This window comes from Streptomyces sp. Tue6028 (assembly GCF_002300165.1).
In the GTDB taxonomy this organism is placed as follows: Bacteria; Actinomycetota; Actinomycetes; order Streptomycetales; family Streptomycetaceae; genus Streptomyces; species Streptomyces siamensis.
In genome coordinates this window covers 195447-289250 of record NZ_MLCE01000002.1, presented here as the reverse complement: position 1 = coordinate 289250, position 93804 = coordinate 195447, and the positions used below count along the sequence as shown (strand labels likewise).

Below are 93804 nucleotides of genomic sequence, written 5' to 3'. Positions count from 1 at the left end.
GGGGTCCCGGCGCTCTGGTACGCGGTGGGCGTCCTCATCGAGGTCCTGCTGGCCCGCGGCCGGGTCGCCGAGGCCGCGCGCACCGCGGACGACTACGCCTTCGGCGCGCCGTTCCCCGCCGCCGTCGTCTTCCCCGACGCCCAGACCGTGCACGGCGAACTGCTCCTCGCCCGCGGCCTCACCAAGGAGGCCTCCGCCGAGCTGGCCTCCGCCGGGCGCCGCCTCGACCCGCGCGGCATGCGCAACCCCGCCTGGTGCCCCTGGCAGCTCCACCTCGCCCGGGCCGAAAGCCACGACGCACCGGAACGCGCCGTCACCACGGCACTCGAAGCGGTGAACCGTGCCCGCCAGTACGGAGTGCCCTCCGGGATCGGCCAGGCGCTGCGCGCCGCCGCCGACGTCTCCACCGGTTCGCACCGCGTGAAACTCCTCGAAGAGGCCGTCTGCCACCTGGAACGCTCACCGGCCGCCTACGAACTGGCCTGCGCCCTGGTCGCGCTCGGCACCGAACTGCGGCGCGCCGGGCGCCCCAAGGAAGCCGCCGAACACCTCTACCGAGGCCTCGACGCCGCGGTCCAGTGCGGAGCCGACGGCCTCGTCGAGGAGGCCCGCGACGAACTCACCGCCGCCGGACTGCGCCCGCGCCGCCTGCACGGCACCGAGACGGACACGCTCACGGCCCGCGAGCGGGCCGCCGCCACGCTCACCGTACGGGGCCGGACCACGGCGCAGATCGCCGAGGAACTGTGCACCGAGGAGACCACCGTCGTACGCATGCTGTCGGCCGTCTACCGCAAGGTCGGCACGGACCCGACGGGGCTGCCCGTCGCTCTGGGAGAAGCGACGGAACGCTGACCCGTACGGCCGACCCGGCGATCCGGACCCCCGTCGGCGTGCCCCGGACGACGGCCGTCCCGCGACCGGCGGTGACACCCCTGCCCACACCCCGGGCCGGGCCCCTTCGCACCGGTCCGCGTCGGGCGCCCCCGAGGCCCGACACACGCCCGTGCACGTACCATTGCGGCATGTCCTTCCTCCGCCGCCGCAGCGCCACCCCCGCCGGGCCCGACTTCGACGTTCTGGCCATGGACCCGGGCGACTGGCCGGGCAACCTCGGCGCGGGCCTGCTGCCCGCCGCCGACGGCAGTTGCCAGGGCGTCTTCCTGCGCTACGACCTGTTCGGCGGCCGCGGTCCCGCGATGATCATCGGCAATCTGCCGGAGGGCTCCCCGGCCCGCGACGTCGCCGAGGACGAGGTCCCCTTCGAGGTGGCCCAGCTGCTCCTCGCCCTGGAGAACGACGAAGAGGTCACCGTCACCGGAACCGAGGACATGCCGGTGATGCAGGGCGACAACCTGATGATCGTGCGGCGCCTGAAGCTCTCCGAGACGCGCATCTCGTGCGTCCAGTTCGACCGCAGCGACAACGTCCTGGTGACCATCGCCGCCTGGGACCGCCCCATCACGGACGACCTGTACGCCCTCCTGAAGCCGCTGCCGGCGGAACTGTTCCAGCAGGGCTGACCGCCGGGCGCCCGGCGCCCGAACGGGTGACCGTGACCCCCGGCCCATGGACGGCCGGGCCCGCGTCAGGCGGACCCGGCCGCTCGTCTCACGAGTGCGACGGGAGCACGGTCACGTCCGCGGCCCGGACGAACGCCACCCGGTGCCCGAACTGGATCTCGTAGTACATGTCCGAGCCGATCACGACCTTGTGCGGAGCCGTGTCGAAGGTCGGCGAGTAGAAGTACTCGCCCGGCACCTTGTCGCCCACCGCGTACCGCTGGCCCTGGAGCATCTTGTACGGCAGCGGCGACACCGCCTGGACGGGCACGCCCGCCGGGTACGCCTCCTTCTCCGGGTAGGCACGCCCGTAGACCGGGATCTCCGCCTGGCCGGCCTTGGGCGTGACGACCAGCCCGGACGCGTTCACCGCCGTCGGCTGCTTCGCCGGGTTCTTGAACCAGGCCTTCTGCCCCAGGTACCAGATCGCCGTCCAGTCGCCGTCGCGTTCCGCGAGCGCGTACTGCTGGCCGGTGGACACGCGGGACGCGACGTCGTTCACGTCGATGGTCGAGTCGGCGCCGCTCGGGTACAGGCCGATGTCCTTGACCAGCGGCGCGTTCTCGTCCGGCTGCGTGTGCAGTCGCACCTCACTGGAGCCGTGCGCCGCGCAGGGCTCCCCCTTGGTCACGCAGCCCGTGTACTCCGGCCGGTTCTCGTCGAAGTCCGGCAGGACGGTCACCAGCCCGCCGCCCTGCTTCACGGCCCGGTGGAAGGAGTGCCCGAGCAGGGTGAAGTAGTGCTGCCAGTCCCAGTACGGGCCCGGGTCCGTGTGCATCCCCGGAATGGTGGAGGTCGTCGGGCCCGGCACGTTCTCGTGCCCGAGGATGTGCTGCCGGTCCAGCGGAACGGAGTACTTCTTCGCCAGGTACTTCACCAGCCGCGCCGAGGCACGGTACATCTCCTCCGTGTACCAGGCGTCCGGCGAGGCGAGGAAGCCCTCGTGCTCCAGGCCGATCGACTTGGCGTTGATGTACCAGTTGCCCGCGTGCCAGGCCACGTCCTTGGCCTTCACATGCTGGGCGATGTGACCGTCGGTCGAACGCAGGGTGTAGTTCCACGACACGTACGTGGGGTCCTGCACCAGGTTCAGCACACCGTCCCAGGTGCCTTCGGTGTCGTGGACGACGATGTACTTGATGCTCTGCGCCCCCGGCCGGTCGCCGAGGTCGTGGTTGCCGTAGTCGCCGTCCCCGAACTCCGCGTACGGAGCGGGGATCCATTCGCAGGACACCTCCGCGGGACACTCCGTGCCCTCGGCGGAGGCCGTCCGCAGTCCGGCCCGCCGCAGGGTCGCCGTGTCGGGGCTGAGCGCCGGCTGGGCGGCGAGCTCGACGCGCTGACCGGAGTCCGTGGTGCGCTCCGCGCCGTCGCGCATCACCTCGTAGACGTCCTGTGCGTACGTCGCAGCCGTCGAACTGTCGTCCGCGCCCGAGAAGCGCGCGACGGCACCGTACCAGTCGGCCGCGTCGGAGCTGAGCGGCTCGCCGAGGTCGCGCTGTGCCGCGGCGAGGAGCGCGGCACCGCCCTCCACGTTCGCCGCCGCGTCCGTCCGCAGCGCCTCGGCCGGCAGACCGGTCAGCTCGGCCGCCTTCGTCAACGTCTTCAGACGGTCGGGGAGTTCGGAACTCTCCGGCACCTTCGTGGTGGGGATGCGGGCCGGGCGCGAGCTGTCGCCGCGGGCGTCCTCCGTCCCGTCGCTGTGGTGCGGGGCCCGCGCGATCGCCGTCCGGGCGTCGGTCAGGTGCATCGGGCCGTAGCCGCCGGTGACGCTCGGGGCACCCTCGTGCCCGTCCCAGCGGGACTGGAGATAGGAGACGGCGAGCAGCACGCTCTGCGGCACGTGGTACTCCGCGGCCGCGGCCGCGAAGGCCCGCTGGAGTCGCGCCGAGGACTGCTCCTCGGCCTGGCTGGACGGGGCGGCACCGAGCAGCGGGAGCAGCAGCGCCGCGGAGGCGACGGCGCCCGCCGTCCTGCGCGTGCGTCTGCGCCCGTTGGGGGCCTGGGGAGCGGTGGCGGACCTGGGCAATGCAGCCTCCTGGGACGGTCGGGCGCGGTGGGGCGTGCGGGGCCGAACTGCGTCAGTGCTACCGGCTCTCCGACGATCCGTCAATCATGCCCAGTGGCAGGCGATTTCCCATGTCAGCGCACGTGGTGAAGGTTTTCGTGGCGGCGGTGACGCGGCCTGCGCGGCGTCAGTGGCGTGGACCAATGGACCGAACGGGTGAGGTCGCGACACGCCAGAGGTCCGCGGTGCGCCCCTGTCCTGGCGCGACCGCGGACCTCCGTCCCCGTCAGCGAGTGCCGACCGCCGCTCGTACGGCCCGGCGGGCCATCTGGCAGTCGTCGTGCAGCCGCCTCAGCAGCAACCGCTGTTCCTCGCCCGACGGCGCGGCACCCGGGTGAGCCGGACCGGGCGCCGCCGGGGCCGTGTCGTGCATCGAACGCTGCACGGCCGTCTCATAGGTGCGGATCTCTCGTGTCAGCACGAGCATCAGATTCACCAGGAAGGCGTCGCGCGCGGCGGGCCCCGCCGACTGGGCGAGTTGGCTGATCTGCCGCCGAGCCACCGGCGCGTCACCGAGGACCGCCCACAGGGTCGCCAGGTCGTACCCCGGCAGATACCAACCCGCGTGCTCCCAGTCCACCAGCACTGGACCGGCCGGTGAGAGCAGGATGTTCGACAGGAGGGCATCACCGTGGCAGAACTGACCCATGCCCTGACGGCCCGCCGAATGGGCGATGCCGTGCACCAGCTTCTGCAGATCGCCCATGTCCCGGTCCGTGAGCAGACCCAGCTCGTGGAATCGGGAGATCCGCTCCGCGTAGTCCAGCGGGGCGTCGAACGTGCCCGCCGGTGGCCGCCAGGCGTTCAGCCGGCAGATCGCGCCCAGTGCCGCCCGGATGTCCGCGCGGGGCGGGGCCTCGGCGGGGTGCCGCTGGAGCGCGGCGACGCGGCCCGGCATCCGCTCGATGACCAGGGTGCCGTTGTCCGGGTCCGCCGCGATCAGCCGCGGCACCCGGACCGGCGGCCGGTGCCGGACGAACGAGCGGTAGGCAGCTATTTCGTGCCGGATCCGGTCGGCCCACATCGGTGACTGGTCGAGTAAACACTTGGCGACGGCCGTGCTGCGCCCCGTCGTGCCCACGAGGAGCACGGAGCGTCCGCTGCGGCGCAGCACCTGTACCGGAGCGAACTCCGGACAGATCCGGTGCACCGACGCGATCGCCGTGCGCAGCTGCGCGCCCTGAGGGCCGGACAAGTCGATTCTCCCGCTGAGCGGCTGGGTGCCGAGCCCCGGGACGCGTCGCGTCCGGCCGGCACCGAGCACGGGCGCCTGGCGGGCGGGGTCGAGGTAGGGGCCGCTGCCCGCCGGGCGGGTGTGCAACGACCGGGGCGGAGCGGACACGGAGGACGATGCTGCGTACATGGGCGATACAGATCCCTTCGTGTGCCTGCGAGTTGCCGCGCTACCCGCCCCGGCCGCGCCGGAACACCCTGGGGAGTGTCCCTGCGGCAACCGGGTCGGGGTGGCGCGTTCCTACCTGACACCCGAGGTCCACTGGCACACCATCTGGCGCACCCTGGCGAACCCTGGCGAATAGTCGCTCAGCAACTGACAGGCGGTTACTGTCAAATCAGCCGAGAACCTGGGGGCTTGACGTGAACGGACAACCCAACACCCGCCTGTCGGACCTGTTCGGCCTGGCCGGCTGGTCCAAGGGCGAACTCGCGAGGATGGTCAACCGGCAGGCGGCGGCCATGGGCCACCCCCAACTGGCGACCGACACCTCGCGGGTGCGGCGTTGGATCGACATGGGAGAGATCCCGCGCGATCCGGTGCCGCGGGTGCTGGCGGCCCTGTTCACCGAGCGTCTCGGCCGTGTCGTGACCATCGAGGACCTCGGTCTGGTCCGGCACGGGCGTACGGGAAAGCGGCAGAGCGGCGGGAATGCGGAACATCCCGACGGAGTGCCGTGGGCGCCCGAACGGACCGCCGCGGTCCTCACCGAATTCACGGGAATGGACCTCATGCTCAACCGACGCGGCTTGGTGGGCGCGGGTGCCGCGCTCGCCGCGGGATCCGCACTCAGCACGGCCATGCACGACTGGCTCCACACCGATCCGGCCCTCGCGGCCGACGCTCCCCGATTCGAAGATCCCCTGCACGCCGACCCCGCTGGGTTCGACCGCTACGAGGCCGCCCCCATCGGGTCGCAGGAGATCGAGGAACTGGAGCGCTCGGTCGAGGTGTTCCGGGCCTGGGACGCGGCTCGCGGCGGCGGGCTGCAACGTAAGGCCGTGGTGGGCCAGCTGAACGAGGTGGGAGGCATGCTCTCCTACCGGCACCCCGACCATCTGCAGCGACGCCTCTGGGGCGTCGCCGCCAACCTCGCCGTCCTCGCGGGCTGGATGTCGCACGACGTCGGCCTGGAGCCCACGGCTCAGAAGTACTTCGTCATCGCCGCACACGCGGCCCGAGAAGGCGGTGACCGGCCCCGCGCCGGCGAGGCGCTCTCCCGAGCGGCTCGTCAGATGGTGCATCTGGGCCGGCCCGACGACGCACTCGACCTCATGAAGCTGGCGAAGTCGGGTTCCGGCGAGGAGGTGCTGCCCCGCACCCGGGCCATGCTCCACACCATCGAGGCCTGGGCGCAGGCCTCCATGGGCAAGGGGCAGGCGATGCGGCGCACCCTCGGCCAGGCGGAGGACCTGTTCGTCTCCGACCGGGGCGACGTCCCTCCGCCGAGCTGGATGCAACTGTTCGACGAGGCCGACATGCACGGCATGCAGGCCCTCGCCTACCGCACCCTCGCCGAGCACGAGCCGTCGGCGGCGGCCACGGCTCAGCGCCACGCGAAGGAGGCGCTGAAGCTGCGCGAGTCGGGCCGGGACCGGTCGAAGATCTTCGACCACATCTCCCTGGCGTCGGCCTGCTTCATCGCCGACGATCCCGAACAGGCCGACCGGTACGCGCGACTCGCCCTGACCTCGATGGGGGCCAACTCCTCCCACCGGACCTGGGACAGACTGCGCGAGATGTACCGGCTCACCGGGCAGTACTCCAGCTATCCGAAGATCCACGACCTGCGTGAGGAGATCAAACTGGCCCTGCCCAACGGTTCGTTGAAGCCGAGGGGCGGCGGAAACAGCGCGCGGGCGTAAGGAGCCCGTGCCGACGACACGGGTCGGTGGGCGGGTCGGGGTCCAGGCTTGACTCCGGTCCCTCGGCAAGGTCAAGGGCGATGTTGGTCCTTGGCGCCGTCGCAGGGCGCGGTGTGATCCCCGTTCGCGAAGCCGTCAGGAACCGACCCGGGCGATGAGCACGCACGCGTCGTCCGCGCGCTCGGATTCGCCGAATTCCTCGACCACCATCCGTACACACTCCTGGGCGGTACGGGCTCCGTCGAAGCGTGGGGCCAGGCCGAGCAGACCTTGTACGGCGGCCGTTCCTGTCTCGCTCCCGGCTTCGGCCCGGCGAGGGGACCCCCACTGCCGCGGCACCAGTCCGTCGGTGTGCAGGAGCAGCAGGTCGCCTTCTTCGAGAGTCTCTTCGGCCTGCCCGTAGACGGCTCCCGAGGTCGCCCCGAGCAGCACGCCGTCCGGTGCTGTCAGTGCGCGCCCCGTCCCCTCGCGGAACAGCAGGGGGGCGGGGTGGCCTGCCTGTGCCCAGCTGAGGGTGCGGGTCTCGGGCCGGTAGCGGCAGCAGACGGCGCTGCCGAGGGCGGGCTGGACGGTGGTGTCGAGCAACTGGTTGAGCCAGGACATGAGTTGCCCCGGTTGGGCGCCCGCCATGGCCATCCCGCGTAGTGCGCCGAGCAGCATCGCCATGCCCGACGTCACGGTGACCCCGTGGCCGGTGAGGTCGCCGACGCTCAACAGCATCTCCCCGTCGGGGAGTTCGAGTGCGTCGTACCAGTCGCCGCCGATCAGCGCGCCGGTCGAGGACGGCAGGTAGTGCGCGGCCAGATCCAGGGTTCCGGGGCCCCGGTGCGGGGACCGCAGGGAACCGCGCCAGGGTGGCAGCACGGATTCCTGCAGCTCGACCGCGATGCGCCGCTGGTGTTGCAGCGAGTCACGGCGTTCGCTCACCGTCCGCTGGCTGCGCCGCAGTTCACTGACGTCACGGAGCACGGCCCACATCGAGGTGGTGCTGCCGTCGGCGTCGAGCACGGGCTCGGCCATCATGTGGACGGCCCGCACCTCGCCGTCGGGGCGCACGATGCGGAACTCCCCGTCGATCGGTTTGGCGTCGATGAGGCAGTCCGTGACCAACGCGGTCAGTTTCGCCCGGTCCTCGTCGAGCACCAGGGAGGGGAGCTCGTCCAGGGTGAGCGGGGGAGCGGTGGGGTGGCGGCCCAGGATCTGGTAGAGCTCGCCCGACCAGCCGGCCTCGTCCGTCAGCAGATTCCATTCGGCGCTGCCGACCCTGCTCAGCAGTGAGCCGTGCCGGGATACGGGGGGCACGGCCTCAGCGGTGGCCGGCGCGGCCGCGGGAGGGGCGGGGAAGGGTGGTGGCCCGTCCCGCAGTTGCGCCAAGTGCCCATCGAGGTCGTTGAGTTGATGCATCGCCAGGTTGCACAGCGCACGCTGCCAGCGTCCCTGCGGATCCGTGCCGTCGGAGGGTGCCTCGCGGCGTACGGCATCCACCTCGCCCCGCAGCTGCCGCGTCTGCGAGATCAGCGCGTCGACCGAGCCGCGCCGGGGCGGCTGGGCGGCGGAGCGGTCCGCAGAGAGATGGGAGGGCATGACGTACTCCGATGCGGGGACGGTACGACCTGGTGTGACGGAAGGACCGTTACGACTGTTGCACAGCCTGCGACGCGCTGTAAGGGATTTGGCAACACCCGATACGGTGGTGCATCTGGCATATGCCGCAGTCCTCCCGGGCCGGTCGCCCGGGACGGATGCGGTACGCGTGCGACGGGTCAAGTCGTAGGTGGCGTACGTGACTTGACGGGTGGACGCGGGGTTGTGCCCGTCGTTCATTCTCCCGTTCGAGGAGCATATGTGCGAGTGCTCGTGAAGTCTTTCACCTCGGCGTCGTACAGGGGCGCGGGATCGATGCCCATCGAGGCGAAATTGCCCTCGATCTCCAGGCTGACCAAGCCGTGCAGACGGGCCCACAGGATGGTGGACCGCGCGGCGACCGCCTCCGGGACGTCCTCGATCCCGTGGCGTTCCATCCACTGCCGGAACTGTGCCGCCGGACCCTCCGGAGCCGGCGAGTCCGGCTGCGCCAGGTCGCTCACCGCGGCCAGTACGACGTTCATGGCGGGCTGGGACGCCTCGACCAGGCTGGTCGACTGGGCGTCGTACCCCTGGAGCGGCGCCCGGAAGAGGAGCCGATAGCGGTGCGGCTCGGCCAGCGCCCAGGTGCGGTAGGCCCGGGCGATCGCCGCCAGGCGGGCCACGGCGTCCGAGGGCTCCGCGCCGCTCGTGCCTGTGCCGGTCGTGCGGCCCGCGTCGGTCGCGCCGGTCGTATCGCCCGCGTCGGTCGAGCCGGTGTCGTGCGGGCCGCCGCCTGGGTCCTTCGCCTCGTGGCCGGCCGCCCGGGACAGGGCGGCCGCGAGATCTCCGTAGGCGTCGACGACGAGCTCGGTGAGCAGGCTGTCCCGGTTGGTGAAGTAGCGGTACAGCGCGGGTCCCGTCATGCCCAGCTGCTTGGCCACCGCGTTGAGCGACAGCGCCTCCGGACCGCCTTCGGCCAGCTGTCCGAGCGCCGCCGTCTTGACCTCCTGCCGTACCTGCGCGCGGAACCGATCGCGCGGGCCCGTTCCGGTCCGGCTTCCTGTGGCCACGTCATCGCCTCTTCGTCTGCTGGGGGTGCGGTGGTGACCGCTCTTGACTAACAGAATATAGAGGAGCAAGCTTTAGTTAGAACCTCTCACGCAAGCGAGAGTCGATAACGAAGGAGCTCTGTCCGTCATGAACCCGGAGGCCGTCATGGAGAGTCACCCCGTCGAGAACAGCGACCCCGCCGAGCGTGTCGACAGCGCCGGGGGAGCGGTGACCGAGGTCGTCCTCCCGGGCGTCGTGGAGCCCTCCGGCCTGGAGATCCGCGTCCGCCCCGCGCCGCGGCCCGCCGCGGACGAGGTCGTCCTCGCCCTGGAGGCCTCCGGGGTGTCCTTCGCCGAGCAGCAGATGCGCCGCGGCAAGTACTACGACCAGCCGCCGTTCCCCTTCGTGCCCGGGTACGACATGGTCGGCGTCGTCGTCCGGACCGGCGAAGGCGTGGACGCCTCCCTGATCGGCCGGCGCTTCGCCGCGCTGACCAAGGTGGGCGGCTGGGCCAGCCTCGTCGCGCTCCCCGTCGCCGGTCTAGTCGAGGTCCCGGGCGGACTGGACCCCGCCGAGGCCGAGACGGTGGTCGTCAACGGCATCACGGCCTGGCAGATGCTGCATCGCGTCGCCCGGGTCCGTGCCGGACAGACCGTTCTGGTGCACGGGGCGAACGGCGGAGTGGGCTCCACCCTCGTACAGCTGGCCAGGCACGCCGGCATCCGGGTCATCGGCACGGCATCGCCCCGGCACCACGAGGCGGTGCGCGCGCTCGGCGCGACACCGCTCGACTACCGCGCCGCCGATCTCCCCGGTCAGATCCGGGAGTTGGCACCGGGCGGCGTCGACGCCGTCTTCGACCACGTGGGCGGCGACGGCATCGTGGACTCCTTCGGTCTGCTGGCGAAGGGCGGCACGCTCGTCTCGTACGGCACCGCGGCCACCCGGGACGTCGCCGGCTCCTCCAAGCTGCCCGTGCTCAAGCTCATCGGCCGGCTGTTCCTGTGGAAGCTGCTGCCCAACGGCCGGCGCACGCACTTCTACAACATCTGGGCGGGCAAGCGCCGTTCGGCCGTCTTCCACGAGCGGCTGCGCACCGACCTCGGCCAGGTGCTCGCCCTGCTCGCCGACGGCGCGATCACCGCGCAGGTGGCGGCGCGCGTACCGCTCAGCCGCGCCGCGGAGGCCGTACGGCTCGCCGAGTCCGGCACCGTCACCGGAAAGGTGATCCTCGTCCCGGACCCGGCGGACGGCACGGCGCCCGGCCCCCGGTGACGACCGCCCGTCGGCCCGGCCCGCACGACGGACCGACGGCGCGCAGGGCCCTGTCCCCGCCGACTCGCGGGGATTCGGCGGCTGTTCACCCGCGCCTCACCGCGCGCTGTGGACCCTGACCGTCACTGCGTGCACGCTGGCGCGCGGTGTGCCGCAGGGGCACGCCGGCGACGAGGGCGGGCGAATGACACCGATCAGCCGAAGAGGCTTCGTGGGACTCGGCGCATCCGTGGCGACAGGGGCGGCGGTGGGCATGGGCGCGCGTCCGGCGGCCGCCGCGGGCACCGGGGCGACGGCGACCGGCACGATCGCGGACGTACGGCACGTCGTCGTCCTCATGCAGGAGAACCGCAGCTTCGACCACTACTTCGGGCGGCTCAAGGGCGTCCGCGGCTTCGACGACCGCAGCGGCATCACCCTGGCCGGGGGCCGCTCCGTCTTCGACCAGCCGAACGGCGGCGGCAGGCAGTACCCGTGGAAGCTCAGCTCCACGCCCGCCGCGGGCGGCCAGGACGGCGAGACCCTCGCCCAGTGCAACGGCGACCTCCCGCACTCCTGGACCTCGCAGCACTCCGCCTGGAACAAGGGCCGCCTGGACAACTGGGTCGCGGGCGTGGGCAATGTCCGCACGATGGGCTACCTCGACCGTTCCGACATCCCCTTCCACTACGCCCTGGCCGACAACTACACCGTCTGCGACGCCTACTTCTGCTCCGCGCTGAGCGCCACCGGTCCCAACCGCACCTATCTGTGGAGCGGCAAGGTCGACGCGTCCAGCTACGACGGCGGAGAGGAGTCCGGACTGACCTGGCAGAACTACGCCGAGGCGCTCCAGGCGGCCGGGGTGACCTGGAAGGTCTACCAGAACGCCCAGGACAACTACGGCGACAACGGCTGCGCCTATTTCAAGAAGTTCGCCGCCGCCAAGGCGGGCGACCCCCTGTACGACCGTGGCATGGCCTCCGTACCGAGGGTCACCGGCTCCACGCCGGACGACATCGCCGCCGCCATCAAGGCCGACGTCCTCGCGGGCACCCTGCCCCGGGTCTCGTGGGTGGTGGCCGACCAGGCCTCCTCCGAGCACCCCTACGCCCCGCCCGGTGACGGCGCGCACTTCGTCGACCTGGTGTACCGGGCGCTCGCCGCCGACCCGGGCGTCTTCGACTCGACCGTGCTGTTCCTCAACTACGACGAGAACGACGGCTTCTTCGACCATGTGCCGCCGCCGGCCCCGCCCGCGGGCACGGCCGGCGAGTTCAGGAACGGCGTGCCCTACGGGCTCGGCTTCCGTGTCCCGATGCTCGTCATCTCCCCCTGGACACGCGGCGGCTGGGTCTCCTCGGAGGTGTTCGACCACACCTCCGTGCTGCGTTTCCTGGAGACCTGGACCGGCGCCCTCGGCACACCCGCCGCCTGCCCCAACATCAGCGCCTGGCGCCGCAAGGTCACCGGCGACCTCACCGGCGTCTTCGACTTCACCCAGCCGGTGTACGGCGTCGCACCACTGCCCGCGACGAGCGTCATCGGGTACGACACCTGCGGGCCCCTGCCCAATCCCGTGCCCACCACCAACGCGCTACCCGCCCAGGAGCCCGGCACCCGGCCCGCCCGAGCACTGCCCTATCAGCCCAACGGCCACCTGGAACGCCTGGAGTTCGGCACGAGCGGGAAGGTCCTCGCCTGGTTCACCATGACCAACCAGGGCGGTCCCGCACGGCGGGCCGCGCACTTCTCCCTCCACCCCGGCGCCTACCGCGACACCGTGCCCTGGCAGTACACCGTCGACGCGGGCGGCACCGCCTCCGACTCCTTCGACATCGGAGCCGGATACGGCGACGGCAGGTACGACTTCTCGATGACCGGTCCCAACCGCTTCCTGCGCCGCTTCACGGGCGACGCGACGAAGGCGGGCAAGTCGGCCGAGGTCCGCTGCCGGTACGCAACCGAACCCGGTACCGGGAAGACGGCCGTCTACTTCACGATGAGCAACACCGCCGCCTTGGCGGTCACGTTCACCGTCACCTCGAACCACTACCGCGGCGACGGCCCCTGGACGTACACGGTCGCCGCGGGCGGTGCGACGGAGGACTTCTTCAACGCGGTCGCGTACCAGAACGGCTGGTACGACTTCACGATCACCGTGGACTCCGACGCGAGCTGGTCGCGACGGTTCACCGGGCACATCGAGACGGGCGCGGCGAGCGTCAGCGGCTGACGGCGCGCGGCGGCGGGCCAGGGCGCCCGCCGCCGTCGTTCACGCGTACAGGTCCGGGCGCGGGGCCAGTTCGACGGTCACCCGGCCGCCCTCCTCCAGGGCCCTGACGCCCGCCTCGGCGACGGCGGAGGCCGCGTACCCGTCCCAGGCGCTCGGGCCGGTGACCCGGCCCTGCCGGGTGGCGTCCACCCAGGCCTGCACCTCACGGTCGTAGGCGTCGGCGAACCGCACGAGATAGTCCTGCGCCACCTCCTCGTGCGCACCGCCCGCCGACGTCACCACCATCGTGTGTTCGTCACCGATCCGGGCGCTGCCCGACTCGCAGACCGCCTCGCACCGCACCTGGTAACCGAAGCCGCAGTTGACGAAGACCTCGACGTCGACCACGGCACCGTCCGCGGCCTCGAACAGCACGAACTGGGGGTCCAGCAGGCCTTCCGGGGCGTGCGAGGAGGGCCGGGGGCGGAGCACGGTCACGGCCGTGAGCTCCTGGCCCAGCAGCCAGCGAGCGGCGTCGATCTCGTGCGAGACGGAGCTGTTGACCAGCATCGCCGACGTGAAGTGGGGCGGCGACGACACGTTGCGGTGGGTACAGTGCAGCATCAAGGGCCTGCCCAGCCGGCCGCTGTCCAGCAGGGACTTCAGGCGCAGGTACTCCGCGTCGTACCGGCGCATGAAGCCGATCTGGGCGAGCCGGCGGCCGAGCCGCGCCTCCGCCTCCACCACCCGCAGCGCGCCGGCGGACTCCGGCACCATCGGCTTCTCGCAGAGCACCGGCAGCCCGCGCGCGAAGGCGGCGAGGAGCGCGTCCTCGTGCGCCGGGCCGGGAGAGGCGATCAACACCGCCTGGACGCCCGGCGCGTCGAGCGCGGCGACGGCCTCGGCGTGCACCGAGACGTTCTCGATGCCGGCCACGGCGTCCTTCGCCCGGTCCGTCTCGGGGTCCGCCACGGCGGCGACCCGGGCGCCGCTCACCAGCCGGTCGATCCGCCGTATGTGGTCGGCTCCCATGTGTCCGGCACCCAGGACTGCGACACCCAACAGGTCGTTCACGTGCTCCGTACCTCTCCGCCGACGTTCGGTTCTCTGTCCGATTGTCGGTCGGAGTGATCAGTAACGCAGCACCCCGGCGATGCCTTTCGCGTCCCTGAGGCTCCCGTCGGGCACGAAGCGGACCTCGGCGCCCGTCTCCAGGCACTGTTCGACGATCTCGTCGACGATGTCCTCACGGGAGTCCAGATCACCGCTTGCCGCCGGGACGAGGTGGTCGCCGTCGTCGCGGACCGTCACGCGGTAGTTCTCCTCGACGGCGAGCAGCCGGACGCGGCCCTCGGTCGCGTTCTGCCACACCTCGTCGACGCCGGCGGCGAACTCCTTGCGGCCGAGGGCCGTTTCGAGTTCGTGGGCGACCTCGTCGGCGCCCTTGCGTTCCTCGGCGTTGATCAGCGGGCGGATCGCCTGCCACACGGCTTCGGCGGAGCCGTGCGCGAGCCCGCCGTGCGGGATGTGCGTCGCGTCCTTGGTCACGGTGCCGAGCTCGTCCAGGAGGGAGAGCGCGGAGGTCTCACCGGTGACGTACAGCGGTCGCGGGTTCTCCCGCAGGACCGAGGCCAGGACGGTGTCCGCGTCGCGCAGGAAGCGGCGGGTGCCCTCGTCGCGGAAGGTGCTCGGGATGTCGCCGATCTGCTCCTGACGTTCCGCGTCGAAGTTCTCGCGGTCCCTGACCAGCGGGAAGCCGCCCGTGTGGTCCTCGACGACATGGCCTCCTCCGCCGTTCCACAGCGTGACCCGGTCGGCGGCGACGGACAGGACCCAGAACGGGCGCTCGGAGGCCTGTGCGGCGACGAGGTTGCGGGTCAGGAAGGTGTCCGAGAGCACGACGCGCTCGGGCACGGTGCGTGCCAGGGACCAGACCTGGTGTTCGCCGGGTGCCGCGAAGATCACCAGACCGTCCTCGGCATGCGCCAGGTCGACCTCGGACACGGCCCGGTCGAGCTGCTGGAGGACATCGGTGCGCCGCTCGCGGGTGACGGCGGGATCGGCCTCCAGCTGCTTCTTGGCTTCGGCCATCACATTGCGCAACCGGACCGGATCCTGGGCGTTGTCGGGCTCGCGGCGGTGTGTCGGCGTCAGCACCGACACCGCCGGGTAGGGCCGCGGCCTGCGCAGCTCGGAGAGGGTCGCGGGGCTGAGTGCGTGCTCCATAACAGCACCATAGGACCAATTCCCCTATCGGGCATTTGGTGCAATTCGTTGTTAGGGTCGCTGGGTCGCCAGATGACGAGGTCCGCATCGTGGTCGCGCACGACGATGCCCTTCCCGGCAGGACGCCCATGACGCAGGTGGACACGGACGCGCAGGCGCCGCCGGTCGCGAAGCTGACGCTGCTGACCCTCACCATGATGGTCGTCGGCTCGATGGTCGGAGCCGGAGTCTTCTCCCTGCCGAGCCGGTTCGCCGAGGAGACGGGCGTCGCCGGCGCCCTCATCGCCTGGGCCGTCGCCGGCACCGGCATGCTGATGCTCGCCTTCGTCTTCCAGCGCCTGGCGATCCGCAGACCCGACCTCGACGCGGGCGTCTACGCCTACGCGAAGGCGGGCTTCGGCGAGTACCTCGGCTTCTTCTCGGCCTTCGGCTACTGGGCCAGCGCGTGCGTCGGCAACGTGACGTACTGGGTGCTGATCATGTCGACCGTCGGGGCGATCGCGCCCGCGCTCGGCGAGGGCGACACCGTCCTCGCGGTGGTGATCTCCTCCGTCGGCCTGTGGGCGTTCTTCCTCCTCATCCGCCGCGGGGTGAAGGAGGCGGCGGCCATCAACCGGATCGTCACCGTGGCGAAGGTCGTGCCGATCCTCGTCTTCGTCGTCCTCGCGCTCTTCTACCTGAAACCGCACGTGTTCGCCGAGAACTTCGCCGGCGCCGACTACGCCGGTTCGCTCTTCAACCAAGTCAAGGGCACCATGCTGGCGACCGTGTTCGTGTTCCTCGGAGTCGAGGGCGCGAGCGTCTACTCACGGCACGCCGGACGCCGCGAGGACGTGGGCCGCGCGACCGTCCTCGGCTTCCTGAGCGTCTTCGCGATCTTCGCCTCGGTGACGATCGTGTCGTACGGGCTGATGCCGATGAGCGAGATCGCCGAGCTGCGCCAGCCGTCCATGGCCGGGGTCCTGGAGAGCGCGGTCGGAACCTGGGGCAAGGTCTTCGTCAGCGTCGGACTGATCGTCTCCGTGCTCGGCGCCTATCTCGCCTGGACGCTGATGGCGGCCGAGGTGCTGTTCGTCGCCGCCAAGGACGAGGACATGCCCCGCTTCCTCGCCCGCTCCACCGCCGCCGACGTGCCGGTGCCCGCCCTGGTGATGTCGACGATCCTCACTCAGATCATGCTGGTCGTCGTCCTGTTCTCGGACGACGCGTTCAACTTCGCGCTGGACCTGACCAGCGCCCTGACGCTGATTCCGTTCCTGCTGGCGGCCGCCTTCGCTGTGAAGATCGCGCGCGCCGGACGCGGCAGGGACCTGGCCGTCGGCCTCCTCGCGACCCTCTACACCGCCTTCCTGCTGTACGCGGCAGGACTGAAGTTCATCCTCGTCTCCTTCATCATCTACGCGCCCGCCACGGTCCTGTTCGTGATGGCACGGCGCGAGCAGGGCAGACGGCTCTTCTCGCCCCGCGAACTCGTCATCCTCGTCGTCTCGACCGCGGGCGCGGCCCTCGGCGTCGTCGCCCTAGCACTGGGCTGGATCAGCCTCTGACCCGGAGAAAGGCACACCGTGACCAGTCAGGACACCACCGGCCGTCCCGCGTACGGCGTCCACTCGGAGGTCGGCAGACTGCGCAAGGTGCTGGTGTGCGCGCCCGGCCTCGCGCACCGCAGGCTGACCCCCACCAACTCCGACGACCTGCTCTTCGACGACGTCATGTGGGTGGAGAACGCCCAGCGCGACCACGCCGACTTCGTCAACAAGCTGCGTGAGCGCGGCGTCGACGTGGTGGAGCTGCACGAACTGCTCGCCCGGACCATGGCGATCCCCGTCGCCCGGGACTGGCTCCTGGACCGGAAGATCACCGCGAACGAGGTGGGACTCGGACTCGTCGACGACACCCGGGCCTTCCTGGAGACCCTCGGACCCGCCGAGCTCGCCACGTACCTGATCGGCGGTCTGGCCACCGCAGACCTGCCGGACGAGTTCCGCTCCGGCTACGTCGCCCTGGCCCGCGAGTCGACGGGCGTCCGCGAGTACCTGATGCCGCCGCTGCCCAACACCCTGTACACCCGCGACACGACGTGCTGGCTGTACGAAGGGGTCACGCTCAACCCGCTGTACTGGCCCGCCCGGCACGACGAGACGCTCCTGATGAAGGCGATCTACACCTTCCACCCGGACTTCGCGGGCTCTCCCGTGTGGTGGGGCGACCCCGAACGGGACTGGGGCCAGGCGTCCTTCGAGGGCGGCGACATCATGCCGGTCGGCAAAGGCATCGTGCTCATGGGCATGAGCGAGCGCACCTCACGGCAGGCCATCACCCAGGTCGCGGCAGCCCTCTTCGAGAACGGGGCCGCCGAGCACGTCATCGTGGCGGGCATGCCGAAACTGCGGTCCGCCATGCACCTCGACACCGTCTTCACCTTCGCCGACCGGGACCTCGTCACGCTGTACCCGACCATCATGGACGCGGTCCACACCTTCTCCCTCCGCCCGAGCGACAAGGCCCCCGGGATCGAACTCACCGACGAGGGCTCGCGTCCCTTCACCGATGTCGTCGCGAAGGCCCTCGGCCTGTCCGAGCTGCGCGTCGTCGAGACCGGCGGGGACGTCTACGCCTCCGAGCGCCAGCAGTGGGACAGCGGCAACAACGCCGTCGCGCTGGAACCGGGCGTGGTGTTCACCTACGACCGCAACACCCAGACCAACACCCTCCTGCGCAAGGCCGGCGTCGAGGTCATCACCATCGTCGGCGCCGAGCTCGGGCGGGGGAGGGGCGGCGGCCACTGCATGACGTGCCCCATCGTCCGCGACCCGGTGGACTTCTGAGCCCGTCGGCCGCGGGCGTTCAGAACACGTCCGGGTCCGCCGCCCGCCAGTCCGCCCGCCATGACGCGGGCGGCTCGGCCCGCAGCACACCGGGCTCCAGCCACTCGTGGAGCTCCGCGTACGAACGCACCGTCGCCGCGTCGGTGCGCCGCAGCAGGAGACGGGGCACGAGGCCGGCCGGGTCCCGCACCCCCGCCGCCGCCATGATCCGGCACGCGCTGCGCACGGTCGCCCGCTGATACCGGTGGACACGCTCGGCCTTGTCGGCGATGTCCAGGGCGCGCGCCCGACGCGGGTCCTGCGTGGCGATACCCGTCGGGCAGGTGCCGGTGTGACAGCGACGGGCCTGGAGACAGCCGAGGGCGAGCATCATCGCGCGCGCGGCGTTGGTGTAGTCCGCTCCCTGCGCCAGCCGCCCGACGATGTCCGCGCCGGTGGCGACGCCACCGCTCGCACCGATCCGGACGCGGTCGCGCAGCCCGGCGCCGACCAGCGCGTTGTGGACCGTGAGCAGGCCCTCCGTCAGCGGCGTCCCCACGGCGCCGGGGAACTCCGCCGGAGCGGCGCCCGTACCGCCCTCCGCGCCGTCCACGACGATGAAGTCCGGGGTGACCCCCTCGGCGAGCATCGCCTTGCAGACGGCGAGGAACTGACGGCGCGAACCCACGCACAGCTTGAACCCCGTGGGTTTGCCGCCCGCCAGCTCCCGCATGCGGGCCAGGAAGCACACCATCTCCCGCGGAGTGGAGAACTCCCGGTGGTACGCCGGTGACACCACGGCCCGACCCTCCGGCACGCCGCGCGTCCGGGCCACCTCGGCACCGACCTTCACACCCGGCAGGATCGCGCCGGCCCCCGGATGAGCACCCTGCGAGAGCTTCAGCGACACGCACTTGACCTCGGGCAGCGCCGCCTTGTCCGCGAACTCCCGTGCCTCGAATCGCCCTTCGGCGGTGCGGCAGCCGAAATACCCGGTGCCGATCTCCCAGATCAGGTCCCCGCCGCCGCGCAGATGGTGGTCCGACAGGCCGCCCTCGCCGGTGTCCTGCGCGAAACCGCCCTTCGCGGCACCCCTGTTCAGCGCCAGGACGGCGTGCGAGGACAGTGCGCCGAAACTCATCGCGGACACGTTGAGCAGCGCCATGTCGTACGGCTTGGTGCAGTCGGGGCCGCCGACGCGGACCACGGGCGGCTCGTCGGGAACCTCGGCCGGACACATCGACGGTTCCAGGAACTCGTGCCCGCCGGCGTACACGTCCCGTCGGGTGCCGCACGGCTCGGGCGCCTCGGCACCCGCGGCACGCTCGCGCACGAGGGCCACCACTTCGGGGCCGTACGGTCGCCCGTCCTCGGCCCGTCCGGCGGCGTGCCGTCCCGCCACGACGCGCCGGAAGCGGCCGAGCAGGGGGTGGTTGCGCAGCACCGCACGGCGGCGCTGTGTCAGGTCATGCGCGGCGAGCGCGGTCAGGGCCAGCAGGACGCCCGCTGCGCACCACCACCACGCCGACACGGCGCATGCCAGGACCAGCGCCCCGGCCGCGCCGAGGGCGACGAACAGCGGCAAGAGCATCCGGCGCACACCACGAGTCAAACCCACCTCGCGGCGCGGGGCGAAAGCTGAGCTGCCGCTCGGGTTGTCCACGGCCCGGCGACCGCACCCGCCGGGTGGATGCCGGGAGCCGCTCAGCCGAGGCCGAGCGCCTTGTCCGCGGCCGCCGCGGACGGCTTCCACCACGTCGTCACCGGCTCCCACACCAGCACGGCGTCCCCCGCGCCCAGCTGCTCCGCGGTGAACGAACGCCCGAACAGGGACGGGTCGGCGGACACGGTGATGGAGTCCACCGTGCGGGCCTCGGGGTCGGCAGGATCGGCGATCGTCCGGACGGCCGCGAACGCCGTACGGCCCGGGCCGAGGCGGTACGGGCCGCTCTCGCCCGCGGGCGTCGGCAGGGCGGCGCCGTCCAGGTCCCCGAAGGTGACGGTGGGGATGCGGTCGACCGTGCAGGTACGGGGGGAACGGTTCGTGACGCCGATGTGCACGACGCGGGCGTCCGCGGACTGCTCGGCCCGCAGCTGGAGGACCTTCCCCGCACACTTCGCGATCCGGCCGGAGGCCTGCTGCGGGGTGGCCGAGCCGCTCTGGGGCACCGCGAGGAGCAGAGCGGTGGCGGCGGCCGAGAGGGTGAGGACGGTTCGGATGCGCATCGGCGGTTCCCCCTGGAGTCGTCACGAACGGTGCGCCGTGCCCGGTCCGGGCGGCGCCCTGCCCAGTGTGACCACCGCGTCGTACGAGAGGTTGTAGCCGGCTCGTCCGTGTCACCCGGCCGTGTCACCGCCGGACCGCGCCGTCATCGTGCCTTGTCGTCGTCGGCCCCGCAGGAGCTGCCGCTGCCCGGGAGGGAGCCGTACAGCAGGAAGTCGTCGACCTTCTGGTGCACGCACTTCGACGACGTGTAGCCGGTGTGCCCCTCGCCCTTGTTGTCGAGCACCACGGCCGACGGACCCAGCCGCGCGGCGGTCTCGACGGTCCACCGGTACGGGGTCGCGGGGTCACCGCGGGTGCCGACGAGCAGCATCTTCGGGGAGTGGACGTCGCGCACGTGCTCACGGATGAAGTCGGTGCCCTTGGGCCGGCCGTAGCACAGCACCACCTGGTTGAGCCGGAACGGGCCGAAGACGGGCGAGGCCTCCTCGAAGGTGGCGCGCAGCCGGCTCATGTCGTTCGTGAGCTGGGCGGCGGTGGGCCGGTCGGGGTCGTCCGCGCAGTTGATCGCCATCAGGGCGGCGAGCAGATTGTCGACGGGGACGTCCTCGTCGCCGACGAGGCCGCCGTCCGTCCGGCCCGCCGCGGGTACGCCGGGCATCGCGATGCCGCCCGACAGCTGGGACAGGGCGTGCGTGTCGCCGTCCTGGATCAGGGCGGCGAGGGCATGTTCGAGCGAGGGCCACAGGGACTCGCTGTAGAGCGCCTGGCTGATCGCGCCCACCAGGTCCTGGCCGGTGAACTGGTCCCCGAAGGCAGACGTGATCGGGTCCCGGTCGAGCGAGTCGACGAGCTGGACGACCTGCTTCCGAGCGCCGCGCGCGTCCTGGCCGAAGGGGCAGGCCAGGTCCTTGACGCACCAGGTGAGGAAATCGTCCAGCGCGGTCTGCTGCCCCTGCGCGCTCACCAGGGACTGCTCCGTGAGCGGTTCGGTGAGCGTGTCCACTCCGTCGAGCGTCATCCGGCCGGTCTTGTCGGGGAACTGGGCCGCGTACACCGCGCCCAGCCGGGTGCCGTAGGAGAAGCCGAGGTAGTTGAGTCTCTTGTCGCCGAGCGCCTGGCGTATGACGTCCATGTCCCGGGAGGCGTTGACCGTGCCGATGTGGCGGAGCACCGGGCCGGAGTGCTTGACGCACTGCTTGGCGTACTGCTCCACCGTCCTGAGCGCGGCCTTGGGATCGCCCGCTTCGACGGTGGGGTCCGTGGTGGCGGAGATGTCCTGGGCCCCCGCGCCGCAGCTGACGGGCGAGGACCGGCCGACACCCCGGGGATCGAAGGTCACCACGTCGTAGCCGTTGGTGAGCCCCATGAAATCCTTGCTGTCGGCGGCGAGCTGGGATATCCCGGCGCCCCCGGGGCCGCCGAAGTTCAGCACCACCGACCCGCGCGACGCACCGGTCGCCCGATAACGGGCGAGTGCCACGTCGAGGGTGCCGTCACCGGGCCGCGCGTAGTCCAGCGGCACGGTCACCTTGCCGCACTGCATGTCGTGGGGCATGCCGGAGCCCGTGCAGGCGGCCCATTTGACCTTCTGCTGGTAGAAGCGCGACAGGTCGGGCTGGTCCGCGGCCGCCGCCACCGTGGGGAGGCTCGCCGCGAGCAGCGCGAGCGTCGCGGTCGCGGCTCCGGCGACCGTGCCTCGTTGGTGCACGGACAGCATGCATGCCTCCAGGCTCGCCCCGCGGTGGACCGGCGACACCCCCTCGATCACGATAAGCGCGGCCCCGGGGGCACGCCTCCCGGCGAGCGGCCCGGGCCGATGTGCCTTACCCTTCGCGACTGCTCCTGTCGCAATCCGTCACCACCTGGTCGCGCCTGTTCGAAAACGGCGACCCTCGTTGGAGTGAAAGACCGATAAGCCATAACTCGGATGGTTCTTCTGCGTTTTACGCGATGCGGGTGAGTGCCCGCGACGATGTCTGGAAGGCAGGAAACCTATGAAACGGGCTACCCGAAACGGGTTGATCGCCGCGGCCGCCGCCTCGGGTGCGCTCGCCGTGACGATTCCGGCGCACGCCGACTCCGCGGCGGACGGCACCGCGGCCGGGTCGCCGGGACTGATCTCCGGCAACACCGTCCAGCTCCCGGTGCACGTTCCCGTGAACGCGTGCGGGAACACCGTGAACGTGGTCGGACTGCTCAACCCCGCGGCGGGCAACAGCTGCGCCACCAGGAGTGACGGGGGAGCGGCGAAGGAGACGGGGGCGAGCTCGACACACGGCGGCGCGGTCGCCGAGGGCGGCGCAAAGGATTCGCCGGGGCTGCTGTCGGGCAACGGTGTGCAGGTCCCGGTGGACCTGCCCGTGAACGTCAGCGGCAATTCCGTGAACGTCGTCGGGGTGGGCAACGCGGCCGTGGGCAACGAGTCGACGAACACCTCCGGCGGCCGTCCCGAGCAGCCGGCCACGCCGCCGCCGGCGGCCCCGCCCAAGGCGCACCCCCGCCCCGTGGTGCCCCAGCAGGTCCCGGGGCAGCCGGTGCCCGCCCTCGCCAGCACCGGCGCGGACCAGACGGTACCCACGATCGCCGCGGGCGCCGCGCTGCTGCTGGGCGGAGCCGTCTTGTACCGGCGCTTCCGGCCCGTCGCGGTGCGCTGATCCACGGCCACCGAGAGAAGGCCCCACCGGATCCGTGACCGGTGGGGCCCGAGCGGAGTCCGGCGGACCGGATGCCCCGCGTGCCCCTCAGGGCGTGGCGTTCAGCAGGTCGAGCGCGCTCTGCTGCCGGGCCGCGTCGACCCGGTCCAGCGGCCCGGTCCAGCGCAGACCGTACTGGTCGAGAGCATTGCGGTCCCCACGGAACGCGGCGTCCGCCTGCTTGCGCAGATAGGCGGTGTACGGATGGTCGGGCAGCGCCGCGTCCAGCCTGCCCAGGCCACGCACGTGGGCGCCCTTGAAGGAGGGGCCGTCCGCCCCGCAGTCCCCGCTCTCGCACGGGTCCCGCAGTATCCCGTCCGCGGTGTTGAGCTCAGGGGACGTGGTGGCGGCGTCCGCGATCTGCCGCGCCGTGCTCAGCGCCGCGCCGTCACCGGTCGCGCGGTTCAGCTCGGTGAGCGCCCCCAGCAGGACGCCCTGGTTGTAGGACCACACGGTGCCGCCGTTGTTGCGGCAGGTGGACAGGCTGATGCCGTCGTTCACCAGGTGCGCCGAGTTCACCATTCCCGTCGACCGGAACCACGTCCAGCCCGCCCGCGCACGCGAGAGGTAGGCGGTGTCACCGGGCAGGCGGTTGTTCGGGAGGTGGGGAAGAGAGCGCTCCCGGAAGCTAGTCTCGTGACGTGGCCGCGTCAATGGAGGCGGTGGCGGACGAGCCGTCGAGTGCGACTTCCTCGCGGAGGACGCTGTACCGGACCCCGTCGCGCCATCGTCCGTCGCGGAACACGACACTGCGGAGCACCCCCTCGCGGGTGAATCCCGCCTTCTCCAGGGCGCGTTGCTCGGCGATGTTCTCCGAATCGGTGTCGGCCTCGATGCGCTTCACGAGCGTGTGGGCGAAGAGGTAGCGGACGAGCTGTCGCTGGGCCTCGGTCCCCACGCCCTTGCCGCGCGCGTCCGGCAGCAGGGCGATGCCCATGTTCCAGTAGTACGTGGTCCGGCTGGAGGAGATCTTCCGCCAGGCGACGAATCCCAGCCGCTCGGACTCCCGCACCACCATGAGCTGGCCCGCGTCCTCGGTGATGAGGCCGGTGTCCGCCCACTGCCGCCGCCAGCGCCGGATGTCCCACCACCCGAACCACTGGAAGGGGGACGACACCTCGGGCTCCGTCAAGAACCGCTCCAGGACGGGCAGATCGTCCTCGGCCACCGGGCGCAGGGTCACGCGTTCGACACTCATGACGGCAACCCTAAGCCGCCCGTGGGGCAACACCCCCGAGAACAGACCAGGTTGACGCCGCCACCCGCGCCCCCGGGTGTCGTTCGCCGGACTGGCCGAATCTCTCCCGGCGCCGGACGGTTGCGGCTGCGATCGGTACGGAGATCGGGAAGGATGCTGCGCGTGCGGCGGACCACCGCACCGAAGCGACCCCGTACGGAATGGAGCGCCCACATGACCCCTCCGGAACCGGAGCATCTCGTCGTGGCCCAGGCCTCGATCGACGACTGGAAGGTGGTCGGCGAGTGGGCGGCGGACGAGGGGTGGAATCCCGGGCTGTCGGACAGCGCGAGCTTCTTCGCCCAGGACCCCGAGGGCTTCTTCATCGGACGCATCGGCGGCGAGCCCGTCTCGGCCGTCTCGGTCGTCAACTACGGCGCCGACTACGCCTTCCTGGGCTTCTATCTGGTACGGCCCGACCTGCGCGGCCGCGGCTACGGCCTCACCACCTGGAACACGGCCCTCGCGCACGCCGGCGGCCGTACCGTCGGCCTCGACGGCGTGGTGGCGCAGCAGGACAACTACCGCCAGTCCGGCTTCGAACTCGCCTACCGCACGGTCCGGTTCGGCGGGATCGTCCCCGAGGGCGGGGCGCCCACGGGAGTCAGGGCCGCCACGGACGCGGACCGTGCGGCCATCACGGCGTACGACAGTGCCTGCTACCCGGCCGACCGGCCGGTGTTCCTGGACTCGTGGCTGACCGGCCCGGGCCACCGCACCTTCGTCCGCACCGCCGCGGACGGGCACCTCACGGGGTACGCCGTGATCCGTCCGGCCCGTGACTCCCAGCGCGTCGGCCCGCTGTTCGCCGACACCGCCGACGACGCCCGGGCGCTGATCGCCGCGCTGGCCGACGATGCCGCCGGCCGTCCGATCGCGGTGGACATGCCCCGGACGAACACCACGGGTGTCGCCCTCGCGGAGGAACTCGGCCTGACGCCCTCCTTCGAGACGGCCCGCATGTACACGGGTCCCGTCAGGCCGTTCGCCGGAGAGCGCGTCTACGGAGTGACCACGCTCGAACTCGGCTAGTCCGCCGAGGGATCCGTCGGACCGGCCCCTCAGCCGGCGAGTTCGCGGGCGCGACGGGCCGCTTCGCCCACCGCGCCGCGGTGCACGGGACCGTGGCCCGGCAGCAGGACGTCGGCGGCGAGGGACTCGATGCGCGCGAGGGAGGTGCGAGCGCCGTCGCGATCGGTGTCGAACATCGCGGGGAGCAGCTGCGGGCCGCGCCCCCGTGCGGTGGGATGCGCGGTGACGAGGGCGTCACCGGAGATCACGATCCCGGCGTCCGGCAGATGGTAGACGCAGTGCCCGGGCGTGTGGCCCGGGGTGTGCACCGGAACCGGACGGCCGGGCAGATCCAGCGGTCCCTCCTGGGGGAACGCCTCGGGCCGCGTCATCCGTACGTCCGCCTTGCCGCCGGACCGCAGGGCGTGCACCGCCCACGGCAGCACCCCGGGGCGCCACCCCTGGCGCAACACCTGTCCCACGCTCACCTGGTGCAGGAACTCACGGCGTGCGTGCGGTACTTCCGCCTCGTGCATCAGGACCGGGACGCCGAAGGCGCGGTTCAGATGGTCGGCGGAGCCGAGATGGTCGTTGTGCGCGTGGGTGACGAGGACGGCACGGACGTCCTCGGGCGCGTGGCCGAGCGCTTCGAGGGAGGCGAGGAGTTCCCCGCGGTCGCCGGGATAGCCGGTGTCGATCAGGGTGGCGGCGTCGCCGTCGCTCAGAACCACCCAGTTCGTGTTGCTGCCGTGCACCAGGTGCACTCCCTCGGCAGCCTCGACGATCGCATCCTCGCGCATGACCATCCCGACGTGTGAGACCTGTGCGCGGCCCGAGCCGCAGTGCCGGGGAGACGCTATCGCGACTGCCCACGAGCGCCGACAGGGGTGTGCGGGACGTGTCCGGCGGGCAGCGCCGATGCCGACCGCATGCCCCGGGGCTCCGCCCCCGGACCCCCGTTCGGCCTGGACGGCCTCGTCCTCGATCGCCGGACGGGCTGGGGCACTGCCCCCAACCTCGACAGCGAGGGCCTCGGAGGTGGGGGACTCGGCCTGGACGGCCTCGTCCTCAATCGCCGGACGGGCTGGGGCACTGCCCCCTGCCCTCAGTGCGGGGCGGGGCGGGGCGAGGCGGGAGCTGTCGCCCGGCGGGTCGGAGACTGAACCCCAGCCCCACTCACACCCGCACCCGCCCTCTCACGGAAGGGGCCGTGCCGGTGAATCAAATGCCCGTAGCGGACGGCGCCACGCACCCAGCGAGGTCCTACCGGCACCGCCCCGCACAAGGGCTGCAACGGGCGGATCACCGGCACGGACCCGACCCGCCCACCGGACGGGCGGCGAAACGACCCGACAGCGCCCCCGCACCAGCCCCAGCACCGCGCAGTGGAGTGGAGCGGAGCGGCAACCGCCGTTCGGAGAATATTCCGGTGCGGGGCGAGTCGCCGCTTCCCTAGACTCCTCACACATTCGCGCACCGCCGCATCGGCGCCGCGCATCGTGACGAGTGAGGGGAGCCGGGCCGTGCGTGACCGCACCGCTGTCGTGGTTCCCCCGTCGCTGTACGAGGTGATCCTCGTGTCCTCGTGGGCCCGGTACCCGCTGCGCGGCCGGTACCGGAGGCCCGAGACGACCGTCTGATCTCCGCCCCTCGCCCTTCACGCCGACAGGTGTCACCGCCCGTCGACCCCGCGCGTACGCCGGCAGCCTTCCGCCTGCCCAGGTGCGCGCCCGCCGACGGCCCGGTCCGTCGGCGCCGAGGCGGCACTCGCTCGCCGCGTCACGGTGCGGTGCGGTGCGGTGCGCAGGAGATCTCCCACGGCCCGAACCAGGGGCCGCCGTCCGGGAATCGCGCCACCCGATCCGGATCACCCGAAAGGCCCTGCGCCGTGCGCACCGACCTGCACCGTCACCTGACCAGCCCGCTGTCCACCGTCCGCAATCTGGGCATCCTCGCCCACGTCGACGCGGGAAAGACCACCGTCACCGAGCGGATCCTCTACGCCACCGGCACCACCCACAAACGCGGAGAGGTGCACGACGGCACCACTGTCACCGACTTCGACTCCCAGGAGCGCGATCGTGGCATCACCATCTTCGCCGCGGCCGTGAGCTGTGCCTGGGACGGCCACCGGATCAACCTGATCGACACACCCGGCCACGTCGACTTCTCCGACGAGGTGGAGCGCTCGCTCCGGGTCCTCGACGGCGCGATAGCGGTGTTCGACGCCGTGGCCGGTGTCGAGCCGCAGAGCGAGTCGGTGTGGCGGCGGGCCGCCCGGCACGGCGTCCCGAGGATCGCTTTCGTGAACAAGCTGGACCGCGCCGGCGCCGATCTCGACGCGGCCGTCGAGTCGATCCGGCAGCGGCTCCATCCGGCGCCGCTCGTCGTGCAGTTGCCGATCGGGACGGAGGACACCTTCACCGGAGTGGTGGACCTGCTGCGCATGCGTTCCCTCGTGTGGGCCGACGGCAGCGACACCGCCGAGGAGGGCCCGGTGCCGGAGGCCCTGCTGGACGAGGCACGGCGGCGCAGAAGGCTCCTCGAAGAGGCGGTCGCGGAACTCCACCCCGCCGCGCTGGAGGAGTTCTGCGCCGACTCCACCGTGCGGGCCTCCACGCTGGCCTCGGCGCTGCGCGACCTGACCCGGACCGGCGAGGGCGTCGTGGTGCTCTGCGGCTCGGCCTACCGCAACCGCGGTATCGAACCGCTGTTGGATGCCGTCGTGGCGTATCTCCCCTCGCCGCTCGACCTGCCCGCCGTGCGCGGCACCGGCGCCGACGCGGGGCAGGAGCGGGCCGCCGACCCCGAGGAGCCGTTCGCCGCCCTGGTGTTCAAGGTCAACGCGACGGCGACGGGCCGGCTGACGTACGCGCGGGTGTACTCGGGAACGATCCGGAAGGGAGAGACAGTGGTGGACGTGGGCGCACGGCGCACCGAACGGGTCAGCCGCATATTGCGGGTCCGGGCCGACCGGTACGCGGAGCTGGACACGGCCGTCGCCGGCGACATCGTCGCGCTGATCGGGCCGAAGTCCGCCCACGCCGGGGCGACTCTGTGCGCCCCGACGGCTCCGTTGCTCCTCGAACCGCCCGCGGTCGCCGAGCCCGTGGTGGCGGTCGCGGTCGAGGCGCGCCGGGCCGTCGACACCGACCGTCTGGTGTCCGCGCTCGCGCGGCTCGCGGAGGAGGACCCCTCGCTCGTCGTCCGTACCGACCCCGAGACCGGTCAGACCACGCTGTCGGGCGTGGGGGAACTGCACCTGGAGGTGGCGGTGGAGAAGATCCGGCGGGCCCATGGCATCGAGGTCGCCGTCGGCCGCCCCAAGGTGGCCTACCGGGAGACCGTCGTGCGCGGGGTGTCCGGTCTGGTCTACCGGCACGTCAAACAGGACGGCGGCTCCGGCCAGTTCGCCCATGTCGTGCTCGACGTGGAACCGCTGGAGGCCGCGTCGGGCGACGGAGGCGGAAGCGCGACGGGCTTCGAGTTCCGTTCGACGGTCACGGGCGGCCGCGTGCCCCGCGAGTACGAGCGCGCGGTGGAGGCCGGCTGCCGGGACGCCCTGGCGGAGGGTCCGCTGGGCGGTCATCCCGTGACCGGGCTGCGGGTCATCCTGACCGACGGGGCGACCCACTCCAAGGACTCCTCGGAGATGGCGTTCCGCACGGCCGGCCGCCTCGGGCTGCGCGAGGCGCTCCGGGCCGCCACCATGGCGCTCCTGGAACCGGTGGCCGAGGTCACCGTCACCGTGCCCGACGACGCGGTGGGCGGGGTGCTCGGTGATCTCGCCGCACGGCGCGGACGGGTCTCGGGCTCGCTGACACGGGCGGACGCGACGGTGATCACCGCCACCGTGCCGCTGGCCGAACTCTTCGGCTACGCGACCCGGTTGCGCAGCCGCACCCAGGGCCGCGGCGTGTTCACCGCCCGGCCCACCGGCCACGCGCCCGCACCGGGCACGGCGTCCCGCGAGACGCCGGTCCGGTGACACGGGCGGAGCGGTCCTGCCCCGACACGGGGTCCAGGACCGCTCCGCCTCGGACGTCCGGACACGGGGCGTCGCGACGCGGGGCGCTGTGCCGCCCCGTGCCGCGTCAGCGGCGTCCCCGGGACCGGGTCCCGCGGGGCGGCCGGACGAACTGGAGCTCCAGCGCGGCCGGCGGCTGGGCGACGCCGGGACCTCCGGCCGTCGCCCAGCCGATCAGCTCCTCGGTGCAGTCGTCGTCCAGGGCGAATCCGATCCAGACGGCCCGGCCCCCGTCGCGCCGCCCCTCGGCCGACGGCCGCACCACGATCACGTTCGCCTGGTCGCAGGGGCCGAGGCAGTCCGTCGTCCGCACGGCGAACCGGCCCCGGGAGGCCTCGGCACCGGCCCGCAGCCGCGCCAGCTGGCGGGCGTGATCGCTCTGCGGATACTTGCGCGGATTGCCGCAGCAGCAGCCGCGGCAGACGACGAGCGTGCAGGGAAGCGCTCCGACGGCGCGCAGCACCGCCGAACGGGCATGCGGGAGCGGACCGTTGGCTGTCACGGGACGAGACCTTCCTCGAAGGATGTCGAGCGGCACCGCACAAGCCAGGTCCCCCCGTGCGGGGCGCCGGACCGATCCGCCCGGCGCCGATGATCACCGTACGAGATCCGTGGCCCGGCCGGCCCTCCGGCCCCGGCGGGCTCGGGATCGTTCCGGCGTCGCGCGCGCATGCCTCACGCGGTGCGTCGCGCGTGCATGCCTTACGTGCCGCGTCGCGCGTGCATGCCTTACGTGGCGCGCCGCGCGTGCATGCCTTACGTGGCGCGCCGCGTGCGGGCCTCACGTGGTGCGCCGCGCGCGGGCCTTACGTGGTGCGCCGAGGCACGGGTCCGTGTGGGCCGCGCGCCGACACGTCACGCGCGCGACGTCAGGATGCTCAGTGCGTTCGCGCAGACGACCGCCGTGATGGCGGACCACTCCCATGGACCGAGGGTCTGCCCCAGGACGACGGATCCCACGACGGCGGCGAGGACGGGGTTGACGCTCATGAACAGTCCGAAGGTCTGGGCGGGCACGCGGCGCAGGGTGACCAGGTCCGCCAGGTAGGGCACCGCCGAGGAGAGGACACCGGCGACGACGGCGTACCCGACGGCGCCCGGGGTCGGGGGGCCGTGGAGGACGACGACCGCACCGACCGGCAGGAAGGCGAGGGCCGACAGGCAGGCCGCGGCCGCCGAACCCTGCGCTCCCGGGAGACGACGGCCGACGGTGCGGTTGAGCAGGATGTACGACGCCCAGCAGACCGCGGCCAGCAGTCCCAGCGCCATGCCGGTGTAGTCCGTGGAGGGCTGAGGGCGCATCAGGGTGACGACTCCCGCCGCGGCGATCACCGCGCAGCACGCGTCCACCCGGCGACGTGAGGCGGCGAGGGCCACGGTGAGCGGGCCCAGGAACTCCAAGGTCACCGCGAGGCCCAGGCCGACCCGGTCGATCGCGCTGTACAGGGACAGGTTCATCGCCGCGAACACGAGGGCCAGCAGCAGCACGGGCCACCACTGCCGCCAGGTGAACGTGCGCAGCCGGGGCCGTGCGACGGCGGTCAGCGCGAGCGCGGCGACGTACTGCCGGACGGCGACGACGCCGAGTGGGCCGAGGACGGGGAAGGCGAGGGAGCCGACCGCGGCCCCGACCTGGTTGGACAGGCCGCTGACGAACATCGTGGCCAGGGCCGCCCGCCGGGCACGGGAGCCGGAACCTGTGCCCTTGCCGATACCGATACCGATACCGGTGCCGATGCCTGCGCCTGCGCCTGCGCCGGGAGCCGGGCCGGTGCCGACCCGGACCTGGGCCGATGCCGGACCTGCACCCCGAGCAGGGGCCGAAGCGGGATCTGATGCCGCCGCGGGGGCGGGCGCTGCGTCCATGGCCCGATCGTGCGCCGGGAGCACTCTTGCGCAAAATGCATCCGCCGAACCATCTATACGCTTGAGTCATGGATGTGGAGCTCCGGCAGTTGCGCTGCCTCGTCGCGATCGTGGACGAGGGCACCTTCACCGACGCCGCCCAGGTGCTGGGCGTCTCCCAGGCGGCCGTGTCCCGCACCCTGGCCTCGCTCGAACGCGCCCTCGGGACAAGGCTGTTGCGGCGGACCTCCCGCGAGGTCACCCCGACGGGGACCGGTCTGCGGGTCGTCGCGCACGCCCGCCGGGTCCTCGCCGACGTGGACGAACTGGTCCGCCAGGCCACGTCCGGCACCGCCCAGCTGCGCATCGGCTACGCCTGGGCGGCGCTCGGCCGCCACACGCTGCCCTTCCAGCGAGGCTGGGGAGAACGGCATCCGGAGACCGAACTGCACCTCGTGCGGGTCAACTCGGCCACGGCCGGACTCGCCGAGGGGGCCTGTGACCTGGCCGTCGTCCGCAGGCCTCCCGGCGACCGGCGGTTCGACTCCGCCATCGTGGGACTCGAACGGAGGCTGTGCGCCCTGGCCGCCGACGACCCGCTGGCCAGGCGCCGTTCGGTCCGGCTCGCCGACATCGGCGGGCGCACCCTGCTCGTCGACCGTCGCACCGGGACCACGACCACGGATCTGTGGCCGCCGGACGCCCGCCCGGTGACCGAGGAGACGTACGACGTCGACGACTGGCTCACCGTGATCGCCACGGGCCGGTGCGTCGGCGTGACGGCGGAGTCCACCGCCAACCAGTACCCGCGGCCCGGAGTCGTGTACCGGCCCGTGCGCGACGCGGAGCCGGTCGCCGTACGGATCGCCTGGTGGCGGGACGACCCTCACCCGGCCACCGCCGCGGTGATGGAACTGCTCACGTCGCTCTACCGCGCGGGCTGACCCCGGACACGGCAGGGGACGTCTCAGCCCATCTGGTCCTCGTCCGAGAGTTGTTCCACCGTCCTGCCCGTCTCGGTGAAGGTCCGCGTCACTTGGCCCGACGAGTACACCCACAGGATGCGCAGCGGACTCGCGCCGACGTTCCTGAACAGATGGGGGAGGGGCGAGGGCACGTACGTCGTGTCGAACCGCTCCAGCTTCGTCACCTCGCCGGCGACGACGACCTCCGCCTCGCCTTCGAGGATCGTGACGTGCTCGTCGCAGTTGTGCGAGTGCAAGGGCGCACCGGAACCGGCCGGACAGACGCTCATGCCGCTCGTGATGCGGTTCTCGCCACCGGCCGACCGAGTCGTGATCAGCGGTGTCGTCACGACGGAACCGCCGCGGGCGAGCGGGGGTACGGACCCGGCCTTGATGTCGCGATCGACCCGGCGGCCTTCGGTGACGCGGACGCCTTCGCCGCGGCCGTCGGCACCACTCTGGGCACGCTCGAGAGCCTGCCGTCGGCGGACGGTGCCGAGGGTGTCCTCTATCCCGGCGAGCGCAGCGCCTCGGTCGCCGTGCGCCGGGCCGAGGAGGGGGTGCCCGTGGCGGGGAAGGTGTGGCGCGAACTCGCCCGGAGCGCCGAGCGGTTCGGCGTCACGCCGCCCGTGACCGCCGCCACCTGAGCCGGACGGGCTCGTACCTGAGCCGCGTCGACCCGGGCCCGAGTCGACGCGCGTTTGAGCCGAGCCCGCGCCTGAGCCGAGCCGGCCCGCGCGGCAGCCGGGTCGGCCCCGCCCCCGCGCAGAGCCGGCGGAGCCGATCCGCACGAGCCGAACAGTGGGCGCGAGCCCGAAGCGTTCCACCCCGAGACGCCCGCCCGGTCCGCCGGAGCCGGGCGTCTTCGGCGTGCACGCCCCTTGTCGACGAGGCGCCCGGCCGCTGCGCCGACAAGACGGTCGGCAAGATGCGAAACAAAATTGTTGACAATCTTGTTGGTCTAGATTTACGTTCGACAGGCACTCACTCAGGGAGGGCGCAATGCAGAAGGAAGCCCGTCCAGGCACCGGCGAGCAGGCCAAGCAGCATGCACTGGTGCAGCTGCGGCAGGCGATTCTGCGCGGAGAGATGGCACCGGCCCAGCGGCTGGTGGAGAACGAGCTCGCCGAGCAGTTCGGTGTCACCCGGGCCAGCGTCCGGGCGGCGCTGATCGAGCTGGAGTCGGAGGGACTGGTCGAGCGGATCCGCAACCGCGGGTCCCGGGTCCGGGTCGTGACGGTCGAGGAAGCGGTGGCCATCACCGAGTGCCGCATGGCGCTCGAAGGGCTCTGCGCGGCCAAGGCCGCCGTCGAGGCCAGCGATGAACAGCTGGCCGAGCTGGCCGACTTGGGCGCGGCGATGACCAAGGCCGTCGCCGACGGCGAGCCGGTGACCTACTCCGAGCTCAATCATGAAGTGCACGCCCGCATCAGGGAGTTCTCCGGTCAGCAGGTGGCCGTGGGGCTCCTGGAGCGGCTCAACGCCCAACTGGTGCGACACCGCTTCCAGTTGGCTCTGCGGCCGGGGCGTGCCCAGCAGTCCCTGAGTGAACACCTGGCCATGATCGAGGCGATCTCGGCCAGGGACCCGCAGGCGGCCGAAGCGGCCGTCCGCGTCCACCTCGGCAGCGTGATCGACGCGCTGCGCGACTGACGCAGCGCGCGGCCGACGCGCGGTGCGGCGGACGGTCCGAGGTGGGCGCGCACCTGTCCACCAAGGAGATTTCTGCCATGACGCACGGCACAGCGCCTGCCTCGCCCGAGCCTCCGGCTCCGCCGGAGCAAGGGGGAACCCCGCCACGATCGACGCTGGTCGTCACCGCGCACGCCGGGGACTTCGTGTGGCGTGCCGGGGGAGCCATCGCCCTGGCCGCCTCCCGAGGGGAGAAGGTCACCGTCGCCTGCCTGACCTTCGGCGAGCGCGGCGAGTCCGCCAAGGCCTGGCGCGAGGGCAAGAAGCTGGAGGAGATCAAGGCGATACGCCGGGCGGAGGCCGAGCGGGCCGCCGCCACCCTCGGAGCCGAGGTCCGCTTCTTCGACGCCGGCGACTACCCGCTGACCCCCACCGCGGAGCTGACCGACCTGCTGGTGGCCGTCTACCGCGACACGCAGCCCGACGTCGTCCTCACGCACCCGGCCGAGGACCCGTACAACGGCGACCACCCGGCCGCCCACCGCATGGCCCTGGAGGCCCGCGTCCTCGCCCAGGCCATCGGCTACCCCGGCCCCGGCGAGATCATCGGCGCACCGCCGGTCTTCTTCTTCGAACCGCACCAGCCCGAGATGAGCGGCTTCCGGCCCGAAGTCCTCCTGGACATCACCGAGGTGTGGGACACCAAGCGCAAGGCCATGGAGTGTCTCGGCGCCCAGCAGCACCTGTGGGACTACTACACCGACCTCGCCGTCCGCCGCGGCGTCCAGCTCAAGCGCAACGCCGGGCCCAACCTGGGCCTCGCCCACAGGACGATGGCCGAGGCGTACATGCGTCCCTACCCGCAGATCGCGAAGGAGCTGGCATGAGCGGCGTGATCGTCACCGACCCGCCGAAGGCGGACCCCGAGGACGTCGAGGCGCTCGCCGCGTTCGGTGTCGCCACCGTGCACGAGGCGATGGGCCGCACCGGCCTGCTCGGCACCCACCTGCGCCCGATCCAGCAGGGCACGCGCGTCACCGGTACCGCTGTCACCGTCCTCTCGTGGCCCGGCGACAACCTCATGATCCACGCGGCCGTCGAGCAATGCGGCGAGGGCGACGTCCTGGTGGTCACCACCACCTCGCCCTCGACCGACGGCATGTTCGGTGAACTGTTCGCCACCGCGCTCCAGCGACGCGGCGTGCGCGGCCTCGTCATCAACGCCGGTGTCCGGGACACCGGCGAACTGCGCGAGATGGGCTTCCCGGCCTGGTCCGCGGCGGTCAGCCCGCAGGGCACGGTGAAGGCGACGGGCGGCTCGGTCAACGTGCCGGTGGCGATCGGCGGCCAGATCGTCCGGGCCGGCGACGTGATCCTCGCCGACGACGACGGCGTGGTGTGCGTACCCCGCGAGGACGCCCGCCGTACCGCCGAGGCGTCCGAGGCCCGCGAGAACAAGGAGGCCGCCGCCCGCGCCGCCTTCGCCGAGGGGCAGCTCGGCATGGACCGCTACGGCCTGCGCGAGACCCTCGTACGGCTGGGCGTGTCCTACGTGCCCTACGAGGACCACGTCCGGGGCGCGACGCCCGAGCGGGGCGGAGCCCGGCCATGACCGCACCCGAGGCGGTGCGCTGCATGCTCCTGCGCGGCGGCACCTCCAAGGGCGCCTACTTCCTGCCCGAGGACCTGCCCGCCGACACCGCCGCCCGCGACGACCTGCTGCTGCGGGTCATGGGCAGTCCCGACCCGCGGCAGATCGACGGCCTGGGCGGCGCGCACCCCCTCACCAGCAAGGTCGCCGTGGTCCGTGCCTCGGCGGACCCCGAGGCCGACGTCGACTACCTCTTCCTCCAGGTCGGCGTGGACCGGGCGGAGGTGACCGACCGTCAGAACTGCGGCAACATCCTCGCCGGGGTGGGACCGTTCGCCGTCGAACGAGGGCTGGTCGTGCCGGGGGAGGGCCGCACCCGCGTACGCATCCGCATGGTGAACAGCGGGGAACTGGCGGTCGCGACCTTTCCCACCGAGGACGGGCGTGTCGTCTACTCAGGGCCCGCCGAGATCTCCGGGGTGCCGGGTACGGCCGCTCCGGTGGTGATCGAGTTCCCCGGGGGCCGCGGTCCACTGCTGCCCACCGGCCATGCCCGTGACATCGTCGCCGGCACACCCGTGACCTGTGTGGACAACGGCATGCCGACCGTACTGATCGCGGCCTCGGCCGTCGGTGTCACCGGCCACGAGACACCCAAGGACCTGGAGGAGGACCTCGCGCTCGCCGACCGGCTCCGGGAGATCCGGCTGGCGGCGGGCAAGCTGATGGGCCTCGGCGACGTCGAGGCCGCCACCGTGCCGAAACTGACCCTGCTGGCCGCGCCCCGGCACGGCGGCGCGGTCATGACCCGCACGTTCATCCCGGTGCGCTGCCACACCTCCATCGGTGTCCTGGGCGCCGCGAGCGTTGCCGCGGGGCTGCGCGTGGAGGGCGGCGTCGGGCAGCACGTGGCGCGGCTGCCCGCGACGGGGGACCGGCTGCGCATCGAACACCCCACCGGGTTCCTCGACCTCGCATCCGGCATCGAGTACGGCCGCGACGGCGCCGTACCGGTGGCCCGCCGCACCGCCGTCGTCCGCACCGCACGCAAGATCTTCGACGGCACGGTCTTCCCCCGGCCGTCCGGAGCCGCACAACACCCTTAAGGAGGCCCGCATGGCGCCGCCCCTCGGAGACATCGCCCACCTCGGGCACGTCGAACTGCTCACCCCTGACCTGGACGCCAGCGTCCGCTTCTTCACCGACTACCTCGGCCTGACCGAGAACGGCCGCTCCGCAGACTCCGTCCACCTGCGGACCTGGGACGACTACGAGCACCACAGCCTGACCCTCACCGCACACACGACCCCCGGCATCCGCCGAACCGCCCTGCGGGCGTCCGGCGAGGAAGCCCTGCACCGGCGGGTCAAGGAGATCGAGAACAGCGGTCGTCCGGGCCGCTGGGTGGAGGACGAGCCGGGCATCGGTCCGCTGTACGTGACCACCGATCCGGACGGCCACGAACTCGCCCTGTACTGGGAGAGCGAGTGGTACCGCGCGCCGGACGAGCTGAAGCCGGCCCTGAAGAACCAGCCGCAGGCCAAACCGGGCCACGGGGTGGGCGTACGGCGCCTCGACCACGTCAACTACCTCGCCGCCGACGTCGCGTCCAACGGGGACTTCGTCCGCGACGTCCTCGGCGCCCGCCCCACCGAGCAGATCCGGCTCGACAGCGGGCGGATCGCCGCCCAGTGGCTGACGTTCAGCAACAAGTCGTACGACGTCGTCTACACCGAGGACTGGACCGGCTCGAACGGGCGCCTGCATCACATCGCGTTCGCCACCGACACCCGCGAGGACATCCTGCGCGCCGCCGACCTGGCGATCGACACCGGTGTGTTCATCGAGACGGGCCCGCACAAGCACGCCATCCAGCAGACCTTCTTCCTGTACGTCTACGAGCCGGGCGGCAACCGGATCGAGCTGTGCAACCCGCTGACCCGTCTGGTGCTGGCGCCCGACTGGCCGCTCATCACCTGGACCGAGGACGAGCGGAAGAAGGGACAGGCCTGGGGTCTGAGGACCATCGAGTCCTTCCACACCCACGGAACCCCGCCGGTCGACTGACCCGTTGAGCGGCGGGCGCCCGGCGCTCGCCGCGGGTTCCCCCGTGGGCGACGGGCCGTCGGACGACCCGTGCCGTACCCCGTTCCGTCCCCGTCCCATGCCTCGTTCCGGCCGGGTCCGTGAGTGGGCGGCGCGCCGCTTCGTGCTGCCCACTCACGTCGTGACCTGGCTCTTCAGCTGTGTCTCAGGCGCCCGTGACAGGGTCGCGCGGTGGCCGAATCGTTTGCTGGATTGTTGACAAAAGCGTTGACACTTTCTGGGCGCAGTCCCTAGCGTCTGGCGCACCATCGGGTCAGCCGCACGAGCCGCGTCGACCCGCCTCACCGATCCCCCTTCCAGGGCCCACATCTCCTGGACGAGAGGAAACAACGATGTCCTCCTCCCTCGCCCTGCCCGCTCGCGGCGGCAGCAGACTGGCCGTGCTGGTCGTCGGCCTCTGCTGGCTGGTCGTCCTCTTCGACGGCCTGGACATGTTCATCTACGGCTCCGTCCTCCCGCACATGCTGGAGACCAAGGCGCTCGGCATCGACCCCGGCAAGGCCGGCGACGTCGGCTCCTACGCCACCTTCGGCATGCTGATCGGTGCCCTGTCCTCCGGCACCGTCAGCGACTGGGCCGGCCGCAAGAAGACGATCATCGCGTCCACCGCCGTCTTCTCCCTGGCCTCCGCCGTCTGCGCCGCGGCCGGCAGCCTCGGCGTCTTCAGCCTCGGCCGGTTCCTCGCCGGGCTCGGCCTCGGCGGCCTGCTGCCGAGCGCGATCACGCTGGTGTCCGAGTACGCCCCGCGCGGCCGGGGCGCGCTGATCGTGGGCTCTTTGATGACCGCCCACCAGGCCGGCGGCATCGTCGCCGGATTCGTGGCCCTGTGGACCGGCGACTGGCGGGTCTCCTTCTGGATCTGTGTGATCCCGCTCTTCATCGGCGTGCCGCTGGCCGCCAAGTACCTGCCCGAGTCGATGGCCTTCCTCCAGGCCAAGGGCCGTGACGCGGAAGCCCTGGCACTCGCCGACCGGTACGGCGTCGAGCCCACCGCCCGGGACGGGGAACGACCGGCCGCGGCCGACCGCTTCGGGGCGGTCGCCGCCCTGTTCCGCGGCGGACTGTGGATCCAGACCCTGCTCTTCTGGCTGGCCTCCTTCGGCGGCCTCCTCCTGGTGTACGGCGTCTCCCAGTGGCTGCCCTCGCTGATGAAGGCCAACGGCTACAACCTCGGCTCCTCGATCGGCTTCGTCATCGTCATCAACCTCGGCGGCATCGTCGGCATGCTCGTCGGCGGCCGGCTCACCGACCGGTTCGGCGGACCGCGCATCGCCGCGATCTGGTTCGGCGCCACGGCCGTCGGCGTCTACACCCTCAGCGTCCGCATGCCACTGCCCCTCACCTACGCCGTGGTCTTCCTGACCGGCCTGTTCCTCTTCAGCGCCCAGGCCATGATCTACGCCACGGTGGCCGCCCGCTCCAGCGACGACAACCGCGCCACCGCGGTCGGCTGGACCTCCGGCATGGGCCGCTTCGGCGCCGTCTTCGGCCCCTGGCTCGGCGGCCAGTTGCTCGCGACCGGCTCGACCACCGCGGGCTTCACCGCCTTCGCCGCCGCGGGCCTGTTCTCCCTGGTGTTCGTCAGTCTGACCGGGCTGCGCCGCGTCCAGCCCCCGGCCACGAGCGGCACCCGGCAGGAACTGACCGCCACCGGCTGACCGGAGGGGCGGGGGAGCGCGCCCGGGCGGGGTCGCACGGCCCCGGCCGGGCGCGTGCGCGCCCTCGGGCCGGGGACGGCCGCCCACAAGGTGAAATCCCCGTTGCCCCGGGCGGCTCCCGGGTGCTGGAGTGAGCCCATGGATCACGCTGCGGTACTGGCCCTGTTCGACCGGGACATGCGAGAAGGGGCGCGGCCCGACGCGCCGGGCGCGCGGGTCGAACGCGCCGGCAAGGTGGTGCGCCAGACCGGCGCCGAGCACGGCTGGAACGGAGTGGTCTGGTCGGACCTGGACGAGACGACGGCCGACGCGGCGATCGCCGACCAGATCCGCCACTTCACCGGACTCCGGCGGGAGTTCGAGTGGAAGCTGTACGGGCACGACAAGCCGGAGGACCTCGGGTCCCGGCTGCGCGCCGCGGGCTTCACCGCGGAACCCGAGGAGACCCTGATGGTCGCCGAACTGGGCGACCTGGCGCTGGACGCCGAACCGCCGGAGGGCGTACGCCTGCTGCCCGTCACCGACCGGGCCGGCGTGGACCTCGTGGCCGAGGTCCACGAACAGGCCTTCGGCACGGACGGCACACGGCTGCGCCACCAACTGCTCGCCCAGCTCACCGGCGAGGCGGACACGGTCGTCGCCGTCGTGGCGCTCGCCGGCGACGTGCCGGTCAGCGCGGCCCGCATGGAGCTGCTGCCCGGGACCCGGTTCGCCGGACTGTGGGGCGGCGGCACCGTCGAGGCCTGGCGCGGCCGGGGCATCTACCGGGCGCTCGTCGCCCACCGCGCCCGGGTGGCGGCCGACCGCGGCTACCGCTACGTCCAGGTCGACGCCTCCGGCCAGAGCCGCCCCGTCCTCGCCCGGCTGGGCTTCCAGCCGCTGACCACCACCACGCCGTACGTGTACGCGCTCTGAGGTGCTCCGCGCACGGACGCTCCGTGCGCTCCGTGCGCGGAGGGCGACGCCCGAGGCCCGTGCGGGTGAGCCGCCCGAGCGATGTCACATTCCGGCAGCCGCTCTCCGTCGTACGGGCATGACGACGAACCAGAGCATCCTCCTGGCCGGCGCGAGCGGCGTCCTCGGCCGGCACATCACGAAGGCCCTGACCGACGCGGGCCACCACGTCACCGGTCTCGGCCGGGGCACCGGCAACGGCGTCCGCGCCGACCTGATGGACCGCGACGCGCTGCTGCGGGCCGTCGACGGCCGCCACTTCGACACGGTCGTCCACGCCGCGACCGCCCTGCGCAAGGCACCCCTGCGGCACCGGGACATGTACGCCACCGACGCGCTGCGCACGGAAGGCACCGCACATCTCGTCGAGGCCGCGCGCGTGACCGGCGCACGGCGGTTCGTCGCCGAGTCGATGATCTTCGGGTACGGATACGGCGACCACGGCGACCAGATCGTCACCGAGGACGTCCCCTTCGGACCGCCGGGCGCCACCGCGCAACTGGAACGGCACATCGCGGCGATGCGCACCAAGGAACGGCTCACGTTCGAGGCCGAGGGACTGGAGGGCATCGCGCTGCGCTTCGGTCTCTTCTACGGCCCCGGCGGCACCGACGGCATCGTCTCGATGCTGCGCAAGCGGCAGCTTCCCGTCACCGACGACCGGGGCCGCGTCCTGCCGTGGATCGACCTCGTGGACGCGGCGCGCGCGGTCGTCGCCGCCGTCGAGCGCGGGCGCCCCGGCGAGGCCTACAACATCGCCGACCGCACCCCGCTGGGCTTCGCCGCCCATGTCCGCGCCGTCGCCGCACGGTTCGGCCTGCCCGCGCCGATGACCGTGCCGCGGTGGGTGATGAGGCCGATGTCGTACGCGCACACGATGACGGGGGCGTCGATGCGGGTCTCCTCCGCGAAGGCGGAACGGGAACTGGGCTGGACTCCGGCCCATCCGTCCAGCCAGGACGGCCTCGCCGCGCTGGAGGACCTGGCCGCGTAGGGCGCCGGACCGGCGCCGGCCGTGCGGCGCCGCTCCGTCGGGAGCCGGGCGGGGCGCCGCGGATCGGGCACCCCGCCGCCCGGTGCGCCGCGAAGGGCGCGACCGGATCAGAGGTCGAGCTGGTACTCCACCGCACTGTGCGTGGGCAGATAGCCGAGTGCGTGGTTGATGCGGCGCATGGGCGCGTTGCTGTCGGCGGTGTCGGTGAGCAGTCCGCCGAGTTCGGGGTGGTCCCGACGGGCCAGACGGATCGACTCCGCCTTCATCCAGAGCCCGAGGCCGTGGCCGCGGTGCTCGGGGAGCACGCCCGTGCCGTAGTGCTGGGCATCGCCACGGCCGTCGCCGGGCACGACGAGTTCGGAGAAGCCGACGACCGAGCCGTCCGAGCGGTCCAGCACCGCCACCGTGTGCAGCGACTCGCCGCGCTTGGCGATCGCCTCGGCCGCCGACACGACCCGGTCCACGTCCCACACGACGGTTCCGTAGTCGGTGTCGTCCATCGGCATGTCGTCCATGGCCCGCCGCGAGTGTGCGAACGACAGCGCGAGGCCGGACGGCACGACGCCGTCCCAGTGGGTCAACGCGTAGCCGGAGTGCGGACGTTCGGCGATCTCGGTGATGCCCGCGACGTCCGCGTCCGCCAGCGGGAGCCGTGCGTACGTCAGCGCGAGCACCCGGCGGAATCCGCGCGCCGCCAGGAACAGGTCGCCGGGTGAGCCGGCCTCGGCCTGGGCGACGAGCGAGCGCCGCCCTTCCTCACGCGCCGCCGAGACGGCCGCGTCCAGCAGCCGGCTGCCCACTCCCTGCCGCCGCTCGGCGGCGTGCACGGCGATCTCCAGCTCGGCGAGGTGGGACTGTCCCTCCTTGGTGAACAGCCGGAGGAAGGCCGAGCCGACGGGAGCGCTGTCGGTGCCGGAGGCCAGCCATGCGAGGCGTCGGCTGGAGGGTGTGGTCTCGGGGTCGGTCAGCGGTGTGACGCGTGGCGGCAAGGTCTCTCCGTGATGTCGGCGTGCGGTGCGAAGCCCGCAGAAACTAGCCCTGCGGGTGCGCGCTCCGCAACGGAATTGAGCGCGCACCACGGCACACGGCTCCCGTACTCGCAATGGCCTCGCCGGTCAGCGGCGTGCCCTCGACCGGTCAAGCGCCGCGACGCCGAGCGCCGCGAGCCCGATCTGGATGAGCCATTCGATCCAGTCGATGCCCTTGGTGTCGGCGACGTCGAAGGCGGCGGCGAGCGCCGAGCCGATCAATGCCGCCACGATGCCGACGACGATCGTCAGCAGAATGCCGATGCGCTGGCGGCCCGGGACGACGAGCCGTCCCAGCACACCGATGATGATGCCGATGACTATGGCACTGATGATGCCTGAGATCTCCATCTCCGCCCCTCTATGTCGGTTCCCTGCGGTTATCTAGTGCCCCCTGGAAGCCGAGGCAGTCCCGCTCCGGTGCCGCCCGCCTCGGATCGGGTTCCGCCGGGTTCCTGTTCGACGGTCGACTAGTCATGTACCGTTCAAAAGTCTGTCGCGTGGTGGACGGCCACCCACCGTTCTACGCGCGCAGACTTGGCGCCCGCACCGCCTCTCCCCACCCCACTCGGAGGTTCGCCGGATGCTCGGACTCAGACGTTCCCGCCACAGAATCACCACGGCGTTGGCCGTGTTCGGACTCCTCGTCACGGGCGCCGCCGTCCAGACGGCCGGTGCCGCGCCGGCCCAGGCCGCCACCCCCCACCGCGTCCTGTTCGACAACGCCCACGCCGAGACGGCGGGCAACGCCGACTGGATCATCTCCACCAGCCAGCCCGACCCGCTGGGCCAGGACTCCTCCCCGTCCGCCGAGACCGACTGGACCGGCGCGCTGTCCTCATGGGGCGTGGCCCTGCAGAAGACGGGCGACTACAGCCTCAAGACACTGCCTTCGGGGGCGAGCCTCACCTACGGAGGCTCCGCCGCGACCGACCTGAAGAACTTCGACGAACTGGTGCTGCCCGAACCCAACACGCTGTTCACCACGGCGGAGAAGACCGCGATCATGACGTTCGTGAACAACGGCGGCGGTCTGTTCATGATCTCCGACCACACGGGCGCCGACCGCAACAACGACGGCTACGACGCGGTCGAGATCTTCAACGACCTGATGACCACGAACAGCGTCGACAGCACCGACCCGTTCGGCTTCTCCGTCGACTCGCTGAGCATCGGCTCCGACCATCCGAGCGCCGTCACCGACAGCACGAGCGCCGTCCTGCACGGCTCGTTCGGCACCGTCACCAAGAGCCTGATCGCCAGCGGTACCACCGCGACGCTCAAGCCCGCAGACAACCCCGCGGTCAAGGGCCTGCTCTACCGCACCGGTTACTCCGGCAACACCGGCGCGTTCTTCGCGACGAGCACCTTCGGCAGCGGCCGGGTCGCGTTCTGGGGAGACAGCTCACCCATCGACGACGGCACCGGTCAGTCCGGCAACACGCTCTACGACGGCTGGAACGACTCCGGCGCCACCAACGCCGCGCTGGCCCTGAACGCCACCGAGTGGCTCGCGGGCGCGAGCGGCAGCGGCGGGGGCGGCGGCACCTGCACGGCCGCCCAACTGCTCGCCAACCCCGGCTTCGAGTCCGGCAGCACGTCCTGGAGCGCGAGCAGCGGTGTGATCACCACCGACACCGGCGAGGCCGCCCGCACCGGCTCGTACAAGGCGTGGCTGAACGGCTACGGCTCGGCGCACACCGACACCCTCTCCCAGTCGGTCACCGTCCCGTCCGGCTGCTCGGCGACCCTGAGCTTCCACCTCCACGTGGACACGGCCGAGACGACCACCAGCACGGCGTACGACACCCTCAAGGCCCAGGTGCTGAACAGCAGCGGAACCGTGCTGTCGACCCTGGCCACGTACTCGAACCTGAACGCCGCCTCGGGGTACACCCAGCGCACCTTCGCCCTCGGCACCGCGTACGCCGGGCAGACGGTCACGATCAAGTTCACCGGCACCGAAGGCTCCATGCTCCAGACGTCGTTCGTCATCGACGACACGGCTCTGAACGTGAGCTGATCCGCAGCGGACTGAAGGGCGGGCCCGCGGCACCGGGCCCGCCCTTCTCCTGCTCCTTTTCCTGCTCCTCCGCCTCTCGCGGTCTTCCCGGTGCCTCCCGTCTAGGTCGCCGGGACCGTGGTCTCGGGTGTGTTCCAGCCCGAGACGCGGATCCGCGGAGCCGAGCCCCGCAGATCGGCCGTCCGATAGGTCACCTTGAGTGTCGTGGACTCGCCGGGCCACAGGCTGACCTGGTTGTCGGACCACTCGGCCGGCAGCACCGGCCTGCCCTCGGCGTCCACCAGGTGCGCATCGGTGAGCAGCGAGGGGGTCTTCCCCGTCCCTGTGTTGCGTAGGGTGACCCTGGTCGTCGCGATGCCGTCGGACCCGGTGTCGGTGGACGCCGACGCGGAGACCGGCACCCGCGCCATCGAGCCGAGGCCCTTGAGGTCCGCGTAGCTCGTGGTCGGCGTGTAGTACCAGTCGGTGCCGGCCCAGTCGAGGGTGTCCGGCTTCGTCGACAGCCAGTAGACGTTGCGGCTGACCTCCTTGCCCCGGGAGTCGGTCAGGACCAGCCGGGCGAGATACGTCGGGGACAGTCCGCTCACCGAGGACGGCACCGTGAGAGCCGTGCTGTGCGCCCCGTCGCCGGCCACGTCCACACCGGTCGCCGTCCGGTCGTACTTCTGTGTGCCGTCGGTGTTGAAGAGCGTGACCCGGGCCGTCAGCCCGGAGGCCGGCTCGTGCCGGTTGTTCACCACGACGACCGAACGGTCGTCGTACGAGTACTGCACGTGCAGCGGCTCATTGGCCTTCTTCGCGCCGAAGTAGGCGCCGCCCTGGTCCAGATAGCGGTCCATCAACTGCCAGTGCAGCGACGTCCACCCGCTGTTGAGCATCCAGTACACGACGCCGGTCGAGGGCTTCGAGGCGTCCGTGGCGTTGCGCCCGTACGCCTCGAACTGGGCCCGCACGTTCTCGTACTGGGCGAGCTGCGCCTTGCGCACGTAGTCGGTCAGGCCGGTGGGGGCGCCGTAGCGTCCGGCCAGGGCGTTGTCGTAGATCTTCAGGGTGGCGAAGGTAGACGACGGCGAACGGTGGTACTGCTTGGCGCCCGGGTCCTTCCAGAGCGTGTCCAGTTCGGCGGGCGACATCATGCGGCGCAGGGTGTCCAGGGTCGGGATGTCGGGGCCCGCGCCGGTCTCGGAGTTGAAGCCGGTGGCGCCGCCCTCGCGCTTGGCGTACCAGTAGTTCGGCGGGATCCATTCGTAGGGCCCGGTCATCTTCATGCCCGAACTGCCGGTGACGGGGGAGGACTTGTCGCTGGCTGCGGGGACCACGGGCGTCGGCCAGTCGGCCGCGTGGAGCGCGTCCAGGTAGTTCTTCTCGATCGTGGCGTCCGGCGCGGCGTCGCTGCCGATGAGGAAGGAGATCACGCTGGGATGGGAGCGCAGCCGTGCGGCCTCGGCGGCCATCGACGCCTTGGCGACGGGATAGTCGGCGGCCGTCCAGGGCTCCCCGGCCTCGCCGCTGTTGACGTTGCCCTCCCACTTGGTGCAGCACTCCCAGCCGGGCAGCGTGAGGACGCCGTACCTGTCGGCGAGGTCGAAGAACTCGTCCGGCTCGATGTGCCCTTCCAGCCGGACCGTGTTGAGCCCCAGATCGCGCACGTACTTCAACCGGTCCTCGACGTAGGTCCGGTCCCAGCGCAGGAACTCGTCCGGCGACCAGCCGCCGCCCTTGATCAGCAGTCTGCGGCCGTTGATGCTGTACTGCCGGGCCCCGTCGCGGTTCAGGGGGGCCTTGACCTCGCGGATGCCGAAGTCCTCGTGCGCGAGGTCGGAGCGCTCGCCCGCGACGGAGACACTCAGATCGAGGCCGTACAGGGGCTGTCCGCCCATGCCGGCCGGCCACCACACCTTCGGTGCCTTCAGGTGCAGGCCGGGGGAGTCGGCCGGGGTGAAGGTGACCGACCTCGTCTCGTGCGGGCCGAGCGGGACGGTCCGGGCGAAGACCGCGGGGCCGATGCTGCCGGAGACGGTGGCGGTCACGGCCTTGTCCGTCTCGTTGCGTGCCTGCGCCTTCACGGTCAGGTCCGCGGAGGCGAGCGAGGGCACGTCCAGCCTGGTGACCACGTGCGCGTCGCGCAGTGCGACCGGCCCGCCGCGGCGGACCAGGACGTCCCGGACGATGCCCATGTTCTGGTCGGGCGGCGGTTGCAGCCAGTCGAGCCAGCCCATGGTGAGCATCTTGGTCGGGTCGTTGGGCTGGATCCGGAAGGCGACGGTGTTGGTGCCGGCCCGCACGAGCGAGGTGATGTCGAGCTCGTGGTGCGTGTACGCGCCCTTCACGTCGGAGGTCTTGGCGACCTGGCGGCCGTTGACGTACACGTCGGCCGCGGAGATCACGCCGCTGAAGTCCAGATAGCTGCGCTCGGAGGTGTCGTCGACCGTGAAGTCCGAGCGGTACCACCAGGGCACGGCGAAGTCGGACTTCGGGATCTTCTGGAGATTCGTGGAGTGGAACGGATCGGCGTACTTCCCGTCGGCGAGCAGCGCCGCGAGCACTGTCGAGCGTGGCCCCGCGGCCGCCCAGCCGCTCGCCGGATAGCCTGGGCTCGACACCTTCGCCGGTGAGTCGGTGACCTGGGCGCTGGACCGGATCGTGTAACCGCCGAGCGCGGTGGCGCTGCCGGGGGTGGAGGCCACCTTCGTCACGGGGGACCGCTGCGCGGGGCGCACGGTCGTCGGCCCGTCGACCTCGGCCCACGCGCACGTGGACAGGGCACACAGGGCACACAGGGTGACAGTGGCCGTGGCGAGGCGCCGTCTTTCGGCACGGCGGTGGAACACGGTGGTCTCCTTGGGGGTGGGGGAGCATCCGCGCTGCGACACTGCGAGAGTCAGCTCAAGTTAGGAAACTTTACTAACTGCGCCCACAAGCTAGGCCGGTGAGTAATTCATGTCAATCACCGCGAGGTCCGGTGCCGTCCGGGCGGCGGAGCACGGGACGGCGGACGGACCACCGCCGCCGGTGCCGGTGAGCCCCCGTCAGCAGGGCGGCCACCTGCGGGGAACGCGCCACCCACGGCATGCGCATCGCCGTCGGGAAGCGGGTCCGATGGGAGGAAGACGCCTCCACTGGGACGTGAGTCGCCGTCAGGGGGCGCGTCCGGAGCCATGGAGGCGCCTGGCCCCGGAGGTGAGTCGCCCTCAGGAAGCCGCCCCCGTCCGGGGAAAGCCCCTTCCACGAGAGGCGAGGCCCCGTCAGGAGGCCCGCCGCCGGGCGGAGCATGCGGCGGGATTGCGCTCAGGAGGCGGAGCGGCGCTCGAACACCACGTCGCGTGCGGTGCCCAGTGCCGTCGCCACGGCCCCCAGCAGCACCGCGTCCTCGCCCAGCCGTCCGGGCACGATCCGCGGGCGCAGCGGTGTCAGCGTGCGCAGCGTCTCGCGTATGGGGCGCAGCAGCAGGTCGACGCTGTGTCCCACCCCGCCGCCCAGCACCACCAGATCGGGATCGAGCACCGCCGCCGCGGCCGCCACCGTGTGGGCGATCCGCTCGCCCTCCAGCCGGACCGCGTCGACCGCGGCGGGAGTGCCCGCGCGTGCCGCGTCGAAGACCGCCTTCGCGGTGAGCTGCCCGGTCATGCCGAAGTGCCTGGCGGCCTCGACCACGGCCACGCCGGACACCGCGTCCTCCAGCGTCTCCGGCTTCTGCCGGCCCGGCCACGGCAGGAAGCCGATCTCCCCGGCTCCGCCGTGCGCCCCGGTGAACAGCCGCCCCTCGTTCACGACGCCCATCCCGAGACCCGTCCCGATCATGATGTACGCGAACAGCCGGCTGCCCGCGCCGACCCCGTAGGTGTACTCGCCCAGGGCCGCGAGGTTGGCGTCGTTGTGCACCTCCAGCGGGATGCCCAGCTCCTCGCGCATCCGGTCGAACAGACCGGCGCGGCCCCACCCGGGCAGGTGCATCGCGTAGCGCACCCGCCGCTGCGTCTCGTCGTACACGCCGGGCGTGCCCATCACCGCGTGGGCCACCTCGTCCGCGCCGACGCCCGAGCCCGCGACGACCTGGTGGGCGGTGGCGACCACCAGGTCGGCCAGTGCGCCGGAGGCGCGGGCCCGGTTGCGTACGTCGGTCCGTGCGATCACGGTGCCGTCCAGATCGGCGACCGCGACGCGCAGCCACCCGCGACCGATGTCGATGCCGAGGGCGTGACCGGCCGAGGGGTCCGGCGCGTAGAGGACGGCCACCCGGCCGCGCTCGGGTGCGTGCGTGCCGACCTCGTGGACCAGGCCCGCCCCGGCGAGGGCCGCGAGCGCGCTGGAGACCGTCGGCTTCGACAGGCCGGTCTCGCGGGCGAGCTGGGCGCGTGAGGCGGCGCCGCCGGTGCGCAGCCGGTCCAGCAGCAGTCGCTCGTTGGTACTGCGCAACCGCCTGCGGTTCCAAGGCTGTTCCGGCTGCTCTGCGACGTCACGGGCGGGCATCGCACCATTCTCACGCATGCCGGTCACCCTCTTGACGCATCTAGTAAGGCTCCTTAACTTTATCGCCCAGTCAGCCTCGCCGGGTGAGCCGGCGGGAGAACCGGCGCCGGCCGGTGACCCGCCCGTCGATCCGCCCCTCGATCCGCCGTCCTTGATCCGCTCCGATCCGTCGGCCGCCGACGAGGAGGCCGCCACCGTCTCTCTCCCCCGTGCCTCGTCCGAGGAGGACCCATGTCCGGTAGCCCCCCGCCGAGCGGCGGATTCGTCCGCCGCATCGGCCTGTTCCAGGCCACGGCCATCAACATGAGCCAGATGTGCGGCATCGGGCCGTTCGTGACGATCCCTTTGATGGTCGCCGCGTTCGGCGGTCCGCAGGCGGTCATCGGGTTCGTCGCCGGAGCACTGCTGGCCCTGGCGGACGGTCTCGTCTGGGCCGAGCTGGGCGCCTCGATGCCCGGCTCCGGCGGCAGTTACGTCTATCTGCGCCAGGCCTTCCAGTACCGCACGGGCCGCCTGATGCCGTTCCTGTTCGTGTGGACGGCCATGCTCTTCATCCCGCTGATCATGTCCACCGGTGTGGTCGGCTTCGTCCAGTACCTGGGCTATCTGGCCCCCGGCATGGGGCAGACCACCGGTGACCTCATCGGTCTGTGCATCGTCGCGCTCGTCGTGCTCCTGCTGTGGCGGGGGATCGAGCACATCGCCCGGATCACCGCCGTCATGTGGGCCGTCATGATCACCTCGGTGGTCCTGGTGATCCTCGCCGCGGCCACCGACTTCAGCGCGCACCTCGCGTTCACCTACCCGGCCCACGCCTTCGAACTGACCAGCAGTCACTTCTGGCTCGGCTTCGCCGCGGGCCTGACCATCGGCATCTACGACTACCTGGGCTACAACACGACCGCCTACATGGGCGCCGAGATCAAGGACCCGGGCCGCGTCCTGCCTCGCTCGATCGTCTTCTCGATCCTCGGCATCATGGCGATCTACCTGCTGCTCCAGATCGGCACGCTGGGCGTCATCGACTGGCACCGGATGACCGACCCCGGAGACATCGCCTCCACGTCCGTGGCCTCGGCGGTCCTGGAGAAGACCTGGGGCAAGGGCGCCGCCGACACGGTCACCGTCCTCATCCTCGTCACGGCGTTCGCCTCGGTCTTCACCGGACTGCTCGGCGGCTCGCGCGTGCCCTACGACGCCGCCCGCGACGGCGTGTTCTTCCGCCCCTACGCCAAGCTGCACCCCAAGCACCGCTTCCCGATGCTCGGCCTCGCGACCATGGGCGTCGTCACCGCGATCGGCTTCCTCATCGGCCGGCACACGGACCTGGCCACCCTCATCCAGTTGCTGACCACGGTCATGGTGATCGTCCAGGCGCTGGCCCAGGTGGTCGCCCTCTCGGTGCTGCGCAAGCGGCAGCCCGACCTGCACCGGCCGTACCGCATGTGGCTCTATCCGGTGCCGAGTTTCGTCGCCCTGGCGGGCTGGCTCACCATCTACGGCTACGCGGACAAGAACTCGCCGGGCCGCCACCCGATCGAATGGTCCCTCGCCTGGGTGGCGCTGGGCTGTGTCGCCTTCGTCGTCTGGGCGCGCCTGGAGAAGGTGTGGCCCTTCGGCCCCAAGGAGACCAGCGAGGAGTACCTGGCCGCGCCGGCACCCGACGCGGAACCCGACGCGGAGCCCGCCGGCGCGTGACCCATGGCGTGCCCGCCGTCGTGTGCCCCAGGGTGCCGTGGGCGCGTGAAGCCGCGTGATGCAAGGAGCGCCCGCCGGTGCGTGATGCAAGGAGCGCCCGCCGGCGCGCGACGCACGGTGACCGTCGGAGCGAGAGCCCCGACGGTCACCGTCACCGCGGTGCCTGGTCGGCAGGTGGCGGCCGGGCCGGGACCGGGCAGAGCGGGCCGCCCTTCCGTGCGGCCGGACACGCAAGGCTCCGGCGGCCGGAACCGGGCGTGGTGGGGTGCCGACTGCGGATGGCAGACTGCGCGGATGATCGACGACCTTCCGGCCGGACTGACGGCGCGGCACCCTGCCGAAGAGGATCACGCGCGGGTGCTCGGGGTGCTGGACGCGTGGTGGGGCGGCCTGAAGGGGCAGGCGGGTGCGCTCGAACGCGCGCTGCTGCTGCCGCGGTTGTACTTCCAGCACTTCACCACGACCGGCTTCCTGGTGGAACGCGACGGCGGAGAGGTGGCCGCCTTCCTGATCGGCTTCCTCTCGCAGACCGAGCCCGACGCCGCCTACGTGCACTTCGTCGGCGTCGACCCGCGCCTGCACGGGCGGGGCGTCGGCCGCGCCCTGTACCGGGCCTTCTTCGCCCTCGCGCGCTCGCACGGCCGCCGCTATGTGCACTGTGTCACCAGCCCGCAGAACACGGCGTCGCGAGCCTTCCACACCCGGCTCGGATTCACCGAGTCGGCCGTGAAGGCCGACTACGACGGCCCCGGACTCGACCGGGTGGCGTTCACCCTCGACCTCTCGGCGAACCCGCTCCCTCTCCCTCGCGGGTGAGGCCCGCGGGCCCCGTCGGTCGCTGAGGCCCGGGGCGCGTCGCGGACCGGATCAGGTGCTCGCGCTCCCGGAGGTGTCGCTCGCGTCGTGGCTCCACGTCCTCAGGACGACCTCGCGTCCCTTGGCCTCCCGGACCACGGGCCGGTCGTTCGTCAGCGAGAAGCCGGCCGCCCTGGCGACGCGCTCGCTCGCCGTGTTCCCGTTCTCGATGCACAGCACCATGCGCCGCGGACCGACCCGGCGACCGGCGAAGTCCACCGCGAGCCGCACCGCGCGGGTCGCGATGCCCCTGCCCCGGTGGGCGGGCCCGACCCCGTAGGCGAGTTCGAGGTCCCGCTCGTCGACCGCGTTGCGGAACAACAGGATCTCGCCTCGCGCCGGCCCGCCGTCCGTGGTGATGGCGAGCTGCACCGTCCGCCCCTCGACACCCTTCTGCTCGGCGGCGGCCAGATAGGCGCTCGCGGCCACCGCGTCGAAAGGTGACGGGACCGGCGTCCACCGGTCGATCTCGGGATCGTCGTAGATCGCGACGAGGTCCGCCACGTCGTCGTCGGACCATTCGCGCAACTGAAGGCCCAGTCCGTCGATCAGCAGCGGCCTGGGGAAGTCGAAGGCAGGTCGGTTGTCCATCGGATGATCGTGCCGCGCCGGGCGGGGCGCGGCCAAGAGGCCTCGCGCGGCGGGGGTGCTCCGGACGTCGCACACCGTGGTCAGGAGGGTGCCCGCGGGGCGGGCGGATCGGGACGCAGGTTGACATGCAAGTGATTGCCTGCATAACGTTGAGTGTGCGATCAGAGAGTGACTCCGGAATGGATCAGGTCTTCAAGGCGCTGGCCGACGGGACTCGGCGGCGACTGCTCGACCGGCTCCACGAGCACAGCGGTCAGACGCTCGGCGAGCTGTGCGAGCACATCGACATGACCCGTCAGTCGGTGACGCAGCACCTCGCCGTCCTGGAGGCCGCCAACCTCGTCAGCACCACGCGGCGGGGGCGGGAGAAGCTCCACTACCTCAATCCGGTGCCGCTCCACGACATCCAGGAGCGGTGGATCGACAAGTTCGAGCGCCCGCGCCTGCGCGCACTGAGCGCCCTCAGACGAAAGGCCGAGGAAGCCATGACCGACAAGCCCGACTTCGTGTACGTCATCTACATCCGGAGCACGCCGGAGAAGGTCTGGGACGCACTCACCGATGCCGACCTGACCGCCCGGTACTGGGGCCACAGCAACGTCTCGGACTGGCGGCCGGGCTCCCGCTGGGAACACCGCCGCACCGACGGCTCCGGGGTCGCCGACGTGATCGGCACCGTCGTGGAGAGCGACCGCCCGACACGCCTCGTGACCACCTGGGCCGCACCCGAGGACGAGGGCGACGCGGACCGGTACTCCCGGGTCACCTTCGACATCCAGCCGCACGCCGACATCGTCCGGCTCACGGTGACCCACGAGGACCTCGCCGACGAGTCCGAGCGGCGCGACGCCGCCTCGGGCTGGGCGGCGGTGCTGTCCAACCTCAAGTCCCTGCTGGAGACCGGCAGTCCGCTGCCGCAGGAGCCGTGGCTGGTGCCCGGTCGCTGACCGGCGCGGACGCGGAGGGGCCGGCCCGCTCGGTGCGGGCCGGCCCGCGATCGTCCGTGGCCGACCTCCGTTCCTCTCCCGTCGCCGGGCCGCGTCCGGGGGACGTGCCGTCGTCGGGTCATGCCCGAGAGGCTGTCGTTGCCGGGCCGCGCCCGGGACCGCGCAACTGCCGGGTCACGCCCTGGTGTTGGCCCTGGTAGTCGTCGCCGCGCACACGGCGCCCAGCACTACGGCCAGCGCGCCCATGATGATGCTGTTGATGACCACTCCGGCGTCCGGGGCGGTGCCGACCACCCACGGGGAGATGATCAGCCATGCGCCCATCGCGCAGATGGCCCAGCTCAGGCCGTACATCCTTTCCGGCATCATGGTGAACCCGAGGGCCAGCGCGGCTATCGCGATCCCCAGGATCAGGTTGTGGGCCGCCAGCGCCGGCTGGTTCGTCGTGTAGTGGAGTATCCACGGGGACACCGCGCAGTACAGGCCCAGCAGGAACACCGGCCCGTCCACGAGCGCCACATCGCGACCGCCGAGTACGCGGTCGTACCGAGCCCGCATTTCGGATACGTCGGGGTGGCTGGTGATGTCACCCCTGGTATGCGAGACGTTGGCCATGACTCGTCTCCTTCGATCTCTCTCGAACTCCACGGCCCGACCGCGTCCGGTGCGCATGCGGTAAGTGCCGCTTACGCCCATTCTGCGCTTATTTTCTCTTTATGTGTAGAGCTCGGGGTTCTGGAGGGTCGTGAGTGATGTTCTCGGCCCCCTCGGGTGGAGGAGGAGGCCCCTCTCAGGGGGCGATGAGCAGGCGCGCGACGGCGCGTCGGGCCCGCGTGGGTGCCTGCGGATCACGGTGCAGCTGGATCGACTGGTTCGCGGCCAGGGCCACGCCGTTGAGCTCGAAGGCGAGCTGCTCCACATCGGTGCGCTCGGGCAGTTCGCGGTTCTCGACGGCCGTGGTCAGCTCCGCCGTCACATACGCCGACCAGGCGTCGAGCGCGGCGAGCACGCGGTCGCGGACCGTGCCGGGGCGGCCGTCGAACTCGCCGGCCGCCGAGGTGAGGAAGCAGCCTCCGTGCCCCTCGTCCTGTGACATGTAGTCGATCCACTCGTGGAAGGCGCGCGTCAGCCGCTCGGTGCCGGGCCGTGCGCCGACGGCGCGGGCCGGAACCCGCATCCGGAAGCGCTCCGTCGCGGCGTCCAGTACGGCGAGCTGGAGGCCTTCCTTGCTGCCGAAGTGGCCGATCACCCCCGCCTTGCTCATCTCCAGCTCGGTCGCGAGGCGGCCGATGGTGAGGCCTTCGAGTCCTTCGGCGGAGGCCAGCGCCAAGGCGCTCTCGATGATCCGGTCACGGGTGGCGGCGGTCTCGGCGACGGACTTGCGCGGGCTCATGGCATCACTTTAACCTAACGACCGTTCGCTATTAGCTCACGAACGTTCGTTATCTAATTCATGTCGCCCTGTGCCGCCCGCGGCGTCCCGACGCCCTTCGTACAACACCGCGTCCAGGGCGGCCGAAAGGACTCATCGTGAAGGTCCACCACCTGAACTGCGGCTCCATGCGGACGATCGACACCGACGACGGGAGCCTGCCCGCGGTGTGCCACTGCCTGCTCGTCGAGACCGACCGCGACGGTCTCGTCCTGGTCGACACCGGCATCGGCACCGCCGACGTGGCGCGGCCCGAGGAGAACCTCGGCGCCGACTTCCTCGGCCGCGCCCAGCCCGTCCTGGACCCCGCCGAGACCGCGGTCCGCCAGGTCGCCGCGCTCGGCTTCCGCCCGGAGGACGTCCGGCACATCGTGCTCAGCCATCTCGACCTCGACCACGCGGGCGGCCTGCCCGACTTCCCCTGGGCGAAGGTCCACCTCTCCGAGGACGAACACCGGGCGGCCATGGCGGCGCCCGGAGCCCACCCCGAGGACCGTGTCCGCTACCGCCCGGCCCAGTGGGCCCACCGGCCGCACTGGGTGACGTACGCACAGACCTCGGGCGACCCCTGGTACGGATTCGACGCGGTGCGGCCGCTGGCCGGACTGGACGCGGACATTCTGCTCGTGCCGCTCGGCGGTCACACCCGCGGCCACTGCGCGATCGCCGTGCAGGACTCCGGCCGCCGGCTCCTGCACTGCGGCGACGCCTACTACTTCCACCGCGAGATCGACCCCGACGCCCCGCAGGGACACCCCGGCATGGACATCCTCCAGCAGATCACCGAGGTGGACCGGCCGCTGCGCCTCGCCAACCACGCCCGGCTGCGCGAACTGGTGCGGCTGCACGGCGACGAGGTCGACGTCTTCAGCGCCCACGATCCCTGGGAACTGGCCCGCCGCACGGGCTGACGGCGACGTCCCCCGCCCGGCCCGTCGTCATCCGATCGGAGGAAGGTCGCGTTCGGGCAATCCGAAAGCACCGTAGCTCCGGAACAAGGGGTGAACGCTGATCGGAGCCGGGTGGGAGGACACAGTGCGGCGAGCGTCGGAGAACGCCCCTGACGTGGGCGGGGGAAGCGCGGGGCGGGGACGGCACGACATACGGCGACGTACGGCCGTGGTGGGTTCGGGCGTGGCCGGACTCACCGCCGCCCACGTACTGAGCCGGGCACGACGCGTAGCCCTCTACGAGGCGGACGACCGGCTCGGCGGCCACGCGCACACCCACGACCTCGCCTCGTCCGACGGGCGCATGCACCGCGTCGACTCCGGCTTCATCGTGCACAACCGGCGCACGTACCCGAACCTGTTGCGGCTGTTCCACGAACTCGGCGTCGCCACCCAGGAATCCGAGATGAGCATGTCGGTGCGGTGCGAGGGGTGCGGCCTGGAGTACGCGGGCGCCCGCGGGCCCGCCGGACTCCTCGCCCGCCCGCGCAGCGCACTGCACGGCCCCTACCTGCGCATGCTCGCCGAGGTGCCGGTCTTCCACCGGGCGGCCCGCCGCCTGCTCGCCGAGGGGACCGAGGGCGCCGGGGACACCCTCACCCTTGGCGCATTCCTGACGAGCGAGCGCTTCTCGCCCTACTTCGTCGGACACTTCATGACCCCGCTCGTGTCGGCGGTCTGGTCGTGCGACGCCACCACGGCGCTCGACCACCCGGCGGCACATCTGTTCCGTTTCCTGGAGCACCACGGCATGCTGTCCGTCGGCGACTCACCCGTCTGGCGCACGGTCACCGGCGGATCCCGCACCTACGTCGACCGGCTGGCCAAACAGCTCGACGCCGTGCACACCTCGGCCCCGGTCCGTGCCGTGCGCCGGCATGCCGACGGCGTCGAGATCACCACGGACGACGGCACCACCGCCTCGTACGACTCCGTCGTCGTCGCCGTTCACCCCGACCAGGCGCTGCGACTGCTCGCGGACCCGACGGAACGGGAGCGCGAGGTGCTCGGCGCCTTCCGCTACTCCCGCAACTCCACCCTCCTGCACACCGACACCACCCTGCTGCCGCGCGCCCGCCACGCCCGCGCCTCCTGGAACTACCTGATGCCGTCCTGCGCCGCCGCCGCGGACCGGGTCCGGGTGAGCTACGACATGAACCGGCTCCAGCGCCTCGACGCCCCCGAGACCTACGTCGTCACCCTCGGCGGTGAGGACCGCGTCGACCCGGACCGCGTCCTCGCGCGCATGGAGTACGAACACCCGGTCTTCACCCCGGAGTCCGTCGCCGCCCAGCGGCAACTACCCGCCCTGAACACCGCGGTGACCGCGTTCGCGGGCGCCTACCACGGCTGGGGCTTCCACGAGGACGGCTGCCGGTCCGGCGTGACCGCGGCCGCCGCGCTGGGGGTGGTCTGGTGATCCGCACCCCCGCGCTCTACCCGTGCACGGTCGTCCACGTCCGCACCGCGCCGACCCGCCACACGCTGCGCCACCGCACCTACATGTGGCTGACGGACCCCGGCCATCCTCCTGAACTTCCCTTCCTCCTACGCCCGTTGGCCCGATTCGACCCCCGCGACCACTTCGACGGCGACCAGCCCACCGTCCGCGCCGGCCTGGACCGCTTCCTCGCCGCCCACGGCATCGACCTGCGCGGCGGGCCGGTCGCGATGCTCACCCACGCCCGCGTCCTCGGCCACGTCTTCAACCCGCTGACCCTGTACTGGTGTCACGACCCCGACGGCACACCGCGCTGCGTGGTCGCCGAGGTCCACAACACCTACGGCGAACGGCACTGCTACCTGCTCCGCCCCGACGGTGACGGGATCGCGCACACACGCAAGGAGTTCTACGTGTCGCCGTTCTTCCCCGTCGACGGCGACTACCGCATGCGCCTGCCCCCGCCCGGCCCACGGCTTGATCTGACGGTCCGTCTGGAGCGCGCCGGCGGGCGCCCCTTCACCGCGACGCTGCGCGGCACACGACGTGAGGCGACGCCACGCGCGCTGCTCGGCCAGGCGCTTCGGCGCCCATGGTCCACCGTGGCCGTCTCGGCGGCGATCCGCCTCCACGGCATCCGGCTCCTCCTGCGGGGACTGCCCGTCCAGCCCCGCCGCCACCGAGATCAGGAGAAAGCGACATGACGACAGCCGAGCCCCGTGCCCTCACCACGCGGCACGAGGACGCGGACCGCGGCGGCCACCCGGGCCCGGCGACGCCACCGGACGCCTCCCGGGCACGGATCGCACTGACGCGTGCCGTCCTGCGCGGAGCGCTCGGACGCCTCCCGCTCCAGGTGCGGTGCGACGACGGGACGCGCCTGGGCACGGGCGGCCCCCGCGTCGACGTCCACGACACGGACGCCTTCCACCGCCGCATCGGCGTGCACGGCCTGGTCGGCTTCGGCGAGTCCTACACGGCGGGCGAATGGGACGCACCCGACCTGGTCGCGGCCCTCACCGTGCTCGCCGGCCACACGGCCGACCTGATCCCGGCCCCGCTGCAACGGCTGCGCCGGCTGTGGGCCCTGAAGCAGCCCGACGCCCAGCGCAACACACCGGGCGGATCCCGCGACAACATCAGCCACCACTACGACCTGTCCAACGACCTGTTCGCCGTCTTCCTCGACGAGACCCTCACGTACTCCTCCGCCCTCTTCCGCGGCTTCCCCGCCACCTGGCCGACGCTGGCCGCCGCGCAACACCGCAAGATCGACCGGCTGTTGGACCTCGCCGCGGTCACCGACGGCACCCGGCTCCTGGAGATCGGCACCGGCTGGGGCGAGCTCGCCCTACGCGCCGCCGCCCGCGGGGCCCACGTCACCACGCTCACCCTCTCCCACGAACAGCGCGACCTCGCCCTCGAACGTGTGGCACGGGCCGGGCTCACCGACCGGGTCGACATCCGGCTGTGCGACTACCGCGAGGCCGAGGGGACCTACGACGCCGTGGTGAGCGTCGAGATGATCGAGGCGGTGGGCGAGGAGTTCTGGCCCGTCTACTTCCGCACGCTCGACGAACGGCTCGCCCCCGGAGGCCGCGCCGCCCTCCAGGCCATCACCATGCCGCACGACCGGATGCTCGCCAGCCGGCACACCCACACCTGGATCCAGAAGTACATCTTCCCGGGCGGGCTGCTGCCCTCCGTCGAAGCCGTGGAGCACACCGTCCGTGACCACACCCGGCTGCGCGTCACCCGCAGGGACGCCTACGGAGCGCACTACGCCGAGACACTCCGGCTGTGGCGCGAACGCTTCACCGCCCGCACCGACGACGTCGACGCACTCGGCTTCGACGAGACCTTCCGCCGTATGTGGACGTTCTACCTGGCCTACTCCGAAGCCGGATTCCGCTCCGGCTACCTCGACGTCCAGCACTACCTGCTCACCAAGGAGGACCTCGGCCGATGACTACCGTCCGCCCCGCCCACGAGGACACCGCCCACCGGCTGGCGGCGCTGGCCGAGGACGCGCTCGGCGGCCCGCTTCCCGTGCGGCTGCGCGCCTGGGACGGCAGCGAGGCCGGTCCCGCCGACGCGCCCGTGGTGGTCGTCCGCTCGCGGCGCGCCCTGCGCCGGCTGCTGTGGCAGCCCGGCGAACTGGGCCTGGCACAGGCGTACGTGACCGGTGAGCTCGACGTCGAGGGCGACCTCGCCGACGGGCTGCGCAGAATGTGGGGCGCCGTGCGCGAACGCGGGGTGCACGCGCCCCGCCTCACCCCCGCCGACCGTGCGCGCGCGGCCGCCGCCGCCCTGCGCCTCGGAGCCGTGGGCCCGCCGCCCCCGGCACCCGCGTCCCAGGCACGGCTGCTCGGAGGCCTGCACAGCAAGGCCCGCGACCGGGCCGCCATCAGCCATCACTACGACCTGTCGAACGAGTTCTACCGGCTGCTCCTCGACGAGACGATGGCCTACTCGTGCGGCTACTGGATCTCCGACGAACCCGGCTTCACCCCGGCCGACGCCCAGCGGGCCAAACTGGAACTGATCTGCCGCAAACTGGGACTCGTCCCCGGCGCCCGACTGCTCGACATCGGATGCGGCTGGGGCTCCCTCACCCTGTACGCGGCCGAACAGCACAAGGCGCAGGTCACCGCCGTCACGCTGGCCCGCGAACAGGCCGCGTACGTCCGTGAGCAGGTCCGCGAACGCGGCCTGGAGCACCGGGTGGACGTGGTGTGCCAGGACTACCGGGACATCGAGGGAGGCGCCTACGACGCGGTCGCCACCGTGGAGATGGGCGAACACGTCGGCGACTCCGAGTACCCGGCCTTCGCCGCCGCTCTGCGCCGGCTGGTCCGCCCCCAAGGACGCGTCCTCGTCCAGCAGATGTCGCGCGGGACCGCCGCTCCCGGCGGCGGCGCCTTCATCGAGGCGTTCATCGCCCCCGACATGCACATGCGCCCGCTCGGGCGGACCGTCGGCATGCTGGAGGACGCCGGACTCGAAGTACGGTCCGCGGAGTCGCTGCGTGAACACTACGTGCGCACGGTCGAGGCCTGGCACCGCACGCTGGAGGACCGCTGGGACGACGTCGTGCGCCTCGTCGGCGAGGAGACGGCCCGGGTGTGGCGGCTGTATCTGGTCGGCGGCGCCCTGGCGTTCGAGGAGCGCCGCATGGGCGTCGACCAGATCCTCGCCGTACGGCCCACCGCCCACGGACGCAGTGGACTGCCCGCCACCCCGCGGCCCTGGTACACGGGACCGGTCGAACCGTGACCGGCTTCCCGTGGGGCGCCTTCGCCCAGAATCTGGCTCTCGCGGCAGGCGTCGCGCTCGCCGTCATGCTGGCCACCTTCGCCGTCGCCGTCCGCAAGGGCGTCCACCGCGTCGTCGACATCGCCTGGGGGCTCGGCTTCACCGCCGTCGCCCTCGTGACGTTCGCCGCGTCCGGCGGCGCGGGCGACGACGGACGCCGGATCCTGGTGACCGCGCTGACCTCGGTGTGGGGGCTGCGGCTCGCCGTGCACATCGCGCGGCGGGGCCGCGGCCACGGCGAGGACCCCCGTTACGAGGCGATGCTCGACAAGGCGCCGGGCAACCGCGACCTGTACGCGCTGTACAAGGTCTACCTGCTCCAGGGAGCCCTGGTCTGGCTGGTGTCGCTGCCCGTGCAGGCCGCCCAGTACGTGCCCGGTCCGCTCACCGCGTTCGCCTGGGCCGGCACCGCGCTGTGGACGCTCGGCCTGTTCTTCGAGGCGGTGGGCGACGCCCAGCTGGCCCGGTTCAAGGCCGACCCGGCCAACCGGGGCCGGATCATGGACCAGGGGCTCTGGAGCTGGACGCGGCATCCCAACTACTTCGGGGACTTCTGCGTCTGGTGGGGCCTGTACCTGCTCGCCTGCGACTCCGGCGCGTCGGCGGCGGTGGCCGCCGTGTCTCCCCTGGTGATGAGCGGTCTGCTCATCAAGGGCAGCGGAAAGCCCATGCTCGAACGGCACATGGCCGAACGCCCGGGATTCGCCGAGTACGTCGCGAGGACCAGCGGATTCTTCCCCGTGCCGCCGAAGCGGCGCGGGCCCGCGCCCACACCCCCGAGCTCGACCTGACAGGCCCCCTTCCGGTCGGCCACACCCCGGTCAGGGGGCGCCGCCCGCCGGAAGGGGGCCGGCGGGCGACGCGGGGAAGACCGTCCCGCCCCCGGAGGCCGGAGGGGGCGGGACGGTCAGGCGGGGAAGTCGACCAGCGCCACCGGCGCGGAGGTCGGCTCGGTCGAACCGCCGGCCGGTTCGACCGTGACGCCCAGACCGGACGCCTTGTCCACGGGGCCGCGCATCAGTACCGCCTCGTCGGTGCGTCCCGGGTCCATCAGCCCGGCGGACCGCATGCTGCCCCCGTCGTCGAACCACAGCTGATAGACCTTGCCGTCCGGCGGTGCCGCCATCCCCGAGGCGATGAACACGGCCCGGTCGAGGCCCTTGGACACCACCACGGTGCCCGTCGCGCCGTCCGCCAGCTTCGCCGTCCGTGTCCGGGCGTCCGGGGCGGCCAGCACGGAGGCGAGCTCGTCGCCCTGCCGTTCCGACCGCCGCGCCCGGTCCTGTGCCTCCTCGGCGCGGTCGTGCTGCCACACCGCCACACCGCCGAACAGGGCCGCGGCGGCCAGGCAGGCGGCCGGCACCCAGCGTGACATGCGGTGCGCGCGGGCCGCGAGACGTCCGGGCCGCGCGAGCGGAATCGTGCGGGGCGCGTCCTGCCGCACGGCGGTGATCCGCCGCATGACCTCGGACTTGAGCTCGGGGGCGGGGGACACCGTGACCGCGAGGGCCAGCCGCGCGGCGGCGGCCCGCAGCTCCAGGACCTCCTGAGTGCAGGCGTCGCAGTCCGCGGAATGCGCCTCGAACCGCGCCCGCTCGTCGTCGTCGAGGGCGTGCAGCGCGTACGCGCCGGTCAGAGTGTGCGGATCGGCCGTCCTCACGCCGCCACCCCCAGGCAGTCGCGCAGGCGGATGAGACCGTCGCGCAGCCGGGTCTTGACCGTGCCGAGCGGCAGCGACAGCAACTCCGCCACCTCGCGGTACGTCAGCCCGCGGTAGTAGGCCAGCGTCACCGACTGCCGCTGAAGCTCCGTCAGCGTGCGCAGACAGCGCCGCACCTGCTCGTGCTCCAGACGCGCCTCGACCTGCTCGGTCACCTCGTCGAACTCGGGCGTGCGGTCCAGCAGCGCGGCCCGCTGCTCCCGGGCGGCCGACGCCTCGACCGAGCGGACCCGGTCCACCGCCCGCTGATGGGCGAGGGTGAGGACCCAGTTCATCACCGAGCCGCGTTCGGGACGGTACCGGGCGGCCGTCCGCCACACTTCGACCAGCACTTCCTGGGCCACCTCCTCCGACTGGGCGCCGTCCCGCACCACCCTCCGCACGATCCCCAGGGCCGGGCCCGCCACGACGTCGTAGAGCGCGGCGAAGGCCTCCGTGTCGCCACGGGCGACCTCGGCCATCAGATCCGGCAGATTCGGTTCCGCAGCCGGGTTCTTCCCGATCTCCACGGCTTCCTTCACGGGGTGGTCCTCCAGGACGGGCGAGCTCGACGGTACGTACGTGATCCGGAACCGGTGCGCGGACGGATTGGCCGGATCGGCGTGAACCTGCGACGGGCTTCCCGACGGGCCGTGACAGGGGGCTCTGGTGCCCGGGACGTCCGGTCGGCCGGGCGCGTCCGGTCAGCCGGGTGTCTCCGGCCTCAGACAGCGGCGCAGCTGGTGCAGACCGCGCCGGCAGTGGCTCTTGACGGTGCCCAGCGGCCAGCCGGTGCGCTGGGCGATCTGCGTGTGGGTCAGGTCCTCGTAGAACGCGAGGCGCAGCACGTGCTGCTGCACAGGGGGCAGCTTCGCCAGCTCGTCCTGCACGAGGACTCGGTCCAGCACGGCCTCGGGGTGGGACGAGACGCCGTCGGAGCCTGCCGGCAACGAGCCGGCGGCAGCGGCGATCAGTTCGGTGCGGCGGGTGCGCGCGGCCAGCGCGTCGGCGGTCTTGCGGCGGGTGATGCCGACGAGCCAGCCGGCGACGGTGCCACGTTCGGGCCGGTAGCCCTGCCGGCCCCGCCACGCGGCCAGGAACACCTGCTGCGTGACGTCCTCGGCCTCGCGTGTGTCGCCCAGCGAGCGCCACGCGAGGGTGTGCACCAGAGTGCCCCAGCGACGGTAGGCGGCGGCCAGAGCGGCCTCGTCGCCCGCCACCAGGTGCGCACCGATGGACGCGTCCGCGATCAGGTCGGTCACGACGACCGGCTCGGAGCGCGCCGGTACGGAGACGGTGCCGTCGATCCGCGGGCGCGGGAGCAGAACCACCTCGCGGCGCGCGTCGGACACGGTCGGTGGGGCACCGCACGGCTCCGGGATCGGATCTGCGGTCATGGCCGGGGCTCCTCGGTCGTGCGGGCTCGGTCCCGGCCGTGGCCGGGACGGCCGGACCCGTCCAGCACGGGTCGGCGGGTGCCGGCCGCTGCCCCCGGCAGGTCCGGATCCCCATCGTGTGAAGCGCACGACCATCCCCACAACTCGCGTCGTTTCTGCGTCGTATAGTCGCCGCATGGGTGACCTGCCACCGGCGGACCGGCACGGACCGGCCGCACAACCCGCCGAACCGGGACTCACCACGGGCGCCCTGGCGCGCCGCCTCGGGGTGTCGCCCACCACCCTGCGGTCCTGGGACCGGAGGTACGGCGTGGGACCGGCGGCGCGTTCCGGCGGGCACCATCGCCGCTGGACGCCGCAGGACGTGGCGATGCTCGAGGAGATGTGCCGGCTGACCTCGGCCGGTGTTCCGCCCGCCGAGGCGGCCCGGGCCGCCCTGGAGGGCGTCGACCGGTCACCGTCCGAGCACGACCGCCCGCCGGCGGACCGCGCGGACGCCGCCCGGTCGCGGTCGCGGGCTCCCGGAGCCCTGCCGCTGGGGGACGCGCGCAAGGAGTGCAAGGGCCTCGCGCGCGCCGCGGTCCGGCTCGACGCACCCGCCGTGGACGACCAGTTGACCGCGCTCGTCTCCCGGCACGGCCTCGTCGTGGCCTGGGAGGAGGTGATGGTGCCGACCCTGCACGCGGTCGGCCGCAAGTGGGAGTCCTCCGGGGACCGCTACGTGGAGGTCGAGCACCTGCTCTCCTGGCACATCTCCCGCGCGCTGCACCGCGCCACCGCCGAGGTCGTACCCGCGACGCCGGGCGTGGGTCCCGTGCTGCTGGCCTGCGTCCCGGGCGAACAGCACAGCCTCCCGCTGGAGGCGCTCGACGCGAGCCTCACGGAACTCGGCCTGCCCACACGGATGTTCGGTGCGGCCGTCCCCACGGAGGCGCTCACCGCGGCCGTGCGGCGCCTCGGACCGGTGGCGGTCGTGCTGTGGGCGCAGGCACGCTCCTCGGCCGACCATCCACTGGCCCGGCACGTCGCGAGCACCAGCTGGGGCGTCAAGGGCGCGCGGTCCCGGCCCACCGTGCTGCTCGGCGGGCCGGGCTGGGCGGGACGGCAGGTGCCGGGGACGCTCCGCCCGCAGGGACTGAGCGAGGCGCTGGCCACCCTCGCGAGCCTGTACGGCTCCTTCGCCGCGCCCGGTGAGAACCGGCCGGTGCCGGTGCCCTGACACGGTTCCCCGGCGTCCTGCCGCCCGCCGCGCTCACCCCACCGTCGGGGAGGGGGACGGTGAGGCGGCGGCCGGCGGGGACGCCGGGGAGGACGGGGAGCCGTCCGCGGGCGGGGTGAGCACGACGGTCGGCTCGCCCGGCTGCGGCGCCGGAGGTGTCAGGTTCTGCTGGGGCAGCTTCGGAGGGCTGGTCTCCTGGACCAGCACCTGGCCGAAGTCGACCAGTCCGGTCTTCTCCATCACCGTGATGTGGTCCAGCACGGTGTCGTTGGCCTGGTCGGCGAGTTGCCGTACCAGCGTGTTCCGGGTGGTGGCCCGGATCTTCGCGATGACCGGGAAGATCTGACCGTGCGTCACCCGCAGGATGTTGGCCAGGTCGGTGTCGAACTGCCTGCCGCTGTCGCCGCTCAGCGTCGCCACGAATCCCTGCTGCTGCGGGGACGGTTTGTTCGGCAGCGTGATGCCGAGCCGGGCGGCGACCCTGCGGCAGGTGGCGTCCAGCGCGGCGTGGCCCCTGACGAGGTGCTGACCCGCTGTCCTGACGGCCGGGACGGTGCCCTTCTGCAGGGCCAGTTGCCCGGAGGGGTACTCCCACAGACCGGCCGCGCGCACCTTCACCACGAAGTCGCGGTCGGCCTCGGTCAGCGGGCCCGCCGCCGTGTTCGCGATGACACGGCTCTGGTCGCCGGCCGTCGTCTGCAGGCCGAGCACCGCGGGACAGGCGAGCGCGGCCAGGGTCATGGTCAGCGCGCCGGTCACGAAGAGGGTTCCCACGTTCCGTGCGATGCGCATGAAGCCTCCTGGCCGGTGCGGCGGCCCGGAGCCGGACACCGCGGCCGGCCGCGTCGTGGACCGGTCCGGTGCGGACGGGTCCGGTACGAGTGGTTCGGTCGCCCACCAGTACGGATGCCTGCGGAAAGGAATCCTCTGCCCCCGGTAAAGACCGCCCCCTGATCCGGTCAGCGGCGGCCCCGGGCGTTCTTGAACCGGGCGAGTCCCTCGGAGAGTTCCACCACCGGGTCCGGGTAGTCGTAGGCGGCCCGCTCCAGGCCCCGCAGCTTCCACGGTTCGTGCACGGAGGCGTCCGTGAGGCCCTCCAGCTCGGGCACCCAGCGGCGCACGTAGGCGCCGTCGGGGTCGTAGCGCTTGCCCTGCACCACCGGGTTGAGGACCCGGTTGGGGCGGGTGTCCGTGCCCGTCCCGGCCATCCACTGCCAGTTGAGCTGGTTGTTCGCGACGTCACCGTCGACCAGCAGCTCCAGGAAGTACCGTGCGCCGACCCGCCAGTCCACGTACAGCGTCTTGGTGAGGAAACTCGCGGTCAGCAGGCGCCCGCGATTGTGCATCCAGCCCTCGTGCCGCAGTTGGCGCATCGCCGCGTCGACCACCGGGTAGCCGGTGCGGCCCTGCTTCCAGGCCTCGATGTCCCGCTCGGCGCGCGCCCCGTACCGCCAACGGTCGTGCTGTGTGCGGTAGTCCGCGTCCGACGCCGCCGGACGGGCGGCCAGCACCTGGTGGTGGAAGTCCCGCCAGGCGACCTGGCGCACGAAGGCCGCGGCGCCGGGCCCGCCCGCCGCGCGTGCCCGATGGACGAGCTCCACCGGCGACAGCGTGCCGAAGTGCAGGTGGGGGGAGAGCCGGGAGGTGGCGTCGCCGGCCAGGTCGTCGTGGCGGTCGTCGTACGAGCCGAGGCCGCCGCGCAGCCACGCCGTCAGCCGCCGCCGGCCCTCGCCCTCGCCGCCCGCGGTCAGCCCTTCCGACACCCCGGCGACCTTCTCGCGGGCGGGCACCTCCTCGGAACCGACACCGTCCGGCACCCGGACCACCCGGGGCGCGGCCAGCGCCTCCCGCAGAGGCTGCTGCGACCAGTGACGGTAGTACGGCGTGAAGACGGCGAAGTGGTCGGAGGCGGCCGGGGTGACGTCGCCGGGAGCGACCGCGGTGATCACCGTGTCGTGGACGTGCAGACGGCATCCCTCCGCCTCCAGGGCGGCGCGCAGCCGCTCCTCCCTCCGCTGGGCGTACGCGCTGACTCCCGCGGCCATGTGCACCTCGTCGGCGTCCGCCTCGGCGACCACCGCGCACACCTGCTCGACGACGTCGCCCGACCGCACCACCAGACGGCCGCCGCGCTCACGCAGCCCCGTGTCGAGGTCGGCCAGACACTCGGCGAGGAACGCCGCCCGGTTGGGGGCGGTGAACCCGGACGCGGCGATGCCCTCGTCGCGCACGAACAGCGGCACCACGGCCGTCGAGCCGTCGAGGGCCGCCCGCAGCGGCGGGTGGTCGTGCAGCCGCAGGTCCGAGGTGAACAGGACGATGGAGAGGGTCATGGCGTGGCTCCGAGTGGGGGCTGCGAGGGTTTCGGCGTTCACCTGCTTCGGTTCGGGTGACGTCCTCGGATGCGGCCGTCAACGTGACATCGCGGTGTGTCCCCTGCGCGAGGGAGTCTCCTTGGCCGCCGTCCTGGCGATGTTGCGGGCCATGCCGCCGAACACGACGGCGTGGAACGGCGACACGCTCCACCAGTACAACTGGCCGAGCAGGCCGTGCGGGTGGAACAGGGCACGCTGCCGGTACCGGGTGCGCCCGTCGTCGGTCACCTCCGCGTACATCTCCAGCCAGGCCAGGCCGGGCAGCCTCATCTCGGCGCGCAGCCGCAGCAGACGGCCCGGCACGATCTCCTCGACGCGCCAGAAGTCCAGCGAGTCGCCGACCCGCAGTCGCGTGGCGTCCCGCCGCCCGCGCCGCAGGCCCACTCCGCCGACCAGCCGGTCCATCCAGCCGCGCACCGCCCAGGCGAGCGGGAAGGAGTACCAGCCGTTGTCGCCGCCGATCCCCTCGATGACCTTCCACAGCGCTTCGGGCGGTGCGTCCACGATCAGTGCGCGTTCGTCGGTGAAGAGGCTGCCGCCGGCCCAGTCGGGGTCGGTGGGCAGCGGGTCGCTGGGCGCACCGGGGTAGGCGGCCGACGACCACCGGGTGGTGACCTGCGCGTCCTGCACGCGTTGCAGGGCCAGTGCCACCGCCTCGTCGAAGCCGATCGGCCGGCCCGGCGGATCGGGCACGTACCGGGTGATGTCGTGCTCGTGGCACACGACCTCGTGCCGCAGCGACTCGGTGAGCGGACGCGCGATGGACGCGGGCACCGGGGTGACCAGCCCCACCCAGTGACTGGAGAGTCCGGGGGTGAGCACCGGCACGGCAAGGATGATCCTGCGGGGGAGCCCGGCGACGGCCGCGTACCGCCGCATCATGTCCCGGTACGTCAGGACGTCCGGGCCGCCGATGTCGAAGGCACGGTTGACGTCGGAGGGCATCCGGGCGCTGCCGACGAGGGTGCGCAGCACGTCCCGTACGCCCATCGGCTGGATGCGGGTGTGCACCCAGCTCGGCGTGACCATGATGGGCAGCCGTTCCGTGAGGTAGCGCAGCATCTCGAAGGAGGCCGAGCCGGAGCCGATGATCACCGCGGCGCGCAGCACCGTGGTCGGCACCCCCGAGTCCAACAGGATGCGGCCGACCTCGGCCCGGGACCTGAGGTGCGGGGAGAGCTCCTCCTCCGGCACCCCCGCCGGTGTGAGGCCGCCGAGGTAGACCAGGCGGCGCACTCCGGCCGCACGCGCCTGCTCGGCGAAGATCAGGGCCGCCTTGCGGTCGGTGTCCTCGAAGTCGCGGCTCGATCCGATGGCGTGCACGAGGTAGTACGCGACGTCGATGCCGCGCATCGCCTCGGCGACGGAGCCGACGTTCGTGACGTCGCCGCGCATGACGTCCACGTCGCCCGCCCAGGGGTGGTCACGCAGTTTGTCGGGAGAGCGGGCCAGGCAGCGCACATGGTGCCCCTCGGCCAGCAGCTCGGGCACCAGTCGTCCGCCGATGTAGCCGGTGGCGCCCGTCACCAGGCAGTTCAGCCCGGTGCGGGCGTCGTCGTCGCTCATGGGGTCCCTCCGTCATTCCGGCTCGCCGCCCCCCTTCCGCACTCTCCATTGATCCCTTCCACACGAGCGGCACCGGCGGATGCGAACGGCGGATCTTCGCACGATCGATGGGACATGTCCGTGGAAAACGTGGGCAAGCGGAGGTCACGGGACTCGTCGGCCCGAGTCCGAGGCCACAGGTGGAGGTGTCTGCCGGTATGGGTACGAAGGTGCTGGAGCGATTTCCTGCCGGAGCCCCGCGCGGATCCTGGACCGCGGAGGAGTACGCGGCCCGGCGCCGCACCGAGGGCGTCCCCGCGACCGTGGTCATGGATCTGAAGACGGACGCGTTCCTCGTGGTCGTCCCCGCCGGGGACGAGGACTGACCTCGCCCGTGCGGGCACGGAGCGGGCTCAGCGGCCCGCCCCGTCGCCGACCGGTTCCAGCGACGCGCCGGTGTCGAGGCGTGCCGTCACCCGGGTCCGGGCGTCCCGTGCGGCGCGGACCGCGAGCGTCCGGCCGTTCGCCCGGGCGGTCACATCCCCGCCGACGTCGATCCGGGTGACCGCGCGGCTGCCGGCCGCGAGGAGATACCAGTGGCCGGTGCGCGCACGCCAGTGGGTGTCGGCCACCACGTGCCGGCCGGACCTGCTGCACGCGGCCGTCCCCCGGGCCCGCCCGACCGGGTCCGCCGGAGCGGCGGGCGAGTCGGCGGACGTGCGGAGGAACAGTCCCACGTCGCCGGGCCCGCGTCAGGTGGTGGCCCGGGTGCACGACCGCACGGCGTGCCCGCCGCCCTCCGGCAGGTCCTGCTCGGCGAAGTCCCAGGTGTTGACCGCCCGTACGCCGCTCCCGCGCAGGTCCTCGAGCCCGCAGGCCAGGCGGGCCCAGGCGAGCAGGGCGGTCGCGCCCGTCGCCTCCCTGGGCTGCCGTGCCGGTGCGCTGCCGTGCCCGGGCAGCGGGGCAGTCCGGCCCGGGTGTGCAGGACCGTCCGCGGGAGTGGGGGGACGGGCATGGAGCACATGCCTTCCGAGGGAGCTGCCGTGACGGCACGTCGATCCTTCGAACGAGTGACTCTTCGGATGGTCACAGGGGTGGTGGCCGCGGCCGGCCGACGCATCACGGCGAGGGCGTCGCGCTGCCCCCGACCTCCCGGGACCTGCGGACGAACGTGTCGTGCAGGTCGCCCGCGGCACGGAGTCGGTCCTGCGGCGCTGGAGCATCAGCCGCACCCGGGGCGCTCGCGCTCCAGCAGGTGCACCCCAGGCTCGCGCTCCGGCTTCCGCACGGTCCCGCTCGACGCGGACTGCGAGAGGCGGAGTGCCCCGGCGGCGCGGCTCAGCACGGCGCGGCGAACCGAACCGAGGCGGGGGACCGGCGCGATGTATTCCGGCTGCTCCATTCTCGCGACGACATAATGAGTCCACGCGCAGAGTCTCAAGGGTTTCCCTGTCGCGCTTTCGTGAAATTCGCCGGTCCGGAATGCGAGATCGGCCGATGATTCCTTGACGGCTCGGACCGGGGGCTGCGACGATCGAAGGCATGCAGATGCGACTGGACCTCACGCGGCGACGCCATGTCGATCTCGCGCGTGTCTCCAGCTCCTCCTGTCGCCGCGAAGCCTGACGGCCCGACAGCAGGGTCCCCTCGCACAGGCCTGATCCGCCCGGTGAATTCCTCCCGGCGCACTCCTGCGATCCCCGCGAACCGTCGTTTCCCTTCACTCCGCGCATTCGCCGCGGAATTGGCGCGCCCGGAATTCGTCATGCCTTCGTTCAGCACACCGGGAGTTCCCCGTTCCCGTCACGGGTCCATCACCGGCGCCGCCGAACCCGTCCGACAAGAGGCTCGCCGTCGACCTCTGCCTCCTCGGCTTCTCCGCTCACGAAAGAGGACCCATGTCCCTCGTCCTGTCCGTCTCCGGCAGCCCCTCCGCCTCCTCCCGCACGGCCGGACTGCTGCGCCACCTGGACGCCCGGCTCGCCGCACAGGGACACCAGGTGATCCCGCTCGACGTCCGCACGATTCCCGCCGAGGCCCTGCTCGGCGCCGACTTCGGCCACCCCGCGGTCGTCGAGGCGACCGAGCTCTTCGCGCGCGCCGACGGCGTCGTCATCGGCACCCCCGTCTACAAGGCCGCCTACTCGGGCGTCCTCAAGGCACTGCTCGATCTGCTCCCGCAGTACGCCCTCACCGGCAAGACCGTGCTGCCGCTGGTCACCGGGGGCAGCACCGCGCACGTCCTCGCCCTCGACTACGCGCTGCGCCCCGTACTGAACTCCATGGGGGCGGCCCACATCGTCCAGGGCTGGTTCACCCTCGACAAGGACATCACCAGGGGTGAGGACGGCGGCATCACCGTGGCGCCGGCCACGGCCGAGGCCCTCGCCCACGTGGTGGACCAGTTCTCGGCCGCCCTGACGGGCAGGCCCGTCCTGGCCGCGGCGAGCTGAACCATGACCGCGAAAGTGATCGCCGACGACGCCGGGCCCCACGATCGGAGAACCACCGCCGTGTCCCTCACCTTCCACTGGTTCCTGCCCACCAACGGCGACAGCCGCGACGTCGTCGGCGGCGGCCACGGCACACCCGCCACCGTGTCCGGCCGGGACCGGCCGCCGACGATCGGCTACCTGAGCCAGATCGCCCGTGCCGCCGAGGACCTCGGCTTCGTCGGCGCGCTCACGCCCACCGGCGCCTGGTGCGAGGACGCGTGGCTGACCACCGCGATGGTCAGCCGGCACACCGAGCGACTCAAGTTCCTGGTCGCCTTCCGGCCGGGGTTCGTGTCGCCGACACTCGCCGCGCAGATGGCGTCCACGTTCCAGCGGCAGAGCGGCGGCCGTCTCCTCCTGAACGTGGTCACCGGAGGCGAGAGTCACGAACAGCGCGCCTACGGCGACTTCCTCGACAAGGACGCCCGGTATCGCCGTACCGGCGAATTCCTGCAGATCGTCCGGGACTTGTGGGACGGCAAGACCGTCGACCTGTCCGGCGAACACCTCCACGTCGAGGACGCGCGGCTGGCCCGAGTGCCCGACCCGGTCCCCGAGGTCTACTTCGGCGGATCCTCACCCGTCGCCGGTGAGGTCGCCGCCCGGCACGCCGACGTCTACCTCACCTGGGGCGAACCGCCCGCCCAGGTCGCCGAGAAGATCGCGTGGATCCGCGGACTCGCGGCGGACCAGGGGCGTCGCCTCCGGTTCGGTATCCGGCTGCACGTCATCACCCGCGACACCTCGGAGCAGGCCTGGGCCGAGGCGCGCCGGCTCCTCGACGGATTCGACCCGCAGACGGTGCGTGCGGTGCAGGCCGACCTCGCGCGCAGCGAGTCGGAGGGGCAGCGCCGCATGCTCGCACTGCACGGCGGCAGCGGCGACGGACTGGAGATCCACCCCAACCTGTGGGCCGGCATCGGTCTCGTCCGCGGCGGCGCGGGCACCGCCCTGGTCGGCAGCCACGACGAGGTCGCCGAGCGGATAGGGGAGTACCACGCGCTCGGCATCGACGAGTTCGTGCTCTCCGGCTATCCGCATCTCGAGGAGGCGTACTGGTTCGGCGAGGGCGTCCTGCCGAGGCTGGCCGAACAGGGCCTCTGGCGGCACCCGTTCGCGCCGACGTCCGCGCCCGCAGCGCAGGTCCCCTTCACGGGCTGAGCGGCGCCGGCGATCCCAGCGAGCCGAGGTGCGCCCGGCGCACCTCGGCCGTCTGCCCCTGCACCAGCAGGAACATCCCTTCCCGCGCCAGCCGCTGCGCGGGACTGTCCAGACCCATGGCCCGGCCGCCGCCGGCCACCACCGCGGCGGTCGTGGCCGCACGCATCACGTCGTACGCCCGCGTCTTGGCGGCCAGCCGCTCCTCGATCCGCTCGCCCGGCACCGGGTGGTCGGCCAGCCCGTACGCCAGTCGCCTGACCTCGTCGAGGCGGGCGCGCAATTCCTGGGCGGTGGCCCGCGCGGCCGGATCGCCGTCCGGGGCGTCGAGCAGGCCGAGCGCCGCCTCGGTGATGCCGAAGACGGCGGGGGAGGCGTTGGTGTTCCTGGGGCGGTCACCCGCCGCCCACGTCGCGTAGGGGACCCGCAGAGCGACGGCGTCGTCCGGCAGCAGGAGGCCGTCCAGTTCCAGTGACACCGTCCGGGACGCGGTGAGCGCGGCGAGCCGCATCGGCGGCGAGGGGCGCAGACCGGGCTGCTCGCGGGCCTCGGTGAACGCGAACAGCGCCTCGTCGGCGTCCGTGACACCGGCCAGCAGCATGACGTCGTTGAGCCCCCATCCCGTGTACCAGGGCACCGTGCCGTCGAAGCGCCAGCCGCCGCGCTCCCGTGACACGCGCACGGGGACGCGCGGATGGGCACGCAACTGGGCGTAGGCGACCCCCGACAGCAGCTCACCGTTCGCCAGTCGCCTCAACAGGCGCTCCCGCAGGGGGCGTTCGCACTGGGCGAGCGTCGTGACCGGCGTGTGGTGCTGTGTCTGGACGAACCAGGTCGAGCAGCACGCCCCCGCCACGATCTCCGCGACCTCCCGGACCACCGCGGCCGGTGCCGCCGCCCCTCCGTACGCCACCGGCGCGCTGAGCCCGAGCAGCCCCGACCGCTTGACCGCCTCGATGCTGTCCGCCGGCACGCCCTCCTGGTCGACGCGCTCCGCCCGGGGCGCCAGCACCTCGGCCGCCAGCCGCCGGGCGGAGGTGACGAGCGGATGGGGTGGGGTGGTCATCGAAGATTTCTCCCGGTTCTTCCGTGGCGCGTGTCGATCCGGCGGTCTCCCGTTCGTGTAGTCAAGGAGAGACAACCGAGGAGGCCACACCATGAAGTACTACCTCTTGAGCGTCATGCAGCCGGTGGGCGAGCCGCCCGCGCCCGAGGCCCTGGAAGAGATCATGCACAACCTGGACGTCTTCCACGCGGAGCTGCGCGAGGCCGGTGCGTGGGTGTTCGCCGGCGGCCTGCACGGGCCGGAGACGGCCACCGTGCTGCGCGCCCGGGACGGCGACGTCCTGGTCACCGACGGCCCCTACACCGAGAGCAAGGAGTACCTGGGCGGGATCTGCCTGATCAAGGCACCCGACCTGGACGAGGCGCTCGCCTGGGGCCGCAAGGCGACGCTGGCGACCACGCTGCCCATCGAGGTGCGGCCGTTCACGCACGAGGCCGAGGACGTATGACCGTCACCACGGCGGGGCGGCGCGCGTGACCGCCACCGCGGCGGAGATCGAAGCCGTGTTCCGCGCCGAGTACGGCCGCGCGGTCGCCGTCCTCATCCGCTTCCTCGGCGACATCGACCTCGCCGAGGAAGCGGTGCAGGACGCGTTCACCACGGCCGTGCGCAAGTGGCCGGAGACCGGCACACCGGCGAGCCCCGCCGGGTGGATCGTCACCACCGCCCGCAACCGAGCCGTCGACCGGCTGCGCAGGGAGTCCACCCGGGACGCCCGGCAGGCCGAGGCGGCCCGGCTGTACGCACCGGAGACACCCGCCGAGGAGGGACCCGTGCGCGACGACCGGCTCCGCCTGATCTTCACCTGCTGTCATCCCGCGCTCGCCACCCAGGCCCAGGTGGCCCTCACCCTGAGACTCCTGGGCGGTCTGACCACCCCGCAGATCGCGCGCGCCTTCCTGGTCCCCGAGCCCACCATGGCGCAGCGACTGGTCCGGGCGAAGGCGAAGATCCGCGACGCGGGCATCCCGTACCGGGTCCCGCGCGACGCCGACCTCCCGGAGCGGGTCAAGGGAGTGCTCGCCGTCGTCTACCTGATCTACAACGAGGGCTACGGCGGCCGGGAGGACCTCTGCGCGGAGGCCGTCCGCCTGGCGCGACTGCTGACCGAGCTCATGCCGGACGAGCCCGAGGCGCTCGGCCTGCTCGCCCTGGTCCTGCTCATCGAGGCACGCCGCCCCGCCCGGGCGACAGCGGACGGCGAGCTGGTCGTCCTCGCCGACCAGGACCGCTCCCTGTGGGACCGGGACCTGATCGCCGAGGGTCAGGCCCTGGTACGGCGCTGCCTGCGGCTGAACCGGCCCGGCCCGTACCAGATCCAGGCCGCGGTCAACGCCGTGCACAGCGACGCCCCGACCGCCGCCGCCACGGACTGGGGGCAGATCCTCCGCCTCTACGACCAGCTGACGGTCGTCGCGCCCGGCCCGGTGGTCGCCCTCAACCGCGCCGTCGTGGTGGCGGAGACCGACGGCCCGGCGGAGGCCCTCGCGATCGTCGACGCGCTCGACCTGGACGACTACCACGCCCACCACGCCGTACGGGCGGAGCTGCTGCGCCGGCTGGGCCGCACGGCGGAAGCCGCGCGGGCCTACGAGGCGGCCGTCGCGCTCACCACGAACGACGCCGAGCGAGCACACCTCGAACGCCGCCGACGGGCCCTGCCGGACGGGTAGCCGGTCTCGCCGTCCACCTGGCGATCACGGCCGGTGACGGAAAGTAGTCCACCGCTCCCGGAATTTCTTCGCGAACAGGAAAGGTTGGCAATTACATCCAGATACGGTTGGCTTATACATCCAACCGTCGAGCACGTTCGCGCGGCCGGACCGCCGGCCCGCGCCCCGACCAGCGAGGCACCGTGAACCAGTCGATCCCCGAACAGCCCGCCGACGTCGTCTCCCGGCTGCGCGCCACCTTCCGCTCCGGCCGCACCAAGCCCGTCGCGTGGCGCACGGACCAGCTGCGCCGACTGCGCGAGATGCTCACCTCGCACGGCGAGGACTTCGCCGCAGCCCTTCGCGAGGACCTCGGCAAGAGCTCCACCGAAGCCTTCCGTACCGAGATCGACTTCACCGTGCGCGAGATCGACCACACCCTGGAGCACCTCGACGGCTGGCTGCTGCCGGAATCCGCCCCGGTCCCGGCACACCTCGGCGCCGACGCCACGGCCTGGACGCAGTACGACCCGCTCGGCGTCGTGCTGGTCATCGCCCCCTGGAACTATCCGCTGCAACTCCTGCTGACCCCGATGCTCGGCGCGCTGGCCGCCGGCAACGCCGTGGTCGTCAAGCCCAGCGAACTCGCCCCGGCCACCTCCGCCGCGCTCGCGCGGCTGCTGCCGCGCCACCTCGACACCGACGCGGTCGCCGTCGTCGAGGGCGGCGTCCCCGAGACGACGGCCCTGCTGGCCGAGCGGTTCGACCAGATCTTCTACACCGGCAACGGCACGGTCGGCCGCATCGTCATGCGGGCCGCCGCCGAACACCTCACCCCGGTCGCCCTCGAACTCGGAGGCAAGTCACCGGCGTTCGTCGACCGCGACGCCGAACTCGGCACCGTCGCGGACCGGTTGGCCCGCGGCAAGTTCCTCAACGCCGGGCAGACCTGCGTCGCGCCCGACTACCTCCTCACCGACCCGGAGACCGCCCGCGCCCTGGAGGCCGAACTCACCCGGGCCACCGAGGCGCTCTTCGGCACCGAGCCGCGGACGTCCGCCGAGTACGGGCGGATCGTCAACGAACGGCACTTCGACCGGCTCACCGCGCTGCTCGGCTCCGGCCGCACCGTCGTCGGCGGCGACAGCGACCGGGAGACCAAGTACATCGCACCGACCGTGCTCGCCGACGTCGACCCCAAGTCGCCCGTGATGCAGGAGGAGATCTTCGGCCCGATCCTCCCGATCGTCACCGTGGCCGACCTCGACGAGGCCATCGGCTTCATCAACGACCGCGACAAGCCCCTCGCCCTGTACGTCTTCACCGACTCCGACACCACCCGGCGGCGGATCGCCGCGGAGACCTCGTCCGGAGGCCTCGGCTTCGGGTTGCCGCTCGCCCATCTCACCGTCTCCGACCTGCCGTTCGGCGGAGTCGGGGAGAGCGGCATGGGCAGCTACCACGGCCGCTGGTCCATCGAGACGTTCAGCCACCGCAAGGCCGTGCTGGAGAAGCCGCTCGGCTGAGCCCGAACGACGGCCCGCGTCGGTGAACACCGGCGCGGGCCACGGTACTTCGGGGTCCGTCACAGCACCTCGGTCTCCGCCCGGCCCGCCTCGCCCCACAGCGTGTGGAAGCTGCCGCCGCGGTCGGTGCGCCGGTAGGTGTGGGCGCCGAAGTAGTCCCGCTGCCCCTGGGTGAGGGCGGCGGGGAGGCGGTCGGCGCGCAGCGTGTCGTAGTACGACAGGGCGGCCGAGAACGCCGGCACCGGCACACCCCGGCGTGCCGCCGTCGCGATCACCTCGCGCCAGGGGACCTGGGCATCCTTGATCTCGGCGGCGAACCCCGCGTCCGAGAGCAGGCTGACCAGAGCGGGGTCGACGGCGTAGGCGGCGCGGATGCGGTCCAGGAAGGCGGCCCGGATGATGCAGCCGCCGCGCCAGATCTTCGCCACCTCGCCGAGGTCGATGTCCCAGCCGTACTCGTCGGCGGCGTCCAGGATCATCTTCCAGCCCTGGTCGTAGGCGATGAGCTTGGACGCGTACAGGGCGTGCTCGACCTGGCTGGTGAAGCGTTCCGCCTCGGTGGCGGACAGCTCCCAGTGGGTGCCGCCGGGCAGGTCCCGGTACGCGGCGCGCAGCCCGGACTGGCTGGAGGCGGCCCGGGCGAACGTCGCCTGCGAGATCGCCGTGACCGGGGATCCCAGGTCGAGCGCGGTCTGCACGGTCCAGCGGCCGGTGCCCTTCTGCCCGGCGGCGTCGACCACGACGTCCACGAACGGCGCGCCGCTCGCGGGGTCCGTGTGCGCCAGTACCTCGGCGGTGATCTCGATCAGATACGAGTCGAGGCGGCCCTTGTTCCAGCGGCGGAAGATCTCCGCGATCTGCGCGGGTGTGTACCCTCCGACGCGCCGGAGCAGGTCGTAGGCCTCGCCGATCAGCTGCATGTCGGCGTACTCGATGCCGTTGTGGACCATCTTCACGAAGTGCCCGGCGCCGTCCGTGCCGATGTGGGTGGCACACGGCTCGCCGTCGACCTTGGCGCTGATCGACTCGAACATCGGGCCGAGCGACGCGTACGACTCCGGTGACCCGCCGGGCATGATGCTCGGGCCGTTCAACGCGCCCTCCTCCCCGCCCGAGACGCCCGCCCCCACGAAGTGGATGCCACGCTCGCGCAGTGACTGCTCACGGCGGCGGGTGTCGGCGAAGTGGGCGTTGCCACCGTCGATGATCATGTCGCCCGATTCGAGCAGCGGGGCGAACTCCTCGATGACGGCGTCGGTCGCCGCGCCCGCCTGCACCATGATCATGAGGCGGCGCGGGCGCTCCAGCGCGGCCACGAACTCCTCCGCCGTTCCGGCCGCCACGAAGGCGCCCTCGTGCCCGAACTCCTCGATCAGCGCCTTGGTCCGGGCGGGGGTGCGGTTGTGGACGGCGACGGTGTACCCGTGCCGGGCGAAGTTCCGGGCCAGATTGCGGCCCATCACCGCGAGCCCTGTGACACCGATCTGCGCGGTCGCCTTCATGGTGTGCTCCTTGGATCCGGATCTGCGTCCCCGCGTACCTGACGGGCGAGCAGTCGACTGTCGCTCTCCTGGTCAAGTACGGACGGCGGGGGCCGCGGCGTTCAGCGTGAAGGCGTTGTCCGCACGGTGAGTTCCGCGGGCCGCTCACGCAGCCGCCATCCGTGGTCGACGGGGCCGATGCCGGCACCGAGCGCGAAGCCCGCCGCGATGGCCGACGTGACGTACTCCTTGGCCTGCCGCACGGCGTCGGGCACCGAACGGCCCTCGGCCAGCCCCACCGCGATCGCCGAGGCGAGGGTGCACCCCGTGCCGTGGGTGTGCCGGTTGTCGTGCCGCGGCGCGCGCAGCCAGTGCTCCTCCGTCCCGTCGGTGAGCAGATCGACGGCCTGTCCCGGAAGATGACCGCCCTTCACCAGGGCCCAGCGGGGGCCGAAGTCCAGCAGCCGCCCGGCCGCCCGGCGCATGCCCGCCTCGTCGTCCACGGTCACGCCCGTGAGCTCGGCGACCTCGTCGAGATTGGGCGTCACCACCGTCGCCACCGGCAGCAGTCGGCCGCGCACCGCGTCCAACGCGTCGTCGGCCAGCAGTCGGTCCCCGTGCTTGGAGACGCTGACCGGATCGACGACGACGGGAGCGGGCACGTCCGCCAGCAGTTCGGCCACCGCCGTGACCAGACCGGGCGACGCCAGCATCCCCGTCTTCACGGCCTGTACGCCGATGTCGTCGACGACACTGCGGTACTGGGCGCGCACCGCCTCCACGGGCAGTTCCCAAGCACCCTGCACACCCACCGAGTTCTGTGCCGTGACCGCGGTGAGCACGCTCATGCCGTGCGCGCCGAGCGCCAGCATCGTCTTCAGGTCGGCCTGGATTCCGGCGCCACCGCCGGAGTCGGAACCGGCGATCGTCAGGACCAGGGGTGGCCGGGGCATGGGGGGTGCTCCTCTCAGCGGTGCTGTGTGCGGACGGCGGGCAGGGCCGTCAGCGGACGGGAACGGCGGTGCGGCCGCGCGACCGCAGCGGGGCGTACACGGCGAGCGCGACGAGGAACGCCACGTAGTAGGAGAGGTCGGCGCCGTGCAGCGCTTCGGCGACCGGACCCACGTACAGGCCGGTGTCCATGAACGGGACGGCCGCGGCGAACGCGGCGACGAACGCCAGCAGTGCGGGCCGGGCCGGCCGCGGCAGCGACGCCTCGGCGGTGACGTCGAACGCGGCACCGCCGCGGGCGCGGGCCCGTGCGACCCAGTCCACGACGACGATCGCGACGAACCCGGGGATCCAGTAGCCGACGAACAACAGCACGTTCTGGAACCGCGTGGTGGTGTCGGCCGCGTGCATCCACAGCACCAGCGGGAAGCCGAGCACGGCGGCGAGTGCGGCGGCCACCGGGCGGGGCACACGCACCCCCACGGTCTGCAGGGCCAGCGAACCGCTGTAGTCGTTCATCGCGTTGCTGCACACCGCGGCCAGCGCCACCGCCAGCAGTCCGAACGCGCCGGCGGCCCCGCCGCCCAGCAACTCGTCGACGCCCGCGGCGGTCTGGTCCGTGAGCACGGACGCGCCCCACAGTCCGAGGGCCTGCACGGCCACGAACGACACCACGAGACCCAGCAGCGTGCACCAGAACATGCGCGGACGGGAGGTGCCCCGCGGCAGATACCGGCTGAAGTCCGTCGCGTACGGCGCCCAGGACAGGGCGAGGCTCAGCGCGATGGTGCTGGTCAGCACGAACGCGCCCGCACGGTCGGCGCCCACCGCCGCACCCGTCGAGGCGGGGTGGACTCCGTCCAGCATCCGCCAGGCGATGACCGCGAACGAGGCGGCGAGCACGAAGGTCATGACGATCTGGAGGCGGTGGATCGCCTCGTACCCCAGGACGCCCAGGGCGCCCTGCGCGGCCATCATGACCAGCACTCCGACCCAGAACGGCCAGCCGCACAGACGGGCCAGCGCGTCCCCGCCGAACAGCCCGATCAGCGCGTCCCAGGCCACCGACGACACCCACTGCAGGATGCCGGGCAGCGCCACGGCACGGCCGAAGGCCAGCCGTGCCAGGGGGAGTTGGCCGGTCCCGGTGAGGCCGCCCCAGGTGCTCAGATACGCGGTGGGCAGGGCGCCGAGCACGGTGCCCAGGACGACCGCGGCGAGCGCGGTGCCGAAGTCCAGGCCGAGCGCGACGCCGATGGTCCCGGTGAACACACCCGTCATGGTCAGATTGGGGGCGAACCACACCGTGAACAGCCGTCCGGCCCCGCCGTACCGGTTCCCCTCGGGGACCGGCTCGATTCCGTGTCCCTCGACCCTCAGGTCACCGGGAGCGGCCGGCATCCTGCCGTCGAAGACGGCCGGCCGGCCGTCGGCGGGCAGCCCGCCGGAAACATGCGCCAATGGCATGAAGACATCCCTCCGCCAGTACGAACTGGTTCAGGTTCGACGGGTGTGATCTCAGCCCTCGATCGGGGCACCCCGTGTCCGGTACGACGCACACCCTAACGGACGCCGCGACCGGCGGGTGAGCCCAGGTGTTAGCCCGTATGTCCGACGCGGGGGCGACGCCGCACACGTCCCGGCGGACACTGGGGGCAACCGTATGGCGGGCCGGCCCGCAGCCCTGTCATCCCCGGACGCGCTGAGGAGTCACGGCATGCCGCTTCTTCACTCGGGCGACCTGGGCATCCACTACCAGGTCGTCGGGGAGGGCGACCCGCTCGTCCTGGTGCACGGCTCCTGGAACGACCACATGTCGTGGCGGCCGGCCATCGACGCCGACGCCCGCGCGTCGTTCCGGGTGATCACCTACGACCGGCGGGGCCACGGCCGCAGCGAGGCGGCACCGGGTCAGGGCACCCGGCGGGAGGACGAGGACGACCTCGCGGCCGTGATCGAGCAGGTGGCGGGGGCGTCCGCGCATGTGGCGGGCAACTCCTTCGGGGCCTCGATCACGCTGGGCCTGGCCACACGCAGCCCCGGACTGTTCCGGAGCGTCACCGCCCACGAACCCCCGCTCTTCGCGATCGTCGCCGACGATCAGGACGCCATGGCGGAACTCCGCCCGACCCAGGCCTCGGTCGACGCCACCCTCGACCATCTGCGCAACGGCGAGTACGAGCAGGCCGCTTGGCTGTTCGTGGAGGAGGTCGCCCTCGGGCCGGGCATGTGGGACCGGCTGCCCGGCGAAGTGCGCGAGACGTTCGTGCACAACGCGCCCACCTGGCTGGACGAACAGTCCGACCCCGGCTGGGCGACCCTGGATCTCGACGGCCTCGCCCGCTGCTCCGTACCGCTGCTGCTGAGCCGGGGTTCCGAGAGCCCGGCCTGGACGGCGAAGGTCCTCGACCGGCTGGCGGCGGTCGTGCCACAGGCGCGGTGCCAGGTCCTCGAAGGGGCGGGACACATCCCCCACGTCACCCACCCGGAGCAGTACGTCGACGCGCTCACCCGCTTCATCTCCCGGCTGCCGGCTCCGGGCGGACGGGCGGAAGGAGGCAGCACGCCGTGACCGTGATCTCCCTGAAGTCAGCGCAGCTGCGCGACGGACTCACCCTCCCGTACGCCGAGGCCGGGTACCCCGGGGGCACACCGGTCGTCTTCGTCCACGGGCTGGCCGACTCCTGGTGGTCCTTCGAGCCGCTGTTGCGGCGTCTGCCGGCGTCGCTGTACGGATACGCGCCCACCCAGCGCGGCCACGGCGACGCCGACCGCCCTGCCACCGGGTACGCGCCCGAGGACTACGCCGCAGACCTCGTGGCCTTCCTCGACGCCGCGGACATCCCGAGCGCCGTCCTCGTCGGCGCCGACGGCGGAGGCGTGCCGGCCCGCATCGTCGCGGGCAGCCACCCCGACCGGATCTCCGGGCTGGTGCTGCTCGGTGTGCCGGCGACGCTCGCGGACAAGCCGGCGGTCGACGCGATGCGGGAGAGCGTGCGGGGGCTGTCGGATCCGGTGCCACGCGATGTCGTCGAGGCCTTCATGGCCGCGGCCGTCGGGGACCGCCCGGTCGCCCGGGGACTCGTCGAGACCATGGTCGAGGAGAACCTCAAAGTTCCCGCGCACGTCTGGAAGGAGACCCTGGAGGGTCTGCTGCAGGCCGATCTCCGCGCCACCCTCGCGGGCATCCTGGTGCCCACGCTCGTCATCTGGGGAGAGCAGGACGGGATCCTGCCCCGCGAGGATCAGCAGACGATCCTCGACGCCATCCACGGATCACGCCTGCTCGCCTACGAGGGGACGGGCCATGCCGTCCACTGGGAACAGCCCGAGCGCGTGGTCGCCGACATCGCCGCCTTCGTCGCGGCCATCGAGCACCCCGGCACCTCCGCAACGCCCTGACGACCAGCGGTCCCGGCATCCCGCGAACGCCGATGTGCCCGCCCCGAGAGGGCGGGCACACGCACGGGCGAAGGGGGACGGGACAGCGAGCCCTACGAAGCCTGATGATCCGTCACATCAGTGATCCTCCACCGCTGGTTGGCACCGGAGTTGGGCGTCCATATCGTGACCGCTGACCCTTCGGCGGTGGCCTGGCCGCCCACCTCCAGCAGCCCGCCGGTGGCCGCGTTCACCAACGTCCACGTGCCGTCGCCGGTGGTCGACATGATCCACTGCGTGGCCCTGTCGCGCGGACCGCCGTCCGCCTCCACCACCGGTGCTCCGTCCCGCACGGCCAGCCGCCTGCCCCCGGCCGCGTCGGCGAACACATAACGCTGCCGGCTGCCGGTGTCACCGGTGACCCGGAGCAGCCGCCACCGCTGTCCCGCGTCGACCGGCCCCGCGCCCGCGGACCTGATGACGAGCTTGGTGCCGTCGTCCGCGACGGTCAGGTCCTTGCCGCTCTGCACACCGGTCAGCTCGTAGGCGCGGCCCTCGCGCAGCAGGGCCGCGTCCTCGGCCACCCCGGACACGCCCTTGACGAGGAACGACGTCACCGACTGGGCGGGCACGGTGAAGGTCGCCTGCCGCCCGGTGACCCGGACCGGCGTCCCGCGGACCAGCTTGCCCTCGGAGCTCGTCACGACGGGAGTGACCGCCGCGTTGCCCGCGATGTGACCGAACCCGGACAGGTCGATCGTCACCGTACGCGAGTCGATGGAGCTGTTGACGTGGACGACGGTCGCCGCGTTGCCGCTCTTCGACACAGCGGCGGCGCTGGACCTGTCGTCGGTCTTGACGAGCCGGTCTCCCGGCTTGATGTAGTGGGTGAAATTGCGGGCCGTGTCGAACTTGGTGTTCGTGCGGACCGGGCACGTCTCCAGGGTGTCCGCCGAGGTGCAGCTGAACGGGACCTGGATACTGCCCCAGTTGCCGCCCTCGGCCGACTCCCCGCCCGGCTTCATGTTGTCGTAGTCCTCGACGGGCTGCCAGAACACCCAGGCGCGCGGCTCGAGTTCGCGCAGGTCGTCGACCATCTGCTGGGCCAGGCCGAGACCGGGCCGCATGTCCGTGAAGCTCTGTCCGTCGCCCCAGTCGCCCTCGACCTCGCTCATCCACAGCGGCTTGTCCGCCGCCTTGGCCAGGTCTCGGACACTGGTGCGCCCACCCGTGCCGTAGGTGTGCACGTTCATCCGGCCGACCAGCGAGCGGACGTCCTGCGGGTAGGTGTTCCAGTTCTGCGTGAACAAGCCGGGGTTGGTCTCGTCCATCGCCGAGATCTTCGTGCCCGTCCTCGCGGCCTTCAGGGCCGGGGCCAGTGCCCGGATCACCTTCTGCTGGAGCTCCGGCCCGATGTGGGCGCCTTCCTGACGGCCGCCGACCGGCTTGCCGTCCGCGCCCAGCCGTGTGCTCCAGTAACCGGTGTTGGGCTCGTTGAACGGGTCGAGGGTGTCGACCTTGATGTGGTGCGCCTTCTCCAGCCGTGCGGTCGCCCCCGCCAGGTAGGCGGCGAAGTCGTCGACGGACTCCTCCTTGAGCTGGTCCGCGTTGGCGTCGAACCCGCCCGAGACGTAGCCGCTCTTCGTCATGAACCAGGGCGGGGAGTTGCTGAACGTCTCCCAGTGGTCGATGTCCTTCTTGATCCGGTCCACCCACCAGCGCTGTGTGGCGTCGGCGTCCGGGTTCCAGTCGGCCGCGTCGTCGGCGCTCCACCAGTCGGTGTCCGTGCGGGTGGTGCCCTCCGGTGCCTTCCACCAGCCGTCGACGGCCCCGCCGGCACGCAGGTAGTCCTGGACATCGGGGGCGTTGCCGCCGCCTATGTTGTACCGGGCGATGTTGAGCGCGAGGCCGTCGTCGTCGAAGAGCAGCTTCGCCAGCTTCTCGCGGATCTCCGGCGGGTAGTCGCCGGTGGCGTTGGCGAACCAGACGAGGCTGGTGCCCCAGCCCTCGAAGCTCTGCTCCTTGTAGGACGGATCGGGCCGGACGGTGACGGCAGCCTGGGCCGCCGCGGAGGTCTCCGCCTGTGTCGGCGGGGCGGAGAGCAGGGTTGCCCCGGTGGCCAGGGCGGTGACGGAGATGGTTCCCAGAAGCCGTCTTGTGCGGGTACGGCGTGCCAATGTGTGCTCCCAACTCGTCGATCGACGTTTCGGTGCACCGCCGTGCCCCGCGCGGGGCACGGCGGAACGACCCCCGGACGGGCGTCTGACCGTCCGGGGGTGTCAGGGGAGGGCGACCGCGCGACGGACCTCGTCGTCAGGTCGCCGGCTGCCGCAGCACGGCGACGCCCCTGGGGGACAGGACGAGCGCTCCGTCCTCCTCGGCGCCGTCGGTCAGCGGTTCTCCGGTGAGCCCGGCCACCGGCACCGGCTCGTCGGTGCGGTTGACGAGGAAGAGATAGCGGCTGCCGGCGTCGCGGCGCACGGCCAGCTCGACCTTTCCCCGTGCGCCGTCGGGCAGTTCACTGCCGACCCCGGCGTGGGCGAGCAGCGCGGGCAGCAGGCCGGTGAGGCCGTCCGGGCCGAGCCTGGTGGAGACGTACGAGGCCGAACCCCGGCCCAGCGTGCGGCGGGTGACGGCTGGACGGTCGGCGGAGGGACCGGTGAGGTACCGCGCCAGTACCTCCACCTCGGGGTCGACCACCGAGATCCGGTCGGTCCACAGGGTCCCCGTCGTGACGCGCCCCGCGGCCTCCCCCGGCAGCTCGTCACCCAGCCGGACGTCGGCCGTGTCGCCGTCGAGCAGCGGCCCGAACTCCTCGACGCGGATGCCCAGCAGCTCGCGCAGGGCGCCCGGATAACCACCGAGCCACACATGGTCGTTCTCGTCCACGACTCCGGAGAAGTACGTGGTGACCAGGTGCCCGCCGTTCTCGGTGTACCGGGTGAGCTGCTTGGCGAGCGCCGCGGGGACCACGTGCAGCACCGGGGCGATCAGGACCTGGTACGTGTCGAGGTCGGCGCGCGGGGTGACGACGTCCGCCCGGACGCCGAGCGCGAGCAGGGCGGAGTACCAGTCGAGGGCCTCCCGCCGGTAGTCGAGCAGGGAGGTGGGGTGCGAGTCCTGCTCGCTCGCCCACCACGACTCCCAGTCGAAGACGATCCCGACCCGGGCCGGCTCCCGCGTGGTCCCGGCGACCGGGGCGAGCTCCCGCAGGGTCCGGCCGAGCCCGGTCACCGCACGGAACACGTCGCTGTCGGGCCCGGCGTGCGGCACCATCGCCGAGTGGTACTTCTCGGCGCCCGCGGCCGACTGGCGCCACTGGAAGAAGCAGACCGCGTCGGCGCCGTGCGCGACGTGCAGGAGCGAGTCGCGCGCGAGCTCGCCGGGGCGCTTGGCCACGTTGACGGGCTGCCAGTTGACGGCGCTCGTGGAGTGCTCCATCAGGAACCACGGGCGTCCGCCGGAGATGCCGCTGACGAGGTTGGCGGAGAAGGACAGTTCGTCCCGGTCCTGCGGATCGGGCACCACGTAGTGGTCGTTGGAGACGAAGTCGATCTCGTCGGCCCAGTCGGCGTAGTTCATGCCCTTGGTGCCGCCCATGACCATGAAGTTCGTGGTCACGGGGACGTCCGGGGTGATCTCCCGCAGCACGTCCCGCTCCGCGCGCAGGTAGTCCTTCAGCGCGTCGGACGAGAACCGCTTGAAGTCCAGCTGCTGCGTGGGGTTGGGGTGGGAGGCGGCAAGCCGGGGCGGCAGGATCTGCTCCCAGTCGCTGTACCGCTGCGACCAGAACGCCGTGCCCCAGGCGTGGTTGAGCCCGTCGAGGGTCGTGTAGCGGACGCGCAGCCAGTCGCGGAAGGCGCGGGCGGCGTCGTCCGAGAAGTCGTAGACGTTGTGGCAGCCCAGCTCGTTGGAGACGTGCCAGGCCACCAGCGCGGGGTGGTGCGCGTACCGCTCGGCCATCTTCCGCACCAGGCGCAGCGCGTGGGTGCGGAAGACGGGCGAGGTGGGCCGCCAGTGCTGCCGCGCGCCCGGCCACACCGTCTCACCGGACGCGGTCACCGGGAGGATCTCCGGGTGCGCCGCGGTGAGCCACGGCGGCGGGGACGCCGTGGCGGTGGCCAGGTCGACGCCTATGCCGCCCGCGTGCAGCAGGTCCATCACGTCGTCCAGCCAGGCGAAGTCCCACGCGTCCTCCGCCGGCTGGATGCGTGCCCAGGAGAAGATCCCCACGGAGACGATGTTGACGCCGGCCTCCTGCATCAGCCGGATGTCGTCCTGCCACACCTCGCGCGGCCACTGCTCGGGGTTGTAGTCGGCGCCGTACGCGAGACGTGGGGTGGGGTCACCGTCCGGCCCATGGGGGTACTGGGACAGGAGGGTGGAGATCATGGTGGTCCTTCCGGTGTTCCGCACGGTGCGGCACGAGGGTGCGTGGGAGCGCCGACCGGTCGCGCCCACGGGGACGCTTCCGGTCGGTCGCTTCCGGGCCGGCTACTTCTGAACGGTGAAGCCCTGCTCGTTTCCGTACTTGACGGAGGCGTCCTGCCAGCTCTGCAGACCGGCGGTCAGCTTGGTGCCGGAGACGTAGGCCTTGCCGACGCTGTCGTTGAAGATGGAGTTGGCGTAGACCTGGTAGGGCAGGTACGACCAGTCCGCGGCGACGTTCGCGGCCGAGTCGGCGAAGACCTTGTTGGCCTTCTGCCCGCCGAAGTACGGGAATTCGGTGTTCTGGAACGCGCTGGACTGGAGGTCCGCGGTGGTCGCGGGGAAGGCGCCCGCGGCGAGGCGGGTCTGCACACCCTTGCCTGCGTTCGCGTACTCGACGAAGGCGTAGGCGAGTTCCTTGTTCTTGCCCAGCGCGGGCAGCGCGAGCGAGCTTCCGCCGTTCTCGGCGCTGGCCTTGTCGCCGGCGGTCCATGCGGGCAGCGGCGCCGCGCGCCAGTCGCCGGACGCGGCCTTCACGCCGGAGGCGAAGTTGGCGGGCATCCAGGCACCGGTGGCCAGGGTGGCGATGGTGCCGTCACCCAGCCCCTTGTACCAGTCGTCGCTCCAGCCGGTGATCGGCGCGAGCAGCTTCTCGTCGATGAGCTTCTGCCAGACCTCGGTGTACTTCTTCGCGCCCGCGTCCGAGAAGTCGATCTTCACGGTGGTGCCGTCGACCTTGTAAGGACGCGAACCGGCCTGCCACAGCAGGCTCGTGGTCTCGCCCGCGTCGCCGGTGTCGTTGGCGATGTACGCCTTGGGGTCGGCCTTGTGCAGGTCGCGGGCGGCCGTCAGGTACTCGTCCCAGGTGGTCGGCACCTTGATCTTGTACTTGTCGAAGACCTTCTTGTTGTAGAACAGCGCCATCGGCCCGGAGTCCATCGGCAGGGCGTAGATCTTGTCGGTCCCGGCCTTCACGGCGTTCAGCGGGCCGGGCGAGTACTTGTCCGCGAGCTTGTCCGCCCCGTACGGGTTCAGGTCGTCGAGCCCCTTGGTCAGGGCGTACTGGCCCAGCGCGTAGTACTCGATCTGCGCGACGTCGGGGACGCCCTTCTTCGCGGAGATCGCGTTCTGCAGGGCCTTGTACTGGTCGTTGCCGGTACCCGCGTTGACGAGCTTGACGTGGACGGCGGGGTGTTCCTTCTCGAAGTCGGCGACGACCTGCTTCAGCGTGGGCTCCCAGGCCCAGACCGTGAGGTTGCCGCCCTTCTCGAGGGCCGCGTCGATGTCCTTCGCGGACACCGCCTTCTGCGCGGCGTCGCCGTCGTCGGAGCCGCCGCAGGCGGTCGCGCCCAGGGCGAGGGCGGAGACCAGGGCGAGGCCGCGCAGCAGGCGGCGGGGGTTCATGTGCATGAAGGTGCTTCCACTTCGTCGTGGCCGAAACCGTGCCTGATGAGGGTTGAGGAACTGCGGGGGAGTCGGAGGGTGGGGGAGCGGGTGCGCCGTGGTGCGGAGGCGGCAAGCCGGGGCGCGGGGCTACTCCTTGACGCTTCCGGCGGCGAGTCCGGACTGCCAGTACTTCTGGAGCAGGAGGAAGGCGGCGATCAGCGGCAGGATGGTGATGAGCGAACCGGTGATCACCAGATGGAACACGGGCTGTCCGCCGGCGGTGGCGGCCTGCGCGTTCCAGCTGTTCAGACCCAGGGTCAGCGGGTACCAGTCGGGGTCCTTGAGCATGATCAGCGGCAGGAAGTAGTTGTTCCAGGTGGCGACCATCGTGAACAGCGAGACGGTCACGATGCCGGGTGCGAGCAGGGGCAGAACGACCTGGAAGAAGGTGCGCACTTCACCCGCGCCGTCGATGCGGGCGGCCTCCAGCAGTTCGCCGGGGACGGCCTCGGTCGCGAAGACCCACATCAGATACAGACCGAACGGCGAGATCAGGGACGGAATGATCACGGCCCAGGGGGTGTCGGTCAGTCCCATCTTGCTGAACATCAGGAAGGTGGGTACGGCCAGGGCGGTGCCCGGTACCGCGACGGCGCCGATGACGACCGCGAAGACGGCGCGCTTTCCGGGGAAGGTGAACTTCGCGAGGGCGTAACCGCCGAGGACGGCCAGCAGGGTGGCACCGCCGGCGCCGGCCACCACGTACAGGACGGTGTTCAGCAGCCAGCGGGAGAAGACGCCGTCGTTGTAGGTGAACGTCTCCTTGATGTTGTCCCACAGGGCGAAGTCGCCGTTGAACCACAGTCCGAACGAACTGGCCAGCCCCTCCTGGGTCTTGGTGGCGCTGATGACGAGCCAGACCAGCGGCACGAGGGAGTACAGCAGGACCAGTCCGGTCAGTGCGGTGAGCAGCATGCTGCGCCGGGGGCGGCCGGGGCTGCGCCGGCGTGAGGCGCGCAGCCGGGGCGCCGGGGTTGCGGTACCGGCCGGCGCAGGCGCGGGCTGGGAGACGGTACTGACGGGGGTGCTCATCGCTTCACGCTCCCTTGCGCATGCCGCGCAGCTGGACGACGTAGGCGATGACCATGGTGATCAGGCCCATGACGATGGCGACCGTGGCGGAGTAGTTGTGCTGCTGGCCCGAGAAGGACAGCGAGTAGGTGTAGTAGTTCGGGGTGTAGTCGGTGGTGATGGCGTTGGGCGCCAGCTTCTGCAGGATGCTCGGCTCGTTGAAGAGCTGGAAGGTGCCGATGATCGAGAAGATCGTCGCGATCACCAGGGCGCCGCGGATGGCCGGGAGCTTGATGGCGGTGATCACGCGTATCTGACCGGCGCCGTCGATCTGCGCGGCCTCGTAGAGGGAATGCGGGATGACGCGGAGTGCCGAGTAGAAGATCAGCATGTTGTAGCCGACGAACTCCCAGGTCACGATGTTGCCGATGGACGCCAGGATCAGGTCGGGCCCCAGCGGGTTGGGCAGCGAGACCCCGAGGGCGTCGTTGATGTCGCTCACCAGGCCGAACCGGGTGCCGTACATGAAGCCCCACATGAGCGTCGCGACCACGGCGGGCACCGCGTAGGGCAGGAAGATCGAGATCCGGAAGAAGTCCCGGCCGTAGAGCCGTCCGCTGTCCAGGGCCAGGGCGACGAGCAGCGCGATGCCCAGCATGATCGGCACCTGGACCAGCAGGAACAGCGAAACGCGGGCGAGTGAGGACCAGAACTGGTCGTCCTGAAGGGCCTGTTGGTAGTTGTCCAGCCCCACGAAGGTGGTGCCGCCGATGAGCTGGTCGCGGAAGAGGCTGAGGTAGATCGAATACGCGATGGGTGCCAGGAAGACAAAGGCGAAGACCAGCGCGAAGGGGCCGATGAATCCCCACCCTGTCCAGGAGCGGCGGTCCCGTTTCGCCGGTGGCGGGGTCGGCGGCCGTGTCGCGGCCGGTGGCTGAAGCGTCGTCATGTCGTTCCTCGCTCGTCCATCTCGGAACCGGCGCCGGGCGCCGTCGCGATGTTTACGCAAACATCGATGCCCTGAGTGCGCTCCGGGCTGTTATGTTTACGTAAACATCTGATGGCGGCATGTCTACACTGCCCCCATCTCGGTGGTCAAGGGTCACCTGATGAATCTGAGACTCGGGCGGTAGGGGAGACGGGTGGACACAGCGGACGGTGCCTCGACGAGCGAGGACCGGGCACGAACGCTCACCGGGCGGCGGGGCCGGCGCCGCGCGCAGACCGCGTCCATGGCGGACGTCGCCCGCCTGGCAGGCGTCTCGTCCCAGACGGTGTCGCGCGTCTCCAACGGCTACGCGGGCGTCAACGAGGAGACCCGGCAGCAGGTGCTCGCCGCGATGAAGGAGCTGGGCTACCGGCCCAACAGCGCGGCCCGCGCCCTCAAGCGCGGCGAGTTCCGCACCATCGGTGTCATCACCTTCAACCTCTCCACCACGGGCAACATGCGCACCCTGGAGGCGATCGCCACGTCCGCGGCGCAGGAGGGTTACGCCGTCACGCTGCTCCCCGTAGCAGTTCCCACCCAGGACGAGGTGCGCGGCGCCTTCTCCCGGCTCGGCGAGCTCGCCGTCGACGCGGTCATCGTCATCATGGAGGTCCATCTCCTCGACACCGCGACGATCTCCCTGCCGCCGCACGTCCAGGTCGTCGTGGCCGACTCCGACGCCGGTGACCGGTACACCGTGGTCGACACCGACCAGGTCGGAGGAGCGCGCTCCGCGGTCCGGCACCTGCTGGACCTCGGCCACCGCACGGTCTGGCACCTGGCCGGTCCCGAGGAGTCGTTCGCGGCCCAGCGCCGCGCCGACGCCTGGCGCGCCGAACTCGCCGGGGCGGGCCGGACCGTGCCGCCCGTGGTGCGCGGCGACTGGTCGGCGGAGTCCGGCTACCGCGCCGGGCTGCACCTTGCCGACCGGCCGGACTGCACGGCGGTGTTCGCCGCCAACGACCAGATGGCACTGGGCCTGCTCCGCGCCCTGCACGAGCGGGGCCGGAGGATCCCCGAGGACGTCAGCGTCATCGGTTTCGACGACATCCCCGAGGCGGGCTCCTTCCTGCCACCCCTCACCACGGTGCACCAGGACTTCGCCGAGATCGGGCGGCTGTGTGTCGAGGGTGTCCTGCGGAGGATGCGGCAGGAGGGGGTGGAGCACGGCACCACGCTGGTGCCCACACAACTGGTGGTGCGCGACAGTACGGGGCGGCCGGCTGCTGGGGCGGAGGGTCGGTAGCGGCGGGGCCGTCCGGCGGGGGCGTGAGGGGGTGTCATCCGATGCGGGGTGGTCTTGAGCAGGCCGCCCCGAACACCGGTGCATTCACCCGCGCCTGCCGGTCCGCGGCCCAGGTCGCCGAGGCGGCCGCACCATGGCCCTGCTCGACACCGTCACCTGCGCGGCTCGCATCACCCGCGACCGGCTACCCACTACGGCCGCCATCATCGTGGACACCGCGGAACCCGCACTGCATGAAGTCCGCGATGCCCAAGGCGAGATCCTCTGGTGCGCGTCCGTCAGCAGCCCCGCCCACAACCTGAACGACGGGCTCGTCGACGACGTCGACGACCTGTTCCGGCAGGTGATCCCCTACGACGGCCTCGCCGAAGCCGGAGGGAAGCAGGTCGAGCGGGGTCGGCCGTACCAAGACGTCCGGTTCCCCGAGGAGACGCCCGCCAAGCGCGCCGCGTACGTCCACGTCCGCTACGACGAGCTCGTGGCCGGCGTGATCACGACGCTGCCCCCGGCGAGGCCTCCTTCACCATGCCCCCCGGCGAGGCCTCCTTCACCATGACCGATCCCGGAGGCCTCCCATGCGCGAGATCTGCGACCGCGCAGGCGCCGCGATCCTCAACAGCGGCTACGCCTGGACCGAGGGCGAGTTGAGCGTCGCGGTGAACGGGACCGGGAAGATCGCCCCGACCGCCGACCGCCGACCGCCGACCGCCGACCGCCGACCGCCGACCGCCGACCGCCGACCGCCGACCGCCGACCGCCGACCGCCGACCTGGCGCCATCGAGTGCGCGATCCTCGCCGCAGCCGGTCACGTCGCGGTCCGCGAAACCTTTACGTCTCACTCGTACAACCTTCACCTACTGGAGTGTGTCTGTCTGCTGGCGGCACAGATCTCGCCGCCGTCATGACGTCAGGAGCACCACATGTCCAGCAACGCGCTGATGACTTTCAAGAGCCACATCGAGGGCAAGAACGCCGACGTGGCCATCTTTCACGACCGGATCGAGTGGGCCCGGGGCCGTGGCGTGAGCGCCGGGAAGCTCACCGCGGGCCTGCTGACCGGCGGCGCCTCGCTCCTGGCCACGGGCGTCCGCGGTTCCAAAGCGGGCAGCGAGATGATCCCGGTGAAGAACATCTCCAGCGTCGTGACCAAGCGGGACGGCCTGATGTACACGAAGGTGGTCGTGGTCGCCTCGGGCAACACGATCGACTTCCGTGTACCGCATGCCGCCGCGCCCGGGATCAAGAACCTGCTCACCGACCTGGTACTCGGCAAGGTGCCCGCGCCCGGACAGCCCGCGCCCGTCGCGCCGTACCCCGTCCATGCCCCGGCCCCGGCTCCGGCTCCGGCCCTGGCTCCGGCCCCGCACGTGACTTCGCCGGTCGAGCAGCTTCAGCAGCTCGCGGAACTGAGGGACGCGGGCATCCTTACCGAGGAGGAGTTCTCGGCCAAGAAGGCGGAGATCCTCGCCCGCATGTGACGGGCACGGCGGCGCGGGCGGGCGGTCCGGCAGGGGCCTCGACGGTGCCGGGGCCCGACGGCGGTCCCGGCGCCCATCCGATTCCGTGACGGCTCGGCCCCCCATTGCCGTCTTCGTGGCCCGAACCCTCCGGCCCGACCCGCTCCGCCGCGAGGAATCGCCGGCCCGGCCCGCTCCGCCGCGGGGAATCGCCGGCGCGGGCACTCCCGCGCGGTTCGTCCGCCGTCACCGCGGCACCGGCCGGCGGACAAATCGATTGATCGACCCGGTTCCCTGAGGTAGTCATACCTGATGATGAAAGGCGAAAAGGTCGGGCTCAGGGCCCGGCGCGAAGCGGACGTGCCCGTGCTGCACACGGGGCTCCACGAGGACGTGGTCGTCCGCTCGCAGAGCGACACCCGGCCCTGGCAGCCGATCGGACAGGACTCGGCGGCATCCCCCTTCGCGGTCTCCGAACCGTCGGAGAAGGTGGCACCGTTCTCCGTGGTCGCCCTCGACTCGCAGGAACTGGTCGGCGCGGCCATGTTGTGGTCCATCGACAGCCACAACAGGATGGCGCACCTGGGCATTTCCGTCCTGCCCGCCTTCCGCGGGCGGGGGCTGGGCTCGGACATCGTCCGGGTGCTGTGCGAGTACGGCTTCGCGGTGCGCGGAATGCAGCGCCTGCAGGTGGAGACCCTGGCGGACAACGCGCCGATGATCGCGGCCGCGCGGAAGAGCGGCTTCACGGTCGAGGGCACGCTGCGGCGCTCGGCCTGGGTGTACGGCGGGTTCAAGGACGAGGTGGTCCTCGGCCTGCTCGTCGACGAGTGGACCGCCTGACCGCTTGCGCGTGACCGGCCGGACAGGACGCGGCGACGACGGACGAGTACGCCGACCGAGCGCGGCGGCCGACACCGCCCTTCCGTCGGCCGGCCAGGGCGCCCGGCGCCGTCCTGGCCGGCCGACGGAGCGAAGCCCGCCCAAGGAACAAGGGAGTTCGCATGCCGCTGGAGGAACCTCGCCACGTGCTGGTGCACGCCCGCGGCGAGCCGTCACCCTTGTACGAGCCGTACGAGGGCGGAGCGCCCGAGGACGTGGAGACGTTCACCCGCGGCATCGCGCTGGAGGCGCCCGGGCTCGGCCTGCCGGACGACCTGGCCGACCCGCTGCGCTCATGGTCGCTGGCCCGCCCGCCGCAGGGTTTCGCCTCCCGCCCGGCCCTGCGCAAGCATGTCGGACTGGGCCTGGCGGTCACCCGGCGGCTGGCCAGGCATCTCGGGCCGTCATGGGCCGTTCGCTACCGGGACGAGCGCCACGGCACGTCGAAGTGGGTGTGCTGGGGATGCGACCGGCTGTACTGGGAGCGCGACAGCCACGGCACGCCACCGCATCCGGTGGACGTCACCGTGGAAGGCGAGTTCGGTTGCGGTCCGCTGCGCGCCGACGGGTTCGGGGACTTCGCCCCCGACGACCCGGCCGCCGCCCTGCACCTGTCCGACGGGCTCGTCGCGGCCCTGCACTCGTGGGTCGCCGGCATCGACACCACGATCAACCTGTACGTCCAGGACCTGGAGGACGGCACATACGACGCCGACTTCGATCGGCTGTTCCGCGAGGGGAAGGACCTGGCGCGACAGGTCGCGCACGAGCTCGGCCCCGCCAGGAAGGTGACCTACAAGGGCCTGGCCAACGGCGGCCTGGCCGCCATGACCTCGGTCACCTGGCAGGGGGACCGGGAGCTC

84 protein-coding genes, 1 pseudogene and 1 riboswitch are annotated in these 93804 nt (G+C 72.0%); of the genes and pseudogenes, 45 read left to right on the top strand and 40 right to left on the bottom strand.

From position 1 onward, the window contains the following. Together BKI49_RS01500 and BKI49_RS01495 are read left to right on the top strand one after the other, a co-directional pair. A partial coding sequence (locus BKI49_RS01500) for a helix-turn-helix transcriptional regulator (RefSeq protein WP_218835017.1) occupies positions 1-855 on the top strand: 855 nt, incomplete at its 5' end. A 170-nt stretch (positions 856-1025) separates the two neighbouring features. Then, positions 1026-1523, top strand: a complete 498-nt coding sequence (locus BKI49_RS01495) for a hypothetical protein (RefSeq protein ID WP_095932294.1) — start codon at positions 1026-1028, stop codon at positions 1521-1523. Between the two features lie 88 nt (positions 1524-1611). Here BKI49_RS01495 and BKI49_RS01490 read toward each other — a convergent pair whose 3' ends face one another. Together BKI49_RS01490 and BKI49_RS01485 are read right to left on the bottom strand one after the other, a co-directional pair. Next, positions 1612-3591: an N-acetylmuramoyl-L-alanine amidase gene (locus tag BKI49_RS01490; RefSeq protein ID WP_095932293.1), complete on the bottom strand. Its 1980-nt coding sequence runs from the start codon at positions 3589-3591 to the stop codon at positions 1612-1614. A gap of 265 nt (positions 3592-3856) precedes the next feature. Next, entirely contained in the window at positions 3857-4993 is a 1137-nt protein-coding gene (locus BKI49_RS01485; protein ID WP_095932292.1) for an aminoglycoside phosphotransferase family protein, read from the bottom strand. A gap of 233 nt (positions 4994-5226) precedes the next feature. Here BKI49_RS01485 and BKI49_RS01480 point away from each other — a divergent pair, with 233 nt between their 5' ends. Then, a complete protein-coding gene (locus tag BKI49_RS01480) occupies positions 5227-6729 on the top strand; it encodes a DNA-binding protein NsdB (RefSeq protein WP_095932291.1) in 1503 nt (500 codons plus the stop codon). A 135-nt stretch (positions 6730-6864) separates the two neighbouring features. On the opposite strand, the gene BKI49_RS01475 is transcribed toward BKI49_RS01480, so the two are convergent. Together BKI49_RS01475 and BKI49_RS35175 are read right to left on the bottom strand one after the other, a co-directional pair. Continuing rightward, positions 6865-8313 carry a PP2C family protein-serine/threonine phosphatase gene (locus tag BKI49_RS01475; protein WP_095932290.1) on the bottom strand — a complete coding sequence of 483 codons (1449 nt, stop codon included), beginning with the start codon at positions 8311-8313 and terminating at the stop codon, positions 6865-6867. 236 nt (positions 8314-8549) lie between these two features. Further along, positions 8550-9365, bottom strand: coding sequence for a TetR/AcrR family transcriptional regulator (locus tag BKI49_RS35175; protein ID WP_107469304.1), 816 nt, complete (start codon positions 9363-9365; stop codon positions 8550-8552). Between the two features lie 145 nt (positions 9366-9510). On the opposite strand from BKI49_RS35175, the gene BKI49_RS01465 reads away from it, so the two are divergent. After that, positions 9511-10620: a medium chain dehydrogenase/reductase family protein gene (locus BKI49_RS01465; protein WP_095932401.1), complete on the top strand. Its 1110-nt coding sequence runs from the start codon at positions 9511-9513 to the stop codon at positions 10618-10620. Positions 10621-10804: 184 nt separating this feature from the next. Continuing rightward, on the top strand, positions 10805-12835 hold the full coding sequence (locus BKI49_RS01460; protein WP_095932289.1) for a phosphocholine-specific phospholipase C: 2031 nt from the start codon (positions 10805-10807) through the stop codon (positions 12833-12835). A gap of 39 nt (positions 12836-12874) precedes the next feature. On the opposite strand, the gene BKI49_RS01455 is transcribed toward BKI49_RS01460, so the two are convergent. Beyond that, positions 12875-13888 (bottom strand): Gfo/Idh/MocA family protein, encoded by a 1014-nt coding sequence (locus BKI49_RS01455; protein WP_095932288.1) that lies wholly within the window; start codon positions 13886-13888, stop codon positions 12875-12877. Between the two features lie 57 nt (positions 13889-13945). Beyond that, positions 13946-15040, bottom strand: a complete 1095-nt coding sequence (locus tag BKI49_RS01450) for a baeRF3 domain-containing protein (RefSeq protein WP_095932287.1) — start codon at positions 15038-15040, stop codon at positions 13946-13948. A gap of 128 nt (positions 15041-15168) precedes the next feature. Here BKI49_RS01450 and BKI49_RS01445 point away from each other — a divergent pair, with 128 nt between their 5' ends. Beyond that, positions 15169-16587, top strand: coding sequence for a basic amino acid/polyamine antiporter (locus BKI49_RS01445; protein ID WP_095932286.1), 1419 nt, complete (start codon positions 15169-15171; stop codon positions 16585-16587). Positions 16588-16605: 18 nt separating this feature from the next. Beyond that, positions 16606-17868 carry an arginine deiminase gene (locus BKI49_RS01440; RefSeq protein ID WP_095932285.1) on the top strand — a complete coding sequence of 421 codons (1263 nt, stop codon included), beginning with the start codon at positions 16606-16608 and terminating at the stop codon, positions 17866-17868. Between the two features lie 19 nt (positions 17869-17887). On the opposite strand, the gene BKI49_RS01435 is transcribed toward BKI49_RS01440, so the two are convergent. The 3 genes from BKI49_RS01435 to BKI49_RS01425 form a co-directional block, all read right to left on the bottom strand. Next, positions 17888-19438 (bottom strand): FMN-binding glutamate synthase family protein, encoded by a 1551-nt coding sequence (locus BKI49_RS01435; protein WP_179332290.1) that lies wholly within the window; start codon positions 19436-19438, stop codon positions 17888-17890. A 113-nt stretch (positions 19439-19551) separates the two neighbouring features. After that, a complete protein-coding gene (locus BKI49_RS01430) occupies positions 19552-20073 on the bottom strand; it encodes a DUF4232 domain-containing protein (protein ID WP_095932283.1) in 522 nt (173 codons plus the stop codon). Between the two features lie 143 nt (positions 20074-20216). Next, on the bottom strand, positions 20217-21791 hold the full coding sequence (locus BKI49_RS01425) for an alpha/beta hydrolase (RefSeq protein WP_095932282.1): 1575 nt from the start codon (positions 21789-21791) through the stop codon (positions 20217-20219). A gap of 277 nt (positions 21792-22068) precedes the next feature. On the opposite strand from BKI49_RS01425, the gene BKI49_RS36120 reads away from it, so the two are divergent. Further along, on the top strand, positions 22069-22728 hold the full coding sequence (locus tag BKI49_RS36120) for a chaplin (RefSeq protein ID WP_095932281.1): 660 nt from the start codon (positions 22069-22071) through the stop codon (positions 22726-22728). Positions 22729-22815: 87 nt separating this feature from the next. Here BKI49_RS36120 and BKI49_RS01415 read toward each other — a convergent pair. Together BKI49_RS01415 and BKI49_RS01410 are read right to left on the bottom strand one after the other, a co-directional pair. After that, positions 22816-23364 (bottom strand): annotated as a pseudogene (locus BKI49_RS01415) (glycoside hydrolase family 76 protein); the annotation flags it as partial. Between the two features lie 31 nt (positions 23365-23395). Next, the gene (locus BKI49_RS01410; RefSeq protein WP_095932280.1) at positions 23396-23965 is read right to left on the bottom strand and encodes a GNAT family N-acetyltransferase; all 570 of its coding nucleotides are present in this window, start codon (positions 23963-23965) and stop codon (positions 23396-23398) included. Positions 23966-24178: 213 nt separating this feature from the next. Between BKI49_RS01410 and BKI49_RS01405 the strand changes: the two genes are divergently transcribed. Beyond that, entirely contained in the window at positions 24179-25036 is an 858-nt protein-coding gene (locus BKI49_RS01405; protein ID WP_095932279.1) for a GNAT family N-acetyltransferase, read from the top strand. A gap of 29 nt (positions 25037-25065) precedes the next feature. Here the strand turns inward: BKI49_RS01405 and BKI49_RS01400 are convergent, their stop codons facing one another. Continuing rightward, positions 25066-25815 carry an MBL fold metallo-hydrolase gene (locus tag BKI49_RS01400; protein ID WP_095932399.1) on the bottom strand — a complete coding sequence of 250 codons (750 nt, stop codon included), beginning with the start codon at positions 25813-25815 and terminating at the stop codon, positions 25066-25068. Between the two features lie 1088 nt (positions 25816-26903). On the opposite strand from BKI49_RS01400, the gene fusA reads away from it, so the two are divergent. After that, positions 26904-29003, top strand: coding sequence for an elongation factor G (gene fusA, locus BKI49_RS01395; RefSeq protein WP_095932278.1), 2100 nt, complete (start codon positions 26904-26906; stop codon positions 29001-29003). 106 nt (positions 29004-29109) lie between these two features. On the opposite strand, the gene BKI49_RS01390 is transcribed toward fusA, so the two are convergent. Further along, positions 29110-29544: a (2Fe-2S) ferredoxin domain-containing protein gene (locus BKI49_RS01390; RefSeq protein ID WP_373557509.1), complete on the bottom strand. Its 435-nt coding sequence runs from the start codon at positions 29542-29544 to the stop codon at positions 29110-29112. A 353-nt stretch (positions 29545-29897) separates the two neighbouring features. After that, the gene (locus BKI49_RS01385) at positions 29898-30710 is read right to left on the bottom strand and encodes an EamA family transporter (RefSeq protein WP_095932397.1); all 813 of its coding nucleotides are present in this window, start codon (positions 30708-30710) and stop codon (positions 29898-29900) included. 266 nt (positions 30711-30976) lie between these two features. On the opposite strand from BKI49_RS01385, the gene BKI49_RS01380 reads away from it, so the two are divergent. Further along, positions 30977-31831: a LysR family transcriptional regulator gene (locus tag BKI49_RS01380; protein WP_095932277.1), complete on the top strand. Its 855-nt coding sequence runs from the start codon at positions 30977-30979 to the stop codon at positions 31829-31831. Between the two features lie 23 nt (positions 31832-31854). Here the strand turns inward: BKI49_RS01380 and BKI49_RS35600 are convergent, their stop codons facing one another. Further along, a complete protein-coding gene (locus tag BKI49_RS35600) occupies positions 31855-32109 on the bottom strand; it encodes a cupin domain-containing protein (protein ID WP_257004568.1) in 255 nt (84 codons plus the stop codon). Between BKI49_RS35600 and BKI49_RS35595 the strand changes: the two genes are divergently transcribed. The 9 genes from BKI49_RS35595 (at position 32104) to BKI49_RS01330 (ending at position 40787) form a co-directional block, all read left to right on the top strand. Next, on the top strand, positions 32104-32499 hold the full coding sequence (locus BKI49_RS35595; RefSeq protein ID WP_257004567.1) for an Ldh family oxidoreductase: 396 nt from the start codon (positions 32104-32106) through the stop codon (positions 32497-32499). The two genes, BKI49_RS35600 and BKI49_RS35595, sit on opposite strands and share 6 nt — an antisense overlap. A gap of 355 nt (positions 32500-32854) precedes the next feature. Beyond that, entirely contained in the window at positions 32855-33505 is a 651-nt protein-coding gene (locus BKI49_RS01365; RefSeq protein WP_095932276.1) for a GntR family transcriptional regulator, read from the top strand. A 77-nt stretch (positions 33506-33582) separates the two neighbouring features. Then, positions 33583-34371 (top strand): PIG-L deacetylase family protein, encoded by a 789-nt coding sequence (locus BKI49_RS01360; RefSeq protein WP_257004566.1) that lies wholly within the window; start codon positions 33583-33585, stop codon positions 34369-34371. Continuing rightward, positions 34368-35096, top strand: a complete 729-nt coding sequence (locus tag BKI49_RS01355; RefSeq protein ID WP_095932275.1) for a 4-carboxy-4-hydroxy-2-oxoadipate aldolase/oxaloacetate decarboxylase — start codon at positions 34368-34370, stop codon at positions 35094-35096. The genes BKI49_RS01360 and BKI49_RS01355 overlap by 4 nt, the downstream gene beginning before the upstream one ends. Then, complete coding sequence (locus BKI49_RS01350) at positions 35093-36181, top strand: 4-oxalomesaconate tautomerase (protein ID WP_095932274.1); 1089 nt, start codon at positions 35093-35095, stop codon at positions 36179-36181. Before BKI49_RS01355 ends, BKI49_RS01350 begins: the two co-directional genes overlap by 4 nt. 10 nt (positions 36182-36191) lie before the next feature. Then, complete coding sequence (locus tag BKI49_RS01345; protein WP_095932273.1) at positions 36192-37142, top strand: catechol 2,3-dioxygenase; 951 nt, start codon at positions 36192-36194, stop codon at positions 37140-37142. A gap of 371 nt (positions 37143-37513) precedes the next feature. Further along, positions 37514-38839 carry an MFS transporter gene (locus tag BKI49_RS01340; RefSeq protein ID WP_095932272.1) on the top strand — a complete coding sequence of 442 codons (1326 nt, stop codon included), beginning with the start codon at positions 37514-37516 and terminating at the stop codon, positions 38837-38839. 138 nt (positions 38840-38977) lie between these two features. Next, positions 38978-39754 (top strand): GNAT family N-acetyltransferase, encoded by a 777-nt coding sequence (locus BKI49_RS01335; RefSeq protein WP_095932271.1) that lies wholly within the window; start codon positions 38978-38980, stop codon positions 39752-39754. Between the two features lie 118 nt (positions 39755-39872). After that, entirely contained in the window at positions 39873-40787 is a 915-nt protein-coding gene (locus BKI49_RS01330; RefSeq protein ID WP_095932270.1) for an NAD-dependent epimerase/dehydratase family protein, read from the top strand. Positions 40788-40894: 107 nt separating this feature from the next. Here the strand turns inward: BKI49_RS01330 and BKI49_RS01325 are convergent, their stop codons facing one another. Both BKI49_RS01325 and BKI49_RS01320 read right to left on the bottom strand, forming a co-directional pair. Further along, positions 40895-41776 carry a GNAT family N-acetyltransferase gene (locus tag BKI49_RS01325; protein ID WP_095932269.1) on the bottom strand — a complete coding sequence of 294 codons (882 nt, stop codon included), beginning with the start codon at positions 41774-41776 and terminating at the stop codon, positions 40895-40897. Positions 41777-41902: 126 nt separating this feature from the next. Further along, positions 41903-42166, bottom strand: coding sequence for a GlsB/YeaQ/YmgE family stress response membrane protein (locus tag BKI49_RS01320; protein ID WP_095932268.1), 264 nt, complete (start codon positions 42164-42166; stop codon positions 41903-41905). Positions 42167-42398: 232 nt separating this feature from the next. Here BKI49_RS01320 and BKI49_RS01315 point away from each other — a divergent pair, with 232 nt between their 5' ends. Continuing rightward, entirely contained in the window at positions 42399-43838 is a 1440-nt protein-coding gene (locus BKI49_RS01315) for a hydrolase (RefSeq protein ID WP_095932267.1), read from the top strand. Positions 43839-43939: 101 nt separating this feature from the next. On the opposite strand, the gene BKI49_RS01310 is transcribed toward BKI49_RS01315, so the two are convergent. Both BKI49_RS01310 and BKI49_RS01305 read right to left on the bottom strand, forming a co-directional pair. Further along, complete coding sequence (locus BKI49_RS01310; protein WP_179332289.1) at positions 43940-46669, bottom strand: glycoside hydrolase family 2 protein; 2730 nt, start codon at positions 46667-46669, stop codon at positions 43940-43942. 457 nt (positions 46670-47126) lie between these two features. Beyond that, complete coding sequence (locus BKI49_RS01305) at positions 47127-48308, bottom strand: ROK family protein (RefSeq protein ID WP_095932392.1); 1182 nt, start codon at positions 48306-48308, stop codon at positions 47127-47129. Between the two features lie 231 nt (positions 48309-48539). Here BKI49_RS01305 and BKI49_RS01300 point away from each other — a divergent pair, with 231 nt between their 5' ends. Continuing rightward, entirely contained in the window at positions 48540-50006 is a 1467-nt protein-coding gene (locus BKI49_RS01300) for an APC family permease (RefSeq protein ID WP_095932266.1), read from the top strand. A 294-nt stretch (positions 50007-50300) separates the two neighbouring features. Continuing rightward, entirely contained in the window at positions 50301-50822 is a 522-nt protein-coding gene (locus tag BKI49_RS01295; RefSeq protein WP_095932265.1) for a GNAT family N-acetyltransferase, read from the top strand. 51 nt (positions 50823-50873) lie between these two features. Here BKI49_RS01295 and BKI49_RS01290 read toward each other — a convergent pair whose 3' ends face one another. Beyond that, positions 50874-51452, bottom strand: coding sequence for a GNAT family N-acetyltransferase (locus tag BKI49_RS01290; RefSeq protein WP_095932264.1), 579 nt, complete (start codon positions 51450-51452; stop codon positions 50874-50876). Between the two features lie 179 nt (positions 51453-51631). Between BKI49_RS01290 and BKI49_RS01285 the strand changes: the two genes are divergently transcribed. Beyond that, complete coding sequence (locus BKI49_RS01285; RefSeq protein WP_095932263.1) at positions 51632-52399, top strand: ArsR/SmtB family transcription factor; 768 nt, start codon at positions 51632-51634, stop codon at positions 52397-52399. 174 nt (positions 52400-52573) lie between these two features. Here BKI49_RS01285 and BKI49_RS01280 read toward each other — a convergent pair whose 3' ends face one another. Together BKI49_RS01280 and BKI49_RS01275 are read right to left on the bottom strand one after the other, a co-directional pair. Next, the gene (locus BKI49_RS01280) at positions 52574-53014 is read right to left on the bottom strand and encodes an SPW repeat protein (protein WP_095932262.1); all 441 of its coding nucleotides are present in this window, start codon (positions 53012-53014) and stop codon (positions 52574-52576) included. Between the two features lie 175 nt (positions 53015-53189). After that, the gene (locus BKI49_RS01275; protein WP_095932261.1) at positions 53190-53792 is read right to left on the bottom strand and encodes a TetR/AcrR family transcriptional regulator; all 603 of its coding nucleotides are present in this window, start codon (positions 53790-53792) and stop codon (positions 53190-53192) included. 137 nt (positions 53793-53929) lie between these two features. Here BKI49_RS01275 and BKI49_RS01270 point away from each other — a divergent pair, with 137 nt between their 5' ends. The 6 genes from BKI49_RS01270 to BKI49_RS01245 all read left to right on the top strand — a co-directional run bounded on the left by BKI49_RS01270 (position 53930) and on the right by BKI49_RS01245 (position 60328). After that, positions 53930-54742: an MBL fold metallo-hydrolase gene (locus BKI49_RS01270; protein WP_179332288.1), complete on the top strand. Its 813-nt coding sequence runs from the start codon at positions 53930-53932 to the stop codon at positions 54740-54742. A gap of 154 nt (positions 54743-54896) precedes the next feature. Further along, positions 54897-56201, top strand: a complete 1305-nt coding sequence (locus tag BKI49_RS01265; RefSeq protein ID WP_373557508.1) for an NAD(P)/FAD-dependent oxidoreductase — start codon at positions 54897-54899, stop codon at positions 56199-56201. Next, the gene (locus BKI49_RS01260) at positions 56198-56926 is read left to right on the top strand and encodes a DUF1365 domain-containing protein (protein WP_179332287.1); all 729 of its coding nucleotides are present in this window, start codon (positions 56198-56200) and stop codon (positions 56924-56926) included. Before BKI49_RS01265 ends, BKI49_RS01260 begins: the two co-directional genes overlap by 4 nt. Further along, the gene (locus BKI49_RS01255) at positions 56923-58191 is read left to right on the top strand and encodes an SAM-dependent methyltransferase (protein WP_095932260.1); all 1269 of its coding nucleotides are present in this window, start codon (positions 56923-56925) and stop codon (positions 58189-58191) included. Before BKI49_RS01260 ends, BKI49_RS01255 begins: the two co-directional genes overlap by 4 nt. Continuing rightward, a complete protein-coding gene (locus BKI49_RS01250) occupies positions 58188-59498 on the top strand; it encodes an SAM-dependent methyltransferase (RefSeq protein WP_095932259.1) in 1311 nt (436 codons plus the stop codon). The genes BKI49_RS01255 and BKI49_RS01250 overlap by 4 nt, the downstream gene beginning before the upstream one ends. Next, positions 59495-60328 (top strand): DUF1295 domain-containing protein, encoded by an 834-nt coding sequence (locus tag BKI49_RS01245; RefSeq protein WP_095932258.1) that lies wholly within the window; start codon positions 59495-59497, stop codon positions 60326-60328. The genes BKI49_RS01250 and BKI49_RS01245 overlap by 4 nt, the downstream gene beginning before the upstream one ends. Positions 60329-60444: 116 nt before the next feature. Here BKI49_RS01245 and BKI49_RS01240 read toward each other — a convergent pair whose 3' ends face one another. From BKI49_RS01240 to BKI49_RS01230, 3 genes are all read right to left on the bottom strand, one after another. Further along, on the bottom strand, positions 60445-61197 hold the full coding sequence (locus tag BKI49_RS01240) for an anti-sigma factor (protein ID WP_095932257.1): 753 nt from the start codon (positions 61195-61197) through the stop codon (positions 60445-60447). Further along, positions 61194-61778, bottom strand: coding sequence for a sigma-70 family RNA polymerase sigma factor (locus tag BKI49_RS01235; protein ID WP_095932256.1), 585 nt, complete (start codon positions 61776-61778; stop codon positions 61194-61196). Before BKI49_RS01235 ends, BKI49_RS01240 begins: the two co-directional genes overlap by 4 nt. A gap of 162 nt (positions 61779-61940) precedes the next feature. Next, complete coding sequence (locus BKI49_RS01230) at positions 61941-62633, bottom strand: RNA polymerase sigma factor (protein WP_095932255.1); 693 nt, start codon at positions 62631-62633, stop codon at positions 61941-61943. A 175-nt stretch (positions 62634-62808) separates the two neighbouring features. On the opposite strand from BKI49_RS01230, the gene BKI49_RS01225 reads away from it, so the two are divergent. Continuing rightward, positions 62809-63852, top strand: a complete 1044-nt coding sequence (locus BKI49_RS01225; protein WP_095932254.1) for a MerR family transcriptional regulator — start codon at positions 62809-62811, stop codon at positions 63850-63852. Between the two features lie 33 nt (positions 63853-63885). Here the strand turns inward: BKI49_RS01225 and BKI49_RS01220 are convergent, their stop codons facing one another. From BKI49_RS01220 to BKI49_RS01210, 3 genes are all read right to left on the bottom strand, one after another. Continuing rightward, positions 63886-64644: a DUF4142 domain-containing protein gene (locus BKI49_RS01220; protein ID WP_095932253.1), complete on the bottom strand. Its 759-nt coding sequence runs from the start codon at positions 64642-64644 to the stop codon at positions 63886-63888. 167 nt (positions 64645-64811) lie between these two features. Further along, on the bottom strand, positions 64812-66185 hold the full coding sequence (locus BKI49_RS01215; RefSeq protein ID WP_095932252.1) for a cryptochrome/photolyase family protein: 1374 nt from the start codon (positions 66183-66185) through the stop codon (positions 64812-64814). Between the two features lie 78 nt (positions 66186-66263). Further along, positions 66264-67793, bottom strand: coding sequence for an SDR family oxidoreductase (locus BKI49_RS01210; RefSeq protein ID WP_095932251.1), 1530 nt, complete (start codon positions 67791-67793; stop codon positions 66264-66266). Between the two features lie 197 nt (positions 67794-67990). On the opposite strand from BKI49_RS01210, the gene BKI49_RS35170 reads away from it, so the two are divergent. Further along, the gene (locus BKI49_RS35170) at positions 67991-68158 is read left to right on the top strand and encodes a hypothetical protein (RefSeq protein WP_179332286.1); all 168 of its coding nucleotides are present in this window, start codon (positions 67991-67993) and stop codon (positions 68156-68158) included. 27 nt (positions 68159-68185) lie between these two features. Here BKI49_RS35170 and BKI49_RS36250 read toward each other — a convergent pair whose 3' ends face one another. From BKI49_RS36250 to BKI49_RS01195, 3 genes are all read right to left on the bottom strand, one after another. Continuing rightward, complete coding sequence (locus BKI49_RS36250; protein WP_095932250.1) at positions 68186-68509, bottom strand: hypothetical protein; 324 nt, start codon at positions 68507-68509, stop codon at positions 68186-68188. A 15-nt stretch (positions 68510-68524) separates the two neighbouring features. Then, positions 68525-68794 (bottom strand): hypothetical protein, encoded by a 270-nt coding sequence (locus tag BKI49_RS36245; RefSeq protein WP_095932249.1) that lies wholly within the window; start codon positions 68792-68794, stop codon positions 68525-68527. A 200-nt stretch (positions 68795-68994) separates the two neighbouring features. Further along, a complete protein-coding gene (locus BKI49_RS01195; RefSeq protein WP_095932248.1) occupies positions 68995-69174 on the bottom strand; it encodes a LysR family transcriptional regulator in 180 nt (59 codons plus the stop codon). 140 nt (positions 69175-69314) lie between these two features. On the opposite strand from BKI49_RS01195, the gene BKI49_RS36240 reads away from it, so the two are divergent. The 3 genes from BKI49_RS36240 (at position 69315) to BKI49_RS01185 (ending at position 71428) form a co-directional block, all read left to right on the top strand. Beyond that, a complete protein-coding gene (locus BKI49_RS36240) occupies positions 69315-69398 on the top strand; it encodes a putative leader peptide (protein WP_373557511.1) in 84 nt (27 codons plus the stop codon). Positions 69399-69670: 272 nt separating this feature from the next. Then, positions 69671-70225 carry an NADPH-dependent FMN reductase gene (gene ssuE / locus BKI49_RS01190; RefSeq protein WP_095932247.1) on the top strand — a complete coding sequence of 185 codons (555 nt, stop codon included), beginning with the start codon at positions 69671-69673 and terminating at the stop codon, positions 70223-70225. A gap of 60 nt (positions 70226-70285) precedes the next feature. After that, positions 70286-71428 (top strand): LLM class flavin-dependent oxidoreductase, encoded by a 1143-nt coding sequence (locus tag BKI49_RS01185; protein ID WP_095932388.1) that lies wholly within the window; start codon positions 70286-70288, stop codon positions 71426-71428. Here the strand turns inward: BKI49_RS01185 and BKI49_RS01180 are convergent. Next, complete coding sequence (locus BKI49_RS01180; protein ID WP_095932246.1) at positions 71418-72491, bottom strand: acyl-CoA dehydrogenase family protein; 1074 nt, start codon at positions 72489-72491, stop codon at positions 71418-71420. The genes BKI49_RS01185 and BKI49_RS01180 overlap by 11 nt on opposite strands. A gap of 91 nt (positions 72492-72582) precedes the next feature. On the opposite strand from BKI49_RS01180, the gene BKI49_RS01175 reads away from it, so the two are divergent. From BKI49_RS01175 to BKI49_RS01165, 3 genes are all read left to right on the top strand, one after another. Beyond that, complete coding sequence (locus tag BKI49_RS01175) at positions 72583-72939, top strand: YciI family protein (protein WP_095932245.1); 357 nt, start codon at positions 72583-72585, stop codon at positions 72937-72939. A gap of 25 nt (positions 72940-72964) precedes the next feature. Continuing rightward, positions 72965-74164, top strand: coding sequence for an RNA polymerase sigma factor (locus BKI49_RS01170; protein ID WP_095932244.1), 1200 nt, complete (start codon positions 72965-72967; stop codon positions 74162-74164). Positions 74165-74346: 182 nt separating this feature from the next. Further along, positions 74347-75669, top strand: a complete 1323-nt coding sequence (locus tag BKI49_RS01165; RefSeq protein WP_095932243.1) for an aldehyde dehydrogenase family protein — start codon at positions 74347-74349, stop codon at positions 75667-75669. 59 nt (positions 75670-75728) lie between these two features. Here the strand turns inward: BKI49_RS01165 and gndA are convergent, their stop codons facing one another. The 3 genes from gndA to BKI49_RS01150 all read right to left on the bottom strand — a co-directional run bounded on the left by gndA (position 75729) and on the right by BKI49_RS01150 (position 79568). After that, positions 75729-77171: an NADP-dependent phosphogluconate dehydrogenase gene (gene gndA, locus BKI49_RS01160; RefSeq protein ID WP_095932242.1), complete on the bottom strand. Its 1443-nt coding sequence runs from the start codon at positions 77169-77171 to the stop codon at positions 75729-75731. 101 nt (positions 77172-77272) lie between these two features. Continuing rightward, positions 77273-78103, bottom strand: coding sequence for a bifunctional hydroxymethylpyrimidine kinase/phosphomethylpyrimidine kinase (gene thiD, locus BKI49_RS01155; protein ID WP_095932241.1), 831 nt, complete (start codon positions 78101-78103; stop codon positions 77273-77275). A gap of 49 nt (positions 78104-78152) precedes the next feature. After that, a complete protein-coding gene (locus BKI49_RS01150; RefSeq protein ID WP_095932240.1) occupies positions 78153-79568 on the bottom strand; it encodes a purine-cytosine permease family protein in 1416 nt (471 codons plus the stop codon). Next, positions 79559-79653, bottom strand: a riboswitch (TPP riboswitch). Its footprint overlaps the gene before it by 10 nt. A 165-nt stretch (positions 79654-79818) precedes the next feature. Between BKI49_RS01150 and BKI49_RS01145 the strand changes: the two genes are divergently transcribed. Next, positions 79819-80673, top strand: coding sequence for an alpha/beta fold hydrolase (locus tag BKI49_RS01145; RefSeq protein ID WP_095932239.1), 855 nt, complete (start codon positions 79819-79821; stop codon positions 80671-80673). Further along, positions 80670-81503 (top strand): alpha/beta fold hydrolase, encoded by an 834-nt coding sequence (locus tag BKI49_RS01140; RefSeq protein WP_179332285.1) that lies wholly within the window; start codon positions 80670-80672, stop codon positions 81501-81503. Before BKI49_RS01145 ends, BKI49_RS01140 begins: the two co-directional genes overlap by 4 nt. Positions 81504-81595: 92 nt before the next feature. On the opposite strand, the gene BKI49_RS01135 is transcribed toward BKI49_RS01140, so the two are convergent. From BKI49_RS01135 to BKI49_RS01115, 5 genes are all read right to left on the bottom strand, one after another. Then, positions 81596-83659 carry an RICIN domain-containing protein gene (locus BKI49_RS01135; protein WP_095932237.1) on the bottom strand — a complete coding sequence of 688 codons (2064 nt, stop codon included), beginning with the start codon at positions 83657-83659 and terminating at the stop codon, positions 81596-81598. Positions 83660-83795: 136 nt separating this feature from the next. Next, a complete protein-coding gene (locus BKI49_RS01130; RefSeq protein WP_095932236.1) occupies positions 83796-85874 on the bottom strand; it encodes a beta-galactosidase in 2079 nt (692 codons plus the stop codon). A 102-nt stretch (positions 85875-85976) separates the two neighbouring features. Then, a complete protein-coding gene (locus BKI49_RS01125) occupies positions 85977-87320 on the bottom strand; it encodes an ABC transporter substrate-binding protein (RefSeq protein WP_095932235.1) in 1344 nt (447 codons plus the stop codon). A gap of 123 nt (positions 87321-87443) precedes the next feature. Then, on the bottom strand, positions 87444-88388 hold the full coding sequence (locus tag BKI49_RS01120; RefSeq protein WP_095932234.1) for a carbohydrate ABC transporter permease: 945 nt from the start codon (positions 88386-88388) through the stop codon (positions 87444-87446). 4 nt (positions 88389-88392) lie between these two features. After that, positions 88393-89316: a carbohydrate ABC transporter permease gene (locus BKI49_RS01115; RefSeq protein ID WP_095932233.1), complete on the bottom strand. Its 924-nt coding sequence runs from the start codon at positions 89314-89316 to the stop codon at positions 88393-88395. Between the two features lie 193 nt (positions 89317-89509). Here BKI49_RS01115 and BKI49_RS01110 point away from each other — a divergent pair, with 193 nt between their 5' ends. The 5 genes from BKI49_RS01110 to BKI49_RS35165 all read left to right on the top strand — a co-directional run. Further along, positions 89510-90601 carry a LacI family DNA-binding transcriptional regulator gene (locus BKI49_RS01110; RefSeq protein WP_373557507.1) on the top strand — a complete coding sequence of 364 codons (1092 nt, stop codon included), beginning with the start codon at positions 89510-89512 and terminating at the stop codon, positions 90599-90601. Positions 90602-90734: 133 nt separating this feature from the next. Next, a complete protein-coding gene (locus BKI49_RS01105; RefSeq protein WP_095932232.1) occupies positions 90735-91157 on the top strand; it encodes a hypothetical protein in 423 nt (140 codons plus the stop codon). A 365-nt stretch (positions 91158-91522) separates the two neighbouring features. Then, a complete protein-coding gene (locus BKI49_RS35585; RefSeq protein ID WP_095932231.1) occupies positions 91523-92080 on the top strand; it encodes an SHOCT domain-containing protein in 558 nt (185 codons plus the stop codon). Between the two features lie 291 nt (positions 92081-92371). Continuing rightward, positions 92372-92902 (top strand): GNAT family N-acetyltransferase, encoded by a 531-nt coding sequence (locus BKI49_RS01095; protein ID WP_095932230.1) that lies wholly within the window; start codon positions 92372-92374, stop codon positions 92900-92902. Between the two features lie 161 nt (positions 92903-93063). Then, positions 93064-93804: hypothetical protein (locus tag BKI49_RS35165; RefSeq protein WP_095932229.1), on the top strand; the 741-nt coding region annotated here is incomplete at its 3' end.

Bases quoted from the DNA above. Each gene is read 5' to 3' on its own strand.
- BKI49_RS01495 (WP_095932294.1), top strand. From the start codon at position 1,026: ATGTCCTTCCTCCGCCGCCGCAGCGCCACCCCCGCCGGGCCCGACTTC.
- BKI49_RS01485 (WP_095932292.1), bottom strand. From the start codon at position 4,993: ATGTACGCAGCATCGTCCTCCGTGTCCGCTCCGCCCCGGTCGTTGCAC.
- BKI49_RS01475 (WP_095932290.1), bottom strand. From the start codon at position 8,313: ATGCCCTCCCATCTCTCTGCGGACCGCTCCGCCGCCCAGCCGCCCCGG.
- BKI49_RS01465 (WP_095932401.1), top strand. From the start codon at position 9,511: ATGGAGAGTCACCCCGTCGAGAACAGCGACCCCGCCGAGCGTGTCGAC.
- BKI49_RS01460 (WP_095932289.1), top strand. From the start codon at position 10,805: ATGACACCGATCAGCCGAAGAGGCTTCGTGGGACTCGGCGCATCCGTG.
- BKI49_RS01450 (WP_095932287.1), bottom strand. From the start codon at position 15,040: ATGGAGCACGCACTCAGCCCCGCGACCCTCTCCGAGCTGCGCAGGCCG.
- BKI49_RS01445 (WP_095932286.1), top strand. From the start codon at position 15,169: ATGACGCAGGTGGACACGGACGCGCAGGCGCCGCCGGTCGCGAAGCTG.
- BKI49_RS01435 (WP_179332290.1), bottom strand. From the start codon at position 19,438: ATGCTCTTGCCGCTGTTCGTCGCCCTCGGCGCGGCCGGGGCGCTGGTC.
- BKI49_RS01430 (WP_095932283.1), bottom strand. From the start codon at position 20,073: ATGCGCATCCGAACCGTCCTCACCCTCTCGGCCGCCGCCACCGCTCTG.
- BKI49_RS01425 (WP_095932282.1), bottom strand. From the start codon at position 21,791: ATGCTGTCCGTGCACCAACGAGGCACGGTCGCCGGAGCCGCGACCGCG.
- BKI49_RS36120 (WP_095932281.1), top strand. From the start codon at position 22,069: ATGAAACGGGCTACCCGAAACGGGTTGATCGCCGCGGCCGCCGCCTCG.
- BKI49_RS01410 (WP_095932280.1), bottom strand. From the start codon at position 23,965: ATGAGTGTCGAACGCGTGACCCTGCGCCCGGTGGCCGAGGACGATCTG.
- BKI49_RS01405 (WP_095932279.1), top strand. From the start codon at position 24,179: ATGACCCCTCCGGAACCGGAGCATCTCGTCGTGGCCCAGGCCTCGATC.
- BKI49_RS01400 (WP_095932399.1), bottom strand. From the start codon at position 25,815: ATGCGCGAGGATGCGATCGTCGAGGCTGCCGAGGGAGTGCACCTGGTG.
- BKI49_RS01380 (WP_095932277.1), top strand. From the start codon at position 30,977: ATGGATGTGGAGCTCCGGCAGTTGCGCTGCCTCGTCGCGATCGTGGAC.
- BKI49_RS01365 (WP_095932276.1), top strand. From the start codon at position 32,855: ATGCAGAAGGAAGCCCGTCCAGGCACCGGCGAGCAGGCCAAGCAGCAT.
- BKI49_RS01360 (WP_257004566.1), top strand. From the start codon at position 33,583: ATGACGCACGGCACAGCGCCTGCCTCGCCCGAGCCTCCGGCTCCGCCG.
- BKI49_RS01355 (WP_095932275.1), top strand. From the start codon at position 34,368: ATGAGCGGCGTGATCGTCACCGACCCGCCGAAGGCGGACCCCGAGGAC.
- BKI49_RS01350 (WP_095932274.1), top strand. From the start codon at position 35,093: ATGACCGCACCCGAGGCGGTGCGCTGCATGCTCCTGCGCGGCGGCACC.
- BKI49_RS01345 (WP_095932273.1), top strand. From the start codon at position 36,192: ATGGCGCCGCCCCTCGGAGACATCGCCCACCTCGGGCACGTCGAACTG.
- BKI49_RS01340 (WP_095932272.1), top strand. From the start codon at position 37,514: ATGTCCTCCTCCCTCGCCCTGCCCGCTCGCGGCGGCAGCAGACTGGCC.
- BKI49_RS01335 (WP_095932271.1), top strand. From the start codon at position 38,978: ATGGATCACGCTGCGGTACTGGCCCTGTTCGACCGGGACATGCGAGAA.
- BKI49_RS01330 (WP_095932270.1), top strand. From the start codon at position 39,873: ATGACGACGAACCAGAGCATCCTCCTGGCCGGCGCGAGCGGCGTCCTC.
- BKI49_RS01320 (WP_095932268.1), bottom strand. From the start codon at position 42,166: ATGGAGATCTCAGGCATCATCAGTGCCATAGTCATCGGCATCATCATC.
- BKI49_RS01315 (WP_095932267.1), top strand. From the start codon at position 42,399: ATGCTCGGACTCAGACGTTCCCGCCACAGAATCACCACGGCGTTGGCC.
- BKI49_RS01305 (WP_095932392.1), bottom strand. From the start codon at position 48,308: ATGCCCGCCCGTGACGTCGCAGAGCAGCCGGAACAGCCTTGGAACCGC.
- BKI49_RS01300 (WP_095932266.1), top strand. From the start codon at position 48,540: ATGTCCGGTAGCCCCCCGCCGAGCGGCGGATTCGTCCGCCGCATCGGC.
- BKI49_RS01295 (WP_095932265.1), top strand. From the start codon at position 50,301: ATGATCGACGACCTTCCGGCCGGACTGACGGCGCGGCACCCTGCCGAA.
- BKI49_RS01290 (WP_095932264.1), bottom strand. From the start codon at position 51,452: ATGGACAACCGACCTGCCTTCGACTTCCCCAGGCCGCTGCTGATCGAC.
- BKI49_RS01285 (WP_095932263.1), top strand. From the start codon at position 51,632: ATGGATCAGGTCTTCAAGGCGCTGGCCGACGGGACTCGGCGGCGACTG.
- BKI49_RS01280 (WP_095932262.1), bottom strand. From the start codon at position 53,014: ATGGCCAACGTCTCGCATACCAGGGGTGACATCACCAGCCACCCCGAC.
- BKI49_RS01275 (WP_095932261.1), bottom strand. From the start codon at position 53,792: ATGAGCCCGCGCAAGTCCGTCGCCGAGACCGCCGCCACCCGTGACCGG.
- BKI49_RS01255 (WP_095932260.1), top strand. From the start codon at position 56,923: ATGACGACAGCCGAGCCCCGTGCCCTCACCACGCGGCACGAGGACGCG.
- BKI49_RS01250 (WP_095932259.1), top strand. From the start codon at position 58,188: ATGACTACCGTCCGCCCCGCCCACGAGGACACCGCCCACCGGCTGGCG.
- BKI49_RS01230 (WP_095932255.1), bottom strand. From the start codon at position 62,633: ATGACCGCAGATCCGATCCCGGAGCCGTGCGGTGCCCCACCGACCGTG.
- BKI49_RS01225 (WP_095932254.1), top strand. From the start codon at position 62,809: ATGGGTGACCTGCCACCGGCGGACCGGCACGGACCGGCCGCACAACCC.
- BKI49_RS01220 (WP_095932253.1), bottom strand. From the start codon at position 64,644: ATGCGCATCGCACGGAACGTGGGAACCCTCTTCGTGACCGGCGCGCTG.
- BKI49_RS01215 (WP_095932252.1), bottom strand. From the start codon at position 66,185: ATGACCCTCTCCATCGTCCTGTTCACCTCGGACCTGCGGCTGCACGAC.
- BKI49_RS01210 (WP_095932251.1), bottom strand. From the start codon at position 67,793: ATGAGCGACGACGACGCCCGCACCGGGCTGAACTGCCTGGTGACGGGC.
- BKI49_RS35170 (WP_179332286.1), top strand. From the start codon at position 67,991: ATGGGTACGAAGGTGCTGGAGCGATTTCCTGCCGGAGCCCCGCGCGGA.
- BKI49_RS01195 (WP_095932248.1), bottom strand. From the start codon at position 69,174: ATGGAGCAGCCGGAATACATCGCGCCGGTCCCCCGCCTCGGTTCGGTT.
- BKI49_RS36240 (WP_373557511.1), top strand. From the start codon at position 69,315: ATGCAGATGCGACTGGACCTCACGCGGCGACGCCATGTCGATCTCGCG.
- ssuE (WP_095932247.1), top strand. From the start codon at position 69,671: ATGTCCCTCGTCCTGTCCGTCTCCGGCAGCCCCTCCGCCTCCTCCCGC.
- BKI49_RS01180 (WP_095932246.1), bottom strand. From the start codon at position 72,491: ATGACCACCCCACCCCATCCGCTCGTCACCTCCGCCCGGCGGCTGGCG.
- BKI49_RS01175 (WP_095932245.1), top strand. From the start codon at position 72,583: ATGAAGTACTACCTCTTGAGCGTCATGCAGCCGGTGGGCGAGCCGCCC.
- gndA (WP_095932242.1), bottom strand. From the start codon at position 77,171: ATGAAGGCGACCGCGCAGATCGGTGTCACAGGGCTCGCGGTGATGGGC.
- thiD (WP_095932241.1), bottom strand. From the start codon at position 78,103: ATGCCCCGGCCACCCCTGGTCCTGACGATCGCCGGTTCCGACTCCGGC.
- BKI49_RS01150 (WP_095932240.1), bottom strand. From the start codon at position 79,568: ATGCCATTGGCGCATGTTTCCGGCGGGCTGCCCGCCGACGGCCGGCCG.
- BKI49_RS01145 (WP_095932239.1), top strand. From the start codon at position 79,819: ATGCCGCTTCTTCACTCGGGCGACCTGGGCATCCACTACCAGGTCGTC.
- BKI49_RS01130 (WP_095932236.1), bottom strand. From the start codon at position 85,874: ATGATCTCCACCCTCCTGTCCCAGTACCCCCATGGGCCGGACGGTGAC.
- BKI49_RS01125 (WP_095932235.1), bottom strand. From the start codon at position 87,320: ATGCACATGAACCCCCGCCGCCTGCTGCGCGGCCTCGCCCTGGTCTCC.
- BKI49_RS01120 (WP_095932234.1), bottom strand. From the start codon at position 88,388: ATGAGCACCCCCGTCAGTACCGTCTCCCAGCCCGCGCCTGCGCCGGCC.
- BKI49_RS01115 (WP_095932233.1), bottom strand. From the start codon at position 89,316: ATGACGACGCTTCAGCCACCGGCCGCGACACGGCCGCCGACCCCGCCA.
- BKI49_RS01105 (WP_095932232.1), top strand. From the start codon at position 90,735: ATGGCCCTGCTCGACACCGTCACCTGCGCGGCTCGCATCACCCGCGAC.
- BKI49_RS35585 (WP_095932231.1), top strand. From the start codon at position 91,523: ATGTCCAGCAACGCGCTGATGACTTTCAAGAGCCACATCGAGGGCAAG.
- BKI49_RS01095 (WP_095932230.1), top strand. From the start codon at position 92,372: ATGATGAAAGGCGAAAAGGTCGGGCTCAGGGCCCGGCGCGAAGCGGAC.